Below are 115,343 nucleotides of genomic sequence, written 5' to 3'. Positions count from 1 at the left end.
TAGCGGAAAACGAAAAGTGGATGGAGCATGAACGTTATGTCGGGATCTCCAACCTGATGCTTAAGCCTGACCTGTATCTGGCGGTCGGGATTTCTGGGCAAATCCAGCACATGGTGGGGGCGAACGGCTCACAAACCATTTGCGCCATTAACAAAGATAAAAATGCCCCGATATTCCAGTACGCTGATTACGGTATTGTCGGCGACGTTATGAAGATCCTGCCTGCGCTCACCAGCGCGTTAGCACGCTGATCCACCGGGCAGGGCCGGATCCCGGCTCTGCCATCGACAGGTTAATCTGGAGTTCTTATGTCCGAAGATATCTTTGATGCCATCATCGTGGGAGCAGGGCTGGCCGGTTCGGTTGCAGCGCTGGTGCTCGCCCGTGAAGGGGCACAGGTTTTAGTTATCGAGCGCGGCAATTCTGCAGGTGCGAAGAATGTCACCGGTGGGCGTATTTATGCCCATAGTCTTGAACGCATTCTCCCTGGGTTTGCTGAACAGGCCCCCGTCGAACGTGTGATTACCCACGAAAAACTCGCCTTTATGACGGATAAAGGGGCGATGACGGTGGATTATTTCAACGGTGAAGACGCGGCGCCTTCACAAGTCTCTTATTCCGTATTGCGCAGTAAATTTGACGCATGGCTAATGGAACAGGCGGAAGAAGCGGGCGCGCAGCTGATCACCGGCATCCGTGTCGATAACGTTGTTAAACGCGACGGGAAAGTGGTGGGTGTTGAGGCCGATGGCGATATTCTCGAAGCGAAGGTCGTGATCCTTGCCGATGGGGTGAATTCTCTGTTGGCGGAACAGTTGGGCATGGCAAAACGCGTTGAAGCAGAACACGTTGCGGTAGGGGTGAAAGAGCTTATCGAATTACCCAAATCGGTGATTGAAGATCGCTTCCAGTTGCAGGGCAACGAAGGGGCTGCCTGCCTGTTTGCGGGATCGCCAACCGATGGCCTGATGGGCGGCGGCTTCCTCTATACCAATGAAACAACCATTTCTCTGGGGCTGGTGTGCGGTCTTCATCATCTGAAAGACGCCAAAAAATCGGTTCCACAAATGATGGAAGACTTTAAGCAACACCCGGCAGTCGCACCGCTGATTGCTGGCGGCAAGATGGTCGAATACGCTGCGCACGTCGTTCCTGAAGCCGGAATAAACATGCAGCCTGAGCTGGTGGGTGACGGCGTGTTGATTGCCGGTGATGCCGCCGGGATGTGTATGAACCTGGGCTTTACGATTCGCGGTATGGACCTGGCGGTGTCGGCAGGTGAAGCCGCTGCGAAAACAGTACTCTCTGCCATGCGTAACAACGATTTCAGCAAGCAGGGACTGGCGGAATATCATCAGCATCTGGACAACGGTCCGATGCGTGATATGCGCATGTACCAGCGTTTGCCTGCATTCCTCGACAATCCGCGCATGTTTACGCAATACCCTGAAATGGTGGTCGGCATTGCGCGCGATCTCTTCACCATTGATGGTAGCGAGCCGGTGCCGATGCGTAAAAAAATCCTTCGCCACGCTAAGAAAGTCGGCTTTATCAATCTGATGAAGGACGGCATTAAAGGGGTAACCGCATTATGACTTCTTCCGTCAACGTAGACGTCAAACTGGGCGTTAATAAATTCAATGTGGATGAAGAAAATCCACACATCATTCTAAAAACGGACCCCGATAAACAGGTGCTGGACGTTCTGGTTAAGGCCTGTCCTGCAGGACTGTATAAAAAACAGGATGACGGTAGCGTACGTTTTGATTATGCAGGGTGTCTGGAATGTGGTACCTGCCGAATCCTCGGTTTGGGGACGGCGCTGGAAAAATGGGAATACCCGCGCGGTACGTTTGGCGTGGAGTTTCGTTACGGCTAAACCCGATGCCGGATGACGCTGACGCGCATCCGGCCTACTAAAATATGTAGAACTGTTGGCCGGAGTAGACTTTTCGCATCGCCATCCGGCAACGTTGCCGATGAAACAGGAAATCGCCATGCAGCAGCCAAGGAATTTTGACGACATCAAATTCTCATCCATTCACCGCCGTATCATGCTGTGGGGAAGCGGTGGACCCTTTCTGGATGGATATGTACTCGTCATCATCGGCGTTGCGCTGGAGCAACTGACTCCAACACTGGGTCTGAACGCAGAGTGGATCGGTATGCTCGGTGCCGCGACGCTGGCTGGGCTGTTTGTCGGTACTTCGCTGTTTGGCTATATTTGCGACAAAGTCGGACGTCGCAAAATGTTCCTTATCGATATCGTCGCCATTGGGGTGATATCGGTGGCGACCATGTTTGTCTCTACACCGTTTGAGCTACTCATCATGCGCGTGTTGATAGGGATAGTGATTGGCGCAGATTATCCCATCGCCACCTCGATGATCACCGAGTTCTCCAACACCCGCCAGCGGGCGTTCTCCATCGGTTTTATTGCTGCCATGTGGTATGTAGGCGCGACCTGCGCCAACCTGGTCGGCTATTGTTTATACGACGTTGAAGGCGGCTGGCGCTGGATGCTTGGCAGCGCCGTCATTCCCTGCCTTATCATCCTGATTGGCCGTTTTGATCTCCCGGAATCCCCGCGTTGGCTACTGCGTAAAGGGCGGGTGGAAGAGTGCCAGCAGATGATGATCAAACTGTTTGGCGAACCCGTTGTTTTTGATGATGAACCGCCTAAAGAGACCCGCTTCCTGCAGTTGTTTAACCGCCGCCACTTTCCATTTGTGCTTTTCGTGGCGGTGATCTGGACTTGTCAGGTGATCCCGATGTTTGCCATCTACACCTTTGGTCCGCAGATAGTCGGATTGCTTGGCTGGGAGCAGGGGCGGAGCGCGGCATTAGGCAATGTGGTAATTAGCCTCTTCTTTATGCTCGGCTGTGTTCCGGCCATGTTCTGGCTGAACAGCATTGGTCGTCGCCCGTTGCTTATCGGCAGCTTTGCGATGATGACGTTTGCTCTGGCGCTGCTTGGGTTTATCCCCCATTTAGGGATCGGCCTGGTGGTGGTGGCCTTTGCGGTCTATGCGTTTTTCTCCGGTGGACCGGGTATTTTGCAATGGCTTTACCCCAACGAACTGTTTCCCACTGACATTCGCGCTTCTGCGGTTGGTGTGATCATGTCGCTCAGTCGTATAGGGACGGTGGTCTCCACCTGGGCGCTACCGATTTTCATTACCCGCTACGGAATTAATAACGTGATGCTGATTGGGGCACTGATTTCGTTGATCGGTCTGGTTGTCTCCGTCATATTTGCTCCGGAAACGCGTGGTCTGACGCTGATGCAGGCAGGGAATATGAAAATACGCGGTAAGCCATAAGCGGTCGGAACCCCTTGTTCAGAATTCTCATCCTGACCGCTCAAGAATATTGACTATAAGCCTGGTGAATATCTGACTACACTCTGTGGTAAAAGAGTGTCGCAAAATAACAGGCTAATCATGATTCTTATCATTTACGCGCATCCCTATCCGCACCATTCGCATGCGAATAAACGGATGCTCGAACAGGCAAGGACGCTGGACGGAGTAGAAATTCGCTCCCTCTACCAGCTCTATCCCGACTTCAATATCGATATCGCTGCGGAGCAGGAAGCGCTATCCCGCGCAGACCTGGTCATCTGGCAACACCCGATGCAGTGGTACAGCGTTCCCCCTTTACTTAAACTCTGGATGGATAAAGTCCTTTCTCACGGCTGGGCCTATGGGCACGGAGGAACCGCGCTTCGCAATAAACACCTGATGTGGGCCGTTACCACGGGCGGCGGCGAAAGCCACTTCGATATTGGCTCTCATCCGGGTTTTGACGTGCTTTCTCAGCCTCTGCAGGCCACTGCAATTTACTGCGGACTGACCTGGCTGCCGCCGTTTGCCATGCATTGCACCTTTATTTGCGATGACGAAACGCTGCAGGCGCAGGCGCGTCACTACAAGCAGCGCTTGATGGAATGGCAGGAGGCGCACAATGGATAGCCACACGCTAATACAGGCGCTAATTTATCTGGGTTCCGCGGCGTTGATTGTGCCGATTGCCGTGCGGCTTGGCTTAGGATCGGTACTGGGGTATCTCATCGCGGGATGCATTATCGGCCCGTGGGGACTACGCCTGGTGACCGACGCCGAATCAATCCTGCATTTTGCTGAGATTGGCGTGGTGCTGATGCTGTTTGTTATCGGTCTTGAACTGGATCCGCAGCGTTTGTGGAAACTGCGGGCCTCGGTGTTTGGCGGCGGCGCGTTGCAGATGGTGGTCTGTGGCGGTCTGATTGGGCTGTTCTGTATGTTTCTCGGTCTGCGCTGGCAGGTTGCAGAACTGATTGGTATGACGCTGGCGCTTTCTTCAACGGCCATCGCCATGCAGGCGATGAACGAACGCAACCTGACCGTTTCTCAAATGGGGCGTAGCGCCTTTGCGGTGCTGCTGTTCCAGGATATCGCGGCGATTCCGCTGGTGGCGATGATTCCCTTGCTGGCGGCCAGCGGTGCCGCCACGACCCTGGGGGCGTTTGCGCTTTCGGCATTGAAAGTGGCGGGCGCCCTGGTGTTGGTGGTGTTGCTGGGACGCTATGTCACGCGTCCGGCACTGCGCTTTGTGGCTCGCTCAGGACTGCGGGAGGTCTTCAGCGCCGTGGCGCTGTTCCTTGTTTTCGGCTTCGGCTTATTGCTGGAAGAGGTGGGACTCTCGATGGCGATGGGCGCGTTTCTGGCGGGGGTACTGCTGGCTAGCTCAGAATACCGGCATGCACTGGAAAGCGATATTGAGCCGTTTAAAGGGCTATTGCTGGGGCTGTTTTTCATTGGCGTCGGTATGTCGATTGATTTTGGCACGCTGATTGATAACCCGCTACGTATCATCATTCTGCTGGTGGGGTTCCTGGTCATTAAAATGGGCATGCTATGGCTTATCGCCCGACCGTTACAGGTACCGAACAAACAACGCCGCTGGTTTGCCGTATTATTAGGGCAGGGGAGTGAATTTGCGTTTGTGGTGTTTGGGGCGGCTCAGATGGCAAATGTGCTGGATCCTGAATGGGCGAAAGCGCTGACGCTGGTGGTGGCGCTCTCTATGGCGGCGACGCCAATTTTGCTGGTGCTGCTGACCCGGATGGAAAAATCTGCGGCAGAAGAAGAGCGTGAAGCTGATGAAATTGATGAAGAACAACCGCGTGTGATCATCGCCGGGTTTGGGCGCTTTGGTCAAATAACCGGTCGTTTGTTGTTGTCGAGCGGTGTGAAAATGGTCGTTCTCGATCACGACCCAGACCATATTGAGACGCTGCGTAAATTTGGTATGAAGGTGTTTTACGGCGATGCGACGCGCATGGATTTGCTGGAATCTGCGGGGGCGGCAAAAGCCGAAGTGTTAATTAATGCCATTGACGATCCGCAAACCAGTCTTGAGCTGACTGAAATGGTGAAGACCCATTTCCCTGCGCTGCAAATTATTGCCCGCGCCCGTGATGTCGATCACTACATTCGTTTGCGACAGGCCGGGGTGGAGATGCCGGAACGTGAAACCTTTGAAGGCGCGTTAAAAACCGGGCGTCTGGCGCTGGAAAGTTTAGGGTTAGGTCGTTATGAAGCGCGTGAACGCGCGGACCTGTTCCGCCGCTTTAATACACAAATGGTTGAAGAGATGGCAATGGGGGAAAATGACGCGACTGCCCGCGCGGCCGTCTACAAACGCACCAGCGCAATGCTGAGTGAAATCATCACCGAAGATCGCGAACATTTGTCCTTAATTCAACGCCATGGCTGGCAAGGCACGGATGAAGGTAAACATACGGGCGACGTTACCGATGAGCCGGAAGTAAAACCGTCAGCATAAGGTAAAAAATGTGATGTTCTGCAAACTTTACTGCTAATTGACTGTTTTTAAACTACTGTAAGGCAGGCACTCCACTTTAAATCAGTGGGGTCTGCCTCAGAACAGAAAATTTTCGTGCTCATCTTCTTTCCGCCAGTCGACGAAAGATTGCGCTTTCCGTATAGTGGCGACAATTTTTTTGCATCCGGGAATTATTCAATGATCAGTCTGATTGCGGCGTTAGCGGTAGATCGCGTTATTGGCATGGAAAACGCCATGCCATGGAACTTGCCTGCCGATCTCGCCTGGTTCAAACGTAATACGTTAAATAAGCCTGTCATTATGGGGCGTCACACCTGGGAATCCATCGGTCGACCGTTGCCAGGGCGTAAGAATATCGTTATCAGCAGCCAGCCTGGTACCGACGATCGTGTGCAGTGGGTGACCTCTGTTGACGACGCGGTGGCGGCCTGTGGTGACGCGCCAGAGATTATGGTGATTGGTGGTGGCCGCGTTTACGAGCAGTTCCTGCCGAAAGCGCAGAAGCTGTATCTGACGCATATTGATGCCGAAGTTGAAGGGGATACGCATTTCCCGGACTACGAGCCTGATGACTGGGAATCGGTGTTCAGTGAGTTTCATGACGCTGACGAGCAGAACTCGCACAGCTACTGCTTCGAGATTCTGGAACGCCGGTAAGACTGATAAGCGACGCGCTATCAGAATATCAGGTACATCGTGCGTGCGGATGATGACGCGGTAGCGTCGTCATCCGGCCTGTATTCCTGTCTTGCGATTACGACGCGACAGCCTCATGTTCACCACGGTTTCGGTGGCGGTTTGACGGCTGAACAAAATATTTTTTATCTTCCCAACGCAGGCAGGTTAAGTCACCGCCCCAGCAGCATCCCGTATCCAGCCCGTAAATACCCTCTGGCGTGCCTCTTCCTTCCAGGGAAGCCCAGTGTCCGAAAGCAATGCTGTACGCTTCGCTAACCGGTCCCGGAATGGCAAACCAGGGTTTCAGTGGCGCTGGCGCGTTTTCCGGCGACTCTTTGCTGTACATGTCCAGTTGGCCATTCGGAAAACAGTAGCGCATGCGGGTAAATGCGTTGGTGATAAAACGCAGCCGCGCCAGCCCCGTTAATTCTGGCGTCCAGTTGTTTGGCATATCGCCGTACATTGAGTCCAGAAAGAAGGGGTAAGAGTCGCTGGATAAGACCGCTTCAACATCGCGCGCGCACTCTTTGGCTGTTTTTAGATCCCACTGTGGCGTAATGCCCGCGTGGGCCATGACCAGCTTCTTCTCTTCATCAACCTGTAAGAGTGGCTGACGACGTAACCAATTGAGCAGTTCGTCTGCATCTGGCGCTTCCAGAAGCGGAGTCAGCCTGTCTTTGGGTTTATTGCGGCTGATGCCAGCAAATACGGCCAGCAAATGAAGGTCGTGATTGCCCAGCACTAAGCGAACGCAGTCACCCAGTGATTTAACGTAGCGCAGCACATCCAGAGAACCGGGACCACGAGCGACCAGATCGCCCGTCAACCATAAGGTGTCATTCCCTGGAGTAAATTCTACTTGTTCTAACAATGCGATCAGTTCGTCGTAGCAACCGTGAACGTCGCCAATGAGGTATGTTGCCATCGCTCTAGTTTTAATGAATGAGTGTAGGAACAGCGAGTCGAAATACGGGGATATCGATCGTAAAGGCAACGCCATTTTCGTCGATCATTTCGTAATGACCCTGCATAGTGCCCAGCGGCGTTTCAATGACGGCACCGCTGGTATACTGATATTCTTCACCAGGCGCGATGTGTGGCTGTACGCCAACCACACCTTCACCCTGTACTTCAGTTTCACGGCCATGACCATTTGTAATCAGCCAGTAGCGGCCTAACAGCTGTACTGGCGCTCGCCCCAAATTGCGGATGGTCACGGTATATGCAAAGACGTAACGTTCATCATCAGGTGCGGACTGCGCCTCAATATAGACGCTTTGTACCTGAATACACACTCGGGGCGAATTGATCATGCTTAACTCTCCTTCGACGGCGGGTTCTCTGACAGATAGTTCGCCATCTTGCAGTATTGCGCGACAGAAATATTCTCTGCCCGCATTGCCGGGTCAACGCCCAGTTCGATCAGCAACTCAACGCTAAACAAATTACCGAGGCTGTTACGAATCGTTTTGCGACGCTGGTTAAAAGCTTCGGTAGTAATACGGCTCAGTACGCGGACATCTTTGACTGGATGCGGCATCGTTGTATGCGGTACCAGACGTACGACAGCAGAATCCACTTTAGGCGGTGGCGTGAAGGCCGATGGTGGCACTTCAAGAACCGGGATCACCTGACAGTAATACTGCGCCATGACGCTTAATCGACCATACGCTTTACTGTTTGGTCCTGCAACCAGACGGTTCACAACCTCTTTTTGCAACATAAAGTGCATGTCAGCAATGGCATCAGTATAGCTAAAGAGATGGAACATCAACGGGGTGGAGATGTTGTAGGGCAAGTTGCCAAACACACGCAGCGGCTGTCCCATTTTTTCGGAAAGCTCGCCAAAATTCATGGTCATGGCATCTTGCTGATAAATCGTCAGCTTTGGCCCCAGGAACGGGTGTGTTTGCAGACGAGCTGCCAGATCGCGGTCAAGTTCGATGACCGTGAGTTGATCCAGGCGTTCACCTACCGGCTCCGTCAGTGCTGCCAGTCCAGGACCGATTTCGACCATGGCCTGACCCTTCTGCGGGTTGATAGCGGAGACGATACTGTCGATCACAAATTGATCGTTGAGAAAGTTTTGCCCGAAGCGTTTACGGGCTAAGTGGCCCTGATGGACTCGATTATTCATTGAGTATTAACAATCATTTTGATGGCGAGATTAAGCGCCGTAATAAAACTGCCGACGTCTGCTTGTCCACGACCCGCGAGTTCAAGCGCGGTGCCGTGATCAACAGATGTACGAATAAAGGGTAGGCCCAACGTGATATTCACGCCACGCCCAAAGCCCTGGTATTTTAGCACGGGAAGACCCTGATCGTGGTACATTGCCAGCACAGCATCGGCATTTTCGAGGTATTTAGGCTGAAATAGTGTATCGGCGGGCAATGGACCGCTTAAATGCATGCCCTGTGCGCGCAACGAGTCCAGCACCGGAATGATCGTGTCTATCTCTTCCGTTCCCATATGACCGCCCTCTCCGGCATGCGGATTCAGACCACACACCAGAATATGCGGATCGGCCAGGCCAAATTTCAGGCGCAGGTCGTGATGCAAAATGCCGATCACCTCTTGCAACAGGGCAGGCGTAATGGCATCGGCAACGGCTCTGAGCGGCAGATGCGTGGTGACCAACGCAACGCGAAGTTCTTCGGTTGCCAGCATCATGACCACTTTCTTCGCCTGTGAGCGCTCTTCTAAAAACTCCGTGTGTCCGGTAAATGGCACGCCAGCATCATTAATGATGCCTTTGTGAACCGGGCCGGTAACCAGCGCCGCAAATTCGCCCTGCAGACAGCCATCGCAGGCGCGAGCCAGCGTATCAACCACATACTGCCCATTTTCAACTGCCAATTGACCTGCAGAGACCGATGTACGCAGCGCGACAGGCAAGATGGTCAGCGTGCCAGCTGATTGAGGCCTGGCTGGAGAGTGGGGTGAATAAGGGTGGAGTGTGAGCGGTAAACCGAGCATGGCTGCCCGGTCTGTTAATAGCGTGGCATCGGCACAGACGACGAGTTCTACTGGCCACTCACGCTGTGCAAGCTGGACAACCAGGTCCGGACCAATCCCGGCGGGTTCGCCGGGAGTGATGACAACACGTTGAGTTCTGCTCATTAATTGCTCAGAATTTTAACGTATGCGCTGGCGCGCTGTTCCTGCATCCAGGTCGCTGCTTCTTCCGAGAACTTACGGTTCATCAGCATGCGATAGGCTCTGTCTTTCTGGGCTGCGTCGGTTTTATCAACGTTACGCGTATCCAACAGTTCGATCAGATGCCAGCCAAAGGAAGAGTGTACTGGAGCGCTCATCTGGCCTTTATTCAGTCGGGTCAGCGCATCGCGGAAGGCGGGGTCGAAAATGTCAGCCGCAGCCCAGCCCAAATCACCGCCCTGGTTGGCAGAACCCGGATCCTGAGAGAACTCTTTCGCTGCTGCGGCAAACGTGGTTTTGCCACTCTTGATATTTGCAGCGATCTCTTCCAGTTTCAGGCGCGCTTGCTGATCGGTCATGATCGGCGACGGTTTCAGCAGAATATGACGGGCATGAACTTCAGTTACCGAGATGTTCTGGCTTTGACCACGCATATCGTTCACTTTCAGAATATGGAAGCCGACACCAGAACGAATCGGACCGACGATGTCGCCTTTTTTCGCTGTGCTCAGCGCCTGAGCGAAGATACCCGGCAGTTCCTGAATTCGGCCCCAGCCCATCTGACCGCCATTCAGCGCCTGTTGGTCAGCCGAATGGGCGATGGCCAGTTTGCCAAAATCAGCGCCGCTTTGCGCTTGCTCAACGACAGAACGCGCCTGGCTTTCGGCTTCGTTCACCTGGTCGGATGTTGGGTTTTCCGGCAGTGGAATCAGAATATGGCTCAGGTTCAGCTCGGTACTGGCATCGTTTTGTTTACCCACCTGCTGGGCCAGCGCATCCACTTCCTGCGGTAAAATTGTCACACGACGGCGTACTTCGTTGTTACGCACTTCAGAGATGATCATCTCTTTACGGATCTGGCTACGGTAGGTCGAGTAGCTCAGACCGTCGTAAGCCAGACGGCTGCGCATCTGCTCCGTCGTCATGTTGTTCTGCTTAGCAATGTTGGCGATGGCTTGATCCAACTGCTCGTCAGAGATTTTGATGCCCATTTTCTGGCCCATCTGCAGCAGAATCTGATCCATGATCAAACGTTCGAGGATCTGATGGCGCAGCGTAGCGTCATCCGGAAGTTGTTGACCCGCCTGACCCGCGTTGAGTTTTACTGACTGCATTAACCCATCGACGTCACTTTCGAGTACGACGCCGTTATTGACGACGGCTGCAACTTTATCGACTACCTGCGGGGCAGCGAAACTGGTATTCGCGATCATGGCGATACCGAGAAGCAGCGTTTTCCAGTTCTTCATACTTTTTCCATTTCAATTAACCGCAATGCGGATTACGTGGTAAATCAATCAGATCACAAAGAGTTCTGGTACGGCAGAATGTTCGAGCGCAGCATCTCTTGCGTGCCGAGGCCATAATTGGAGCTCAGGCCACGCAGCTCAATGTTAAAGCCGATCACGTTGTCATAGACAGACTCTTGTTTGTCACTATCCCAACCGTTCAGCTTACGTTCGTACCCGAAGCGCAGCGCATAGCAGCAGGAGTTATACTGTAGACCGAGCATCTGGTCGGCAGCTTTATTCACATTGGTGTCATAGTAGTAGGCGCCAACAATGGACCACCGGTCAGCAATCGGCCAGCTTGCCACCATGCCGACCTGATTGATCCCGTCTTTATACTGCGGTGCGTTCCAGCGCGTATCGCTACTATTTCTGGGCAATGTTGCCTGAATATATTCCGGGCTGGCATACCGGTAGTTCAGTTGCACCAGGCGATTTTCATCCCGACGGTATTCAATGCTGCTGCTGCTGGTCGCCACGCTGTCCAGACGCGTGTCATATTGCAGGCCGCTACGTAAACCCCAACGATCGGAAATACGCCAGTAGGTGTCGCCCGCCCAGACCAGTGAGCCCGTTTCGTCATCATTCTCCCATTTGATGTTGTCATCGCCAGTGCGAGACTCCGTGAAATAGTAGATTTGACCCACTGAAACGTTAAAACGTTCAACGGCAGCGTCATCATATACACGAGATGTGACGCCGGTCGTGACCTGGTTGGCGGAAGAGATACGGTCCAGACCGCCATAAGTACGGTCGCGGAACAGGCCAGAATAGTCAGACTGTAGTAAAGACGAATCGTAGTTGTAGATACCGCTCTGGTCACGGAACGGCACATACAGATACTGCGCGCGAGGTTCCAGCGTCTGGGTGTAACCAGGGGCGAAGGTGGCCATATCGCGTTCAAAAATCATCTTACCGTCGACTTTGAACTGCGGCATCACGCGGTCTGCGGACTCATCCAGCTTATTCAAATTCTTAGGATTGTTATTGTACGAATCCAGATTGGTTTGCTGGTAGTGGGTCGCCAGTAGCTTCGCTTCCGTATTGATACTGCCCCATTGATTCGACAACGGTAAATTGATGGTCGGTTCCAGATGCAGACGGGTTGCTTCTGGCTGATCATCTTTGGTGTTCACAAAATGCACGGCCTGACCATAGATACGCATATCAAAAGGACCAACGTCATTCTGATAGAGGTTAACGTCTAACTGTGGTTCTGCCGAGTAACTGCTGGTGCTTTGATCGCTAAAGACCTGGAACTGCTTAGTCGACACAGTGGCGTCAAAGTTTTCCACCGCGTAACCGACGCTAAATTTCTGCGTCGCGTAGCCGTCAGTACTGGAGCCGTACTTGTTATCAAAGTCATTGAAATATTGTGAGTCGCTGACCTTGGTATAGTTGACGTTAAAACGCCATACCTGGTCCATGACGCCTGCGTGTTGCCAGTAGAACAACCAACGGCGCGAGTTGTCATCGTCAGGATGTTCGTCATTGTAGACATCATCGGAATTCAGGTAGTCAAGCTCCATCAAACCGGCACCCGCGTGGGTGAGGTAGCGGAATTCGTTCTCCCACATAATGCCGCCACGGCGGTGCATATAGTGTGGTGTGATCGTGGCGTCCATATTGGGCGCGATGTTCCAGTAATACGGCAGATAGAACTCAAAATAGTTATTACTGCTGTACTGGGCATTTGGGATCAGGAAGCCTGAGCGGCGTTTGTCGCCAACCGGTAACTGCAAATATGGGCTATAGAAGACCGGAACAGGGCCGACTTTAAAACGGGCGTTCCAGATTTCCGCCACCTGCTCTTCGCGGTCGTGGATAACTTCACTGCCCACCACGCTCCAGGTGTCCGCGCCGGGTAAACAGGAGGTAAAGCTACCGTTTTCAAGGATGGTATAACGGTTTTCGCCACGCTGTTTCATCAGGTCCGCTTTACCGCGCCCCTGGCGGCCGACCATCTGATAGTCGCCTTCCCACACATTAGTGTCTTTGGTATTCAGGTTCGACCAGCCTTTCGGCCCCTTCAGGATGACCTGGTTGTCATCATAATGGACGTTACCCAGCGCATCGACAGTACGAACAGGCTCGGGGAGTCCTTGCGCTTCTTTCTGATGGAGTTGCACCTCATCAGCCAGAAGACGGCTATTGCCCTGGGCGATATCCACATTACCGGTAAACACCGCGTCATCAGGGTAGTTCCCTTTGGCGTGATCGGCCGTAATGGTCACGGGTAACTGGTTCGTCTCGCCCTGCACCAGTGGACGGTTATAGCTCGGCACGCCCAGCAAACACTGTGAGGCGAGATCGGCTGCGGCACCCTGCTGACTATAAAGGGCGCTGGCAATCATGGTGGCCAGAAGAGTGGGAATACGTTTTTTCATACGTTGTATTTATTGTTCCATCATCGGTAGCGTTGCGCGTGACAAACGGTCAGAGACTAACGTACTCATCTTCACTGCGCTAGTGTTAATCCTGTCCGTTTTATACCCGCCGTCTTCCTGGCTGCATCTTCTCTGGCAGTACGTTACTGCCTTGTTGCAACTCGAAATCCAATGGATATAGCGTTTGTGGTGTTAGGCACGGCATTGAATGACAGGTATGATAATGCAAATTATAGGCTATGTCCCACAATTGACCGTAGCGTTCATTACCGTAAAAGCACCTTATATTGTGGGACATAGCCTCACTGACCGCGTAACGATTTGGGGAGTCTATGCAGTACTGGGGAAAAATAATTGGTGTCGCCGTGGCTCTAATGATGGGCGGAGGCTTCTGGGGCGTGGTTTTAGGCCTGCTGGTCGGGCATATGTTCGACAAAGCCCGCAGCCGCAAAATGGCGTGGTTTGCGAACCAACGTGAGCGTCAGGCGCTGTTTTTCGCCACAACGTTTGAAGTCATGGGACACTTAACCAAATCGAAGGGGCGCGTCACCGAAGCGGATATTCATATCGCCAGTCAGTTAATGGATCGGATGAATCTGCACGGTGAATCACGTACGGCGGCGCAACATGCCTTCCGCGTCGGAAAATCAGACAATTACCCATTACGTGAAAAAATGCGCCAGTTTCGTAGCGTCTGTTTTGGGCGATTCGATCTGATCCGCATGTTTCTGGAGATTCAGATTCAGGCGGCGTTTGCCGATGGCACTTTGCATCCGAACGAGCGGGAAGTGTTATATGTCATTGCCGAAGAGTTAGGGATTTCCCGCACGCAGTTTGACCAGTTTCTGCGCATGATGCAGGGCGGGGCACAGTTTGGCGGCGGATATCAGCAGCAATCTGGCGGCGGATGGCAACAGGCGCAGCGAGGGCCAACGCTTGAAGATGCCTGTAACGTGCTTGGCGTGAAACCAGGCGACGATGCGACGACGATCAAACGCGCCTACCGTAAGCTGATGAGTGAGCATCATCCTGACAAACTGGTGGCGAAAGGTCTGCCCCCAGAGATGATGGAGATGGCGAAGCAAAAAGCGCAGGAAATTCAAAAGGCGTATGAGTTGATCAAAGAACAGAAAGGCTTTAAGTGATTGTTTTGCCGGATGGCGACGCAACGCGTCTTATCCGGCCTACAGAGTTCTTGAACGTAGGCCGGGTAAGCGTAGCGTCATCAGGCTGTTATGCTAAAAATCTGCCGGGGCTTTAAAGGTCATGCTGTTACCGTAAGCGGGATGGGTAATGGTCAGCATTTCGGCATGCAGTAACAAGCGCGGCGCCATTGCCAGGGCTTCCGGGGGGGCATAAAACCGATCGCCTAAAATAGGATGCCCGAGTGCCAGCATGTGTACGCGCAACTGATGAGAACGTCCGGTTATCGGTTTGAGTACGACCCGGGCGGTATTATCCGCCGCGTAATCAACCACTTCATACCCGGTTTGAGCCGCTTTCCCCGTCTCATAACACACTTTTTGTTTTGGCCGATTCGGCCAGTCACAAATCAGGGGTAAATCGACTACTCCCTCGCTGGGGGCGGGGTGCCCCCAGACGCGCGCAACATACTGCTTTTTCGGTTCGCGCTCGCGAAACTGGCGTTTGAGTTCACGCTCAGCCGCTTTCGTGAGCGCCACTACAATCACGCCGCTGGTCGCCATATCAAGACGATGCACTGACTCTGCCTGCGGGTAATCGCGTTGGATACGCGTCATCACGCTGTCTTTGTGCTCTTCCTGACGTCCCGGCACAGACAACAAGCCGCTCGGCTTGTTGACCACCATAATGTGCTCATCCTGATACAGGATAACCAGCCAGGGATCCGTCGGCGGATTGTAGTTTTCCATTCCCATCTTCAGCTCCGTTATTGATGCGTGACGACAATAAGGCGCAACGCATCCAGACGCCAGTTCGCCTGCTCGAGGCTTTCCAGAATCTGCTGACGATTCGTCTCGATAGCAGTGAGTTCGTCATCACGGATGTTTGGGTTTACCGCGCGCAGCGCTTCCAGACGTGACAACTCTGCGGAGAGTTTTTCGTCGGCTTCGTTACGTGCTGCATCGATCAACGCACGGGCAGATTTCTCTACCTGCGCTTCACCCAGTTGTAAAATCGCGTGGACGTCCTGTTGAACCGCATTGACCAGCTTACTGCCGGTGTGACGGTTCACGGCGCTTAGCTGGCGGTTGAAGGTTTCGAACTCAACCTGTGCTGCCAGATTATTGCCGTTTTTGTCCAGCAACATACGCACCGGTGTTGGTGGCAGGAAGCGGTTAAGTTGCAGCTGTTTCGGTGCCTGGGCTTCCACCACATACACCAGTTCAACCAGCAAGGTGCCGACCGGCAATGCTTTGTTTTTCAACAGAGAGATCGTACTGCTGCCGGTATCGCCCGACAAAATCAGATCCAGACCGTTACGGATAAGTGGGTGTTCCCAGGTCACAAACTGCGCATCTTCGCGCGACAGCGCCACGTCACGCTCGAAGGTAATGGTACAGCCGTCTTCAGGTAAACCCGGGAAGTCCGGCACCAGCATGTGATCGGAAGGGGTCAGAACAATCAGATTCTCACCGCGATCGTCCTGATTAATACCCACGATATCAAACAGATTCATCGCAAACGCAATCAGGTTGGTATCGTCATCCTGCTCTTCAATACTTTCGGCCAACTGTTGCGCTTTTTCACCGCCGTTGGAGTGAATTTCGAGCAGACGGTCACGACCCTGCTCCAGCTGCGCTTTCAGCGCTTCATGCTGTTCGCGGCAGGATTTAATCAGCTCGTCGAAGCCATCGCTGTTTTCAGGCGCGGCCAGGAAGGTGATCAGATCGTTATAAACCGTATCATAGATAGCACGCCCGGTCGGGCAGGTGTGTTCAAACGCATCCAGACCTTCGTGATACCAGCGTACCAGTACAGACTGAGCTGTTTTTTCCAGGAAAGGCACGTGGATCTGAATATCGTGCGCCTGGCCAATACGGTCGAGACGACCGATACGTTGTTCCAGCAGGTCCGGGTTAAACGGCAGGTCAAACATCACCAGGTTACTGGCGAACTGGAAGTTACGGCCTTCAGAGCCGATTTCAGAGCACAGCAGAACCTGAGCGCCGCTGTCTTCTTCGCCAAACCAGGCGGCAGCGCGGTCGCGTTCAATAATTGACATGCCTTCGTGGAACACGGCGGCGCGAATACCTTCGCGTTCGCGCAGAACCTGTTCCAGCTGTAATGCGGTGGCGGCTTTCGCGCAGATCACCAGCACTTTCTGCGAACGGTGGCTGGTCAGGTAGCCCATCAGCCATTCAACGCGGGGATCGAAGTTCCACCATGTACCGGTATCGCCTTCGAATTCCTGATAAATTTGCTCCGGATAGAGCATATCGCGGGCTCTGTCTTCCGCGCTTTTACGTGCGCCCATAATCCCGGAGACTTTAATCGCCGTTTGATACTGGGTTGGCAGCGGGAGTTTAATGGTGTGCAGTTCGCGTTTCGGGAAGCCTTTAACCCCATTACGGGTGTTACGGAACAGCACGCGGCTGGTGCCGTGGCGGTCCATCAGCATTGAGACCAGTTCCTGACGGGCACTTTGCGCGTCTTCACGGTCGCTGTTGGCGGCTTGCAGCAGCGGTTCGATATCCTGCTCGCCAATCAGGTCGCCGAGCATATTGAGTTCGTCATTGCTCAGCTTATTGCCTGCCAGCAGCATCGCAACGGCATCCGCAACCGGACGGTAATTTTTCTGCTCTTCGACAAATTGCGCGAAGTCGTGGAAACGGCTTGGGTCCAGCAGACGCAGACGTGCGAAGTGGCTTTCCATCCCCAGCTGTTCCGGCGTTGCGGTAAGCAGCAGGATACCCGGAACGCGTTCCGCCAGTTGTTCGATAGCCGCATACTCACGGCTGGGTGCCTCTTCGCTCCATACCAGGTGGTGCGCTTCATCGACAACCATCAGATCCCATTCGGCGTCGCACAGATGTTCCAGGCGCTGCTTACTGCGGCGGGCGAAGTCCAGTGAGCAGATGACCAGTTGTTCGGTTTCAAACGGGTTATAGGCGTCATGCTGGGCTTCTGCATAACGTTCATCATCAAACAGCGCGAAACGCAGATTAAAACGACGCAGCATTTCCACCAGCCACTGATGCTGTAACGTCTCAGGCACGATAATCAATACGCGCTCAGCCGCACCAGCCAACAATTGCTGATGCAGGATCATCCCGGCTTCAATGGTTTTTCCCAGACCCACTTCGTCTGCTAACAGTACGCGCGGGGCGTGGCGACGACCAACGTCATGAGCAATATTGAGCTGATGCGGGATCAGGCTGGTACGCTGGCCGCGCAGGCCGCTCCACGGCATGCGATACTGTTCGCTCTGAAATTTACGCGCGCGATAGCGCAGCGCAAAGCGGTCCATGCGATCGATTTGACCGGCAAACAGACGATCCTGCGGTTTACTGAAGACCAGTTTACTGTCGAGCAGCACTTCACGCAGCGTGACACCCGCTTCTTCGTTATCAAGGCGAGTACCCACGTAGGCAAGCAGACCATTTTCTTCTTTTACTTCATCGATTTGCAACTGCCAGCCTTCATGGCTTGTAATCGTATCACCGGGATTAAACATCACGCGGGTCACGGGGGAGTCACTACGCGCATACAGACGGTTTTCACCTGTAGCCGGGAAAAGTAAGGTGACGGTTCGCGCATCCATCGCGACAACAGTTCCAAGTCCCAGTTCGCTTTCTGTATCGCTGATCCAGCGTTGACCAAGTGTAAAAGGCATATGTGTTTGGCTCTATATCTTTAATTGCAGGCAATAATCACCCACTGCCAGGCTAAAGTGGCAGCAGGGTTATATGGGTCCAGGAGTGGAAAGGGCGCTATGGTACTGGATGGCGGCGCGTTCGTCACGCGTCAAAATAACCCCAGTTGCCCTGTCAGTAGTGTAGCAAAATTATCATCGGTAAAGGGAAGAATTCCCTCCGCCACGGGCTGTAGTTGGCGCGTCAGGTAGTGTTCGTAATCCAGTGGCGAGTGCTGATAATCCACAGGTTCGGGACCGTTTGTAGTCCACACATATTTTATGGTGCCGCGATTCTGGTACTGCGCAGGTCGCCCGCGCTTCAGGTTTTGCTCATCGGCGAGGCGGGCTGCACGAACATGTGGGGGGACATTACGCTGATATTCACTTAATGGACGGCGCAGACGTTTACGATAGACCAGCCGATCGTCCAGTTCTCCCGCCATCAGTTTATCAATGGTTTCCCGCACGTAATCCTGATACGGCTCGTTACGAAAAATACGTAAATACAGCTCCTGTTGGAACTGTTGCGCCAGAGGCGTCCAGTCGGTGCGTACCGTTTCCAGGCCTTTGAACACCATCCGCTGCGTCTCGCCTTCCTGAATCATTCCGGCGTAGCGTTTTTTGCTGCCGGTATCCGCCCCGCGGATGGTCGGCATCAGAAAGCGGCAGAAGTGGGTTTCAAATTCCAGTTCCAGCGCACTGGTTAACCGCTGCTGTTGCAGCGATTCTGCCCACCACGCATTGACATGCTCTACCAGTGAACGGCCTATTTTCGTTGCCTCTTCTTCAGAGTGCGCGCCCTTCAGCCAGACGAATGTGGAGTCAGTATCGCCATAGATCACGTCATAGCCTTGTTCTTCAATGAGCGCTTTGGTCTGGCGCATGATCGCGTGGCCGCGCATGGTGATCGAGGAGGCGAGTCGGGGATCGAAAAAGCGACAGGCGGTGGTGCCGAGCACGCCGTAAAACGCATTCATGATGATCTTCAGCGCCTGTGAAAGCGGTTTATTGCCGTGACGTTTGGCCTCGTCACGCCCGAGCCAGATCTGGGTGACGATCTCCGGCAGACAGTGTTTTTCACGCGAGAACCAGGCGTCGAGGAAGCCTTCGGTACTGTGAGTGGGATCGGGGTGCGCCATACCTTCCACCAGACCGACGGGATCAATAAGAAACGTGCGGATAATTGACGGGTACAGGCTTTTATAATCGAGGACCAGCACTGAGTCATACAAACCGGGACGAGAGTCCATCACATAGCCGCCGGGGCTGGCTAAAGGCGGCACTTCCCCCAGATTTGGCGCAACATAACCGGCGCGGTGCATACGGGGAAAATAGAGGTGCCCGAAGGCGGCGACCGAACCGCCGTGACGATCGGCGGGCAGACCGTTGACCGTCGCGCGTTCCAGTAAAAACGGCATAATTTCCGTTTTGTGAAAAATCCGCGTGACCAGTTCGCAATCTTTTAGATTATAGGTGGCCAGTGCGGGTTTATCTTCGGCGAAACGGCGGTCAATTTCGTCCATGCGATCCCAGGGATTGTCGATGGATTTACCTTCCCCAAGCAGTTCCTGCGAAACCGTCTCCAGCGAAAATGAGGAGAAATTCCAGAACGCGGACTTCAGCGCTTCAATGCCGTCGATAATCAGCCGTCCTTTTGCCTGAGCGAAGAACACCCCGTTTTTAAAGCCGTGCTCGCGCCATTCCAGCTCCGTCTTCTCGCGCCCCAGACACAGAGGAATGCGATAGCGTTCAGCATGTTTTTGCAGGACGCGTAAGTCGAACTGCACCACATTCCAGCCAATAAGCACGTCAGGATCATGTTGGGCAAACCAGGCGTTGAGTTTTTCCAGCAACAGAGGACGGCTCGCCACATATTCGAGCTCAAAATCCAGCGCCCGGGCATCGCCATTCTGCGGGCCGAGCATATACACAGTCCGCTGGCCGCAGCCTTCCAGACCAATGCAGTAAAGCTCGCCGTGGCGATTGGTTTCGATATCCAGCGACACCCATTTTAATGGCGGTCGATAGTGCGGATTGGGTTTCAGGCGGGCATTAACGATGGCGCCATGATGGTTGTCGCCATCAACCCACACCGGAGAGGTGATAAACCGCTCCATCAGATAGCGTTCTGGCGGGCGTACATCGGCTTCATAGACCGTAATGCCGTTTTCCTTCAGCCGTTTTTCCAGACGCATGAGTTGTCGATGGGAGCGGCAGTACAGCCCTGAAACCGGCTGGCGGTGAAAATCGCGCAGATTGAGCGGCGCAATACGATAGCCATTCTCAGTGCTTAGCAGTGCAGCGGCGCGGGGTAGTTGATCGACGGGGATAAAAGCCACCGACTCCTGCGGCGCGAGCGTGACCTGCAGCGGGCCATTGTCCGTTGCCAGCCAGAATGAGACTTCGGTTCCCTGCGGGGTATCCCGCCAGTGCCGGGTTAAAATAAAACCTGCCTGCGTCACTCACTCTTCTCAACCGATAAACCAAGCCTGAGTATAGCCTGGTTTGCTCCGTTTTACTGATTTTTTATACAGCGGTTTATATGAAGGACAGCGGTAGAATGCGTAAGATAAGATATCCGCTGTACCAGATGGTTTCGCTCAGCAGAAAAGCACTTTTCGCTGTTAATGATCTATAACGACTGGTTGGCGTTGGCGAAGCCCACGCCGTTATTCCATTGTCCTGGACGATGGTCATCAGACGCCGCATATGGAGTGGATCGCTGACGATCAGCGCAGAGTGTAATTGATGCTCCTGCATCAGCATTTTGGCAAAGCGGACATTTTCACGGGTGAGGGTGGATTGCTCTTCAATCAACACTGCGCTCGCAGGGATCCCTTTGGCAAGAACATATTGCTGAGCCACTGCGGCATCTGAACGGGTGGCGTTTGGGCTGAGTCCTCCCGTCAGGATTAACTTGCGGACAAGTCCTTGCTGATAAAGCGTGATGGCATGGTTCAGCCTCTCCCTGAATACCGCAGAGGGGAGATCACCAGCGATACCCGCCCCCGCCACAATGGCGCAATCAGCGCTCCGGGTTTCATCCTCATGACTGTAATGGACGATGCTCACCGCATTAAATAACAAGACACACAGGAGGGTGAGGATGAAAAAACTTGCAGCATAGATCGAGAATTTGTACATGCCCGGACTTCCTTGTGAATGAGGCATGACTATAACGCCAGCCGATAGTGGCTGGCGATGATCCGTTTACTGCCCGTAATAGGCTTTTGCACCATGCTTGCGCAGGTAATGCTTGTCCAGCAAGGTTTGCTGCATGTCCGGTAGCTGTGGCGCGAGCTGGCGACAGAAAATGCCCATATAGGCCACTTCCTCCAGCACAATGGCGTTATGCACGGCGTCTTCTGCCGTTTTTCCCCACGCAAAGGGGCCGTGGGAGTGCACCAGCACGCCGGGCATTTGCGCTGCATCAATCCCCTGTTTTTCAAAGGTTTCGACGATCACGTTGCCGGTTTCCCACTCGTATTCGCCATTGATTTCCGCATCGGTCATTTTACGGGTGCAGGGAATGGCGCCATAGAAATAATCCGCGTGCGTTGTACCTGTGGCCGGGATTGACTGACCCGCCTGCGCCCAGATGGTGGCGTGACGTGAATGGGTGTGGACAATACCGCCGATTGTCGGAAACGCCTGATACAGCAGTCGGTGGGTTGGTGTATCGGAAGAGGGTTTCTTCGTACCTTCAACGACGTCGCCGGTGGAGATGCTCACGACCACCATATCATCAGCAGTCATCACGCTGTAATCAACGCCGGAGGGTTTAATCACGAATACGCCGTGTTCCCGGTCGACCGCGCTGACGTTCCCCCAGGTGAGGGTCACCAGGTTGTGTTTCGGTAGCGCCAGGTTGGCTTCTAATACCTGGCGTTTGAGATCTTCTAACATGTTGGCTCCTGTGTGCCGGATGGCGCTGCGCTTGTCGGACCTACAGGATCGTAGGCCCGATAAACGGAGTGCCACCGGGCATTCCGATACGACGCTTAGCGTTTAAAGCCGTAATAAACCTCGTTCCAGCGCAGCGCATCCTTGAAGGCTGGCAAGCGGGTATCGTTATCGATCACGCTAATTTCGATATCGTGCATTTCAGCGAACTGGCGCATGTCGTTCAGATCCAGCGCATGGCTGAAGACGGTATGGTGCGCGCCACCGGCGAGGATCCAGGCTTCAGACGCAGTCGGCAGGTCGGGCTGCGCTTTCCACAGGGCGTTGGCCACCGGCAGTTTCGGGAGGTCATGCGGCGTTTTTACCGTATCGATGCAGTTCACCAACAGACGGTAACGATCGCCCAGATCAATCAGGCTGGCGACGATCGCCGGGCCGGTTTGAGTATTGAAGATCAGGCGGGCAGGGTCATCTTTACCGCCAATGCCAAGGTGCTGCACATCGAGGATCGGTTTTTCCTCAATGGCAATTGATGGGCACACTTCCAGCATATGTGAGCCGAGCACCAGATCGTTGCCTTTCTCGAAGTGGTAAGTGTAATCCTCCATAAAGGAGGTGCCGCCCTGCAGACCGGTTGACATCACCTTCATGATGCGAAGCAGGGCGGCGGTTTTCCAGTCGCCTTCACCAGCAAAGCCGTAGCCTTGCTGCATCAGGCGTTGTACGGCGAGGCCTGGAAGTTGTTTCAGACCGTGTAAATCTTCAAACGTGGTGGTGAAGGCATGGAATCCGCCTTGCTCGAGGAAACGCTTCATGCCCAGCTCAATGCGCGCCGCTTCACGCACGTTCTGGCGTTTATCACCGTGGATCTGGGTGGCCGGGGTCAGGGTGTAGCTGCTTTCGTACTCGTCGATCAGCGCGTTAATGTCGCCGTCGCTGATGGCGTTCACCACCTGCACCAGATCGCCCACCGCCCAGGTATTAACGGAGAAGCCAAACTTGATCTGCGCGGCCACTTTATCGCCGTCCGTCACTGCCACTTCACGCATGTTATCGCCAAAACGGCACACTTTCAGATGACGGGTGTCCTGTTTGGAAACAGCGTGGCGCATCCATGAACCAATACGCTCGTGTGCTTGTTTATCTTGCCAGTGGCCGGTGACAACGGCGTGCTGCTGACGCATACGCGCGCCGATAAAACCGAACTCGCGGCCGCCGTGTGCGGTCTGGTTCAGGTTCATAAAGTCCATATCGATGCTGTCCCACGGCAGCGCGGCATTGAACTGGGTGTGGAATTGCAGCAGTGGTTTATTGAGGATCGTCAGACCGTTGATCCACATTTTGGCCGGGGAGAAGGTGTGCAGCCACACCACCATGCCGGCACATTTTTCGTCATAATTGGCGTCGCGGCAGATGGCGGTAATCTCATCCGGGCGCGTGCCCAGCGGTTTGAGGACCAGTTTGCACGGCAGTTTGGCTTCGGTATTCAGTGCTTTTACGACGTGCTCGGCATGCTGAGTCACCTGACGCAGGGTTTCAGGACCATACAGATGCTGGCTACCAATCACAAACCACACTTCATAATTATCAAAAATTGTCATTGTCGTGTCCTTAATGAGTCAGGGTTGCCTGAGTTTCCGGGGCTTTTAGCGCCGGGGCGGCAGTCGGGAGATAATGTTGTTCAGCGCTTATCGCCCACTGTTGGTAGCGGCGATAAAGCTGTTCAAAACGTTGGGCTTGTTCCGGGCGAGGTTGCAGTGTGTGCTCGACAGCGCTTGCCATTTTGTTCTGCGCGGCAGGAATGTCGGCGTGTACCTTTGCGGCGACGGCGGCAAAAATCGCGGCGCCAAGCGCGCAACATTGGTCGGAAGCCACAATTTGTAGTGGGCGATTGAGCACGTCGCAGCACGCCTGCATAACGCTGACGTTTTTACGGGCGATACCGCCGAGCGCCATCACGTTATTGACCGCAATGCCTTGTTCGGTAAAGCATTCCATGATGGCGCGTGCGCCAAAGGCCGTGGAGGCGATCAGGCCGCCAAACAGCGCGGGCGCGTCGGTCGCGAGGTTGAGATCGGTAATCACCCCTTTCAGGCGCTGGTTAGCGTTTGGCGTACGGCGACCGTTAAACCAGTCGAGCACCACCGGCAGGTGATCCAGCGATGGATTTTTTGCCCACGCTTCGGTCAGCGCGGGTAACAGCTGTTTCTGACTGGCTTTGATCTGATCTTTCAGCTCAGGATGCGAAGCGGCAAGCTGCTCCAGCGGCCAACTGAGAATGCGACCAAACCAGGCGTAGATATCGCCAAAGGCGGATTGACCGGCTTCCAGACCGATAAAATCGGGTACCACGCTACCGTCGACCTGACCACAAATCCCTTTTACCGCGCGCTCGCCGACGCTGTCTTTGTCGGCAATCAGGATGTCGCAGGTGGATGTCCCGATCACTTTCACCAGCGCATTCGGCTGCGCGCCAGCGCCGACAGCGCCCATATGGCAGTCAAACGCGCCACCGGAAATCACCACGCTTTCCGGTAAACCGAGGCGTTGCGCCCACTCGTTGCAAAGCGTTCCGACGGGAATGTCGGCAGTGAACGTTTCGGTAAACATCGGGTATGACAAGTGACGGTTAAGCAGAGGATCGAGTTCGTCGAAGAAACTGGCGGGCGGTAGTCCTCCCCAGCTTTCATGCCACAGTGATTTGTGTCCGGCGCTGCAGCGGCCGCGGCGAATATCTTGTGGGCGGGTGGTGCCGGAAAGCAGGGCGGGCACCCAGTCGCACAGTTCAATCCATGAGACAGCGGCTTGCGCGACGGCGCTATCTTCACGGGTGACATGCAGGATTTTTGCCCAGAACCATTCACTGGAGTAAATACCGCCAATGTAACGGGAGTAATCAATTTTGCCTGGCGTATGACACAGACGGGTAATCTCTTCCGCTTCTTCCACCGAAGTGTGGTCTTTCCACAGCACAAACATTGCGTTGGGGTTGTCGGCGAACTCCGGGCGCAGGGCCAGGATATGACCGTCGGCATCAATAGGGGCTGGCGTGGAGCCGGTGCTGTCAACGCCAATTCCGACGACTTCCGCACGCTGTGATGCGCTGAGCTCAGCCAACACGGTTTTCAGTGCGGATTCCATCGACTCAATGTAGTCACGCGGATGATGGCGGAACTGGTTATTCGGACCGTCGCAATAACGCCCTTCCTGCCAGCGTGGATACCACTCTACGCTGGTGGCGATCTCTTCGCCGCTGGCGCATTCCACCGCCAGCGCTCGTACTGAATCACTGCCAAAATCGAGGCCAATTGCAATCGCCATCGTCTTACTCCATCCAAAAAAACAGGTATGGAGAAACAGTAGATAGTGGGGATAAAAACCGTCAGGCAGGATCCGCTAATCTTATGGATTAAAATGCTGTGCCATCGCAAAGTGTGACGCTGTGCAAATAATCAATGTGGACATTTCTGCCGTCTTTATAGACACTTTTGTTACCTGTTTTCATCGCCTCGATAGCGTGTCGTTGTTACAAGATGCTTTTCGCAAGCGGGTTGGTGCTCCACTGCTGAAATCACGGCGGGCAGGAGCGGTGAAACAGAAGGTGTCTCATGCAATATGGACAATTTGTTTCTTCACAGAACGCCCGGAGTAATGAATTTATGGCTGAAATACAAAATGATCCTCTGCTGCCGGGGTACTCGTTTAATGCACATTTGGTGGCGGGGTTAACCCCTATCGAAGCGAACGGATATCTGGATTTTTTTATCGACAGACCGTTGGGGATGAAGGGATACATTCTTAATCTGACCCTACGCGGCGAAGGGGTCATCAATAACCACGGAAAACAGTTTATCTGCCGCCCGGGGGATATTTTGCTGTTTCCGCCAGGCGAAGTTCACCATTACGGACGCCATCCCGACGCCAGCCAATGGTATCACCAATGGGTTTACTTTCGTCCGCGAGCCTACTGGCAAGAATGGCTCGCCTGGCCGACAATTTTTGCTCAGACGGGATTTTATCGTCCGGATGAGGCCCATCAGCCCCATTTCAATGACATGTTCGGCCAGATTATTAGCGCCGGGCAGGGGGAGGGGCGCTACTCTGAACTCCTGGCGATAAATCTGCTGGAGCAATTGTTGTTGCGCCGCATGGAAGCGATCAACGAATCGCTGCACCCGCCGATGGATAACCGTGTGCGCGACGCCTGCCAGTACATTAGCGATCACCTGGCGGACAGCCATTTCGATATTGCGAGCGTAGCGCAACATGTTTGCCTGTCGCCTTCTCGCCTGTCGCACCTGTTTCGTCAGCAACTCGGTATCAGCGTGTTGAGCTGGCGTGAAGATCAGCGTATCAGTCAGGCAAAACTGTTGCTCAGTACCACACGAATGCCGATTGCCACCGTTGGGCGTAATGTGGGGTTTGATGATCAACTCTATTTCTCCCGGGTTTTCAAAAAGTGCACCGGGGCCAGTCCGAGTGAGTTTCGCGCCGGATGTGAATAAAAAGTGAATGATGTGTCTGCGAAATTGTCATATCCCGTAAACTATTCAGATAAATGATGGCTTGACGAAGCGAGAGAGGGTTAGCAGAATCCCTGCTTCGTAAAACTGACGGGCGCACTATGCAAGCATTGCTGGAACACTTCATTCTCCAATCCACCCTCTACTCGTTAATTGCGGTTCTGCTGGTGGCATTTCTGGAATCGCTGGCGTTGGTCGGGCTGATTTTACCAGGTACGGTGTTGATGGCCGGGCTGGGAGCGCTCATCGGTAGCGGAGAGGTGAATTTCTGGCATGCCTGGCTCGCGGGCATTGCGGGATGTTTACTGGGCGACTGGATCTCTTTCTGGCTGGGGTGGCGGTTTAAAAAGCCGCTGCACCGCTGGTCGTTTATGAAAAAGAACAAAGCGCTGCTGGATAAAACCGAGCATGCGCTGCATCAGCACAGCATGTTCACCATTCTGGTGGGGCGTTTTGTCGGCCCCACCCGCCCGCTGGTGCCGATGGTGGCGGGAATGCTGGATCTGCCGATCGCGAAGTTCGTCGCGCCCAATATCATTGGCTGTGTGCTGTGGCCGCCTTTCTATTTTTTACCGGGGATTCTGGCCGGTGCGGCGATCGACATTCCCGAGGGCATGCAGAGCGGCGGTTTCAAATGGCTGTTACTGGCAACGGCGTTGTTGCTGTGGGTCGCAGGCTGGTTGTGCTGGCGGTTGTGGCGTTTTGGTAAGGCTGCCCCCGATCGTTTGACCGCCTTTTTGCCGCGTGGCCGCTTGTTGTGGCTGACCCCGGTGCTCCTCACTATCGGCGTGATGGCGCTGGTGGCGTTGCTACGCCACCCTCTGATGCCGGTCTATCTTGAGATTTTGCGAAAAGTCGTGGGTTACTGAGTTCGGTTTATGCTTTGATTCCCAACAGCGCCGACGCGCTGGCCTTGCCGCTAAGTAATTCACCGGTATTACCCTGCCACGCGATGCGCCCGTCGGCCACCACCACGGAGCGCGTCGCAATACGCGCCGCATCCTCTATGCTGTGAGACACCATCAGCAGCGTCAATTGCCGTTCGCGACAAACGTCGCTGACCAGCGCCAGCATTTCCTGTCGCAGGGCAGGGTCGAGCGCAGAAAACGGTTCGTCGAGCAGCAATACTGGCTGTTCACGGACCAGGCAGCGCGCCAGTGCCGCACGTTGGCGCTGGCCGCCGGAAAGCTCGCCAGGTAAACGCGCCATCAGGTTATCGATGCCCATCTGGCGGGCAATGTACTGAATTTTCTCCCGCTGAAGCGCATTGAGCTTCAGCCCGGGATCAAGTCCAAGACCGATGTTTTGTTGCACCGTGAGATGGCTGAACAGGTTGTTTTCCTGAAACAGCATCGAGACCGGGCGACGAGCGGGGGGCGTGGTGGTGTGATCCTTCCCTTCAATCAGCAGGGTACCGCTGGCGGGGGCGAGGAATCCCGCAATGAGGTTCAACAAGGTGCTTTTCCCGGCGCCGCTGGGGCCCAGCACCGCCACCTGTTCGCCGCGTTCAACAGAAAGCGTAAAACGCATCGGCAAATGATGATAAAGCCAGGTGATATCAGTCAGTGTTAGCATGTCGCCCCGGTAGTTTTTCAATCACGGTAAAGAGCATAAAGCAGAGTATCAGCAGTAATAGTGCCGTTACCGCACCGTCCTGACTGCGGTAAGAGCCAATCTGCTGGTACAGATAAAAGGGCAGTGTGCGGAAATCATCGTTACCAAACAGGGCGACGACGCCAAAATCGCCAATCGAAAGCACACAGGCAAACGCCAGCGCCTGGGCCAGCGGTCGTTTCAGCGCGCGCAGTTCCACCACTTTTAAACGTGACCATCCCTCGATCCCCAGCGACTGACACAGCATACTGTAACGTGCCGTCACGTCTCGCATTGGATTTTCCAGCACTTTCAATGCGTACGGTATCGCCATTAGCGCATTGGTAAAAATCACAATCCCGTCTGCGGATTCCGGCAAACCGATGCTGTTGTTAAGCAGCAGAAAAAAGCCTGTCGCCAGGACGATGCCGGGCATGGCCAGAATCAACATGCCGCTCAGTTCCAGCGCCTGGCCAGCCAGCACCTGTTGCCGTGCCCGCAGTTCGCGGCTGCTCCACAACAACATCATGGTCAGAACCACACACAGTAAACCCGCGGCCAGGGCGATTCGCAGCGAGGTCCACAGCGCCTGCCAGAGAACGGGTTGTGCGAGCACATCGAGCAATTGGCGGTTGACGCCGTCCACAATGACCGCCAGGAGCGGGGGCAGCAGAAGCAGCAGTGCCAGAATAATCAGCGCCGCGTCGGTCAGGCGGCTATGCAGGCGATCGTCCGGATCGCGCCAGCCTTGCACCAGTGTCGTTCCCGGCGCAATGGCCTTGCTTAAACGTTGGCTGAACAGCACCAGCGCCAGGCAGCAAGTCATCTGGATCAACGCCAGTATTGCCGCCCGCGCGGGATCGAAGTCGTAACTGAGCGCCTGATAAATCGCCAGCTCGATGGTAGTTGCCTGGGGGCCGCCGCCGAGTGAGAGAACGGTGGCAAAACTGGCGAAGCAGAGCATAAAAATGAGCGCCGCCACCGGAGGGATCTGCCGACGTAACCACGGCCACTCCACAAAGCGGAAGAAATTCCAGCCGCGCATGCCTAACTGGGCCGCGAGCTGTCGCTGTTCGCCGGGGATGTTTTCCAGCGCCTGTAGCAGTAAGCGGCTGGCCATCGGCAGATTAAAAAAGACGTGGGCCAGCAGAATGCCCTGCAACCCGTAAGGCGAAAAATGCCACTCTATTCCCAGCGCGTGCCAGAGTGTGGCGAGCCAGCCCTGGCGGCCGTAGACGCTGAGGATACCGAAAACAGCGACCAGAACCGGTAAAATCAGGGTCATGGCGCACAGGCGTAATAACGCCAGACGACCGGGGAAACGGCGTCGGTAAAGCGCTCTGGCAAGGAAAATCGCAGGGACCACCGACAACAGCGCCGAGAGAAACGCCTGCCAGAATGAAAAACGCACCACGTGCCACAGGTAGCTGTCCTGCCAAAGCGAGAGCCATTCCCCCTGCGGCGCGTTAAGCCAGAGCGCCAGAAATGCCGCCAGAGCGACAGCCGCCATCAGCGTGGCGGCACAAAGTCCGGGTATCAGCCAGCCGGGAATTAACGGCTGACGGCGCGTTGCCATTCGCTGATCCATGCCTGACGTTGAGATGCCACCTCAGCAGGAGTGAACTCCAGGGTGGTGGCCGGTTTGGTCAGCTGATCAAACCCGGCGGGCAGGGTGACGCTGGTGACAGGATACATCCAGTTGCCGGTGGGAATGGCGTTCTGGAATGCCGGAGAAACCATAAATTTGAGGAATTTCTCTGCCAGTTCCGGCTGCTTGCTGGCGGCGGTACGGGCGGCGACTTCGACCTGCAGATAGTGGCCTTCGCTGAAGTTTGCTGCGGCGTAATGGTCTTTCTTCTCTTCGATAATGTGATACGCCGGAGAGGTGGTGTAGCTCAGCACCAGATCGCTTTCCCCTTTCAGAAACAGGCCATAGGCTTCGCTCCAGCCTTTGGTGACAGTGACCGTTTTGGCCGCCAGTTTCTGCCAGGCTTCGGGGGCTTTATCGCCATACACTTTCTGCATCCACAACATCAGCCCAAGACCCGGCGTGCTGGTACGCGGATCCTGATAAATCACGCGCCATTTCTGGTCGCTTTCGACGAGCTCTTTCAGGCTCTTAGGCGGATTTTTCAGTTTGTTTTTGTCATAAACAAACGCGAAGTAACCGTAGTCAAAGGGGACAAACGTCTCGTTTTTCCAACCGCCAGGTACGTTGACGGCATCAGGCGCAATGCCGCTTTTCGCAAACAGTTTGGTTTGCGTGGCGGCATCGAGCAGGTTGTTGTCCAGCCCAAGCACCACATCCGCTTTGCTGTTCTTCCCTTCCATGCGCAGGCGATTAAGCAACGACACGCCATCTTCCAGCGCCACCATTTTCAGTTCGCACTGGCAGTCGGCTTCGAAAGCTTTCTTGATGGTGGGACCGGGTCCCCAGTCGGCGGCGAAAGAGTCGTAGGTATACACGGTCAGGACCGGTTTAGCGAAGGCCGGTGCAGCACACAACACCAGTAAGGGAAGACATTTTTTTAACACTTTGCACCTCATTAAAAGAGTGGCAAAGGACTTGAGCGTTAGCCTCAAATCCCTTCGCCGGCGTTATCCGGATCAGGTTCGACGGGTATTTTCTCAGCCCACGCACATGGCGCAGCACCCCGTTGAGAACGGCACATTGTAATGATTACGTGAAGAGATCAAAAGGGTTAAGGATCCGGTGGGGCAAACCACGCCGATTTAAAGTCGAACCAGCCGAGCGTGTTCATCCGTAAGCCGCGCATACTGCGCTGTCCCTGAATGATTAGCCAGTGGTGAATAAGCGGCACAATCGCTTTGCTGGCGAGCAACTGTTGGCACCACGCGGCCAGATTCATCTCGCCTGCGTGCCACTGCGCGGCATCTTTTTCCCAGTCTCGCGGGATACAGTTTTGCAGTAGCGGCACTTCGCATAAGTGAGCGAACAGGGAGAAGTCGAGCGGCAACGTAAAGTTGGCGCTGTTGAGCCAGATGTCGCTCTCGGTCTCGCCTGCGTGCCACTGATCGTAGCCGATCTCCTGAATATTCAACTGAACCTGATGCTCTGCCAGCAGGGCGCTCATGATCCGGGCGATAACCCGATGTTCAATGTGTTCGCGATAGTACGTCAGGGTCAGGGTTTCCAGACCCGCAGGCTTTTCACCGTGTCCTGGACGGGCATGATGCCAGCGGGGCAGTAATCCGTAGGCGGGGAACCACAGGCGCTGATACTGCTCATCGGCGTGGTAAAGCAAATGGGCGGGGGAAAGCACCTGGCTTACCCATTCTCTGACCTGCTGATTGGCACCGCGATGGGTTCGTGCATCAAAGAGTAAATAGTAACAGCCTTCTTCAAGACGACTTTCAATGGCTTTTTCACTTTCCACCGTGCCTTCGAGCATCAGGCCGCAGGTCGGTTCTTCGCTAATGTCCGGTAACACCCAAACGTTCACTTCATCAATCAGCGCCCGGTAGCCAAAGTAATCGTCAAAGGCGTGGATTTTAAGTTGGTTACGCGTATTGCGAATGACGGCATAAGGGCCAGTACCTATCGGATGGCTGGAGAAATTGTTCAGGGTTTCCCATTCTCGCGGCAGGATCATTGCCGGAACCTGGCCTAACAACCACGGAAGCCAGCGATCGGGATGCGCGAGATGGACATCAAGGGTCCAGGTCGTAGGGGAGACAATCTGCGTAATATGCGAGTAGAGCGGCAGGCTGTTGATGCGCGTGAGAGACGCCACCACATCGTCCATTTCCAGCTCTCGCCCGTGGTGAAAGTGAATTCCCGGACGCAGAAAGAATCGCCATTGCAAAGGGGAGATTTGCTGCCAGTGATGGGCAATATCAGCTTCCAGTTCCCCATTTTCCTCATTTACGCGGGTCAGCGCGCTGAAGATTTGCCGGACGATATGGGTTTCAGAGCGGCGTAATGCGCTGCCCGGCAGCAGGTTGTGCATGGGGCGATAGTAAAGCACGCGCAGGATATGTCGGCCCTGACGGAAGCTGCGCCCCAGATGCGAGACCAGCATTTGCCGTACGGCTGTTTTGTCACCGACTAATTGCACCAATTGGTCTATGCGATCCTGCTCCAGCAGGTCCTCCGCCCGCTGTTGCTGTAGCGCAAGTCCGGTGTAGAGAAAGGTCAGACGTGAGCGTTTACCGCGACCGACTTCGGCTTCCCATGTCAGCCAGCCGCGCGCCTGCATCGTGTTCAGCAGCGTACGCATATGACGGCGGGAGCAACTGAGCAGTTCCGCCAGCTCGTTCAGCGTGGTGTCTTGCGTTTTTCCGTCACAGCATTGCCACAGACGGATGAACTGTTGTTGCAGACGACCTGAAGACATAAAAGAGGAACTCCTGCGCAAAACTCAGCAATTTTATAATCCTCATATTAGGCCAATAATGGATTCCGATGAAGCAATATGGAGAGGTCGACTATGCGTCCGTTTTTTCTGCACTACTTTACCGCGACAGAAGGGTTGTCCTGGTGGGCTTGCCTGAGCGCGCCGCAGCGCTTAAAGATGCTCGAAGAACTGATGCAATGGGAGGTGACAGCCTGATCTCTGAGTTCCACATTGCAGACATCATGTGTGACTGAGTATTGGTGTAGGCTCTGGCCTAAAATCACCCGCCAGCAGATAATACCTGCTGGCTTTTTTCGTTTCAGCAGCGCGAGTAAGGAACGGTATGCTCTGGATTATGACGATGGGACGGCGTCTGAATGGTGTTTACGCGGCATTCATGCTGGTGGCTTTTATGATGGGTGTGGCAGGCGCGCTTCAGGCGCCGACGTTGAGCCTGTTTTTGAGCCGCGAAGTGGGGGCGCAACCGTTTTGGGTCGGCCTGTTTTACACAGTAAACGCCATTGCCGGGATCGCAGTGAGTCTGGGGCTGGCAAAACGTTCGGATAACCGGGGCGACCGCCGTCGACTGATCATGTTTTGCTGTCTGATGGCCATCGGTAACGCGCTGTTGTTTGCGTTTAATCGCCATTACCTCACGTTGATAACCTGTGGCGTACTGCTGGCATCGCTGGCGAATAGCGCCATGCCACAACTGTTTGCGCTGGCGCGCGAGTATGCAGACAGTTCGGCGCGGGAAGTGGTGATGTTCAGCTCGGTGATGCGTGCCCAGCTCTCGCTGGCGTGGGTGATTGGTCCGCCGCTGGCGTTTATGCTGGCGCTGAATTATGGCTTCACCACCATGTTTGCTATCGCGGCCGGGATCTTTGCCATTAGCCTGGTGCTAATTGCGTTCATGCTGCCTTCGGTGGCGCGTGTTGAACAGCCTGCCGACGCACCTGAGACGCCGACCAGCGGCTGGCAGGATAAAAACGTGCGCATGCTGTTTATTGCCTCCACGTTGATGTGGACTTGCAACACCATGTACATCATTGATATGCCGCTCTGGATTAGCAGCGATCTTGGGCTACCGGATAAACTGGCGGGGATCCTGATGGGGACGGCGGCAGGGTTAGAAATTCCGGCGATGATCCTCGCGGGCTATTATGTGAAGCGCTTCGGAAAGCGGCGCATGATGATCACAGCAGTCGCGGCAGGCGTCCTGTTTTATCTCGGCCTGATCTTCTTTCACAGCCACGCGGCGCTGTTGGTGCTGCAACTGTTTAATGCGGTGTTTATTGGCATTATCGCGGGCATCGGGATGTTGTGGTTTCAGGATCTGATGCCGGGGCGGGCGGGATCGGCAACAACGCTGTTCACCAACAGTATCTCGACGGGAGTGATCCTGGCGGGTGTGATTCAGGGGGCGGTAGCGCAAAGTTACGGACATTTTGCCGTCTATTGGGTGATTGCGGCGATTTCTGTGGTGACGCTGGCGATGACCGGGCGGGTGAAAGATGTATAAAAATGCCGGATACGACGCTGTTGCGTCATCATCCGGCATCATCAGTATCAGCGCATAAACGCCGGTTGTTTCTCTTCATATGCCGTAATGGCATCTTCGTGTTGCAGCGTCAGTCCGATGCTATCCAGACCGTTCATCATGCAGTGGCGGCGAAACGCGTCGATCGCGAAGGGATAGGATTTGTCTCCTGCGTTAACCACCTGCGCTTCCAGGTCCACGTTGAATGTGATGCCCGGATTCGCTTGCACCAGGGTAAACAGTTCATCCACTTCAGCATCGCTTAACGTCACTGGCAGCAACTGATTGTTGAAGCTGTTGCCGTAGAAAATATCTGCGAAGCTGGGGGCGATGACCACTTTAAAGCCGTAATCGGTCAGCGCCCACGGGGCGTGTTCACGCGAAGAACCGCAGCCAAAGTTTTCCCGCGCCAGAAGAATGGAGGCCCCTTTATATTGCGGGAAGTTCAGAACGAACTCCGGATTGGGCTGTTGACCCTGTTCATCCAGAAAGCGCCAGTCGTTAAACAAATGTGCGCCAAAGCCGGTACGGGTGACCTTCTGCAAAAACTGCTTAGGGATAATGGCGTCGGTATCGACGTTGGCGGCATCCAGCGGGACAACCAGGCCGGTATGTTGGATAAATTTCTCTGCCATGGTGGTTTCCTTATTTGATGCTGCGAATGTCGGCAAAATGACCGGTAACGGCGGCGGCGGCGGCCATCGCCGGGCTGACTAAGTGTGTACGCCCACCGCGTCCCTGACGACCTTCAAAGTTACGGTTACTGGTGGAGGCGCAACGTTCACCCGGATTCAGGCGATCGTTATTCATTGCCAGACACATAGAGCAACCGGGTAAACGCCATTCAAAACCGGCTTCGATGAAGATCTTGTCCAGACCTTCCGCTTCCGCCTGAGCTTTCACCGGGCCAGAGCCTGGCACCACCAGCGCCTGTACGCCCGGTGCCACTTTTCGCCCTTTGGCAATTTCTGCCGCTGCGCGTAAATCTTCAATACGCGAGTTGGTACAGGAGCCGATAAATACTTTATCAATAGCCACTTCCGTTAACGGAATACCGGGCTTCAACCCCATATAGGCCAGCGCTTTTTCGGCAGAGGCGCGTTCGACTGGGTCGGCAAATGACGCGGGATCGGGAATATTCTCCGTCACGGAGATGACCTGGCCTGGATTGGTGCCCCAGGTCACCTGCGGTGCGATCTCTTCCGCTTGCAGGGTAACGACGGTATCAAATTTGGCGTTATCGTCGGTCTTCAGGGTTTTCCAGTATTCCACGGCGTCGGTAAACGCTTTCCCCTTCGGCGCATGCAGACGACCCTGTACATAGTGGAAGGTGGTGTCATCCGGCGCGACCAGACCCGCTTTCGCGCCCATTTCGATGGCCATGTTGCACAGCGTCATACGGCCTTCCATGCTCAAGGCCTGGATGGCATCGCCACAAAATTCAACCACATGCCCGGTACCGCCGGCGCTGCCGGTTTTACCGATAATCGCCAGTACGATATCTTTTGCCGTAATCCCCGGCGCCGCAGTGCCATTAACTTCGATTTTCATGGTTTTGGCGCGGCCTTGTTTCAGGGTCTGCGTCGCCAGTACATGTTCAACTTCAGAGGTGCCGATACCGAACGCCAGCGCGCCAAATGCGCCGTGGGTCGCCGTGTGGGAGTCGCCACAGACAATGGTCATGCCCGGTAAGGTGACGCCTTGCTCGGGTCCCATGACATGGACAATGCCCTGATAAGGGTGGTTCAGATCGTACAACTCCACGCCGAACTCGTTGCAGTTTTTAATCAACTCCTGCATCTGAATGCGGGCCATCTCGCCGGATGCGTTGATGTCTTTGGTTTGCGTAGAGACGTTATGATCCATCGTTGCGAAGGTTTTACCCGGCTGGCGAACCGGACGGCCATGCGCGCGCAGGCCATCAAATGCCTGCGGAGAGGTCACTTCATGCACCAGATGACGGTCGATATATAACAGCGGGGTTTCGTTCGGCGCTTCATAGACGACGTGTGCATCGAACAATTTTTCATACAATGTTTTAGCCATGATTACACCCCTTCTGCGACGTAGCGGGCGATGATATCGCCCATCTCATCGGTGCTGACTGCGGCAGCGCCACGGGCTAAATCACCGGTGCGGATACCTTCTTCTAACGCGCGATTAATCGCGTTTTCTATCGCGGTTGCGGCGTCGTTTGCCTCCAGACTGTAGCGCAACAGCAGCGCCAGAGAGAGGATTTGCGCAATCGGATTGGCAATGTTTTTCCCGGCGATGTCTGGCGCCGAGCCGCCCGCAGGTTCATACAGGCCGAATCCTTGTTCGTTCAGGCTAGCGGAAGGCAACATACCCATAGAACCGGTGATCATGGCGCATTCGTCAGACAGGATGTCGCCAAACAGGTTGGAGCACAGCAGCACGTCGAACTGAGACGGGTCTTTGATCAACTGCATGGTGGCGTTGTCGATGTACATGTGCGCCAGTTCAACGTCCGGATACTCTTTCGCGATTTCATTGACGATTTCACGCCACAGAATGGAGGTTTGCAGCACGTTTGCTTTATCAATCGAAGTCACTTTATGACGGCGTTTACGTGCCGACTCAAAAGCAATGCGTGCAATACGTTCGATTTCAAAACGGTGATAGACCTCGGTATCAAAGGCTTTTTCATACTGGCCTTGCCCTTCACGGCCTTTTGGCTGACCGAAATAGATCCCGCCGGTTAACTCGCGCACGCACAGAATATCGAAACCGTTGGCGGCAATATCCGCACGTAATGGGCAGAATGCCTCCAGCCCTTGATACAGTTTGGCTGGGCGCAGGTTGCTGAATAATTTGAAATGCTTACGCAGCGGCAGCAAGGCACCACGCTCGGGTTGCTGGTCAGGCGGCAGTTTTTCCCATTTTGGACCGCCGACCGAGCCAAACAAAATGGCGTCCGCTTGCTCACACCCTTCAACCGTGGCCTGCGGCAGCGGCTGACCGTGATTGTCGATGGCGGCGCCGCCGACGTCGTAATGGCTGGTGGTAATGCGCATGGCAAAGCGGTTGCGAACGGCATCCAGGACTTTCAGGGCTTGCGCCATCACTTCCGGGCCAATACCGTCGCCCGGCAAAACAGCAATATGGTAATTCTTCGACATCACACGGTTTCCTTGTTGTTTTCGTTGTTCTGAGCTTTGCGTTGCAACTCTTTTTCGACTTCTGCGGCACGCCAGATGTTGTTCAGGACGTGCACCATCGCTTTGGCGGAGGATTCGACGATATCCGTTGTCAGGCCGACACCGTGGAAACGGCGGCCATTATAGTTGGCGACGATATCCACCTGGCCCAGCGCATCTTTACCGTGGCCTTTTGCCGTTAAGCTGTATTTCACCAGCTCGACGTTGTAATCAGTGATACGGTTGATGGCCTGATAGATAGCATCGACGGGACCGTTACCGTTGGCTGCTTCTGCCTTCACTTCGTTACCGCAGGCCAGTTTGACGGATGCCGTGGCGATATCGTTCGAACCGGACTGCACGTTGAAATAATCCAGACGGAAATGCTCTGGCTCTTCCTGCTGTTTGTTAATGAAGGCCAGCGCTTCCAGATCGTAGTCGAATACCTGGCCCTTTTTATCCGCCAGTTTCAGGAACGCGTCATACAGATTGTCCAGGCTGTATTCGTCCTCTTTATAACCCATCTCATCCATACGGTGTTTTACCGCCGCGCGGCCTGAGCGTGATGTCAGGTTTAACTGAACCTGATTCAGACCGATAGATTCCGGGGTCATGATTTCGTAGTTTTCACGATTTTTCAGCACGCCATCCTGATGGATGCCGGAGGAGTGGGCAAAGGCGCCGCTGCCGACAATCGCTTTGTTCGCCGGAATCGGCATGTTACAGATTTGGCTGACTAACTGACTGGTACGCCAGATTTCCTGGTGATTAATGCGGGTTTGTACGTTCAGGATATCTTTACGCACTTTAATCGCCATGATCACCTCTTCCAGAGAACAGTTACCGGCACGTTCGCCAATACCGTTCATTGCGCCTTCGACCTGACGTGCTCCTGCATGCACCGCTGCCAGTGCGTTACCCACGCCCAGACCTAAGTCATCGTGCGTATGCACGGAGATGATGGCTTTATCGATGTTCGGAACCCGCTCATACAGCCCGGAAATGATACCGGCAAACTCGAAGGGCATGGTGTAACCCACGGTGTCCGGAATATTAATCGTTTTTGCACCGGCGTTAATGGCCGCTTCTACCACGCGAGCCAGATCGGCAATCGGGGTGCGACCCGCGTCTTCGCATGAGAATTCTACGTCATCGGTGTAATTGCGCGCACGTTTGACCATGTAAACCGCGCGCTCAATGACCTCGTCCAGCGTGCTGCGCAATTTGGTGGCGATGTGCATCGGCGAGGTGGCAATAAACGTATGAATGCGGAAGGCCTCTGCGACTTTCAGCGACTCTGCCGCCACATCGATATCTTTTTCTACACAGCGGGCCAGAGCGCACACTCGGCTATTTTTAACCTGGCGCGCAATGGTCTGTACGGACTCAAAATCGCCAGGGGAAGAGACAGGGAAACCGACTTCCATCACGTCAACGCCCATACGCTCAAGCGCCAGAGCAATCTGCAGTTTTTCTTTCACACTCAGGCTTGCCTGTAACGCCTGTTCACCGTCGCGTAAGGTCGTATCGAAAATAATGACTTGCTGGCTCATGGTTTGGGTCCTTATCTCTAAGAGCGCCTTGCATCAGGCATAAAAAAACCCGCGCAACGGCGCGGGTTTTTTGTCTTACTGGAAGATGACTTAATGCTGAATGTCGCTCACCAGTCTACCGCGCAACGAGGATGCGTTTAGTAGTAGTAGGCTGAGGAAGCGAACGTTACGAATCATTAATCAAACTCCAGGCGAAAGCGATATGCTTTTAGTGGTACTGGATACGTTGTCTGAAGTCAACCCTGTGTCCTGTAAAATGCCGCAGGTACGCGGGGGATTCTGTTTTTTACTTTAGCTAATTGTGCTGGGTATTTAGTCCAATAAAGGACAAATTAGTTGTTGGGCATTCATACTTTTCATCATTTGAAATAATTAGGCATAGTTTTTTTCATTTGCCTGTGAAAAAAGGACTTTGGAAGGTATTGTAAAGGTGTTGCTTATCTTTATGATTTACTTTGCTTTTATATCGTTAATGAATAGGTTTTTATCCTCGTCAGCATTATATTGATAAATTAATGTTAAGAATAAGAGTTCTGTTAATATAAATATTTAATTAAAACTTAAATGATCATTAACTGAATGCCTGATTGTATATTCGCCGGGCTTATGGTTATATTGCATTCGTAATTTGAATATTATGAACTATTGGGTGTGACATTCATCACGTTATGTTTGCCATGTCCTTCACCGTTTTCTAAACGATGCCTTTATGTTTTCCTAATTTTTATATTTTTCTTTTTCTTATTTTATATGCATGGTAAATGATATTTTTGAGTTTATTTCTGCATTCCCCCAAGGAAAAGGAAGTGTAGTGTGACAGTGGAGTTAAATATGCCAGAGGTAAAAAATAAACCGCATCTTTTAGAGATGGGGAAACCGCAACTTAGAATGGTTGATCTCAATTTATTAACCGTTTTTGATGCGGTGATGCAGGAACAGAATATCACGCGAGCGGCACATTCTCTGGGGATGTCACAACCTGCGGTGAGTAACGCAGTCGCGCGCTTGAAAGTTATGTTTAATGACGAGTTATTTGTTCGGTACGGGCGCGGAATTCAGCCGACAGCGCGCGCATTTCAGTTATTTGGCTCCGTTCGGCAGGCGCTGCAACTGGTGCAGAATGAATTACCGGGTTCTGGCTTCGAACCGACCAGCAGCGAACGTGTGTTCAATCTTTGTGTCTGCAGTCCGTTGGATAATATTCTGACATCTCTTATTTATAATCGTGTAGAAAAAATTGCTCCGAATATACATGTTGTTTTTAAATCATCATTAAATCAGAACACAGAACATCAATTACGTTATCAGGAAACGGAATTTGTTATTAGTTATGAGGAGTTTCGTCGCCCTGAGTTCACCAGCATTGCGTTGTTTAATGATGAGATGGTATTAGTTGCCAGCAAAAAACACCCGCATATCAATGGACCATTGCTGGAAAGCGATGTGTATAATGCACAACACGCTGTTGTTTCGCTTGACCGTTTTGCTTCTTTTAGCCAACCCTGGTATGACTCGGCGGATAAACAAGCCTGCGTCGCCTATCAAGGTATGGCGATGATTAGTGTGCTTAATGTTGTTTCGCAAACGCATCTGGTTTCTATTGCTCCCCGCTGGCTGGCAGAAGAATTTGCAGACTCATTAGAATTACAAATATTGCCTTTGCCTTTAAAACTGAATAACCGGACGTGTTATCTTTCCTGGCATGAAGCTGCGGGTCGCGATAAAGGACATCAGTGGATGGAAGAGTTATTGGTTTCTGTCTGCAAGCGATAAAAAAACGGGCAGGATAAATCAGGGTGAGACATCTGGTTTATTCTGCATTTTTTAATAAGTGTGAAATTTTATACTGAATTTACTGTCAGCCCTCATTCTGAACATCCTGAAAAATAGAGGAATTGCTGTAACTCCCCATTTTTAAGCGATTAATTGTCACCGTGAATGCGTAACATGGTGTAATCCCCCATTAAATCCATTCATTCCTCTTATTTATTCTAATCTCACTCTGTTTACGGGCGTCTGCCCGAATTGCCTGCATCAGGGGGAGCGGTTAATGTGTTTAACAAATGTTATTCATCATACAGTGAGGCAAGCCATGGAGATGTTGTCTGGAGCCGAGATGGTCGTGCGATCGCTCATCGATCAGGGCGTGAAACAGGTTTTCGGATATCCTGGGGGCGCAGTTCTCGATATTTATGATGCACTGCATACGGTTGGGGGGATCGATCACGTCCTGGTACGTCATGAACAGGCTGCCGTGCATATGGCGGATGGTTTAGCACGAGCGACCGGTGAGGTTGGGGTAGTGCTGGTGACTTCAGGTCCCGGTGCGACAAATGCGATTACGGGTATCGCTACGGCCTACATGGATTCTATTCCACTGGTGGTCCTTTCCGGCCAGGTGGCGACCTCGTTGATTGGCTACGATGCGTTTCAGGAATGCGATATGGTGGGGATCTCCCGCCCGGTGGTAAAACACAGTTTCCTGGTCAAGCAGACGGAAGATATCCCTCAGGTGCTTAAAAAGGCGTTTTGGCTGGCGGCGAGTGGGCGGCCTGGGCCTGTTGTGGTGGATTTACCGAAAGATATTTTAAGCCCGGCGAAAAAACTGCCTTATGTCTGGCCGGACGCCGTCAGCATGCGTTCGTATAATCCGACAACGACGGGACATAAAGGGCAAATTAAACGCGCGTTACAAACCTTGGTGGCAGCGAAAAAACCGGTGGTCTACGTGGGCGGTGGGGCGATAAATTCAGCCTGCCACGAGCAGCTACGCCAGACGGTTGAGACGCTTAATCTCCCGGTTGTCTCTTCATTAATGGGGCTTGGCGCATTCCCGGCGACACATCAACAGTCCTTAGGGATGTTGGGTATGCATGGTACGTATGAAGCGAATATGACCATGCATAACGCGGATGTGATTTTTGCAGTGGGTGTCCGGTTCGACGATCGTACAACCAATAACCTGGCAAAATATTGTCCGAATGCGACCGTTTTACATATTGATATCGACCCTACGTCTATCTCAAAAACCGTGACGGCAGATGTGCCTATCGTGGGCGACGCGCGTCTGGTGCTTGAGCAGATGCTGGAATTGCTACCGCAAGAGTCCGTAGCACAACCGTTAGATGATATTCGCGACTGGTGGCAACAGATTGAGCGCTGGCGCGCCCGCCAGTGTCTGAAATATGACACGCAAAGTGAGAGTATCAAACCGCAAGCGGTGATCGAGGCTATCTGGCGTCTCACTAGGGGGGAGGCGTACGTTACGTCTGATGTCGGTCAGCACCAGATGTTTGCCGCGCTTTACTACCCGTTTGATAAACCGCGCCGCTGGATTAACTCCGGTGGGCTGGGAACCATGGGGTTTGGTCTGCCTGCGGCGCTGGGAGTGAAGATGGCGCTGCCCGAGGAAACGGTTGTTTGTGTGACCGGCGATGGCAGTATCCAGATGAACATCCAGGAGCTGTCGACTGCGCTGCAGTATGAATTGCCTGTTCTGGTGCTCAACCTGAATAACCGATATCTGGGGATGGTCAAACAGTGGCAGGACATGATCTACTCGGGGCGGCATTCACAATCTTACATGCAGTCATTGCCTGATTTTGTGCGTCTGGCGCAAGCCTATGGTCATGTTGGGATCCAGATTAACCATCCGGGCGAGCTGGAAAGCAAGCTGAGCGAGGCTTTGGAGCACGTACATAATAATCGTCTGGTCTTCGTCGACGTGACGGTAGACGGCAGTGAGCATGTCTACCCTATGCAGATTCGCGGGGGCGGGATGGATGAAATGTGGTTAAGCAAAACGGAGAGAACCTGATTATGCGCCGAATATTATCTGTACTGCTGGAAAACGAGTCAGGGGCATTGTCGCGCGTGATCGGCCTCTTTTCGCAGCGTGGCTACAATATTGAAAGCCTGACCGTCGCGCCGACTGACGATCCGACGTTATCACGTATGACTATCCAGACAGTGGGCGATGAAAAAGTCCTCGAACAAATCGAAAAACAATTGCACAAATTGGTCGATGTACTGCGGGTGAGCGAACTTGGGCAAGGATCGCATGTTGAACGTGAAATTATGCTGGTGAAGATCCAGGCCAGCGGCTACGGGCGTGAAGAGGTAAAGCGCAACACCGAGATCTTCCGTGGGCAGATCATCGACGTCACCCCGTCTATTTATACCGTCCAACTGGCGGGAACCAGTGAAAAACTGGATGCTTTCCTGGCAACGTTGCGCGAGGTGGCGAAGATTGTCGAAGTTGCGCGTTCAGGCGTGGTCGGTCTTTCGCGCGGCGATAAAATCATGCGCTAAGGAATACCTTACGCCGATTTCACAGGCCCAACGTTACCGGTTGGGCCTTTTTTTGCGAAATCCGCACTAACCAGAGACAAAAGCGGTTGCCGCAGTGCTTATTCTGCGATTAGATGTTAACTAATTTTACCCATGCCGTCTCAGTGGTTATGGTTTGTACTTTTTACGCAAGGGGCAATTGTGAAACTGGATGAAATCGCTCGGCTAGCCGGTGTATCGCGAACAACTGCAAGCTACGTTATTAACGGAAAAGCAAAGCAATATCGCGTGAGCGACAAGACCGTTGAAAAAGTCATGGCGGTGGTGCGCGAGCATAATTATCACCCCAATGCTGTGGCTGCCGGGCTGCGTGCGGGACGCACTCGCTCTATTGGCCTGGTCATTCCTGATCTTGAGAACACAAGTTATACCCGCATTGCAAACTATCTGGAACGTCAGGCGCGCCAGCGAGGTTATCAACTGCTGATCGCCTGTTCTGAAGATCAGCCGGATAACGAAATGCGCTGTATCGAACACCTTTTACAGCGCCAGGTGGATGCGATTATTGTGTCGACCTCTTTGCCGCCTGAACATCCTTTCTATCAGCGCTGGGCAAATGACGCTTTCCCGATTGTCGCGCTGGATCGCGCCCTCGACCGCGAACATTTTACCAGCGTGGTGGGGGCTGACCAGGATGATGCGGAAATGCTGGCTGGAGAGCTTCGCAAATTCCCTGCGGAAACCGTGCTCTATTTGGGCGCACTGCCTGAACTGTCGGTAAGCTTCCTGCGTGAGCAGGGATTCCGTACCGCGTGGAAAGACGATCCGCGTGAAGTAAATTTCTTGTATGCCAACAGCTACGAGCGGGCTGCCGCAGCGCAGCTGTTTGAAAAATGGCTGGAAACGCACCCGATGCCGCAGGCACTGTTTACCACCTCGTTTGCGCTGTTGCAGGGTGTGATGGATGTGACATTGCGTCGTGACGGAAAATTACCTTCCGAACTGGCTATCGCCACTTTTGGTGATAATGAACTGCTCGATTTTCTGCAATGTCCGGTGCTTGCCGTAGCGCAACGCCATCGCGATGTCGCCGAGCGTGTTCTTGAGATTGTTCTGGCGAGTCTGGATGAACCCCGTAAGCCAAAACCGGGTTTAACACGGATCAAACGTAATTTGTATCGCCGTGGCGTCCTCAGCCGCAGCTGAGTTAATCCCCCTGCGCCAGAAAAATGCTTAGGCGCGGGGGAAATAAAAAAAGAAAATCAATAACCGTATCAGAATTAAGATTATTCCTTAAAATCTTCCTGAGATATCTTATAAATAATCCTGGTCGCACTCTCACAAACCTTTTTCAGGTTATTGGGCGGTAATGGCAGGTTGCCCTTGTATTATTTTGTTACATGCTTGTGGGGAATTGCCGAATTAACAAACACTTTCCTTCCCTGATGCGGTAGCGCATCGCACTCCTTGGCTGCAAGGGGCATAGCGACCAATAAACAGGTACTGTTATCCCGCTGCAATATGTCCTAAAATGCCGCTCGCGTCGCAAACTGACACTTTATATTTTCTTCAAGTGGTATTGAGTCGTTTTAAACGGTGATGAGTTTTTGCTTTTTTTCTTACAAATATTCATGACGTTAATTTGCTTCGTTCGTTGGACGTAATTTAATCAACGCTGATATTAGCCGTAAACATTGGGTTTTTTGCTCCGGTAAGCGTCCTGACTTGCTTGACAAGCTTTTCCTCCGCTCCGTAAACTCCTTTAAGTGGGATTTTGTGGGTTAAAGTGGTAAATGGGGGTGAGGCTGGCATGTTCCGGGGAGCAACGTTAGTCAATCTCGACAGTAAAGGGCGCTTATCTGTGCCTACCCGTTATCGGGATCAACTGATCGAGAGCGCTACCGGTCAAATGGTGTGTACCATTGACATTCATCACCCGTGCCTGCTGCTGTACCCCCTGCCTGAATGGGAAATTATCGAGCAAAAATTATCGCGTCTGTCGAGCATGAATCCGGTTGAGCGCCGCGTGCAGCGCTTACTATTGGGACATGCCAGCGAATGTCAGATGGACAGTGCTGGTCGTCTATTGATCGCACCGATTCTGCGGCAACACGCCGCACTGACGAAAGAAGTGATGCTGGTTGGACAGTTCAACAAATTTGAACTGTGGGATGAAACGACCTGGTATCAACGGGTCAAGGAAGATATCGACGCTGAGCAGTCTGTTACCGAAACCTTGTCGGAGCGACTGCAGGACTTGTCTCTATAATGATGATGGAAAATTTTAAACATACAACGGTGCTGCTGGACGAGGCCGTAAACGGTCTGAACATTCGTCCTGACGGCATTTACATTGATGGGACATTTGGTCGCGGTGGTCATTCACGTCTGATCCTTTCGCAACTTGGCGAGAACGGACGTTTACTGGCAATCGATCGCGACCCGCAGGCTATTGCCGTTGCCCAAACCATCAATGATCCTCGCTTCTCCATCATTCATGGACCTTTCTCTGCGCTGGCTGAATATGTTGCCGAGCGTGAACTGACGGGCAAGATCGACGGGATTCTTCTCGATCTTGGCGTCTCATCTCCGCAACTTGATGATGCCGAGCGCGGCTTTTCCTTCATGCGTGATGGTCCGTTGGATATGCGAATGGACCCAACGCGTGGTCAGTCTGCCGCCGAATGGCTGCAAACGGCTGAAGAAGCGGACATCGCCTGGGTGATCAAAACCTTTGGCGAAGAGCGTTTTGGTAAACGCATTGCCCGCGCCATTGTTGAGCGTAACCGCATTGAACCGATGACGCGTACCAAAGAGCTCGCAGAAGTGATTGCGGCAGCGACGCCGGTGAAGGACAAACACAAACATCCCGCGACCCGTACCTTCCAGGCGGTGCGCATTTGGGTGAACAGTGAACTGGAGGAGATAGAGCAGGCGCTAAAAAGCTCGCTTAGCGTGCTGGCCCCAGGTGGGCGACTTTCCATCATCAGTTTCCACTCGCTGGAAGACCGTATTGTGAAGCGCTTTATGCGTGAGCAAAGTCGCGGCCCGCAAGTACCAGCAGGATTGCCGATGACGGAAGAACAGCTCAAAAAACTGGGTGGCCGCGAGTTGCGAGCGTTAGGCAAGTTGATGCCGGGTGAAGAAGAGGTGGCAGAGAATCCACGTGCCCGTAGTTCAGTTCTGCGAATTGCAGAGAGGACGAACGCATGATCAGCAGAGTGACAGATGCCCTCAGCAAAGTTAAGGGATCAATAGGAAGCAACGAGCGCCATGCTTTGCCTGGCGTGATCGGTGACGATCTTTTGCGGTTCGGGAAGCTGCCACTCTGCCTGTTCATTTGCATCATTTTGACCGCGGTGACTGTCGTCACCACGGCGCATCACACGCGACTATTGACCGCGCAGCGTGAACAATTGGTTCTGGAGCGGGATGCGTTGGATATCGAATGGCGCAACCTGATCCTTGAAGAGAATGCGCTCGGAGATCATAGCCGGGTGGAACGGATCGCAACGGAAAAACTGCAGATGCAGCATGTTGATCCCTCACAAGAAAATATCGTAGTGCAAAAATAAGGATAAACGCGACGCATGAAAGCAGCGGCAAAAACGCTCAAACCAAAACGTCAGGAAGAACAGGCCAACTTTATCAGTTGGCGTTTTGCGTTGCTGTGCGGCTGCATTTTACTGGCACTGGTTTTTCTGTTGGGTCGCGCGGCCTGGCTGCAAATCATCGCTCCGGATATGCTGGTGCGCCAGGGGGACATGCGTTCTCTGCGTGTGCAGGAAGTCGCAACATCACGCGGTATGATAACCGACCGCTCTGGTCGCCCGCTGGCAGTGAGTGTCCCGGTAAAAGCGATTTGGGCCGATCCGAAAGAGCTGCATGATGCAGGCGGTATTACGCTGGATAATCGATGGAAAGCGCTGGCTGACGCGTTGAAAATGCCGCTCGATCAACTGGCAGCGCGCGTTAACGCGAATCCAAGAGGCCGCTTTATTTATCTGGCGCGTCAGGTAAACCCGGATCTTGGCGATTACATCAAAAAACTGAAGCTTCCTGGTATTCATCTGCGTGAAGAATCCCGCCGTTACTATCCTTCCGGAGAAGTGACCGCTCACCTCATTGGTTTTACCAACGTCGACAGTCAGGGTATTGAAGGCGTTGAAAAAAGCTTTGATAAGTGGCTTACAGGTCAGCCGGGCGAACGTATTGTGCGTAAAGATCGCTATGGTCGCGTCATTGAGGATATCTCTTCTACCGACAGCCAGGCGGCGCATAACCTGGCGTTGAGCATTGATGAACGCTTACAGGCGCTGGTGTATCGCGAACTGAATAACGCCGTTGCCTTTAACAAGGCGGAGTCGGGCAGCGCCGTGCTGGTGGATGTGAACACCGGTGAAGTGCTGGCGATGGCCAACAGCCCGTCTTACAACCCGAACAACCTGACCGGCACGCAGAAAGATGTTATGCGTAACCGTACCATTACCGATGTGTTTGAACCGGGTTCAACCGTCAAACCGATGGTAGTGATGACCGCGCTACAACGCGGGGTCGTGCGTGAAAATACCGTACTCAACACTATTCCCTACCGAATTAACGGTCACGAAATCAAAGACGTGGCGCGTTACAGCGAACTGACCCTGACCGGGGTTTTACAGAAGTCGAGTAACGTCGGTGTTTCTAAGCTGGCGTTAGCGATGCCGTCCTCAGCGTTAGTAGATACTTACTCACGTTTTGGGCTGGGAAAAGCGACCAATTTGGGGTTGGTCGGAGAACGCAGTGGCTTATATCCTCAAAAACAACGGTGGTCTGACATAGAGAGGGCCACCTTCTCTTTCGGCTACGGGCTAATGGTAACGCCGTTACAGTTAGCGCGAGTCTATGCAACGATTGGCAGCTATGGCGTCTATCGCCCGCTCTCAATTACCAAAGTTGACCCGCCCGTTCCGGGCGAGCGTATCTTCCCGGAATCTACCGTTCGTACCGTCGTGCACATGATGGAGAGCGTGGCGTTACCGGGCGGCGGTGGCGTAAAAGCCGCGATCAAAGGGTATCGCATCGCCATTAAAACCGGTACGGCGAAAAAAGTGGGGCCGGACGGGCGCTACATCAATAAATACATTGCTTATACCGCAGGCGTTGCGCCTGCGAGTCAGCCGCGCTTTGCGCTGGTTGTTGTTATCAACGATCCGCAGGCGGGTAAATACTATGGCGGCGCCGTTTCCGCGCCGGTCTTTGGTGCCATCATGGGCGGCGTACTGCGCACCATGAACATCGAACCGGACGCACTGGCAACGGGCGAGAAAAGTGAATTCGTAATTAATCAAGGCGAGGGAACAGGTGGCAGATCGTAATTTGCGCGACCTTCTTGCTCCATGGGTGCCGGGCGCACCGGAGCGAGCTCTGCGGGAGATGACACTCGACAGCCGTGTGGCTGCATCGGGCGATCTCTTTGTGGCAGTGAAAGGTCATCAGGCGGACGGGCGTCGATATATCCCGCAGGCGATAGCGCAAGGTGTGGCTGCCATTATTGCAGAGGCAAAAGATGAGGCGACAGACGGTGAGATCCGTGAAATGCACGGCGTTCCGGTCATCTATCTTAGCCAGCTCAACGAGCGTTTATCTGCACTGGCTGGTCGTTTCTATCACGAACCCTCAGAAAGAATGCGTTTGGTGGGCGTGACCGGAACGAACGGTAAAACCACGACCACTCAACTGCTGGCGCAATGGAGCCAATTGCTCGGCGAAACCAGCGCGGTGATGGGAACGGTAGGTAATGGTCTGCTGGGCAAAGTGATCCCGACGGAAAATACCACTGGTTCAGCGGTTGATATCCAGCATGTGCTGGCGGGACTGGTAGAACAGGGCGCGACACTCGGCGCGATGGAAGTTTCGTCTCACGGCCTGGTGCAACACCGCGTCGCAGCGCTGAAATTTGCAGCGTCAGTCTTTACAAATTTAAGCCGTGATCACCTCGACTATCACGGTGATATGGAACATTACGAAGCCGCCAAATGGCTGCTTTATTCCACGCATCACTGCGGCCAGGCGATTGTGAATGCCGATGACGACGTGGGCCGTCGCTGGCTGGCGAAACTGCCAGACGCTGTTGCTGTTTCGATGGAAGACCATATCAACCCAAACTGTCATGGTCGTTGGTTGAAAGCGGTTGAGGTGAATTATCACGACAGCGGCGCAACCATCCGCTTTGATTCCACCTGGGGCGAAGGCGAGATTGAAAGTCGCCTGATGGGCGCGTTTAACGTCAGCAACCTGCTGCTGGCGCTGGCTACGCTGCTGGCGTTGGGCTATCCGTTGGCAGAGCTGTTGAAAACAGCCTCCCGCCTGCAACCCGTTTGCGGCCGAATGGAAGTCTTTAGTGCGCCGGGTAAACCGACCGTTGTGGTTGACTATGCCCATACGCCAGATGCGCTGGAAAAAGCGCTCGAAGCGGCACGCCTGCATTGCGCCGGCAAACTGTGGTGTGTCTTCGGCTGCGGCGGCGATCGCGATAAAGGCAAACGTCCGTTAATGGGCGCGATTGCTGAACAATTTGCTGATGTGGCCGTGGTGACTGACGACAATCCGCGTACTGAAGAGCCGCGCGCCATTATCAACGATATTCTTGCCGGAATGCTGGATGCCGGGCATGCGAAGGTGATGGAAGGCCGCGCCGAAGCGGTTACCAACGCCATTATGCAGGCGAAAGAAGACGACGTTGTACTGATCGCGGGTAAGGGCCATGAAGATTACCAGATCGTCGGCTCCCAGCGTCTCGACTATTCCGACCGTGTGACCGCCGCGCGTCTGCTGGGGGTTATCGCATGATTAGCGTAACGCTCAGCCAACTGGCTGAGATTCTGCACGGCGAGTTGCAAGGTGCCGATTTGACGCTGGATGCGGTAACGACCGATACACGTAAATTGACGCCGGGCTGCCTGTTTGTGGCGCTGAAAGGCGAACGTTTCGACGCCCACGATTTTGCCGAGAAAGCGAAAGTGGGCGGAGCAGGGGCGTTGCTGGTCAGCCGTCCGTTGGATATCTCCCTTCCACAACTGATTGTCAAAGACACACGTCTGGCGTTTGGCGAACTGGCGGCGTGGGTACGCGCGCAGGTTCCGGCTCGCGTGGTGGCGTTAACCGGTTCATCCGGTAAAACATCGGTTAAAGAGATGACCGCGGCCATTCTGAGCCAGTGCGGAAACACTTTATACACCGCTGGCAATCTGAATAACGACATCGGCGTGCCGATGACCCTGCTACGTCTGAATCATGATTATGACTATGCGGTGATTGAATTAGGCGCTAACCACCAGGGTGAAATTGCCTGGACCGTCGGTTTGACGCGTCCGGAAGCGGCGCTGGTGAACAATCTCGCGGCTGCGCATCTGGAAGGGTTCGGTTCGCTGGCGGGCGTGGCGAAAGCCAAAGGCGAAATCTTTACCGGTCTGCAGGAAAATGGCATTGCCATCATCAATGCCGATAACAATGACTGGCTGAACTGGCAGAGCATCATTGGCGAACGCACCGTCTGGCGCTTTTCGCCCAATGCCGCCAACAGTGATTTTACGGCAACCAATATCCACGTGACGTTGCACGGTACGGCGTTTTCTCTGCAAACGCCAATGGGCTGCATTGATGTGCTGCTGCCGTTACCTGGTCGCCACAACATCGCCAACGCCCTCGCTGCAAGCGCGCTGTCGATGGCGGTTGGCGCGCCGCTCGAGGCTATCAAAGCGGGGCTGGCTAACCTGACTGCCGTACCTGGCCGTTTGTTCCCAATCCAACTGGCCGAAAACCAGCTGCTGCTTGATGACTCCTACAACGCCAATGTGGGGTCGATGACCGCCGCCGTACAGGTTCTTTCTGAAATGCCTGGCTTCCGTGTGTTGGTGGTTGGCGATATGGCGGAACTGGGGGCGGAAAGCGAAGCGTGCCATGTGCAGGTTGGTGAGGCGGCGAAAGCGGCAGATATCGATTGTGTATTGAGTACAGGGAAACTGAGTCAGGCCATCAGTAACGCCAGCGGCGTCGGCGAGCATTTTGCTGACAAACCTGCGTTGGTGGCGCGTCTTAAGGCGCTGGTTGCAGAGCATCAGACAATGACTGTTTTAGTGAAAGGTTCACGTAGTGCCGCCATGGAAGAGGTAGTACGCGCATTACAGGAGAATGGGACATGTTAGTTTGGCTGGCCGAACATTTGGTCAAATATTATTCCGGCTTTAACGTCTTTTCGTATCTGACGTTTCGCGCCATCGTCAGCCTGCTGACTGCGCTGTTCATCTCTTTGTGGATGGGCCCGCGCATGATTGCCCGTTTACAAAAATTGTCTTTTGGCCAGGTTGTGCGTAACGACGGTCCGGAGTCGCATTTCAGCAAACGCGGTACGCCGACCATGGGCGGCATTATGATTCTGACCGCGATTGTCGTTTCTGTGCTGCTGTGGGCTTATCCGTCTAACCCGTATGTCTGGTGTGTGCTGGTCGTGCTGGTTGGCTACGGCATTATTGGTTTTGTCGATGACTATCGCAAAGTGGTACGCAAAGATACGAAAGGCCTGATTGCGCGCTGGAAGTATTTCTGGATGTCCGTCATTGCATTAGGCGTGGCATTTGCCCTCTATCTGGCGGGCAAAGATACGCCAGCCACTCAACTGGTGGTGCCGTTCTTTAAAGACGTGATGCCTCAGTTGGGGCTTTTCTACGTTCTGCTGGCGTACTTCGTGATTGTGGGGACGGGCAACGCGGTTAACCTGACAGATGGTCTTGATGGTCTGGCGATTATGCCAACCGTGTTTGTTGCGGCTGGTTTTGCGCTGGTGGCGTGGGCGACCGGTAACATGAATTTCGCCAACTATCTGCACATTCCCTATTTACGCCATGCCGGTGAACTGGTGATCGTCTGTACGGCGATTGTCGGCGCGGGATTAGGTTTTCTGTGGTTTAACACCTATCCGGCGCAGGTCTTTATGGGTGATGTCGGTTCACTGGCGCTGGGTGGCGCGCTCGGGATTATCGCCGTGCTGCTGCGCCAGGAATTCCTGTTGGTGATTATGGGCGGGGTGTTTGTGGTAGAAACCCTGTCGGTCATCCTGCAGGTCGGCTCCTTTAAGCTGCGCGGACAACGTATTTTCCGCATGGCGCCGATTCATCATCACTATGAACTGAAAGGCTGGCCGGAGCCGCGCGTCATTGTGCGCTTCTGGATTATTTCGCTGATGCTGGTGCTGATTGGCCTGGCAACGCTGAAGGTACGTTAATCATGGCTGATTACCAGGGTAAAAATGTCGTCATCATTGGTCTGGGATTAACCGGACTTTCTTGCGTGGACTTTTTCCTGGCGCGTGGCGTGACGCCGCGTGTGATGGATACCCGGGCGACGCCGCCGGGACTGGATAAATTACCTGAAGCGGTTGAACGTCACGTTGGCAGTCTGAACGACGAGTGGCTGTTGGCGGCGGATCTGGTGGTTGCCAGCCCTGGTATTGCCCTTGCACACCCCTCATTACGTGCCGCTGCCGATGCGGGCATTGAAATTGTCGGAGACATTGAGCTGTTCTGCCGCGAAGCGCAAGCTCCCGTGGTGGCCATCACCGGGTCGAACGGTAAAAGTACGGTAACGACGCTGGTCGGCGAAATGGCGAAAGCGGCGGGCGTTAACGTCGGGGTGGGCGGCAATATCGGTCTGCCGGCCCTGATGCTGTTGGATGACGATCGCGAACTCTATGTGCTTGAACTGTCCAGTTTCCAACTGGAAACCACGTCCAGCCTGCAGGCCGTCGCCGCAACGATTCTCAACGTGACGGAAGACCATATGGACAGATATCCATTTGGTCTTCAACAGTATCGCGCGGCGAAACTGCGCGTGTACGAGAATGCGAAAGTGTGCGTAGTCAATGCAGATGATGCGCTTACCATGCCAGTACGCGGCGCGGATGAGCGCTGCGTGAGTTTTGGCGTCAATATGGGTGACTATCACCTTAACCGCCAGCAGGGCGAAACCTGGCTGCGAGTGAAGGGAGAGAAAGTGCTGAACGTGAAAGAGATGAAGCTTTCCGGCCAGCATAACTATACCAACGCGCTGGCGGCGCTGGCGCTGGCTGACGCAGCAGGATTACCGCGAGCGAGCAGCCTGAAAGCGTTAACGACGTTTACCGGTCTTGCGCATCGCTTCCAGTTGGCGTTGGAGCATAACGGCGTTCGCTGGATCAACGATTCTAAAGCGACCAATGTAGGCAGTACTGAAGCGGCGCTGAATGGTCTGCATGTCGATGGCACGCTGCATCTGCTGCTCGGTGGAGATGGTAAATCAGCCGATTTTTCATCGCTGGCGCGTTATTTGAACGGCGATCGTGTTCGTCTGTACTGCTTTGGCCGCGATGGCGCGCAACTGGCGGCACTGCGTCCGGACGTCGCTGAACAGACGGAAACGATGGAAGAGGCGATGCGGCTGATCGCGCCGCGCGTGAAGCCGGGTGATATGGTGCTTTTGTCACCAGCCTGCGCCAGCCTCGATCAGTTCAAGAATTTTGAGCAGCGGGGTGATGAATTTACCCGCCTGGCGAAGGAGTTGGGTTGATGCGTTTCTCTCTCCCTCGCCTGAGAATGCCGCGCCTGCCGGGATTTGGACTCCTGGCAAGGGGCTTTGCTGCGCTTAAGGGCTGGGTGATGGCTTCGCGTGAGAAAGACGCAGACAGCCTGATTATGTACGACCGCATGTTGTTGTGGTTAACCCTGGGACTTGCGGCAATTGGTTTCGTGATGGTGACGTCAGCGTCAATGCCCGTCGGGCAACGACTGGCGAACGATCCGTTCCTGTTTGCCAAGCGTGATGCGCTGTATATCTTCCTGGCATTTTGCCTGGGGTTGATCACGCTGCGTTTGCCGATGGAGTTCTGGCAAAAGTACAGCACCACGATGCTGATTGCGTCGATCATCATGTTGCTGATCGTACTGGTGGTGGGGAGTTCTGTTAACGGGGCATCGCGTTGGATTGCTCTGGGGCCACTGCGTATTCAGCCTGCGGAGTTCACCAAGCTGTCGCTGTTCTGCTACCTCGCGAACTACCTGGTGCGTAAGGTCGATGAGGTACGTAATAACCTGCGCGGCTTTTTAAAACCGATGGGCGTGATCCTGGTGCTGGCGGTGCTTTTGCTGGCGCAGCCTGACCTCGGTACGGTGGTGGTGTTATTTGTGACCACGCTGGCAATGCTGTTTCTTGCCGGGGCGAAGCTGTGGCAGTTCATTGCCATCATCGGGATGGGGATATCGGCGGTTGTTTTGCTGATCCTCGCCGAGCCTTATCGTATCCGCCGTGTGACCTCTTTCTGGAACCCATGGGAAGACCCCTTTGGCAGTGGTTACCAGTTGACGCAATCGCTGATGGCATTTGGTCGCGGTGAAGTCTGGGGGCAAGGACTGGGCAATTCGGTCCAAAAACTGGAGTACTTGCCGGAGGCGCATACCGACTTTATCTTCGCCATTATTGGGGAAGAACTGGGTTATATCGGTGTGGTATTGGCGCTTTTAATGGTATTCTTCGTCGCTTTTCGTGCGATGTCGATCGGGCGTAAAGCGCTGGAGATAGACCACCGTTTTTCCGGTTTTCTCGCCTGTTCTATCGGTATCTGGTTTAGTTTCCAGGCACTTGTCAACGTTGGCGCGGCTGCCGGTATGCTGCCGACCAAAGGTCTGACGCTGCCGCTGATCAGCTATGGTGGTTCGAGTTTGTTGATTATGTCGACAGCCATCATGTTTTTGTTACGTATTGATTATGAAACGCGTCTGGAAAAAGCGCAGGCGTTTACACGAGGTTCACGATGAGTGGTCAACCGAAGCGGTTAATGGTGATGGCAGGCGGTACCGGCGGACATGTGTTCCCGGGGTTGGCCGTTGCTCACCATTTAATGGCCCAGGGCTGGCAGGTTCGCTGGCTGGGTACCGCCGATCGTATGGAAGCGGATTTAGTGCCAAAGCATGGCATTGAGATTGACTTCATTCGTATCTCCGGTTTGCGTGGCAAGGGGATCAAGGCATTGCTTGCCGCCCCGCTGCGTATTTTTAACGCCTGGCGTCAGGCGCGCGCCATCATGCAACAGTTCAAACCCGACGTGGTGCTGGGTATGGGTGGTTATGTTTCCGGTCCCGGCGGCCTTGCCGCCTGGTCTTTAGGGATCCCGGTGGTGCTGCATGAGCAGAACGGTATTGCCGGTTTGACCAATAAATGGTTGGCGAAGATCGCGACCACGGTTATGCAGGCTTTTCCTGGCGCTTTCCCGAACGCGGAAGTGGTGGGGAATCCGGTGCGTACGGACGTGCTGGCGCTGCCTCTTCCGCAGGAGCGTTTGGCGGGGCGTGAAGGCCCGATTCGTCTGCTGGTGGTAGGTGGTTCTCAGGGCGCTCGCGTCCTTAATCAGACGCTCCCGCAGGTTGCCGCAAAACTTGGCGATGCGGTAACGATCTGGCATCAGAGTGGTAAAGGCGCACAGCAGACGGTTGAACACGCTTATGCACAGGCGGGGCAACCGCAGCATAAGGTGACAGAGTTTATCGACGACATGGCTGGCGCGTATGCGTGGGCGGATGTGGTGGTTTGCCGTTCGGGCGCATTAACGGTGAGCGAGATTGCTGCCGCGGGTTTACCTGCGCTGTTTGTGCCCTTTCAACATAAAGACAGACAGCAGTACTGGAATGCGCTGCCGCTGGAAAAAGCGGGCGCAGCCAAAATTCTCGAGCAGCCACAGTTTACCGTGGATGCCGTCGCCAGCACTCTTTCCGGGTGGTCGCGAGAAACGTTACTCACCATGGCAGAGCGCGCTCGCGCGGCATCGATTCCTGATGCCACAGAACGAGTCGCAAATGAAGTGAGCCGGGCTGCCCGGGTGTAATTGTGGCGGTGCCTTTTTTGCATCGCATGAAATTTCGAAGTTAATGGCGTAAAGAATGAATACACAACAATTGGCGAAACTGCGTTCCATCGTGCCTGAAATGCGTCGTGTTCGGCACATTCACTTTGTCGGCATCGGTGGTGCTGGTATGGGCGGTATTGCCGAAGTTTTGGCCAATGAAGGGTATCAGATCAGTGGTTCCGATTTGGCGCCGAATCCGGTTACGCAACAGTTAACGAGTCTGGGCGCTACTATCTTTTTTAACCATCGCCCGGAGAACGTCCGTGACGCGAGCGTAGTGGTTGTTTCCAGTGCTATTTCAGCGGATAACCCGGAGATTGTCGCCGCGCATGAAGCGCGCATTCCGGTGATTCGTCGTGCAGAGATGCTGGCGGAATTAATGCGTTTTCGTCACGGAATCGCCATTGCCGGGACACATGGCAAAACCACAACCACGGCAATGGTTTCCAGTATTTATGCCGAAGCGGGTCTGGATCCGACCTTTGTAAACGGTGGTCTGGTCAAAGCGGCGGGCGTCCATGCGCGTCTTGGCCACAGTCGTTATCTGATTGCTGAAGCAGATGAGAGCGACGCGTCGTTCCTACATCTGCAGCCGATGGTGGCGATTGTCACCAACATCGAAGCGGACCATATGGATACCTACCAGGGCGACTTCGAAAATTTAAAGCAGACGTTCATTAATTTTCTGCACAATTTGCCGTTTTATGGTCGTGCAGTGATGTGCGTTGATGACCCAGTGATCCGTGAGCTGTTGCCGCGAGTGGGGCGTCAGACCACGACCTACGGCTTTAGCGATGACGCGGATGTGCGTATTGAAGACTATCAGCAGATTGGTCCGCAGGGACACTTCACGCTTCTTCGCCAGGACAAACCGCAGCTTCGCGTGACGCTGAATGCGCCGGGTCGCCATAATGCGCTAAATGCGGCAGCGGCCGTGGCGGTGGCAACGGAAGAGGACATTGAAGACGAGGCAATCCTGCGTGCGCTGGAGAGCTTCCAGGGAACAGGACGCCGTTTTGATGTTCTTGGTGAGTTCCCGCTTGAGCCGGTAAACGGTAAAGCCGGTACGGCAATGCTGGTCGATGATTACGGCCATCATCCAACGGAAGTTGACGCGACCATCAAAGCTGCGCGCGCGGGCTGGCCGGACAAAAATCTGGTTATGCTGTTCCAGCCGCACCGTTTCACGCGTACGCGCGATCTGTACGATGACTTCGCCAACGTATTGACTCAGGTGGATACGCTACTGATGCTGGACGTTTATGCGGCGGGAGAGACACCGATCCCTGGTGCGGATAGCCGCTCACTGTGCCGTACCATTCGTGGACGCGGCAAGATTGACCCGATTCTGGTGTCTGATCCTGCTCAGGTGGCGGAAATGCTGGCTCCAGTATTAACCGGCAACGATTTGATTCTGGTGCAGGGGGCGGGAAATATCGGCAAAATTGCACGTTCCTTAGCTGAAATCAAACTGAAGCCTCAAACTCAGGAGGAAGAGCAACATGGCTGATAAGATTGCGGTCTTGTTGGGGGGAACCTCCGCTGAACGTGAGGTTTCGCTGAACTCCGGCGCAGCCGTGTTGGCTGGATTACGCGAAGGCGGCGTGGATGCGCATCCAGTGGATCCGCAAGAGGTTGACATCACCCTTCTGAAATCGATGGGTTTTCAAAAGGTGTTCATTGCGCTGCACGGGCGCGGTGGTGAAGATGGCACTTTGCAAGGGATGCTGGATCTGATCGACCTGCCGTACACCGGTAGTGGCGTGATGGCATCTGCTATTTCAATGGATAAACTGCGCAGCAAATTGCTGTGGCAAGGGGCTGGACTACCGGTCGCGCCGTGGGTGGCGTTAACGCGCGCTGAGTTCGAAAAAGGGCTTAGCGATGACGTCATGGCGCAAATTTCCGCACTGGGTTTACCGCTGATTGTGAAGCCGAGCCGAGAAGGCTCCAGCGTGGGAATGTCGAAAGTTGAAGAACAAAATGCTTTGCAAAACGCATTAGCATTGGCTTTTCATCATGATGAAGAAGTATTGATTGAAAAATGGCTCAGCGGCCCAGAATTTACGGTAGCGATGCTCGGTGAAGAAATTTTACCGTCAATTCGTATCCAACCCGCCGGAACCTTCTATGATTATGAGGCGAAGTATCTGTCTGATGAGACACAATATTTCTGTCCTGCTGGTCTGGAAGTGGATCAAGAGGCCGCGTTGCAGGCATTAGTCCTGAAAGCGTGGACCGCGCTGGGCTGCAAAGGTTGGGGCCGTATTGATGTCATGAAGGACAGCGATGGCCAGTTTTATCTGCTGGAAGCCAATACCTCTCCGGGTATGACCAGCCACAGTCTGGTGCCTATGGCGGCACGTCAGGCGGGCATGAGCTTCTCGCAGTTGGTGGTACGAATTCTGGAGTTGGCGGACTGATATGTCGCAGGCTGCACTGAACACGCGAAACAGTGAAGAAGAGCTCTCATCTTCACGCCGCAGTAATGGAACGCGTCTTGCAGGTATTCTTTTCCTGCTGACAGTGTTGTGTACCGTGTTTGTCAGCGGCTGGGTGGTGTTGGGCTGGATGGAAGACGCTCAACGTTTACCCTTGTCGAAACTGGTGCTGACCGGCGATCGGCATTACACGCGCAATGATGATATCCGACAGTCAATTCTGGCTCTCGGGGCGCCTGGAACCTTTATGACCCAGGACGTGAACATCATTCAGAGTCAGATTGAACGTTTGCCGTGGATTAAACAGGCGAGTGTCAGAAAACAGTGGCCTGATGAATTGAAGATTCATCTGGTTGAATATGTGCCGATTGCGCGTTGGAATGATCAGCATATGGTGGATGCGGAAGGTAATGCCTTCAGTGTGCCAACCGATCGGACCAGCAAGCAGGTTTTACCCATGTTGTACGGACCGGAAGGCAGCGCGAGTGAAGTGTTGCAAGGGTACCGTGAAATGGGGCAGGTGCTGGCTAAGGATAGATTCACCCTGAAGGAAGCGGCAATGACCGCTCGTCGTTCCTGGCAGTTGACGCTGAATAACGATATTAAGCTCAATCTGGGTCGGGGCGACACCATGAAACGTTTGGCTCGCTTTGTAGAACTTTATCCGGTTTTACAGCAGCAGGCGCAAACCGATGGCAAACGGATTAGCTACGTTGATTTGCGTTATGACTCAGGAGCGGCAGTAGGGTGGGTTCCCTTACCTCCTGAGGAATCTAATCAGCAACAGAATCAGGCACAGGCAGAACAACAATGATCAAGGCGACGGACAGAAAACTGGTAGTTGGACTGGAGATTGGCACCGCGAAGGTAGCCGCTTTAGTAGGGGAAGTTCTGCCCGATGGTATAGTCAATATCATTGGCGTGGGCAGTTGCCCGTCGCGCGGTATGGATAAAGGCGGAGTGAACGACCTTGAGTCAGTGGTAAAGTGCGTACAGCGCGCCATTGACCAGGCTGAACTGATGGCGGATTGCCAGATCTCCTCGGTGTATCTGGCGCTTTCTGGGAAGCATATTAGCTGTCAGAATGAAATCGGCATGGTGCCGATCTCCGAAGAGGAAGTGACGCAGGAAGATGTGGAAAACGTAGTGCACACCGCAAAGTCGGTTCGTGTTCGTGACGAACATCGTGTTCTGCACGTTATTCCGCAAGAGTACGCGATTGACTACCAGGAAGGCATCAAAAATCCTGTCGGTCTTTCCGGCGTGCGCATGCAGGCAAAAGTGCATTTGATTACGTGCCACAACGATATGGCGAAAAACATTGTTAAGGCCGTGGAACGTTGTGGTCTGAAAGTTGACCAATTGATATTTGCGGGACTGGCAGCCAGTTATTCCGTGTTGACGGAAGATGAACGTGAATTGGGCGTCTGCGTAGTGGATATTGGTGGTGGTACAATGGATATCGCCGTTTATACTGGCGGGGCGTTGCGCCATACCAAAGTAATACCTTACGCAGGGAACGTAGTGACCAGTGATATCGCCTATGCCTTTGGTACGCCGCCGAGCGACGCCGAAGCCATTAAGGTGCGCCACGGGTGTGCGTTAGGCTCCATCGTTGGGAAAGACGAGAGCGTGGAAGTACCCAGCGTGGGTGGTCGACCGCCGCGCAGTCTGCAGCGTCAGACGCTCGCAGAGGTCATTGAGCCGCGTTATACCGAACTGCTCAATCTGGTCAACGAAGAGATACTGCAATTACAAGAACAGCTTCGCCAGCAAGGTGTGAAACATCATCTGGCGGCGGGGATTGTGTTAACCGGTGGTGCGGCGCAAATTGAAGGTCTTGCAGCCTGCGCCCAGCGCGTGTTCCATACGCAGGTGCGTATTGGTGCGCCGTTGAATATCACCGGACTGACGGATTATGCTCAGGAGCCGTATTATTCAACGGCGGTGGGGTTGCTTCACTACGGGAAAGAGTCCCATTTGAGTGGTGAAGCAGAAGTAGAAAAACGTGTTACGGCTTCAGTTGGCTCGTGGATCAAGCGACTTAATAGCTGGCTGCGAAAAGAGTTTTAATTTTTATGAGACCGGAGAAGATTAACGGTCTCAGGCGACAGGCACAAAACGGAGAGAAACTATGTTTGAACCTATGGAACTGACCAACGACGCGGTGATTAAAGTCATCGGCGTCGGCGGCGGCGGCGGTAATGCCGTTGAACACATGGTGCGCGAGCGCATTGAAGGTGTTGAATTCTTCGCAGTCAATACCGACGCTCAGGCGTTGCGTAAAACTGCTGTTGGCCAGACCATTCAGATCGGTAGCGGTATTACCAAAGGTCTGGGGGCGGGGGCAAACCCGGAAGTGGGTCGCAATGCGGCTGACGAAGATCGTGAAGCACTGCGTGCAGCGCTTGACGGGGCAGACATGGTGTTTATTGCAGCAGGCATGGGTGGCGGTACCGGTACCGGTGCAGCGCCAGTGGTTGCTGAAGTCGCAAAAGATTTAGGTATTCTGACCGTCGCTGTCGTGACTAAGCCTTTCAATTTTGAAGGCAAGAAGCGTATGGCATTTGCGGAGCAGGGTATTACTGAGCTGTCCAAACATGTGGACTCTCTGATCACTATCCCGAACGACAAACTGCTGAAAGTGCTGGGGCGCGGTATCTCCCTGCTGGACGCATTTGGCGCAGCAAACGACGTGCTGAAAGGCGCGGTACAGGGTATCGCAGAGCTGATCACCCGTCCCGGCCTGATGAACGTCGACTTTGCAGACGTACGCACCGTGATGTCCGAAATGGGCTATGCGATGATGGGTTCCGGCGTGGCGAGCGGTGAAGACCGTGCGGAAGAAGCGGCTGAAATGGCTATCTCTTCTCCGCTGCTGGAAGATATCGACCTGTCTGGCGCTCGCGGCGTACTGGTCAACATTACGGCGGGCTTCGATCTGCGTCTGGATGAGTTTGAAACCGTGGGTAACACCATCCGTGCATTTGCTTCGGATAATGCAACCGTGGTTATCGGTACGTCTCTTGACCCGGATATGAATGACGAACTGCGCGTTACCGTTGTTGCCACTGGAATTGGTATGGACAAACGTCCGGAAATCACCCTGGTCACCAATAAGCAGGTGCAGCAGCCAGTGATGGATCGCTACCAGCAGCACGGCATGGCGCCGTTAACGCAAGAGCAAAAACCGGTCGCTAAAGTGGTGAACGACAACACGCCGCAAACCACTAAAGAGCCGGATTATCTCGATATCCCTGCGTTCCTGCGCAAGCAAGCTGACTAAGAATTAGCTGGAATTTGGGTATCGTGGCTCTTTGTGCTAAACTGGCCCGCCGAATGTATAGTACACTTCGGTTGGATAGGTAATTTGGCGAGATTATACGATGATCAAACAAAGGACACTTAAACGTATCGTTCAGGCGACTGGCGTCGGTTTACATACCGGCAAAAAAGTCACCCTGACATTACGCCCTGCGCCGGCCAACACCGGGGTCATCTATCGTCGCACCGACTTGAATCCACCGGTAGATTTCCCGGCCGATGCCAAATCTGTGCGTGATACCATGCTCTGTACGTGTCTGGTTAATGAGCATGATGTACGGATTTCAACCGTTGAGCACCTTAACGCTGCTCTGGCGGGCCTGGGCATCGATAACATTGTTATCGAAGTCAATGCTCCGGAAATCCCGATCATGGATGGCAGTGCCGCTCCGTTCGTCTACCTGCTGCTTGATGCAGGTATCGAAGAACTGAAAAGCGCCAAGAAATTTGTACGCATCAAAGAGACTGTTCGTGTCGAAGATGGTGATAAGTGGGCTGAGTTCAAGCCGTACAATGGTTTTACGTTGGATTTTACCATCGACTTTAACCATCCGGCGATCGACTCCAGTACACAGCGCTATGCAATGAACTTCTCTGCGGACGCGTTCATGCGCCAGATCAGCCGTGCGCGTACTTTCGGCTTCATGCGTGATATCGAATATCTGCAGTCTCGTGGTTTGTGCCTGGGCGGCAGCTTCGATTGTGCCATCGTTGTTGACGATTATCGCGTATTGAATGAAGACGGCCTGCGTTTTGAAGATGAATTTGTTCGTCACAAAATGCTTGATGCTATCGGTGATTTGTTCATGTGTGGTCACAACATTATCGGTGCATTTACCGCGTATAAATCCGGTCATGCGCTGAATAACAAACTGCTGCAGGCAGTCCTGGCTAAACAGGAAGCCTGGGAATTTGTGACCTTCCAGGACGACGCAGAACTGCCGTTGGCTTTCAAAGCGCCTTCGACTGTACTGGCATAAACGACACACCCTGTCGCATAAATTCGACTGGTTAATCTGGCACTCTCTCCGGCCAGGTAAGCCAGTCGTTTTTTTTTGTAGCGTGCCCGCCATTTTTTCTGATGCGATTTTTATGTGTTGCTGAATCGAAATGCAGCGCGTTCGCTGCTTTCTTAAGCATTTTTACCCTTAGCTTTTTGTCATTCCTGCTGTAGTACAGCGGTATTAGTGATAAGATTTGTGCGCAAAAATAACGTTTAGAAAGCATAAACTCGATTATCGGGCTTTTAAGGTGGCAATGACGTGAGTGGAATACTGACGCGCTGGCGACAGTTAGGCAGACGGTACTTCTGGCCGCATCTCTTATTGGGGATGGTCGCGGCGAGTTTTGGTCTGCCCGCTCTCAGTAACGCTGCCGAGCCTAATACGCCAGCAAAAGCGACAGCCAGCAATCACGATCAATCTGCGAAAGTAAATTTTAGCCAGCTTGCGTTGCTGGAAGCGACCAACCGCCGTCCGAATTTTACCGTCGATTACTGGCACCAGCATGCGATTCGGACGGTTATTCGCCATCTTTCCTTCGCAATGGCGCCGCAAGCGCTACCCGTTGCTGAAGAACCGTTACCGCTTCAGGCGCATCATCTTGCTTTACTGAATACGCTCAGCGCTATGCTGACTCAGGAAGGCCAGCCGCCTGAAATCGTGCGTCATCTGGCGTACGCCCATTTTACGCCTCAGGCTGTATTTAACGTTTCCGTCTGGATTAGCCAGGCGCAAGGAATACGTGCCGGTCCTCAACGCCTCAGCTAACAACAAAAAAACCTTTAATTCATTTTTATGACTTCGCTTCGCGGGGCGTTTGAGATTTTATTATTATGCTAATCAAATTATTAACGAAAGTATTCGGTAGTCGTAACGATCGTACGTTACGTCGCATGCGCAAAGTGGTCGGCGTGATTAATGCCATGGAACCGGAGATGGAAAAACTCTCCGATGACGAACTGAAAGCGAAAACGGCAGAGTTTCGTGCACGTCTGGAAAAAGGCGAAACTCTGGAAAGCCTGATTCCGGAAGCCTTTGCGGTCGTCCGTGAAGCCAGTAAACGTGTCTTCGGGATGCGCCACTTTGACGTTCAGTTGTTAGGCGGCATGGTTCTTAACGATCGCTGCATCGCGGAAATGCGTACCGGTGAAGGTAAAACCCTGACCGCAACGCTGCCTGCCTACCTGAACGCATTAAGCGGTAAAGGTGTGCATGTGGTGACCGTGAACGACTACCTGGCACAGCGTGACGCCGAAAATAACCGCCCACTGTTTGAATTCCTCGGTATGAGCGTCGGCATCAACATGTCTGGCCTGCCTGCGCCTGCAAAACGTGAAGCATACGCGGCGGACATCACTTACGGTACTAACAACGAATACGGCTTTGACTATCTGCGCGACAACATGGCGTTCAGCCCTGAAGAACGCGTTCAGCGTAAACTGCACTACGCGCTGGTGGATGAGGTGGACTCCATCCTGATCGATGAAGCACGTACACCGCTTATCATTTCTGGTCCGGCTGAAGACAGCTCGGAAATGTATAAGAAAGTGAACAAAATCATTCCGCGCCTGGTGCGCCAGGAGAAAGAAGACTCCGACACTTTCCAGGGCGAAGGCCATTTCTCTGTCGATGAGAAAGCCCGTCAGGTGAACCTGACCGAACGTGGTCTGGTGCTGATCGAAGAACTGCTGGTGAATGAAGGCATCATGGATGAAGGTGAGTCGTTGTACTCGCCGGGCAACATTATGCTGATGCACCACGTCACCGCGGCGCTGCGCGCGCACGTGCTGTTCACCCGCGACGTCGACTACATCGTGAAAGATGGCGAAGTCATCATCGTTGACGAACATACCGGTCGTACCATGCAGGGGCGTCGCTGGTCTGACGGTTTGCACCAGGCCGTTGAAGCAAAAGAAGGCGTGGATATCCAGAATGAAAACCAGACGCTGGCTTCCATTACTTTCCAGAACTACTTCCGTCTGTACGAGAAACTGGCCGGTATGACCGGTACAGCAGATACCGAAGCATTTGAATTTAGCTCTATCTACAAGCTGGATACCGTTGTGGTTCCGACCAACCGTCCAATGATCCGTAAAGACATGCCGGACCTGGTCTACATGACGGAAGCGGAAAAAATTCAGGCGATTATTGACGATATCAAAGAGCGTACTGCGAATGGTCAGCCAGTGCTGGTCGGTACTATCTCTATCGAGAAATCCGAGGTGGTTTCTAACGAGCTGGTGAAAGCGGGTATCAAACATAACGTTCTGAACGCCAAATTCCACGCCAACGAAGCGGCGATCGTTGCACAAGCGGGTTACCCAGCGGCAGTGACCATCGCGACTAACATGGCGGGTCGTGGTACCGATATCGTGCTGGGGGGGAGCTGGCAGGCTGAAGTGGCTGAGCTGGAAAATCCAACACCGGAGCAGATTGCGAAGATTAAAGCAGACTGGCAGGTACGTCATGATGCGGTGCTGGCATCGGGCGGTTTACACATCATTGGTACCGAACGTCACGAATCTCGTCGTATCGATAACCAGCTTCGTGGCCGTTCTGGTCGTCAGGGCGACGCCGGTTCTTCCCGTTTCTATCTGTCGATGGAAGATGCGCTGATGCGTATTTTCGCCTCTGACCGTGTTTCAGGAATGATGCGCAAACTCGGCATGAAACCGGGTGAGGCCATTGAGCACCCGTGGGTGACCAAAGCGATTGCTAACGCTCAGCGTAAAGTAGAAAGCCGTAACTTCGATATTCGTAAGCAACTGCTGGAATATGATGATGTGGCGAACGATCAGCGTCGTGCTATCTATACCCAGCGTAACGAACTGCTGGATGTGACCGACGTAAGCGAAACCATCAACAGCATCCGCGAAGATGTGTTCAAAGTCACCATCGATGCCTATATTCCGCCGCAGTCGCTGGAAGAGATGTGGGATGTCCCTGGGCTGCAGGAACGCCTGAAAAACGATTTTGATCTCGACATGCCGATTTCAGAGTGGCTGGATAAAGAGCCTGAACTGCACGAAGAAACGTTGCGTGAACGTATCCTGGCGCATGCTATCGAAGTTTATCAGCGCAAAGAAGAGGTTGTCGGTGCAGAAATGATGCGCCACTTCGAGAAGGGCGTTATGCTGCAAACGCTCGATTCGCTGTGGAAAGAGCACCTGGCGGCAATGGATTACTTGCGTCAGGGTATCCACCTGCGTGGCTATGCGCAGAAAGATCCGAAGCAGGAATATAAACGTGAATCTTTCTCCATGTTTGCTTCTATGCTGGAGTCACTGAAATACGAAGTGATCAGTACGCTGAGCAAAGTTCAGGTTCGCATGCCGGAAGAGGTTGAAGCCATGGAACAGCAGCGTCGTGAAGAAGCTGAGCGTTTGGCGCAAATGCAACAGCTTAGCCATAAAGGTGATGATTCCGCAGTGGCAGAAGAGCTGGCTGCGCAAACGGGCGACCGTAAAGTGGGGCGTAACGATCCATGCCCTTGCGGTTCCGGTAAAAAATACAAACAGTGCCATGGTCGTCTGAGCTAAGGTCTGAATAAAAACGATAAAGGCGCAGATATCTGCGCCTTTTTTATGGACGAGAGAAAATGAAGATTCTGCAAATCGCCGTCGGGATAATTCGTAACCCGCAGAACGAAATTTTTATTACCCAGCGTGCCGCTGATGCCCATATGGCGAATAAACTGGAATTTCCTGGTGGGAAAATTGAGTTGGGCGAAACGCCGGAACAGGCGCTGATTCGTGAACTCCAGGAAGAGGTCGGTATTACGCCTCAAGATGCGACGTTATTTGATACGCTGGAATACAAGTTCCCGGATCGGCATATCACCCTCTGGTTCTGGCTGGTCGAAAGCTGGGAAGGGGAGCCGTGGGGAAGGGAAGGACAACCCGGTCAGTGGATTGCCCAGAGCGAGCTGGATGCGAAAGATTTTCCACCGGCAAATGAACCCGTGATTGCGAAGTTAAAGCAGAATATATAGTCCGTAGGCCGGATAAGGCGCTGTCGCCATCCAGCAGCGCCGCCCGACGGATCAGCAGCAGATTTACCGCTGTTCTTCACTCCAGTCATCACTCTCTGACAGATCGCCTGAACTGGGAATACGTTTTTCTTCGGCTGCCCATTCCCCTAAATCGATCAACTGACAGCGTTTGGAACAGAATGGACGGAATGGACTGATTTCGCCCCAGACAACATTTTTACCGCAGGTTGGGCAGTTTACGATGGTTTGTTCAGACATTTTCGCTCCTTAAACTCACTTCTTAACAACATGCCAGCTCAAAGTCCAGGCGTTCAGGAACCAGGCCATTTTCACTGTCCAGCGGCATAAAACGGATCGCAAAACGGCTTTTGTGCCCTGAAATTTGCGGATAAAGCTGTGAGTCCAGCGTCAGTTGTAGGCGCAACAGGTCTGCATCGTCACCGTTATCCTGATAGAAACCATTCAGGCTGGTTTGCTTACGGAAGGGGGCTGAATTTCGGATCAGATCCAGGATCAGCGTCAATGCCTGATTCAGTGGATTCAGGCTCGTAAGCCATGTTTCAACCTGGGCATCGCGGTGCGATTGCGGCAGATGCAGCCAGATGTGCAGCGTTGGCAGATCAAAACTGCAGCAGCCACCTGGAATGCTCAGACGCTGGCGCACCAGAGCGATGAGGCGATCTTCACGCAGCTCCTGCCCAATTCGTGGCGCTGAAATCAAAATGCCGCCAGCCGTTTTTAATTGCTGGCGCAGGGCATCGATTCGACTTTGATCAACACCAGGCACTTCCATCCAGGCCTTAAGCTTACGCTGCTGGCGTTCAAGCTCTTTGAGAAGTTCTGTGCGCACTTCGCCGCGCTCAAACACGTCCAGCAAGTCACCGATATTACGGAAGAAATGCAGTGCTCCAGCATGATCTGCAATAGGGAGCTTGACGGAGAGTTGTTGAATTAGAAACTCAATGCGCAACCATGTACGCATCTTCTCATTGAGAGGGTGTTCAAAAAGGACCTGGGTGTGCATTACGGTTTTTCCTGTGAGACAAACTGCGACGCAAGTTGTAAATAGTGCGCGTGCAGGCGTGCGACATCCGATGCGATGGCATCCGGTGCGCCGTTATTATCAATAACATCATCCGCCACGGCAAGACGCGCTTCACGCGTCGCCTGGGCAGCCAGAATTTGTTCAACATGCTCACGCGTCACATCATCGCGTTGCATGGTTCTAAGGCGCTGCGTCTCCGGAGTGACATCGACTACGAGCACGCGATCGGCCTTTTTGTAGAGCGCATTCTCAACCAGCAGCGGCACCACCCAAAGCACGTAAGGTGATGTGGTTTGCTGAAATTGCCGCTGGGTTTCCTGCTGAATGAGCGGGTGCAGCAAGCCATTTAGCCAGGATTTCTCTTCTGGTGCAGCAAATATGCGTTCACGCAACACCCGCCGTTGCAACGAACCGTCCGCAGCGATAACGCCTGAACCAAAATGTTCCGCAATCGCGCTTAGGGCGGGTTGACCGGGTTCAACCACCTGGCGAGCTATAATATCTGCATCAATTACGTTAATTCCGAGGTCAGCAAATGCATTTGCAACGGTGCTTTTACCACTGCCGATGCCGCCCGTTAAGGCTACCGTATACCTCATATAATTTGATCCCGGGAAATTGATTTTGATAATCAAATGGTTAAAAGTTAAACATGCGAAGGCGAGGTTGTTGCGGGGTTTGCCCACTGTTCGCCAGGTAAATTTATGGGATTGTAGCGTAAAAAAAGAGAATTTCGCAGTCTTGCGAAGCCATGATTAGTGCGTATGATAGCGTCACTGGAGTTGTGCTCTCATTCTCATAGCCATTAACCCCAGGAATCCGCACATGCGTATCGAAGAAGATCTGAAATTAGGTTTCAAAGACGTTCTTATCCGCCCTAAGCGTTCTACTCTCAAAAGTCGTTCCGATGTTGAACTGGAACGTGAATTTACCTTTAAACACTCCGGTCAGACCTGGTCTGGCGTCCCGGTTATTGCGGCGAATATGGACACCGTTGGCACATTTTCGATGGCTGCCGCTTTGGCCTCTTTCGATATTCTGACCGCTGTCCACAAGCACTACTCCGTTGAAGACTGGAGCGCGTTTGTCAGCGAAGCATCTGCAGATGTGATTAAGCACGTGATGGTCTCTACCGGGACTTCTGATGCTGATTTTGAAAAAACGAAACAGATTCTGGCCCTGAACCCGGCGCTGAACTTTGTCTGTATTGATGTGGCAAACGGTTACTCTGAACATTTCGTACAGTTTGTGGCGAAAGCGCGTGAAGCATGGCCAACAAAAACCATCTGTGCAGGTAATGTGGTCACCGGTGAAATGTGTGAAGAACTGGTGCTTTCCGGCGCGGATATCGTGAAGGTCGGGATTGGCCCTGGCTCTGTATGCACCACCCGTGTGAAAACTGGCGTTGGCTATCCGCAGCTTTCTGCTGTGATTGAATGTGCTGATGCGGCACATGGTCTGGGCGGCATGATTGTCAGCGATGGCGGTTGTACGATGCCAGGCGATGTTGCCAAAGCCTTTGGCGGTGGCGCGGACTTTGTGATGCTGGGCGGAATGCTGGCGGGTCATGAAGAAAGCGGCGGGAGAATTGTTGAAGAGAACGGCGAGAAGTTCATGCTGTTCTACGGTATGAGCTCAGAGTCTGCAATGACTCGCCACGTAGGTGGCGTTGCGCAATACCGTGCCGCAGAGGGGAAAACCGTTAAGCTGCCGCTGCGTGGTCCGGTTGAAAACACCGCGCGTGATATCCTTGGCGGTTTGCGTTCTGCCTGTACTTATGTTGGGGCATCCCGTCTGAAAGAGCTGACCAAGCGCACCACCTTTATTCGCGTTCAGGAACAAGAAAACCGCGTTTTCAATAGCCTGTAATCGCTTGTGCTGGCGCGGTGTTCCGCGCCAGCTTCGCACTACCCTCCACTCATTGCATCCCCGAGATGGAAAATAGGCAAATACATTGCCACCACCAGCGTTCCTATAATTAACCCGGTTACCACCAACAGCGTGGGTTCCAGCAGTGCCGCCAGGTTATCTGCCAGCGAGAGCGTATTTTCACTGTGATGTCGGGCAAGGTTATGCAGCATCGTATCCAGCGATCCAGAGGCTTCTCCGGTTCTCACCAGTTGCAGACATAAAGGACTAAATTCTCCGGCATTTTTGAACGCCAGCCAGATGGGGTGCCCTGCGGTAATGTCGTTCTGTATTTGCAGCAGCTGTTGCGACCACCAGGGGCATACTATCGTTTCTCTTACGCTCTCCAGTCCTTGTAAAAACGTGATACCCGCACTTTGCGTCAGCGCCAGAATGGTAAATATTTGAGTGAGTTTCTGCCCCCGCGCCAGACGACCAATCACCGGGGTTCGAAGCAGAAGGCGCTGGCGCACGATCTGCCAGGATGGTTTTCGTCGTAGCATCGTATTTGCTATCGCTAACACGATGCAAAGCAATGTCAGTAGCCATCCTGAGGACGCCGTAAAATCAGCGAATGTCATAACCCCTCGCGTCAACGTGGGTAGTGGTGTATTGAACGTTTTATAGATGGCAGCAAATTCCGGCAGAACAAAGTGCAGCATGGCGAGAACGACCAGTACCGCCATGGTTAAAATGATGTTGGGATAGCGCAGTGCTTTTTTCACTTTTTCCGTAAGTAGCTGCTGCGCCTTCTGCTGGCGAGCGAGTTCAAAACAGCATTCATCAAGCTTACCTGTTAGTTCTCCAGTACGAATCATCGCCTGATAGAGCGGGGGAAAGACATTTGACCATTGCGACAGCGCGCTGGAAAACGGTATTCCCTGTTCCAGGTCGTGAGCCAGAACATGTAACAATGCTCGCCATTGCCCACTGGGATGTTGCCCGGCAAGTAATGTTAGCCCTTCAGAAAGTGTCAATCCTGCTTTGAGGAGTGTTGCCAGCTGGTAGATAAGTTCTGCCGTTTTCTCTGCACGCCATTGTGCGGTTTTCACGCCGATACGCCTGACACGAAGCGGTGTAATGTGCTGCTGTGCCAGAGCGATAAGCAGTAATACCCGGTTTTCAGCCCACAACGTGCCGTCTGCACAGACGCCTTCGTCGTTAAGGCCCTGCCAACGCCAGAGTTGTTTAGCTACCATGAGGCATACCCAGTACACGGATCAACTCTTCAAATGTTGTTAATCCTTGTTCAACGGCCTGGCAGCCATTGGCAAAAAGCGAACGCATACCGGCCTGCTGAGCATGGGATTCAAGTGTTTCAATGTCGGTTCCATTAGCGATGAGTTGCCTGAGCGCTGGCGTTATGGGCAGAACTTCGAACAGTGCCGTGCGCCCATAAAACCCGTGGTGACAATTTTCGCAACCGGGCGCCTGCCAGCGCGGTAGCCACGTGGGCCATAGTGTGGCTGGGAGTACGATGGAATCTCCAGTGATATGCCGACAGTGCGGGCACAGTTTTCGCACCAGACGCTGTGCAACCACCAGCGTCAGCGCAGAGGAAAGCATCCAGCGCGCCACGCCCATTTGCTGCAAACGGACCAATGTTTCAATGGTTGAGTTGGTATGCAGCGTAGAGAGCACCAAATGGCCGGTTTGCGCCGCTTTAATAGCAATTTCCGCCGTTTCTCCGTCGCGGATTTCCCCAACCATGATGATATCGGGATCCTGGCGCAGCAACGCACGTAATACACCCTGGAAGGTGAGACCCGCACGAGGGTGAATTTGTGTCTGGTTAAGACCTTCAATGGGGATTTCGACCGGATCTTCTACGCTACAGAGGTTAAGGTCTGGCATGTTGCGTGTTTGCAATGCGCTGTAGAGTGTGACGGTTTTTCCGCTCCCGGTCGGGCCTGTGACCAATACCAGCCCCTGTGGTTGCTGTAGCGCCTGTATGAATTCGGTTAACTGGAGTTCCTGCATCCCCAGCATTTTTATGTCCAGCGCCTGATGGACCTGGTGTAGCAGGCGGAGCACCACTTTCTCTCCGCCCCGACAGGGAAGCGTGGCGATGCGAAATGAGACTGCGCTCCCGGTTAATTCGATGGTGAACTGCCCATCCTGTGGGAGGCGATGTTCCGCAATGTCCAGATTCCCCAGCACTTTCAGTCTTGCAGTCAGCGCAGTCCCCGTGTCTGACGAAATGTTCGGCAAGGCGTGTAGCACGCCGTCCACGCGCAGTCTGATTCGGTAATGGTTTTCAGTCGGCTCAATGTGAATATCAGAGGCGCGTTTTGCCAGTGCCGCCTGTAAGGTCTGATGCAGCAATCCGGCAGCGGTGAGGCTGTTTTCCGGGATAGCTGTCGAGGGCGCCTGGCGAGGTTGGTGCAGATGGCTTTCCATTTGTTGTTGGGTCCAGCACACGAGATCGATCCGTTTTTGCGTTGCGAACCGCAGAGCATCCAACAATTCCTGAGAGGGCGAATCGACCACAGCGATATGGACAGTATCGCTATCCACACTGATGAGTATGGCCTGATGGCGCTGGCACAAGGCCCGAAGTTGTGCGTCGTTCATTGTTGAACCTCAATTGGCGTCAAAGCGAAAAACGTCTTCGCAGGCTTGCTGCAATGCGCTGTCATTTTGGATCGCGCAAACGCGTGTCCAACCAGTAATACCGTTAGCGTTATCCCAGCCAGGCGTCATGGTGACGCTCAGACCATTGAGGCTTTCTTGTCCGGTAAGGATGACGACACCTTTCGCTATGCTCATTTCGGAGACATAGCGGGTGGTTGTGGGGGACGGAATACCATTGGTACCGGCATTACACGTATCCATCCCGCCGTGGTCCAGCGCGCACAGTTCTACTGCTGTGCGATAGGGGACGAATGTTTGCAGCATGTCGGTCAGTGCCGCTTTACGCAGGTAGTTCTGGTAAGCCGGAATACCAATTGCACTTAAAATGGCGATGATGCCAATGACGACCATCAATTCGATAAGCGTGAAGCCGCGTTGCTTGTCCATTGTCTGCTCCTTGAGTTAGCTGGCGCTACTGTGGCAAACAGGCGGGGTAACGGCGAGAGACAAAAAACAGAACGGGAAGGCGGGTTCAGGCGTATTTATGTTGGTTTCAAAGCCAGACAGAACATTTGCGAAGAGGCTCGAAGAAAATGCCGGATGGCGGCGTAAATGCCTTATCCGGCCTACAAAAGAAGCGAGGATGCCAGGCCCGATAAGCGTAGCGCCATCGAGCAATGCAATCCGCTATTAACGAAAGCGCATGGAGAGATCCAGCGCGCGCACGTGTTTGGTGAGTGCGCCTACGGAGATGAAATCGACACCCGTTTCGGCAAATTCACGCAGGGTTTCATGGGTCACATTACCTGAAACTTCCAGTCGCGCCTGACCGTTAGTGCGTTTAACCGCCTCACGCATTTGATCTGTTTCGAAATTGTCCAGCATGATGATATCTGCGCCCGCTTTCAGTGCGTCGTCCAGCTCATCCAGATTTTCAACTTCGACTTCTACCGGAACATCCGGGTGCAGCCAGAACGCTTTTTCAACGGCCTGGCGTACGGAACCAGAGGCAATAATGTGGTTCTCTTTGATCAAGAATGCGTCAGAAAGACCTAACCGATGGTTTGCGCCGCCGCCGCAGAGTACCGCGTATTTTAGCGCAGTGCGCAGACCAGGCAGCGTTTTGCGGGTATCCAGTAACTGGGTATTTGTGCCAGCAAGCAGATCGACATATTCGCGTACCACACTGGCAACGCCAGAGAGTGTTTGAACGAAATTTAGCGCAGTGCGTTCACCTGTCAGCAGAATACGAGACGGGCCATCAAGTTCAAATAACGGTTGGTTGGCTTTGATGCTATCGCCATCTGCGACATGCCAGGTAAGGTTTACATCGTCGCCTGCCAGTTGAATAAAGACCTCTTCAACCCAGCGTTTGCCGCAAAATACGCCATCTTCGCGGGTAATCACGATAGCATGGGAACGAGTGTTCTCTGGCAGAAGTTGCGCGGTAATATCGTTACTGGCGTCAACTTCTCCGCCTAAATCTTCGCGCAGCGCCTGGGCTACAGCGGCAGGGATATCCAGATTTATGCGTTCCAGCAGCGCGTCACGTCGGTAGTCAGGGTTATAGCGGCGAGGCGGCATGATAAAACTCCAAATTGCTAACGAATCATAAGGTAGAAACATGCTACTCTGAACCGGATATCAGCACCACATTTAAGGAGATCTTGCATGTTGTTAGACAAGGGATGGCTGGCAGAGGCGCGACGCGTCCCCTCTCCGCATTTCGATTGCCGCCCGGATGACGAAATCCCTTCATTGTTGGTGGTGCACAATATCAGCTTACCGCCCGGTGAGTTTGGTGGCCCCTGGATTGATGCATTATTCACAGGAACTCTGGATCCCGATGCCCACCCGTTTTTTGCCGGGATTGCGCACCTGCGTGTTTCTGCCCATTGTCTGATTCGCCGCGATGGCGAAATCGTCCAGTATGTTCCTTTCGATAAGCGAGCATGGCATGCAGGGGTGTCGAATTATCACGGGCGTGAGCGCTGTAATGATTTTTCCATCGGTATTGAGCTGGAAGGTACAGACACGTTGGCCTATAGCGATGAACAGTATCAGCAACTGGCCGCAGTGACGCGTACGCTAATTGCGCTTTACCCGGCAATAGCCAACAACATGACCGGACATTGCGATATCGCGCCTGAGCGTAAAACCGATCCTGGCCCATCGTTTGACTGGGCGAAGTTTCGCGCTCTGGTCACCCCCTCGTCGCACAAGGAGATGACATGACGCTGTTTACAACATTATTGGTGCTGATTGTTGAGCGCCTGTTTAAGCTGGGTGAGCACTGGCACCTCGATCACCGACTGGAGGCGTTATTCCGCCGCATTAAGCATTTTTCGATGCTGCGAACGCTGGGAATGACGGCGATTGCAATGGGTATCACCTTTTTGCTGCTGCGCTCACTGCAAGGTTTACTGTTCAATGCCCCAACGCTTGCGGTCTGGATCCTGATCGGTCTGCTCTGTGTCGGTGCTGGTAAAGTGCGTCTGCATTATCACGCCTATCTGAATGCGGCTTCTCGTGATGACGCGCATGCACGTGAGGCGATGGCCAGCGAGTTGACGCTGATCCACGGTGTTCCACCGGAGTGCAATGAGCGCGAGTTTCTGCGTGAACTGCAAAATGCGCTGTTATGGATTAACTTTCGTTTCTATCTGGCGCCGCTGTTCTGGTTTATTGTCGGTGGTTCGTGGGGACCCGTGACACTCATGGGTTACGCCTTTTTACGTGCATGGCAATCCTGGCTGGCGCGTTATCAGAGTCCGCATCAGCGTCTGCAATCAGGGGTTGATGCCATTCTGCATGTGGTGGACTGGATCCCTGTGCGTCTTGCTGGTGTGGTTTATGCCTTGCTGGGGCACGGTGAGAAGGCGCTACCTGCCTGGTTTGCATCGCTGACGGATCTGCACACCTCGCAGTATCAGGTGCTGACGCGTCTGGCGCAGTTCTCACTGGCGCGGGAGTCGCATACGGGCAAAGTGGAAACGCCGAAAGCCGCGGTTTCTATGGCGAAGAAGACGTCGTTTGTGGTGGTGGTAGTGATAGCACTGCTGACGATTTATGGGACGCTGATTTAGGCCATTGTTGCCGGATGGCGCTGCGCTTATCCGGCCTACAAAAGATATTGGCCCGGTCGCTTTGCGCTTCCGGGCAATCATTCAAAGCGTGTCTGCAGGCGGGATGCCAAAATCAGGCATCCCGTTTTCCTTCCAGTGAACTAACTTCAGGCGGGTGTGACGATTAGGATCGTAGAGCGGATCGCCTTCGATTTCGGTGTAGTTACGTGCGTGATAAATCAGCACATCTTCTCCCTCCGGTGTTTTTGTAAAACTGTTATGCCCTGGGCCGTACTGGCGGTTTTCATCGCTGGTGGTAAAGACCGGATGCGGTGATTTTTGCCAGTTATCCGGGTTCAGTGGATCGGCATCTGCCGCAATCCACAGCAACCCCATACAGTAGTTTTCATCCGTGGCGCTGGCCGAATAGCTGATAAATAGTGTGTCATCGTGTCGTAAAACGGCGGGGCCTTCGTTGACCAGGAAACCTCGACATTCCCAGTCATACTCGGGTTTACTCAGCATGACCGGCTCACCTTTGAGCGTCCACGGATTGGATAGCTCAGCAAGATAGATGTTCGAGTTTCCGGCGATATCCGGCGATTTTTGCGCCCACAGATACCACTGTTTACCCTGATGGTTAAAGGTGGTGGCATCCAGCGCGAAGGTGTCGAATGGAGTTGTGATCTGGCCTTTTTCAACCCAAACGCCAGTGAGCGGGTCGGCATTTGCACACTCGAGAGCGAACATGCGGTGCTGGAACATGCCTAAAGAGTCGAGTGCCTGGGTGTGCGCGGCGGCAAAATAGATGTACCACTTATTTTCAATGCGGTGCAGTTCTGGCGCCCAGATCAGTTCGCTCATTGGGCCGCTTTCTGGTTTACGCCAAACCACAACGGGCGTGGCGTCACGCAATCCTTCCAGCGAATTGGCCCGACGGATCTCCAGGCGATCGTATTCCGGTACGGAAGCAATGAAGTAATAATGGCTGCCGTCCTGGAGGATAAACGGATCGGCGCGTTGCTCAATAAACGGATTTGGCCAGGTGTGCATTAGGCTTTCCTTACTGTTTCTGCAGATTGAATGTCCTGATACTCGTTGAGTTCGCGGTAGTTGATGCGACGTTTCTCCAGATCGGCCTGAATCTGTTGCATAAGTTCACGATCGACTTTCAGCAGGCGGACCACGCCCGCAGTGATCAGGTAACCAATACCAGGAATGATCGTGAACAGCAGCATAATGCCATTGATGGCATTGTCACTTTGCGCTTTTGCTCCCGCGTCGTAGCCGTACCAGGAGAGCAGGAAGCCCACCATCGCCCCGGCAATCGCCAGACCTAATTTCAGGAAGAACAGGTTGCCGGAAAAACTGATCCCGGTGATACGTTTACCTGTTTTCCATTCGCCGTAGTCATCGACGTCCGCCATCAGTGACCAGTGCAGTGGAGAAGGGATCTGATGGAGAATATTGAGCAGCACGTACAGTACGACAATCGTTGTTGTCGCATGCGGGTCGAGGAAGTAAAACGCGCAGGAGAAAATCGCCAGTACGATGTTGGTCCAGAAAAATACCTTCAATTTGCACCAGCGATCCGTTAGCACTTTCGCCAGCATACTGCCTCCCATCATACCGACCACGCCCAGGCTGATAAACAGCGTTGCGAAATGGGTACTCTGTTGCATAACCCAGGTGACGTAATACATGGTAGCCGCCATGCGAATAAATCCGGGGCAAACATTGCACAGGGTTAACAGCAGGATTTTAACCCACTGGTCGTTCTTCCAGACGTCTTTGAGGTCCGCTTTTAAATCGTCGTTGGTCGGGACCGCCGGACGTACACGCTCGCGCACGGTGGCGAAGCAGAACAAGAACATGCACATGCCGATAAAAGCCAGCACGGTCATCGCCATCTGATAACCTTTGGCTTTGTCTTCGCCGCCAAACCAGTCTGCCATCGGTAAGAGCGTGAGCGACAGCAGCAGGGTTGCGATCCCCACCAGTACAAAGCGATAAGACTGACAGGCGACGCGCTCTTTCGGGTCGTTGGTAATCACACTGCCTAAAGAGCAATAGGGAATGTTGATGGCGGTGTAAGTGATGGATAACAGGAAATAGGTGACAAACGCATAGATAACCTTGCTGTTGTAGCTCCACTCAGGTGTGGTAAACATCAGTACGCTAAACAGGGCATAGGGAAAGGCAATCCACAGTAACCAGGGGCGGAAACGCCCGTATTTGCTGCGCGTCCGGTCTGCCAGAGCCCCCATAATCGGGTCAGTGACGGCGTCAATGACGCGCACAGAAAGCAGCAACACGCCGACCAGTGCCGGAGCCAGACCAAATATATCCGTATAAAAATAGTTAACAAACAGCATAATAGCGCCAAAGATGATGTTACATCCGGCGTCACCCATGCCATAACCGATCTTTTCTCTTACAGACAGCTTACGCGTTTCCATTGAGAATTCTCCCCTATCAGGTGTAAAGAGGATTATTCGCCCCGTTGTGGGTTATTGCGTTACAGTAAAACGTCACGGATATGGACAAAATAGCTATGCGCGGGAAAGTGTGAGGCAGGTAACAACCCTCACCCAGGCGGGTGAGGGTAGAGAAGATTAATGCACTTTTACGGCTTTAGCGGTTTTCTGTTTGCACAGATAACCGACGCCCAGGATCACCAGCCAGACCGGGATCAGCCAAACGGAGATCGCCATACCTGGCGTCATCAGCATAATCACCAGCACTGCCGCCATGAAAATCAGGCAGATCCAGTTACCTAACGGATAAAACAGCGCCGGGAAGCGGGTGGTGACACCCTGTTGTTCTTTAGCGCGGCGGAACTTGATATGCGCGAGGCTTATCATGGCCCAGTTGATGACCAGCGCAGAGACCACCAGCGCCATCAACAGACCAAATGCAGATTCTGGCGCCAGGTAGTTGATCAGTACGCACAGGGCGGTGACCAGCGCAGAAACCAGAATAGTGTTCACCGGCACGCCACGTTTATCGACACTCATCAACGCCTTCGGCGCGTTGCCCTGCTGAGCCAGGCCGAACAGCATACGGCTGTTGCAGTACACGCAACTGTTATAGACAGAAAGAGCGGCGGTCAGTACCACAACGTTCAGCGCATTCGCCACAAAGGTGTCGCCCAGTTCGTGGAAGATCAGAACGAATGGGCTGACGTCAGCGGTTACACGCGTCCAGGGCATCAGAGAGAGCAGGACGGCCAGCGAACCCACATAGAAAATCAGGATACGATAGATAACCTGGTTAGTGGCTTTCGGGATACTTTGCTCCGGATTATCCGCTTCCGCAGCGGTGATCCCGACTAATTCAAGACCGCCAAACGAGAACATGATGATGGCCATCATCATGACCAGTCCGGTGAAGCCATGTGGCAGGAAGCCGCCTTGATCCCACAAGTTGCTGACGCTGGCCTGCGGACCACCGTTGCCGCTGAACAGCAACCAACCGCCGAACAGGATCATCGCTACAACAGCGATAACCTTAATAATGGCGAACCAAAACTCCATTTCACCGAACACTTTGACGTTGGTCAGGTTAATGGCGTTGATGGCAATAAAGAAGACGGCAGCTGAGACCCAGGTCGGGATTTCCGGCCACCAGAACTGGACATACTTCCCAACGGCGGTCAGTTCCGCCATCGCAACCAGCACGTACAGTACCCAGTAGTTCCATCCGGAGGCAAAACCTGCAAATCCACCCCAATATTTGTAGGCAAAATGGCTGAAGGAGCCCGCTACCGGCTCTTCAACGACCATCTCACCTAACTGACGCATGATTAAAAAAGCGATAAAACCGGCGATCGCATAACCCAGAATAATGCCGGGCCCTGCAGACTGAATAACGGAAGCGCTACCCAGGAACAGCCCGGTGCCTATCGCGCCACCCAAAGCGATGAGCTGGATATGGCGGTTTTTAAGGCCGCGCTTTAGCTGCTCGCCATGCTGTTGACCATCCATCATGAAACCTCGTGTGTGGTTTTACTCTTCATATTCCAGGCGGCTTCGGCGCTGCCCGCACTATTTTGAGTCATTATTTTTGAACTACGCAGTGATGCGTGTGTAAGTTTGCAATTCCGTTTGTTGTATTGTTTTGTTTACAGTCGTGAAATCTAAAATGTTACACAAAGACTTTTGTCTTATTCAGAATAATGGTATGCGGGCGCGAATGCACCTGCTTTATGAAGGGTGGGAGACGACTTGAATAAAAAGAAACCATTTGTAAATGCCATCTCACCGAAAGCTCTGTTTGCAATATGCATATTTATTCGGTGTTTAGGCAGTTGAAATTAATAACTAAGCAGGTGAATCGGTTCAGATGGGATATTTTTCCGTTTCAATTACGTTAAATCTTCTTGCCCGTGGGTAAATTTAACATTTGTGCATGGTTACATGTTTGAAACGTTATTTCTGTAATCTTGTTAAAATGTGCTTGGTTTACTGATTTCAATCAAAACCTGTATGGACAGAAGGTGAATACTTTGTTACTTTAGCGTCACGAACGTGAAATTGGTAAGACCAATTGACTCCGGGCAAATGGCTTAAGACAGGGAATCATGGCCTACAGCAAAATTCGCCAACCTAAATTATCCGATGTGATTGAGCAGCAGCTGGAGTTTTTAATTCTTGAGGGGACTTTACGCCCCGGCGAAAAACTCCCACCGGAACGCGAACTGGCAAAACAGTTCGATGTCTCCCGACCCTCCTTACGCGAGGCGATCCAACGTCTCGAAGCGAAGGGTCTGCTGCTTCGTCGCCAGGGCGGCGGGACTTTTGTTCAGAGCAGTTTGTGGCAGAGTTTTAGCGACCCACTGGTAGAACTGCTCTCCGATCACCCTGAATCCCAGTTTGACCTGCTCGAGACGCGCCATGCGCTGGAAGGCATTGCTGCATACTACGCGGCACTGCGCAGCACGGATGAAGACAAGACTCGCATTCGTGAACTCCACCATGCCATTGAACTGGCGCAACAGTCCGGCGATCTGGACGCAGAGTCCGACGCGGTCCTCCAGTATCAAATTGCGGTCACTGAAGCGGCGCACAATGTGGTGTTGCTCCATTTACTGAGATGTATGGAGCCGATGCTGGCGCAAAACGTTCGTCAAAACTTTGAATTGCTGTATGCGCGTCGGGAGATGCTGCCGCTGGTAAGCGGTCACCGTACTCGCATTTTTGAAGCGATTATCGCCGGGAATCCCGAAGAGGCGCGTGAAGCGTCGCACCGTCACCTGGCGTTTATCGAAGAGATTCTCCTGGACCGAAGCCGTGAGGAAAGCCGTCGTGAACGCGCCTTACGCCGCCTGGAGCAGCGAAAGAATTAGTGATTTTTCTGGTAGAAAGTTAACCAGAAGATGTTGTAAATCAAGCGCTATTTAACGCGCGGCAACTAAACGCAGAACCTGTCTTATTGCGTTTTCCAGCGAAAATGCAATGGGACAGGTTCCAGATAACTCAACGTATTAGATAGATAAGGAATACCCCCATGTCAGAACGTTTCCCAAATGACGTGGATCCGATCGAAACTCGCGACTGGCTACAGGCGATCGAATCGGTCATCCGTGAAGAAGGTGTTGAGCGTGCTCAGTATCTGATTGACCAGCTTCTTTCTGAAGCCCGCAAAGGCGGCGTGAAAGTGGCTGCAGGTGCAGGGGCCAGCAATTATGTAAACACTATTGCCGTTGAAGATGAGCCGGAATACCCGGGCAATCTGGAGCTGGAACGCCGTATTCGTTCTGCTATCCGCTGGAACGCCATCATGACCGTGCTGCGTGCGTCTAAAAAAGATCTGGAATTGGGGGGCCACATGGCATCCTTCCAGTCTTCCGCAACCGTTTATGATGTTTGCTTCAACCACTTCTTCCGTGCACGCAACGAGCAGGATGGCGGCGACCTGGTGTACTTCCAGGGTCACATCTCCCCGGGCGTTTACGCACGTGCATTCCTCGAAGGCCGTCTGACTGAAGAGCAGATGGACAACTTCCGTCAGGAAGTGAATGGCAAAGGTCTGTCTTCTTACCCGCACCCGAAACTGATGCCGGAATTCTGGCAGTTCCCGACCGTCTCTATGGGTCTGGGCCCAATCGGTGCAATCTACCAGGCTAAATTCCTGAAATATCTGGAACACCGTGGCCTGAAAGATACCTCTAAACAGACCGTTTACGCGTTCCTGGGCGACGGCGAGATGGATGAGCCGGAATCCAAAGGTGCGATCACCATCGCTACCCGTGAAAAGCTGGACAACCTGGTCTTTGTTATCAACTGTAACCTGCAGCGTCTTGACGGCCCGGTCACCGGTAACGGCAAGATTGTCAACGAACTGGAAGGCATCTTCGCGGGTGCTGGCTGGAACGTGATTAAAGTGATGTGGGGCGGTCGTTGGGATGAGCTGCTGCGTAAAGATACCAGCGGTAAACTGATCCAACTGATGAACGAAACCCTTGACGGTGACTACCAGACCTTCAAATCCAAAGATGGCGCTTACGTTCGCGAGCACTTCTTCGGTAAATACCCGGAAACCGCAGCGCTGGTCGCTGACTGGACTGATGAGCAGATCTGGGCACTGAACCGTGGTGGTCACGATCCGAAGAAAGTTTACGCTGCACTGAAAAAAGCGCAGGAAACCAAAGGCAAAGCTACTGTCATCCTCGCCCATACCATTAAAGGTTACGGCATGGGCGACACCGCCGAAGGTAAAAACATCGCGCACCAGGTGAAGAAAATGAACATGGACGGCGTGCGTCATATCCGCGACCGTTTCAACGTTCCAGTCACCGACGAGCAGGTTGAAAAACTGTCTTACATTACCTTCCCGGAAGGTTCTGAAGAGCACACCTATCTGCACGCTCAGCGTCAGAAACTGCACGGCTACCTGCCGAGCCGCCAGCCGAACTTCACTGAGAAGCTGGAACTGCCTACCCTGGAAGACTTCGGTGCGCTGCTGGAAGAGCAGAACAAAGAGATCTCCACCACTATCGCTTTCGTTCGTGCCCTGAACGTGATGCTGAAGAACAAGTCGATCAAAGATCGTCTGGTGCCGATCATCGCTGACGAAGCGCGTACTTTCGGTATGGAAGGTCTGTTCCGTCAGATCGGTATTTACAGCCCGAACGGCCAGCAGTACACCCCGCAGGACCGTGAGCAGGTTGCTTACTACAAAGAAGACGAGAAAGGTCAGATCCTGCAGGAAGGTATCAACGAGCTGGGCGCAGGTTCTTCCTGGCTGGCCGCTGCAACCTCTTACAGCACCAACGATCTGCCGATGATCCCGTTCTACATCTACTACTCCATGTTCGGGTTCCAGCGTATCGGCGACCTGTGCTGGGCAGCAGGTGACCAGCAGGCTCGCGGCTTCCTGATCGGTGGTACTTCTGGTCGTACGACGCTGAACGGCGAAGGTCTGCAGCACGAAGATGGTCACAGCCATATTCAGTCTCTGACTATCCCGAACTGTATCTCTTACGATCCGTCTTACGCGTACGAAGTTGCGGTCATCATGCACGATGGTCTGGAGCGTATGTACGGTGAGAAACAAGAGAACGTTTACTACTACATCACCACGCTGAACGAAAACTACCACATGCCGGCAATGCCAGCAGGTGCCGAGGAAGGTATCCGTAAAGGTATCTACAAACTCGAAACCCTCGAAGGTAGCAAAGGTAAAGTTCAGCTGCTGGGCTCCGGTTCTATCCTGCGTCACGTCCGTGAAGCAGCGCAGATCCTGGCGAACGACTACGGCGTAGGTTCTGACGTGTATAGCGTCACGTCCTTCACTGAACTGGCGCGTGATGGCCAGGATTGTGAGCGCTGGAACATGCTGCACCCGCTGGAAACTCCGCGCGTTCCGTACATCGCTCAGGTGATGAACAACGCTCCGGCTGTGGCATCTACTGACTATATGAAACTGTTTGCCGAACAGGTTCGTACTTATGTACCGGCTGATGATTACCGCGTACTGGGTACCGACGGTTTCGGTCGCTCTGACAGCCGTGAAAACCTGCGTCACCACTTCGAAGTTGATGCTTCCTATGTGGTAGTAGCGGCACTGGGCGAACTGGCTAAACGTGGCGAAATCGATAAGAAAGTGGTTGCGGACGCAATCGCCAAATTCAACATCGATGCAGAAAAAGTTAACCCGCGTCTGGCGTAAGAGGTAAAAGAATAATGGCTATCGAAATCAAAGTACCGGACATCGGCGCAGATGAAGTTGAAATCACCGAGATCCTGGTCAAAGTGGGCGACACCGTTTCCGCAGAACAGTCGCTGATCACCGTAGAAGGCGACAAAGCCTCTATGGAAGTTCCGTCTCCGCAGGCTGGCGTTGTTAAAGAGATCAAAGTCTCTGTCGGCGACAAAACCGAGACCGGCAAACTGATCATGATTTTCGATTCCGCCGACGGTGCAGCAGCAGCTGCACCTGCTCCGGCAGAAGCGAAAAAAGAAGCGGCTCCGACAGCAGCACCTGCTGCTGCCGCGGCGAAAGATGTTCATGTACCGGACATCGGCGGTGACGAAGTTGAAGTCACTGAGATCATGGTGAAAGTCGGCGACACCGTTGCCGCTGAACAATCCTTGATCACCGTTGAAGGCGACAAAGCCTCTATGGAAGTCCCGGCTCCGTTCGCGGGCGTGGTTAAAGAGATCAAAATCAGCACCGGCGACAAAGTGTCTACCGGCTCTCTGATTATGGTATTCGAAGTGGCGGGTGCTGCACCTGCTGCTGCGCCAGCACAGGCGGCTGCACCAGCAGCAGCGGCTCCTGCGGCTTCCGGTTCTAAAGAAGTAAACGTACCGGACATCGGTGGCGACGAAGTTGAAGTGACCGAAGTGATGGTCAAAGTGGGCGACAAAATTGCCGCTGAGCAGTCGCTGATCACTGTAGAAGGCGACAAAGCCTCTATGGAAGTTCCGGCGCCGTTTGCGGGCACCGTGAAAGAAATCAAAATCAGCACCGGCGATAAAGTGAAAACCGGTTCTCTGATTATGGTCTTCGAAGTGGAAGGCGCTGCGCCTGCTGCGGCTCCGGCTGCTGCTCCAGCACCAGCTGCTGCCGCTGTGGCTCCGGCTGCTAAAGCAGCGGCACCGGCAGCGATTGCAGAAGGCAAATCTGAGTTTGCTGAGAACGACGCTTACATTCATGCGACCCCGCTGATTCGCCGTCTGGCGCGCGAGTTCGGTGTGAATCTGGCGAAAGTGAAAGGCACAGGCCGTAAAGGTCGTATCCTGCGCGAAGACGTTCAGACTTACGTGAAAGAGGCTATCAAGCGCGCTGAAGCGGCTCCGGCTGCCGCAGCGGGTGGCGGTATCCCGGGCATGCTGCCGTGGCCGAAGGTTGACTTCAGCAAGTTCGGCGAAATCGAAGAAGTGGAACTGGGTCGTATCCAGAAAATCTCTGGTGCTAACCTGAGCCGTAACTGGGTGATGATCCCGCACGTTACGCACTTCGACAAAACCGATATCACCGATCTGGAAGCGTTCCGTAAACAGCAGAACGCCGAAGCTGAAAAGCGCAAACTGGACGTGAAATTCACCCCGGTTGTCTTCATCATGAAAGCCGTTGCGGCGGCGCTTGAGCAGATGCCTCGCTTCAACAGCTCTCTGTCCGAAGATGGTCAGCGTCTGACGCTGAAGAAATACATCAACATCGGTGTGGCGGTTGATACCCCGAATGGCCTGGTGGTTCCGGTCTTTAAAGACGTGAACAAGAAGAGCATCACCGAGCTGTCTCGCGAACTGACCACCATCTCCAAAAAAGCGCGTGATGGTAAGCTGACGGCTGGCGAAATGCAGGGCGGTTGCTTCACTATCTCCAGCATCGGCGGCCTGGGTACCACCCACTTCGCGCCGATTGTGAACGCGCCGGAAGTGGCTATCCTCGGTGTTTCTAAATCGGCAATGGAGCCGGTATGGAACGGGAAAGAGTTTGTTCCGCGTCTGATGATGCCAATCTCTCTCTCCTTCGACCACCGTGTGATCGACGGTGCTGATGGTGCGCGCTTTATCACCATCATCAACAACACGCTGTCTGATATTCGCCGCCTGGTGATGTAATCGAAAAGCCGGCCTGACGGCCGGCTTTTTTCTGGTAATCTCATGTAGGTTGTGGGGTTATTGGGTGACAAAGACAATTCGTTTGCCGTTTGTTGTTTCAAAAATGTTAACATTTTTGTACACTACGGGCGGATAGAACGACCCGGTGGATGATGGGCGACAAGACCAGGGATCGCCGGAAATAAATTAAGAGGTCATGATGAGTACTGAAATCAAAACTCAGGTCGTGGTACTTGGGGCAGGCCCGGCAGGTTATTCTGCGGCCTTCCGTTGCGCTGATTTAGGTCTGGAAACCGTAATTGTAGAACGTTACAGCACCCTCGGTGGTGTTTGTCTGAACGTGGGCTGTATCCCTTCTAAAGCGCTGCTGCACGTTGCTAAAGTTATCGAAGAAGCCAAAGCGCTGGCTGACCACGGTATCGTCTTCGGCGAGCCGAAAACCGATATCGACAAGATTCGTACCTGGAAAGAGAAAGTGATCACTCAGCTGACTGGCGGTCTGGCCGGTATGGCGAAAGGCCGTAAAGTGAAAGTGGTCAACGGTCTGGGTAAATTCACCGGGGCGAACACCCTGGAAGTTGAAGGCGAGAACGGCAAAACCGTCATCAACTTTGACAACGCTATCATCGCGGCGGGTTCCCGTCCGATTGAACTGCCATTTATTCCGCATGAAGATCCGCGCGTATGGGATTCCACCGACGCACTGGAGCTGAAAACTGTACCGAAGCGTTTGCTGGTGATGGGCGGCGGTATTATCGGTCTGGAAATGGGTACTGTGTACCATGCGCTGGGTTCAGAGATTGACGTGGTTGAAATGTTTGACCAGGTTATCCCGGCGGCAGACAAAGATGTTGTGAAAGTCTTCACCAAGCGTATCAGCAAGAAATTCAACCTGATGCTGGAAACCAAAGTGACTGCCGTTGAAGCGAAAGAAGACGGTATTTACGTTTCCATGGAAGGCAAAAAAGCGCCTGCTGAAGCACAGCGTTATGATGCCGTGCTGGTGGCTATCGGTCGTGTGCCGAACGGTAAAAACCTCGACGCAGGCAAAGCTGGCGTGGAAGTGGATGAGCGTGGCTTCATCCGCGTAGACAAGCAGTTGCGTACCAACGTACCGCACATCTTCGCTATCGGCGATATCGTCGGTCAGCCGATGCTGGCGCATAAAGGTGTTCACGAAGGTCACGTTGCCGCTGAAGTTATCGCCGGTAAGAAACACTACTTCGATCCGAAAGTGATCCCATCCATCGCTTACACTGAACCAGAAGTTGCATGGGTCGGTCTGACTGAGAAAGAAGCGAAAGAGAAAGGCATCAGCTATGAAACCGCCACCTTCCCGTGGGCAGCTTCTGGCCGTGCTATCGCTTCCGATTGCGCAGACGGTATGACCAAGCTGATTTTCGACAAAGAGTCTCACCGTGTGATCGGTGGCGCGATTGTCGGTACCAACGGCGGTGAGCTGTTGGGTGAAATCGGTCTGGCAATCGAAATGGGCTGTGACGCTGAAGATATCGCGCTGACCATCCACGCGCACCCGACTCTGCATGAGTCCGTGGGCCTGGCGGCAGAAGTGTTCGAAGGCAGCATCACCGACCTACCAAACCCGAAAGCGAAGAAGAAGTAATTTTCTGACTTTTGTGAAAGCGCCTCTTCGGAGGCGTTTTTTTTGCCTGAAAGCTACCTGTTCTGGTAGTCATCTTGTTGATTTTAACCCTAAAAAAATCCTCTCTTCTGCCGATAACCCGTTCACCATTGTGTGGCTTCTGGCTGCGCGCTTACTGGGATCTGGACTCTCATTACACGAAGAAAGGAAAAAACATGTCTTTAAAAAAAATCGCGGTTGTTGGCATGGTCGTCGCGGCAATGACGCTGACCGGCTGCGGTGCAATGACCACTGCAGTGAAAAAACGTAACCTTGAAGTGAAAACGCAGATGAGTGAAACCATCTGGCTGGAGCCTTCCAGCGAAAAGACCGTCTACATTCAGGTCAAAAACACTTCTGATAAAGACATGAGCAACCTGCAAACCTTGCTGGCAAATGATCTGTCAGCGAAGGGCTATAAAGTGACCAGTTCACCGGACAGCGCGTATTACTGGGTTCAGGCTAACGTGCTGAAAGCGGATAAAATGGATCTGCGCGAAGCTCAGGGATTCCTGAAAACCGGTTATGAAGGTGCCGCGATGGGTGCGGCTTTGGGGGCGGGTATCACCGCTTATAACAGCAATTCCTCCGGTGCTGCGCTGGGCGTGGGGCTGGCGGCGGGTCTGATCGGGATGGCCGCTGATGCGATGGTCGAAGATGTGAACTACACCATGGTAACCGACCTGCAAATTTCCGAACGTAGCAAAGCGAAAGTCACCACGGATAACATTGCTGCGCTGCGTCAGGGCACCTCCGGCATCAAGCTGCAAACCAGTAGTGAAAAGGGCGAGCGTGCGAAATACCAGACTCGCGTCGTGTCTAACGCCAACAAAGTTAACCTGAAGTTTGAAGAGGCGAAACCGGTGCTGGAAGCGCAACTGGCAAAATCTGTTGCCAACATTCTGTAATTTGGCTCTGTACCCGTAAAAAGGCGAATCGCTGGAGTAATTCTGGGATCTACAGACAATAATCCCCGTGTTTTGACACGGGGATTATGAGCAGTCAGCAGCGATACGCTGCTTTTTTTATGTTGGCTATTCTACCGGTGTCCAGGGCGCATCCTCGGTATATTGGGTGATAGCCGTTACTTTCTCTACGGTATCGTCACCTAGATCGGCCTGATAAACCCGATCGTCCTGATTCACCATAAAGCTCATCACACCCGTTTCTCCCCATTCCACCGGCCATGCCAGCAGCGCGAATCCTTTCTCATCATTGCTTTTGACGATGCGAAAGTGATAGCCATGATAACCGGTACCTGGCACCACCGGGCTGAATGCCGGCCCTAATGGGCTTGGGTCTTCTCCGGGTTTTATCGGCCAGTACAGGCCATCCTGTTTACCTTCGCTGCTGATCAATTTAGTGGCGAAAACCTGTTTGCGCTGCCAGTAGTCGTACTGGGCGTCAACATAGGCGCGCATTGCTTGTATGGCCGACAGTTCATTACGACCGATGGCGCGGGTGAGGATCTCATCCTCTGCGGCAGCCATATCGAAATGCCAGCCTTTGCTGGTTTTGACAATAGGGACGGGCAGCTGCCAGTCTTCTTGCCCGACATTCAGATGCGCTATATTTTCTTGTTTTACAATGTGATGACTGACCTTCCAGTCTCGATTAAAGCGAGCGACCGCTTCCGGGTCAGCCCCTTCCGGCGGGAGATACTGTTGCCAGTTGTCGCCTAACACAGCATTAAGATGCGTTTCATTTTGCTGGGCAACGGCATCAGCAAAGGCTTTTGCCGCCTCTTCGGGAGAAGAGAACAACTGCTGCGCGTGGCTCATCAGAGGCAATGACAGCAGCAGGGCACTTAACATGATTTTTTTCATCATTTGCTCCGATTAACGACGGCGTTCGTGACGCTCAGACATATTTCCACGCGCCTCGGCACGCTGTTGGGTATTTGCACGACTCACACGGCGGCTTTCCTGACCTCGTGATTGCTGAGATTGCCAGGAGGGTGAACGGCTGTCATTCCCACTGAATGCGTTAGAACGGTTACTCTGTACGCGCGCCTGACGTTGTTCCGTCGAGACAGAGCTTCGCCGCTGCGTTGTGGACGACTCCACCCGCTGGCGAGCGTTATCGCGTTGCTGCTGAGAAACCTGCTGTTGGGCTTTCGCTCTCTGCTCATTGCGATTCTGCTGTTGTTTCGGCGTTGTCGATTTTTGTAGCGTTTTTTGCGCGGCTTCCCGACGCGTGCTGTTTTGCGGGGTATCGTAACCGCGATAGTTGTTACGCTGGGCAACTTGATTCAGTTGCTGTGAAGCTGCTTTGCGTTGCATATCGCGGGAAGAGACCGACTGCTGGGCCGTTTTGGGGGCCGTGTTGTTGCGCTGCTGGAGCTCTGTCATTGCCGCTTGGCGCTGGCTGTCGCGGGATGCAGTTGTGGCAGCTGATTGCTGCGTTGTACGCAATCCACCGTTGGCACTGGTCTGATTAAAACGTTGCGAGACCGCGTTGCTCTGGTAAGGCACGCCGCCGCGATAAGCAGGGTTGTGCTGCCAGTTCATGTTCCTGTCTTTAAGATTTTGACCGGAGATACGGTTGAGGTTTTCCACATCGATGTTGATGTTGTTGTCCCCGTTACGTTCATAATGACCGCCACCACCGTTGTAGTCATCATGATCGTGGTGATAATCGTCGTCGTCATCATCCCAGTCAATGTCACTGAACAAGGCATAGGTAGTGGCTACCCCCAGACTAAAACCAAAACCGTTCACAAAACTGCTGGCAAACTGTTGCCCCGGAGGAGGCGGCATATAAACCGGCGGATAGGCCGTATTTGGCCAGGTTCCATACACCGTCGAAGGGTTATAGCTCGGGACATAGACGACCTGCGGATCGGTGGGCTCAATTTTGATGACGGTCGGTGCCGGGGCTTGCGTCGTCGTATTTGTGGTGTTGTTGGTGGTTGTGGTGGTGGTGTTCTGTGTCGCGGCAACGGTTTTCTTCGGTTCGCTGGTCACCGTTTGCTGCGGTGAAGATTTCAGCGCACCGGTTTGTTGCGCCAGTAATCGCAGGCGCTGAACGGAGTCCATCACATCCTGCGGCTGCGCCAGGAAGGCATCCCCCAGGTTTTGTACCCACGGTGGATTCTCACCCATCATCGACATTAGCTGAGGAAACGCGACCAGCGATTTGACGCTTGGATCCCACGGTTGACCTGCCACCGCCTGAATTGCGGCATCTCCCTGCAAATTCGGATTATCACGCGACCATTGGACAGCCTGAACCACGTTCGCCGGGTAGGTCGACGCCATCAGTACCTGAGAAAGCAGCGGATCAGGAAAAAGCGCAATAGGGGCAACCCACTGATCGATTTGGGCGTTAGTGAATGCCGGTTTTGCGGTAGGCGCAGCGGCTGCAGTTGGATCTTGAGGCGGTGCCGCGACAGGGGCGGTTTGCACAGGGGCAGGCGCCGGCGCGGGCGCTTCGGGGGTCTGGCTTTTGATATACAACACACCCGAAGCGGCGAGCAATCCAGTGCAACACACCAGAGCAATCACATAGGGCTTAAAGGGCAACTTCATCTTCTCTCTCCCGATTCCTGCGGAATCGCCAGGGTCATAATACCTGCCGCATGACGTTGCGGTGTGGCATGAGTATAGAGAGACAATAGTTTAATTTTTAACTTATCTTGGGATCGATACCGCAAGATGATTATCATCAGACGAAATTATGTGACTAAACGTAACGGGGGAAAATAATTTCTTGTCCTGATAATGAAGGGCAATAGACCATACGTAACGATTCAGCCACTTTTTTATGTTGCTTTTTTGTAAACACATTAACACCCCGCTAAAATCCTGCTATTCTGCCGATTGCGGTATCGGGCATTTACCCTACTAACTGCTGTCTCACAGGAGCGTGAAGAGAATCGCCCATATACAAAAGCGCCGCACTATGACAATGAGAGCGAGGAGAACCGTCGTGCTAGAAGAATACCGTAAGCACGTAGCTGAGCGTGCCGCAGAGGGGATTGTACCCAAGCCCCTGGATGCTACCCAAATGGCTGCGCTTGTCGAGCTGCTGAAGAACCCGCCTGCTGGCGAAGAAGAATTCCTGTTAGACCTGTTGATTAACCGTGTACCGCCGGGCGTTGACGAAGCTGCTTACGTCAAAGCCGGATTCCTTGCTGCTGTCGCCAAAGGCGAAGCGACTTCCCCTCTTGTGACCCCTGAAAAAGCCATTGAACTGCTGGGCACCATGCAGGGGGGTTACAACATTCATCCGCTGATCGACGCGCTCGATGATGCCAAACTGGCGCCGATCGCTGCCAAAGCGCTTTCCCACACCCTGCTGATGTTCGACAACTTCTACGACGTAGAAGAGAAAGCGAAAGCGGGTAACGCCTTTGCTAAGCAGGTGATTCAGTCCTGGGCCGATGCCGAGTGGTTCCTGAACCGTCCGCAACTGGCTGAAAAAATTACCGTAACCGTCTTCAAAGTGACCGGTGAAACGAACACCGATGATCTCTCCCCGGCACCGGATGCGTGGTCTCGTCCTGATATTCCACTGCACGCGCTGGCGATGCTGAAAAACGCCCGTGAAGGGATCGAACCGGATCAGTCGGGCGTGATTGGTCCGATCAAACAGATCGAAGCCTTACAACAGAAAGGTTACCCGCTGGCCTATGTCGGCGACGTTGTAGGGACCGGTTCTTCGCGTAAATCCGCGACGAACTCCGTGCTGTGGTTCATGGGCGATGACATCCCGCACGTTCCGAACAAACGCGGCGGCGGCCTGTGCCTCGGCGGCAAAATTGCCCCTATCTTCTTCAACACCATGGAAGATGCAGGCGCTCTGCCGATCGAAGTGGACGTCAATAACCTGAACATGGGCGACGTGATTGACGTTTATCCGTTCAAAGGCGAAGTGCGTAACCATGAAACTGGCGAGCTGCTGGCAAGTTTTGAACTGAAAACCGATGTGCTGATTGACGAAGTGCGTGCCGGTGGTCGTATCCCGCTGATTATCGGGCGTGGCCTGACCACCAAAGCGCGTGAGTCTCTCGGTCTGCCGCACAGCGATGTGTTCCGTCAGGCGAAAGACGTCGCGGAAAGCAACCGTGGCTTCTCGCTGGCGCAGAAAATGGTGGGCCGCGCGTGCGGCGTGAAAGGGATTCGTCCGGGCGCGTACTGCGAACCGAAGATGACCTCCGTGGGCTCCCAGGATACCACTGGCCCAATGACCCGTGATGAGCTGAAAGACCTGGCGTGCCTGGGCTTCTCTGCTGATCTGGTGATGCAGTCTTTCTGTCACACTGCGGCGTATCCGAAGCCGGTTGACGTCACCACGCACCACACTCTGCCAGATTTCATTATGAACCGTGGTGGTGTTTCCCTGCGTCCGGGCGATGGCGTTATCCACTCCTGGCTGAACCGTATGCTGCTGCCGGATACCGTGGGTACCGGTGGTGACTCGCATACCCGTTTCCCGATTGGTATCTCCTTCCCGGCGGGCTCTGGTCTGGTGGCGTTTGCTGCTGCGACCGGCGTGATGCCGCTGGATATGCCGGAATCGGTGCTGGTGCGCTTCAAAGGCAAAATGCAGCCGGGCATCACCCTGCGCGATCTGGTGCACGCCATCCCGCTGTACGCCATCAAACAGGGCCTGCTGACCGTTGAGAAGAAAGGGAAGAAAAACATCTTCTCTGGCCGTATCCTGGAAATTGAAGGTCTGCCGGATCTGAAAGTAGAGCAGGCGTTCGAGCTGACTGATGCTTCCGCTGAGCGTTCCGCTGCCGGTTGTACTATCAAGCTGAACAAAGAGCCGATCATTGAGTATCTGAACTCCAACATCGTCCTGCTGAAGTGGATGATCGCGGAAGGTTACGGCGACCGTCGTACCCTGGAACGTCGCGTTCAGGGCATGGAAAAATGGCTGGCGAACCCTGAGCTGCTGGAAGGCGATGCAGATGCAGAGTACGCGGCGGTGATCGACATCGATCTGGCCGATATCAAAGAGCCGATTCTGTGTGCGCCAAACGATCCGGACGACGCGCGTCTGCTCTCTGACGTGCAGGGCGAGAAGATCGACGAAGTGTTTATCGGTTCCTGCATGACCAACATCGGCCACTTCCGTGCCGCAGGTAAACTGCTGGATGCACACAAAGGCCAACTGCCGACGCGCCTGTGGGTGGCTCCGCCAACCCGTATGGACGCCGCGCAACTGACGGAAGAAGGCTATTACAGCGTCTTTGGTAAGAGCGGTGCGCGCATTGAAATTCCTGGCTGTTCACTGTGCATGGGTAACCAGGCGCGTGTAGCAGACGGTGCGACGGTGGTTTCTACTTCCACCCGTAACTTCCCGAACCGTCTGGGTACCGGCGCGAACGTCTTCCTGGCCTCTGCGGAGCTGGCTGCCGTTGCGGCATTGATCGGTAAACTGCCGACCCCGGAAGAGTATCAGACCTATGTGGCGCAGGTAGATAAGACCGCTGTCGACACTTACCGTTATCTGAACTTCGATAAGCTCTCTCAGTACACCGAGAAAGCGGACGGCGTGATTTTCCAGACCGCGGTATAATTCGCTAACGCGTTTGGCGTAAAAACGCATCAATGCCCGGAGAAGTCTGCTTCTCCGGGCATTTTTATTTCTATTCCTTCCACCCGCTACGCTTTTTTTCTGCGCCCATGCTGCGATAATTACAGCATGGGCGCAGTGCGAGATTGACGCATTGCCGGGAGCAGAGGAACACATTATGGATTACGAATTTCTGCGTGATATTACCGGAGTCGTAAAGGTGCGGATGTCCATGGGCCACGAAGTGGTGGGGCACTGGTTTAATGAAGAAGTGAAAGAAAACCTGGCCTTGCTTGATGAAGTGGAGCAGGCGGCGCATGCGGTGAAAGGCAGCGAACGTTCCTGGCAACGGGCAGGACATGAATACACGCTCTGGATGGATGGCGAAGAGGTGATGGTTCGCGCTAATCAGCTTGAGTTTTCTGGCGACGAAATGGAAGAAGGGATGAGCTACTACGACGAAGAGAGTCTGTCACTTTGTGGCGTGGAGGATTTTCTTCAGGTGGTTGCGGCATATCGTGAATTCGTGCAGCAACGTTAGTTCAGGGATACTTTATACAGCGGAGCCTCCGTGCTCCGCGAATACGCTTACACCGTAGGAATATTACGGCCGTAGTAAATCTCGCGCATTTCCTTCCAGAGCGCAGCGGTAATCTCTTTGCGCTCGGTGTCTGTCAGATCTTCCGGTTTGGTGTGGAACATGTAGTGCTTAAGGTCGAACTCTTTAAGCAACATTTTGGTATGGAAGATATTTTCCTGATAGACGTTCACATCCACCATGTCATACAGCGACTTCATATCCTCGGACATAAAGTTCTGGATTGAATTGATCTCATGATCGATAAAGTGCTTCATGCCATTGATATCACGAGTAAATCCCCGCACACGATAATCAATCGTCACAATATCGGACTCGAGCTGGTGGATAAGGTAATTCAGCGCATTCAGCGGTGAAATCACGCCGCAGGTGGAAACTTCAATGTCGGCGCGAAAGGTACACAATCCACCTTCCGGGTGGCTTTCCGGATAGGTGTGGACGCAGATATGGCTCTTATCAAGGTGAGCGACGACCGCTTCCGGCAAAGGGCCTGGATGTTCGGTTTTATCGATAAGTTTTGGGTCCATCGGCTCTTCGCTCACCAGAATGGTGACGCTGGCACCCTGTGGTTCGTAGTCCTGACGGGCAATATTCAGGATGTTTGCGCCGATGATGGAACAGGTTTCCGAGAGAATCTCAGTCAGACGGTTGGCGTTGTAGAGTTCATCGATATAGGCGATGTAGCCGTCACGCTCTTCGGCGGTTTTGGCATAGCAGATATCGTAAATACAAAAACTCAGGCTTTTGGTCAGGTTATTAAAGCCATGCAGTTTCAGCTTTTTCAATTTTTATCACATCCTTAGATTCACTGCGCGGACAGTGCATCTTGCAAGTATTGAGGTAAGGCAAAGGCTGCCGTGTGAATCGCCGGATTGTAGTAACGGCATTTCAGACCGGAAGTGTGGAATCGGGCCTGAATAATCTCGGTCGAAAGATGGCGCAGGGCTTCGTTATCGGTCGCCCAGGCAAAGGTCATGATTCCGCCATAGTAGGTCGGAATGGCGGCCTGATAGAAACTGACGTCACCAAAGTAGTGGCTGAGTTTGCGGTGGCTGTCGAGCGCTTCATCTTGCTGCAGGAAACAGACGCCATTCTGGGCGACAAAAATCCCGCCAGGGTTCAGGCAGCGTTTGCAGCCTTCATAGAATGCCGAGGTGAACAGGCTTTCGCCGGGACCAATAGGATCGGTGCAGTCGGAAATGATCACATCGAAGGTCTGGCGGGTCTGATTCACGAAGTTGACGCCGTCGTCGATCACCAGTTTAAATCGCGGATCGTCGTAGCTGCCTGCGTTATGGTTCGGCAAATATTGTCGGCAAAATGAGACCACGCCTGCGTCGATTTCCACCATCGTAATGGTTTCAATGTTTTTATGGCGGGTCACTTCGCGTAGCATGGCCCCGTCACCACCGCCGATGATCAGCACATGTTTAGCGTGACCGTGCGCCAGCAAAGGCACGTGGGTCATCATTTCGTGATAGATAAATTCATCGCGCTCGGTGGTCTGCACCACGCCATCCAGCGCCATCACGCGACCAAACGCGGCGTTCTCGAAAATGATCAAATCCTGATGGTCGGTTTTCTCATGATACAGCACGTTATCCACGGCAAAGTACTGACCAAACTGGTCGTGTAGCGTTTCATGCCACGAGGGATTTTCGGCCATGGGTTGATACCTCCATTTGTTGACGCCCGTGAAAAAGGGCGCAACATCATAGCTAACAATGACCGGTGTTGCACGGTCATTACTTCAGCATTTTGGTATCGGGAAATTTATTTGACGTAGGCCAGCAGACTGAGGGAATCACGTGCCAGCGCTTTGCATTTTTTTGCGACGGGGATACCAATTCCGCTGAGATCCCGATAGCTGTCTTCACCGAGGGATTTCATGTCGAAGGTGTCGTAATTACTGAGATCCCACTGGTTTTGCTGGGCAAAAAAGACCAGCGCACGACGAATTTGCCCATTGGGTAAATTCTGGTATCCACAGTCATTTTTCAGAAATACAAAAACTGCCGTTAAATCGGCCATATCTTCGGCTTCGGACTCACTGAGCGCATAGCTATTGGCACTTACGGCCATCAGGCTGCCGAACAACACGGTTCTGAAAAACGTCTTCATTGCTTCTACCACTGCATCACGGAAATTAAACGTTAGCACACTGCGAGCGAGGCGACGACCTTTATTATTGCATTCGAGGCTGTCTCTGACTTGACCTTCCTGTAGGGGGAGGGTCTATGCTCAAGTTTTAGGCTGTGTCCCGCCTGCTGAGAATAAGGAAGTGAAAATGCAACGTCGTGATTTCTTAAAATATTCTGTGGCACTTGGGGTCGCATCTGCATTGCCGCTGTGGAGCCGGAGTGTATTTGCCGCCGCACGCCCCGCGTTACCCATTCCCGATCTGTTAACCACCGATGCACGCAATCATATCCAGTTGATCGTCAAAACCGGGCAGTCGACCTTCGGGGATAAGACGGCCACAACCTGGGGTTACAACGGTAATCTGCTGGGACCGGCGTTAAAACTGCACAGGGGGAAAGCTGTCACCGTCGACATTCATAATCAGCTCGCTGAAGAGACAACATTACACTGGCATGGCCTGGAAATTCCCGGTGAAGTGGATGGCGGTCCGCAAGGCGTTATTCCTGCCGGTGGTTCGCGCACCGTCACGTTCACACCAGAGCAGCGTGCCGCCACCTGCTGGTTCCACCCACATCAGCATGGAAAAACGGGGCGTCAGGTCGCGATGGGGCTGGCGGGGCTGGTGCTTATCGAAGATGAGGATATTCGTAAGCTACTGCTCCCTACACAGTGGGGCATCGATGATGTGCCGGTGATTATTCAGGACAAACAGTTTTCCGCTGACGGTCAGATCAATTACCAACTGGATGTAATGACCGCCGCGGTGGGGTGGTTTGGTGACACGCTGCTGACCAACGGGGCGATTTACCCTCAACACGCCGCGCCACGAGGCTGGCTACGGCTGCGTTTACTCAATGGTTGTAACGCGCGTTCGCTCAACATCGCCGCCAGCGATGGCCGCCCTCTGTATGTGATCGCCAGCGACGGCGGATTGCTGGCTGAGCCTGTCAAAGTGAATGAACTTCCCTTATTGATGGGGGAGCGGTTCGAAGTGCTGGTAGATATCAGCGATGGCAAAGCGTTTGATTTGGTGACGCTGCCGGTCAGCCAGATGGGGATGGCGGTTGCGCCATTTAATCAACCGCATCCGGTTATGCACATCCAGCCGCTGGTGGTGACCGCTTCCGGTACGTTGCCGGATACGTTAACCAGTATGCCGGCGTTACCGTCGCTTGATGGCCTTACGGTACGCAAGTTGCAGCTCTCTATGGACCCCATGCTCGACATGATGGGCATGCAAATGCTGATGAAAAAATACGGCGATCAAGCGATGTCCGGGATGGAGAGTGGGCAGAAGATGGGGCATATGGGCAATGGAAAAATGAATCACGGCAATATGAATCATGGCAGCATGGGGCATATGGATCACGGTGGGCAGTTTGATTTCCATAACGCCAACAAGATCAATGGTCAGGCTTTTGATATGAACAAGCCGATGTTTGCGGCGGCGAAAGGGCAGTATGAGCGTTGGGTTATCTCCGGCGAGGGCGACATGATGCTACATCCGTTCCATATTCATGGCACTCAGTTCCGCATTCTGTCGGAAAACGGCAAAACGCCAGCAGCGCATCGTACGGGATGGAAAGATACGGTACGCGTCGAAGGTGGCGTCAGCGAGGTGTTGGTCAAGTTTGAAAACGATGCCCCGAAAGAACATGCTTATATGGCGCACTGTCATCTGTTAGAGCATGAAGACACAGGAATGATGCTTGGATTTACCACTGCGTAATACTTTGCGCCCGCGGCTTGCCGGCGGGCGAAACTCCGAAAATGGCCCAACCTGATGCCTGAGATATTTTACCTCTGAGGCGCTGTACTGGGGGAAGGTCTGGTCTGTCATTATCCAGGTAGTAAAAGTAGCAGGCATTATCGATGCTCGTTTTACTACCTGGCGCAACCATTATCGATTTTTTTGAATAATTTCGTTTTTTATCTTCATAAAGAGAATTGAACCTGCCAGAACGAAGGTAATCAAATTGGGGATGATAACGGGGAGAGCGCCCGACAAAATTCCATAGAGCAGCCATAAAGAAATGCCGAAAACAAAAACGGAGTACATCATCAATGAAATATCTTTCGTTGATTTTGTCTTTAGCACTAAAGCCACCTGCGGAATAAAAGAAATGGTAGTGCAACCGCCGCCAATAAAACCAATGATATTAATGTAATCCATCTATTACTTCCGCGAATGTATATGTGTTGTTAACTTCCTGAAGCCATTTTATATGTAAACCGTTTAGTTTTACAAAACGTAGCCAGGTTTTACTGCATTATAGTTATCACACCAATTTTATTTGAAATATATACCTTTTGTGCTGTCGGTGAAGGGTTGCTTGAGATTGTGTGATCTTCAGCACTTCATCTTGTTGTCATACCAATTATTCTTTAATGCGAAAACGTGTCGTACCAAATTCGGTTTTGCGATAGTACATCTTTTTATTACCCAAGCTATCAGAATGTATACATAATTTTTGTGAATAATACGTGTGAGGAGTTGGCATGACGGTTCGAGATGAACATATCATCGAAAGCAATAAAAGTATTAATATCAGGCCGTTCGGGTTTAGAGATAAATTTGGCTATATGTGCGGTGACCTGGGTAACTGTTTTATCCTTGGGTTGGTGAACAGTTTTTTAATGATTTATTACACCAATGTTCTGGGTATTTCTGGCGTTATCGTCGGGTCGCTCTATTTTGTGACCAAACTCTTTGATGCGTTTGTCGATGTGGCCGTGGGGCGTTTATGTGATACCTCTAAGCTAACCGCCAAAGGGCGTTTTAACCCCTGGGTTAGTCGCATGAAGTATCCTTTTTGCGCCGTTGCGGTATTGCTGTTCCTGCCATTTGTGAGTGAATTTTCATATACCGCGAAAATCATTTACATTTGCGGCTCCTATTTTGTCTACGGTGCGCTGTTATCGACCGTTAACATTCCTTATGGCGCAATGTCGGCGGCTATCAGTTCCAATCCGGACGACCGTGTTTCGCTCTCTACGTATCGCAGCATTGGTTCTGCTATCGGTGGCGGGGCGACCGGCTTCTTTATTCCTATCCTGATGTATACCACCCTTGTTGACGGTAGCCAGGTTATTTCTGGTGAGCGCTTCTTCTGGATTTCGATCGGATGTTCAGTGCTGGCTTTCATCTTCTTAACACTGACGTGCCAGTTAACGACGGAACGTGTGCGCGTTGAGACAAAAGAGAACGTGCCGGTATCTGTTTTACTGAAGGGATTGTTACGCAATAAAGCGCTGATCGTTTTAGTCGTTGTTGATCTGCTGATTGTGATTAACCAGGGGCTCTCTGGTACCAACATGACCTATCTGTTTAATGACTACTTCCACAACAAAGAGGCGATGTCTGTCGCATTACTGTTTACCTTCGGTTCTCTGGTCCTGCTGGCGCCATCGGCGTCCTGGCTCACGAAGCGATTTGGTAAAAAAGAGGCAAGCGTAGGCGCACTGCTCTTTTCGGTGGGTATGTATCTGGTGATGTACTTCTGCCATATCACGGATGCGAAAACCTATCTGGTCTTCCTTTTCCTGGCGACCCTGGGTGCAGGACTCTTCAACCTGATGATTTGGGCATTCATGACGGATGTTTGTGATTATCACCAGTATGTCACCGGCGACCGCGAGGATGGCACCGTTTATGGTGTGAACTTCTTTGCCCGCAAAGTGGGTCAGGCGTGTGCGGGTGCTATTGGTGGCTTCATGCTGGCGATTATCGGTTATCAGTCCTCTTCAACGGGGGGCATCACCCAGAGCAGTGCCGTGCAGGAAAATATCTACGCGATGGCGAATCTTTTGCCTGCTCTGTGCCTGTTTTTGGCTGCAGTGACGTTGATTTACTTCTATCCATTGAACCGTAAACAAACGCTCGAAATGGAAAAAACGCTGAATAAATTAAATGGTATTAGCAAATAACCCTGAGAATGAGAGAAGGACAGAATTAATGCCTGTACAAATTGAAGTGAAAGATTTTGGTGCAATGGGTGACGGTGTTGTGAAAGACACTCTGGCAATTCAACGGGCTATTGATGCTGGTGCTGAACAGGGACTTCCCGTCGTGATTTCACCGGGGAACTATCTGGTAGGTTCGCTCTTTCTGAAAGAAGGAAGCAAATTGCAATTCGCGCAAGGGGCGACTCTGCTGGGTTCCACCGATATTTCTGACTATCCGGAGATCCCAACGCGGGTTGCGGGTGTTGAGATGATGTGGCCTGCGGCGGTACTCAATGCTATTGATGTTAACAACATTGAGATCTCTGGTCCTGGCAAGATTGACGGTCAGGGTACGCACTGGTGGGATCTCTATTGTGGTCCGGATAAAGAGAGTGGACTGCGCGTCGATTACGATAAAAAAGGGCTGCGCTGGATTGCGGATTACCTCGTTAAACGCCCACGCGCCTGCCTGATTTACAAGGCAGAAAACGTCACGATCTCTGATTTGACCTTTGAGCGCGCCGGGTTCTGGAATTTACAGATAACCTATGCGAACCAGGTTCTGGTGAGTGGTTTAACCATCCGCGATAACCATGGGCCAAGCACCGACGGCATTGACATTGATTCATCCAGCCATGTACGCGTCACCCGCTGTGACGTGTCGTGCGGTGATGACTGTATTGTCGTCAAATCGGGTCGTGACGGCGATGGTTACCGGGTCGGTAAGATTGCGGAACATATCGAAATCGACAACTGCCTTATTCGCTCAGGCTACGGCGTGACTCTGGGCAGTGAAGTCAGCGGCGGCATTCGGAATGTCTATGTGCATGACATTACCTTTGAGAACTCTGATTGCGGTTTACGCATGAAATCGTCGAAAGAGCGTGGCGGTTTCATGGAAGATGTGGTGGTGGAAAATTTGCAAATGCACAATGTGCAATTTCCATTTTCCTGGATTATGGATTGGCACAATTCCTACAACCGCAAACTCTTTGACAACATTGATGAACTGCCAGAAGACTGGCAGGCAGTAGCAAGGCAAATCCCGGAGCATTTACAGATGACCAAAGTGCGTAATATCCGCATTAGTCACGTTAATGCCACTCTGGATGCCGACTATGCATTACCGGCGCGCGCGTTCGACCTGGTCGCCTTTACCGAAAAACCGATGGAGAACATTAGCTTTAGTCACTGTCGGATTGAGGCCAGGGAGTTTGGACGTATTGTTGCTGTGAATGATTTGCGCTTTGATGACGTGGTTGTGTCTGTTGCCGGGGAAAATGACGGCGCGAACGATACGTTTGATAATCGCTAAAACAGAAAAGCAGCGTGGTGGCCCCACGCTGCTATTGTAAAAAACAGGCCGCTACTTTTCATCATCCGGCAGGACACAGGCGACAATGAGTCGCCTATTTTTTTGCCTGACAATCCGTGGTTATCTCGAATTATTTTATTCTATAACAATGTGTTATATGGATTTGTTGATTTTTGTGGCAGTGGGATTTTGGATTTAAGAGGCGCGAACCTCATTGCAAAATTAGACTTATTAACGGATGCCGCGAACAATTACTTTTGCTGGTATACTGCGTGCCTTGCGCTTCGATGCTGTGCAATTCCGAGAAGGCATTGAGTGATTTGTTTTTAAATCATATGGTTAGAGATATGAAACATACTGTAGAAGTCATGATCCCCGAAGCGGAGATCAAAGCACGTATTGCTGAACTGGGTCGTCAGATTACTGAGCGTTATAAAGACAGCGGCAGTGATATGGTGCTGGTGGGTCTGCTGCGCGGTTCATTTATGTTTATGGCGGACCTGTGCCGTGAAGTGCAGGTATCTCATGAAGTCGATTTTATGACCGCCTCCAGCTACGGTAGCGGCATGTCCACGACCCGCGATGTTAAAATCCTCAAAGACCTGGATGAAGATATTCGTGGCAAAGATGTGCTGATCGTCGAAGACATCATCGACTCCGGCAACACGTTGTCAAAAGTGCGTGAAATCCTGAGCCTGCGTGAGCCTAAATCACTGGCGATTTGTACCCTGCTGGACAAACCCTCACGCCGTGAAGTGAATGTCCCGGTAGAGTTTATTGGTTTCTCTATTCCGGATGAATTCGTGGTGGGTTACGGCATCGACTACGCGCAGCGTTATCGCCATCTGCCGTATGTCGGTAAAGTCGTACTGCTGGACGAGTAATCAAAGAGAGGAGCGCCTGATGGCGCTTCGCTTATCAGGCCAACGCGACGGTAGGCCTTCAGGCCGGGTAAGGCGGAATCGCCCCCCGGCTTTTTAACAAGAATTACTTGTGGTTGATGTGCTTCTGTTTGAGATTGGAAATCCCCTGACGGTAACGCTGTTCAAGGGATTCGCGACTGACGGCAGTCACGTCAAGATCGCGCAGCAGGCCATCGTGAATACCATACGCCCAACCGTGGATCGTCACTTTCTGACCGCGTTTCCAGGCGGACTGCATAATGGTGGAGTGGCCCAGGTTATACACCTGTTCCATCACATTCAGTTCACACAGGGTGTCCATACGACGCTCCTGAGGCATTTCACCCAGCAGGGAGCTATGTTTAAACCAAATATCACGGATGTGTAGCAGCCAGTTGTCGATCAACCCCAGTTCCGGGTTTTCAACAGCAGCCTGCACACCACCGCAACCGTAGTGACCACAAATAATAATATGTTCAACTTCTAAGACATCAACGGCATACTGCACAACAGAGAGGCAGTTGAGGTCGGTGTGGATGACCAGGTTGGCCACATTACGGTGCACAAATAATTCGCCCGGTTCAAGCCCGGTTAAACGTTCTGCAGGAACGCGACTGTCGGAACATCCAATCCATAGAAAGCGCGGCTTCTGTGCTTGCGCCAGTTTCTCAAAAAATCCGGAATCCTCTTCCACCAGCATTTTTGACCATAGTGCATTGTTACTGATGAGTGTATCTATGTCTTTCATGGAGGTTAACGACCTGTAACCAAATAAACGCGTTGGGCTAATATAGGTCAACTCCGGGATTATTTAAACCACATATAAAGTGTAGGAACGTAAGGTAAGTAAAAATTTATGACCATTGCACTGGAACTTCAACAACTTAAAAAAACCTACCCTGGCGGCGTTCAGGCGTTGCGTGGGATAGATTTACAAGTCGAAGCGGGTGATTTTTATGCGCTTCTGGGGCCGAATGGGGCAGGAAAATCTACCACAATCGGCATTATCAGCTCGCTGGTAAACAAAACGTCCGGGCGCGTCAGTGTCTTCGGTTACGATCTGGCGAAAGATGTGGTCAATGCTAAACGCCAGTTGGGTTTAGTGCCGCAGGAATTCAATTTCAACCCGTTTGAAACCGTCCAGCAGATCGTGGTGAATCAGGCGGGATACTATGGCGTCGAACGAAAAGAAGCGATCACACGCAGCGAAAAGTATTTAAAACAGCTCGATTTGTGGGAAAAACGCAACGAACGTGCGCGTATGTTGTCGGGAGGGATGAAGCGGCGCTTGATGATCGCTCGCGCGCTTATGCATGAACCGAAACTGTTAATTCTTGATGAGCCGACTGCGGGCGTCGATATTGAACTTCGCCGCTCAATGTGGGGGTTTTTGAAGGATTTAAACGACAAAGGCACCACGATCATTCTGACCACCCACTATCTGGAAGAAGCGGAAATGCTGTGCCGCAATATCGGGATTATTCAGCACGGAGAGCTGGTGGAAAACACCTCAATGAAAAACCTGCTCTCAAAGCTGAAATCAGAAACCTTCATTCTCGATCTGGCGGCAAAAAGCCCGCTGCCGAAGCTCGAAGGCTATCAGTATCGGCTGGTGGATACCGCCACGCTGGAAGTGGAAGTGCTGCGCGAGCAGGGGATTAACAGCGTATTCAGCCAGCTCAGCGAGCAGGGGGTTCAGGTGCTGAGTATGCGCAATAAGGCGAACCGTCTGGAAGAGCTGTTTGTTTCACTGGTTCATGAAAAACAAGGAGATCGCGCATGATGCAGCTTTACTGGGTCGCGCTGAAAAGCATCTGGGCCAAAGAGATCCACCGCTTTATGCGCATCTGGGTACAAACGCTGGTTCCGCCCGTTATCACCATGACGCTTTACTTCATTATTTTTGGCAACTTGATCGGTTCGCGGATAGGTGAAATGCATGGCTTTAGCTACATGCAGTTTATCGTGCCGGGTCTTATCATGATGGCGGTGATTACCAACTCTTACGCCAACGTGGCGTCGTCGTTTTTTAGCGCTAAATTTCAGCGCAACATCGAAGAATTGTTGGTCGCCCCGGTCCCGACGCATGTCATTATTGCCGGATTTGTCGGCGGTGGTGTGGCGCGCGGGCTGTGCGTCGGTGTGCTGGTGACGGCAATTTCGTTATTTTTTGTGCCATTTCAGGTTCATTCGTGGCTGTTCGTTGCATTAACGCTGGCATTGACGTCGGTGCTGTTTTCGCTAGCCGGGTTGTTGAATGCTGTGTTCGCAAAAACCTTTGATGATATCAGCCTGATCCCGACGTTTGTGCTGACGCCGCTGACCTATCTTGGCGGGGTGTTTTACTCTTTGACGCTGCTACCACCATTCTGGCAGGGTCTGTCGCACCTGAACCCCATCGTCTACATGATCAGTGGTTTCCGCTATGGTTTCCTCGGTATTCATGATGTTCCGTTAATCACTACATTTGGCGTACTGGTGATCTTCACCGTCGCTTTCTACATGCTGTGCTGGTATTTGATCCAGCGTGGACGTGGGCTACGTAGCTGATTTCACACTCCTCTCCCGTTTTGGGAGGGGATTCCTTTGACGGTTGTCACCATTACATATTGATTACCTTGATAAACTACTTCCCTGCTAAGGAGGTAGGCAATGTTAGGTTGGGTTATTACCTGTCATGATGGTCGTGCAGAGGAACTGCTGTCTCGTCTGGAAAAAAAACACGGCTCCCAGGCGCAATGCCGTGCGGTGAATTTCTGGCATGGATTAAGCGCAAATATGTTGAGTCGCATGTTGTGTGACGCGTTGCATCAAACGGATTCTGGCGAGGGGGTGATCTTTTTAACCGATGCGCCTGGCGCTGCACCTTATCGCATTGCGTCTTTGTTGAGCCATAAACATTCTCAGTGTGAGGTGATTTCCGGCGTCACTCTGCCATTGCTGGAAAAAATGCTGTCGTCGCGAGAGGCGATGAGCAGCGTTGAGTTTCGCAATCACATCGTGGCGCGTGGCACGTCAGAGGTGACCAGTCTCTGGCATCAGCAGCAAAAAAATCCCCCTTTTGTATTGCTGCATGATTTGTATGAGTATTAGCCGTTGGTATTGAGGGCGGTTTTGTTACAATAGGCAGGGTATTCACGTCCCGGCTATTTCTGATGATCAAACACGTTTTTTTCCTCCTGTTGCTGTTGGTTTCAATGGGGACTGGCGCTGCGTTGCCTGCGCGCTATATGCAGACAACGGAAGATGCCGCCATCTGGGCGCAGATTGGCAACAACATGAAGAACGTGGGAACGCTTCGTGCGGGGCAGATAATCTCTGTTGAACCCATTGCCGCAGATTATTACGAATTCAAATTTGGGTTCGGCACCGGGTTTATCGATAAAGGCCACCTGGAACCGGTGCAGGGTCATCAGAAAGTGGAAGATGGTCTGGGTGCCCTTAATAAACCCCTTAGCAACCAGAACCTGGTCACCTGGAAAGATACGCCCGTTTATAATGCGCCGGATGCGGGAAGCGCGCCCTTTGGCATACTCGCAGAAAATTTACGTTATCCCATTATCAGTAAGCTGAAAGGTCGGCTCAACCAAACCTGGTATCAGGTGCGGATCGGTAATCGGCTTGCTTATATCAGCGCGCTGGACGCGCAGGAAGATCACGGTATTCCCGTGCTCACCTACCACCATATTTTACGCGATGAAGAGAACACCCGTTTTCGCCATACCTCGACGACGACATCGGTGCGGGCTTTCAGTAACCAGATGACCTGGCTGCGGGACCTGGGATATACCACGTTGACGATGTACCAGCTGGAAGGGTATGTGCGCAATAAGATGAATCTTCCGGCGCGCGCGGTAGTCATTACCTTTGATGATGGACTGAAATCAGTCAGTCGCTATGCCTACCCGGTATTGAAACAGTATGGTTTTAAGGCGACCGCCTTTATTATTTCATCCCGTATTAAGAGACATCCGCAAAAATGGGATCCCAAATCGCTACAGTTTATGAGCATTTCTGAACTACAGGAGATCAGAAATACCTTTGATTTCCAGTCGCATACGCATTTTTTGCATCGGGTAGACGGCTATCGCCGCCCGATCCTGCTCAGCCGTAGCTATCACAATATTTTTATGGATTTTGCCCGTTCACGCCGCGCACTGGCGCAGTTTAACCCGCATGTGCTTTATCTCTCTTATCCATTCGGCGGCTATAACGCCACGGCGCTAAAAGCGGCTAACGATGCGGGATTCCATATGGCGGTCACGACGGTGAAAGGGAAGGTAAAGCCGGGGGATAATCCGTTCTTATTGAAACGCCTGTATATCTTAAGAACGGATTCGCTGGAAACCATGTCACGGCTGATCAGCAATCAGCCGCAGGGGTAATTCTGCTCAGGCAACTTGTACCGGGATCGCCTTCGCCGTGCGTTTCATTTCGTTGTCACCTTCAAAGTAGGCCACTTTGGGATGCCAGCGACGCGCTTCTTCGTCAGACATGGTCACGAAACTGGCGATAATCACAATATCGCCCACGCTGGCGCAGTGTGCCGCCGCACCGTTCACGGAGATAATTTTAGAACCGCGTTCAGCCGCAATGGCATAGGTTGAGAAACGCTTGCCGTTGGTGACGTTCCAGATATCAATGGCTTCGTTCTCGAGAATGCCCGCCGCGTCGAGAAAATCCTGGTCAATAGCGCAAGACCCTTCGTAATGCAGGTCCGCCTGAGTCACTTTCACGCGATGGAGTTTGCCCTGCAACATAGTGCGAATCATAACTTCTACCTTTCTACCATACCGATAACAAAGCTGATATTTATAACAGCTTCAGGAAATTCCAGGCAGTATTGCCCGATTTTTAACCCCTGTCTACTGGGTTAATTCGACGCTCTGGTTGTCGATAAGACGCGCCTGGCCCAGCCATGCAGCAACAAGGATGACCGCACGTTTGCTGGTATCCGTTAATTCCAACAGGGTGTCGGCATCACGGATCTGAATATCATCAGCGCGGAAGCCTTTTTCGTTGAGCTCTTGCTCGGCAATGGCGATCATCTCTTCGCAGTCCCGATTTCCGGCCTGTAATTTCCCGGCAATACCCTTCATGACTTTGTGTAAGCCAGGGGCGATTTTACGTTGTTCAGCCGTCAGGTAGCCGTTACGAGAACTCAGGGCCAGACCGTCTTTGGCCCGGATGATAGGTACGCCAACGATTTCAATGTCGTAGCCCATATCGGCAACCATTTTGCGGATGAGCGCCAGTTGCTGAAAATCCTTCTCGCCAAAGCAGGCGACGTCTGGCTGCACCAGATTGAATAACTTGCTGACGATAGTGGAAACGCCGCGGAAATGGCCCGGGCGACTGGCCCCTTCCAGCATGGTGGAGAGGCCCGGTACGTCAACGTAGGTCTGCCCTTCGGTACCGTGCGGGTAAATTTGGTCAGGCGCGGGAGCAAAGACCAGATCGACTTTGCGCTTGTTCAGCTTTTCGCAGTCTTCCTGCAGCGTGCGGGGATAACGCACCAGATCGTCCGGACGGTCAAATTGCATCGGGTTAACGAAAATACTGACCACCACGACGTCAGCGCGGCTTTTGGCTTCGTCAACCAGTTTCATATGACCATCATGCAGGTTGCCCATGGTGGGGACCAGTGCAACACGTTTGCCCTCCTGACGCAGACGACGGATATGCTGGCGTAGCAGCGGCAGGGTTTCAATAATTAACACAACAGGACTCCTTTAGTGGCCTGATTATCCGTAGGCCTGATAAGTGCAGCGCCATCAGGCGTCTCTGCACAAATGCCGGATGGAGACACCACACGTATTATCCGGCCTACACGATCCAAACGTTGCTTAATGAAAACTGTGTTCTTCGCCCGGATAGACGCCGGACTCCACCTCGGCAATATACTGCCGCACTGCGGCGCGGATGTCGCCCGCTTCTGCCAGGAAATTTTTGGCAAATTTTGGAATATGTCCACCGGTGATACCAAACGCGTCATGCATCACGAGGATCTGCCCGTCGGTGACGTTGCCTGCGCCAATACCGATCACCGGAATGGAAAGAGCTTCAGTGATCCGCTTCGCCAGTTCGACCGGAACGCACTCCAGTACCAGCAACTGTGCGCCTGCCGCTTCCAGTGCCAGCGCGTCGTCGAACAGCGTCTGACCGGCATCGCCGCGCCCCTGAATTTTATAACCACCGAAGATATTGACTGATTGTGGCGTTAAACCCAGATGCCCGCAAACCGGAACCGCGCGTTCTGTCAGCATTTTTACGGTATTCACCAGCCACGCGCCACCCTCGATTTTGACCATGTTCGCGCCCGCGCGCATGACCACCGCCGCATTCTCAAACGCCTGTTCTGGCGTGGCGTAAGCCATAAACGGCAGGTCAGCCAGGATCAGGCTGTTCGGCGCGCCGCGACGTACAGCTCGGGTGTGATAGGCAACGTCCTCAACGGTCACTGGCAGGGTGGTATCGTGGCCTTGTACCGTCATGCCAAGTGAGTCGCCCACCAGCATCACGTTCAGCCCTTCATCAGCAAACAGTTTGGCAAAGCTGTAGTCGTAAGCGGTAATGGTGGCGAAGCGTTTTTTGTCTTGTTTGTGTTTCTGCAGTAACGAAATGGTAGTCGGTTTCATAACATTTCCGGATCATAAAAGTATCATTATCCGGCATTCTAACAGCAGCAGTCAGGGGGGCAATTATTTTAAGGAAATGATTAATGCGTCCGCAGAAAATGTTAATCGGGACGTCAAAGTTACCAGAGGGCAGGCTTTTCTGCTGCCAACAGAGTGAGTTGCTGGTGCAATGTGATGCCATCTGGAAATACCCACTCAGGTGCAATTTCAAACAGCGGCCACAGCATAAAGCCACGGTTTTTCATGTCATAGTGGGGAATGGTCAGGCGTTCAGTGTTAATCACGTGATCGCCAAACAGCATGATATCGAGGTCCAACGTGCGGGGTCCCCAGCGCTCCGCTTTACGAACACGCCCCTGTTGTAACTCAATACGTTGGGTATGGTTCAGCAGCGTTTCCGGCAGAAGCGTCGTTTCCAGCGCCACGGCGGCGTTCAGATAGTCGGGTTGATCCTGCGGTCCCAGCGGTGGGGTGCGGTAAAACGAGGAGAGCGCGACAATCCGGCTTTCCGGGATCTCACCCAGCGCCTGAATTGCCGCATTAACCTGCTCCAGTGGAGAGGCCAGATTACTGCCAATTGCGATATACGCAAGGGTCATGCACTGCCCTCACGACGCGGAGCGCGTTTGCGTGGGCGGCGATGACGTCGACGGGCGGCCGGTTCTTCATCCAGCTCGTTCAACATGCCTTTTTGCTCAGGTGGAGCAGAGACCTGAAATTCTCCCCACCACTGCGCCAGACGCTGCAGTTCAGCGTTGTTTTCTACTTCTGCGCGCAGAGCCAGTAAATCGTAAGCCGCACGGAACTTAGGATGTTCCATCAGCTTCCAGGCGCGTTTACCCTGACGGCGAGACATACGCAACTGGAGCTGCCAGATATCACGCGTGAGCGATGTCAGGCGTTTGGGGATCGCCAGCGAGCGGCAAGCTTCGTCCAGCACATCATTCATGGCTAATGCAAACGCGTCGTAATAAGACAGACCGCTCTCTTGCGCAATTTTCTGCGCCATCTCAAGCAACGGGTACCAGAACATAGCGGCGAACAGGAATGCCGGGTTGACGCGCATATCATTGTGGATACGGTTGTCGGTGTTCTTCAGTACTTGCGCGATGATGCGTTCCATTGCGCTATCGCCGTTTTCGGTGAAATAGCGCGTGATGGTCGGGAACAGGGGCTGGAACAGACTGTATTCGCACAGTTTTTTATAGGTTTCGAAACCATATCCCGCCTGCAGAAGTTTCAGCGATTCTTCAAACAGACGTGCAGGAGGAATATCATTGAGCAGTGCCGCCAGGCGCGGAATAGGCTCTGCGGTTTCCGGACTGATACGCATGTCGAGTTTTGCCGCAAAACGGACAGCGCGTAACATACGTACGGGATCTTCGCGGTAACGCGTTTCCGGATTACCGATCAGACGGATCACGCCGTCTTCCAGATCCTTCATGCCGCCGACATAATCACGCACGGTAAAATCAGCCACGCTGTAATAGAGGCTGTTGATCGTGAAATCACGACGTTGCGCATCTTCTTCAATAGATCCAAAGATGTTGTCGCGCAACAGCATGCCGTTTTGTCCGCGCTGAGACGTGGTGCGGTCAGTGTCGCCGCCTTCATGATGACCACGGAAGGTGGCCACTTCGATGATTTCCGGGCCAAACATGACGTGGGCCAGGCGGAACCGGCGACCAACCAGACGACAGTTGCGAAACAGTTTACGTACCTGATCAGGCGTCGCGTTGGTCGTTACGTCGAAATCTTTCGGTTTTTTGCCGAGCAGAAGATCGCGCACACCGCCGCCGACCAGCCAGGCTTCGTAACCCGCCTTATTGAGCCTGTACATTACCTTCAGGGCATTTTCACTGATATCTTTGCGGGAAATTCCGTGCTGTTCACGCGGGATTACCGTCATATGAGGACGGGCGACGACCAGTTCAGCCTCGCTCTCTTCGCGACTTAGCACTTTGCGGCAAAAATTAGCGACTCGGGTAAAAATAGTGCACCTCGGTAGTGTCAAACTTCAATCAGGACAAAAAAATAGCGGCTAATCATAGCTCAGCATGACGCGTTTGAGAACGCTGAATTTACAATAGACGATGCAGGCACTGTCGCAAGCGTCCAGTTCTTCACCGCATATTGCAGCAATTCTTCCACATTCATGTCCTGCCATTCTAACGCGACGTTCTGACCCAGGAAGCGTAATGCATCAATAAGTACCGGGCGCGGATCGCCATGCGGCAGCGCAGGTGCATGATTCTGCTTGGAGAGTTTAGCGCCTTGTTCGTTGAGCGCCAGCGGAAGATGAATATAGTCAGGCGCTTGCCAGCCGAATTGTTGATACAACGAGATTTGTCGAACGGTGGGTTCGATTAAGTCCGCGCCGCGCACGATTTCCGTGATGCCCTGAAAATGATCGTCCACCACCACGGCGAGGTTATAGGCAAACAAACCGTCGCGACGATGAATAATAAAATCTTCTTGCGCCAGATGACGGTCCGCCTGGATATCCCCGCGCAGCACATCATAAAACTCGGTGACGGGGCGCTGTTGTTTAATACGCACGGCAGCGTGTTCCGGTCCATGAGCCAGATTGCGGCAGTGGCCGTCGTAGATCCCGCCAAGGCTTTGGATCCGGGCACGCGAGCATGTGCAGTTGTAGCTCAGACCTTGTTCACAGAGCCAGGCCAGCGCTTCCCGGTAGGCATCATGGCGCTGGGATTGCCACACTATGTCGCCGTCCCAGTACAGACCGTAATGTTCCAGCTGACGCAGGATAGTGTCTGCGGCACCGGGAACTTCACGAGGAGGGTCAATGTCTTCAATGCGCACTCGCCAGATACCCTTTTGCGCACGCGCCCGTAAGTAACTGCCCAGGGCTGCGATCAACGAACCAAAGTGTAGCTCGCCGGAAGGGGAAGGGGCGAAACGGCCAATATAGTGTGAGTCTGTCATGTCTTAAGAAACATAAAAAAATAAGGCGGGAGTGACTCCCGCCTGGATTGAAGGTGGCTAAAATGGCCGGGATTAACCCGCCATTTGTTTTTCGCGAATCTCAGCCAGCGTTTTGCAGTCGATGCACAGATCGGCTGTCGGACGCGCTTCCAGACGACGAATACCAATTTCCACACCGCAGGATTCGCAGTAGCCGAAATCTTCGTCTTCTACTTTCTTCAGCGTTTTCTCGATCTTTTTGATCAATTTGCGTTCACGATCGCGGTTACGCAGTTCAAGACTGAACTCTTCTTCCTGTGCGGCACGGTCCACCGGATCAGGGAAGTTCGCAGCTTCGTCCTGCATATGAGTTACAGTGCGATCGACTTCATCCCTAAGTTGATTACGCCATGCTTCCAGAATACGTCTGAAGTGCGACAGCTGGGCTTCGTTCATATACTCTTCGCCCGGCTTCTCCTGGTACGGCTCCACCCCAGCGATGGCGAGAATACTCAGGGACGATGTTTTACGGTTTTGCCCTTCTTGCATGTTGCTTCTCCTTAACACGCACTATCGATCCCCATGTTCGGGGGAAAAATCAGGTCGCTATAAATAGCAGATGCTTTTCCGGATAGCAATTATCTATACGTAACACTTGACAACCCTGTGAGGAAAAGCGTATTTGCGCACGCGGCCAGAATACTAATTAACCAGTTGTTTTTACCACTACAATGTAATGGGCAACGGTTCATTAAGAGTCATGCCTTCGGCAGAAAGTTCCGCTTTATAAACCAGAATTTCTACCCCCTTTTGTTGTGCTTCAATCAGGAGTCGCGCATATTTTGCATCGATATGCCGCGCGGGTGAAAACCGTGTAATGGCTGTGTGCAGCACCGCAAATAACACCACGGCGCGATGGCCAGCAGCCGCTACGCTCATCAGTTCCCGAAGATGTTTCTGACCTCGTTCAGTAACGGCATCGGGAAAATAACCATACTCTTTTTCCGCCAACGTAACCGATTTTACTTCAATATAGCAGTCGGGTCGGGAATCTGCCTGTAACATAAAATCAATTCGGCTGCGTTCGACGCCATATTTTACTTCGCTTTTCAATACACTGTAGCCTGACAATTCCGGCAGGTGGTTATTTTCTATTGCCTCTTTCGTTAATCGGTTCGCCCACAACGTATTTACGCAAATGAATGCGCCGGACTGCGTTTCAGTTAATTCCCAGGTATGAGGATATTTTCGCTTCGTATTTTCTGACGTCGAATACCAAACGGTATCGCCTGCTGTCGCACAACCGGTCATTGCCCCTGTATTAGGGCAGTGCAACGTTAATTCCGTGCCGTCGGGCGTGGTGACATCGGCCAAAAAACGCTTATAGCGCTGAATCAGCGTCGCACGCTGTAAAGGGGGAGAAAATTTCATCTGAAGTCCTTGATTATTCGGCAAGCGTCCAGCGTTGTAGTGCTGTATATCGTGTACGTCCCCGCTCGAACGACGAGGCATAAAGGGAAAATTCTGTCACCGGAAACGACCAGCAAAAACCTGGCGGCGGAATTGCCACGGCGTGACTGGCGTCGCGCAGCAGGGTGATATGCGGATGAAAAGGTTGAGGACTCTGATAACAGCCGCTGCGTGCGGCCTGCGCCCGCAACATGTTGGCCAGTTGCAGCAGTCCCCGTGGCGGCTGGCGCATCCCCAGCCAGACAACGCGCGAACGTAGCCACTGGCCCGCGTCATCCAGGTTGAGCGTAAATCCTGGTTGACGAATGCGCCCGGCAAGCTGTGACAGCGCCTGTTGTTTTTCCGGGCTGACTTCGCCCAGGAAGGCTAGCGTCAGATGCAGATTTGCGCTGGCCACCGGACGACCCTCCTCGGGGGCAAAATGGGCGGCGCGCCAGGTGATAATTTGCTCACGAACAGGGCCGGGCAATTCAATCGCAAAGAACAGCCGTTTTGGCTCAGTCATGATGGGTACTCGGTTATGAATTAACGCGATGCTACAATGCAGCGCGAAGAAAGTTAACCCTCTGGAGTCATTTGTGACGTCGTTGCCTGTAGCCGCTGTACTGCCTGAACTGCTCACAGCCCTTGATAACGCTCCCCAGGTCTTATTGACCGCACCAACCGGCGCCGGGAAATCAACCTGGCTGCCGCTGCAGTTTCTGACGCATAAAGGTATCCAGGGGCGGATTATCCTGTTGGAGCCACGCCGTCTGGCGGCGCGCAATGTGGCACAGCGACTGGCGGAACTCCTGAACGAAAAAACCGGTGAAACGGTAGGCTACCGGATGCGGGCGCAAAGTTGCGTAGGGCCGCAGACGCGCCTTGAAGTGGTCACCGAAGGCGTGCTGACCAGAATGATCCAGCGCGACCCGGAGCTTAACGGCATCGGGATGGTGATCCTCGATGAATTTCACGAGCGCAGTGTGCAGGCTGACCTTGCGCTGGCGCTGCTGTTGGACGTACAGCAGGGGCTGCGTGATGATTTAAAACTGCTGATCATGTCCGCGACGCTGGATAACGATCGCTTACAGCAGCAACTGCCGGATGCGCCAGTGGTGGTCTCTGAAGGGCGCGCCTTTCCTGTCGAGCGTCGATACCAGCCACTGGCGGCTCAACTGCGTTTCGATGAGGCGGTGGCGATTGCCACGGCGGATTTGCTGCGCAGCGAATCGGGGTCGTTGCTGCTGTTTTTACCCGGCGTGGGGGAGATCCAGCGCGTACAGGAACACCTGACTTCACGCGTGGGGAGCGATGTTCTGCTTTGCCCACTCTACGGCGCATTGTCGTTGGATGATCAGCGGAAAGCCATTTTGCCTGCGCCAGCCGGGATGCGCAAAGTGGTGCTGGCAACCAATATTGCTGAAACCAGTTTAACCATCGAAGGGATCCGTCTGGTGGTGGACAGCGCGCAGGAGCGCGTGGCACGTTTTGACGCGCGAACGGGGCTCACGCGCCTGATAACCCAGCGCGTCAGTCAGGCCTCCATGACACAGCGTGCAGGGCGTGCGGGACGACTGGAGCCGGGTATCTGTCTTCACCTTCTTCCTAAAGATCAGGCAGAAAGAGCAGCGGCGCAAAGTGAGCCTGAGATTTTACAAAGCGACCTGTCGGGTGTGTTGATGGAGTTGTTGCAGTGGGGATGTCACGATCCCGCCGAGCTCACCTGGTTAGATCTTCCGCCAGCGACCAATCTACTGGCGGCTAAGCGGCTGTTACAGATGCTGAACGCACTGGAGGGCGATCGCC

The 115,343-nt window shown here is 53.1% G+C and carries 102 protein-coding genes and 1 riboswitch (2 of these 103 cut by a window edge); of the genes, 54 read left to right on the top strand and 48 right to left on the bottom strand.

Going from position 1 to position 115,343, the window contains the following annotated elements; all coding sequences use genetic code 11:
- The 7 genes from NNO04_RS00755 to folA all read left to right on the top strand — a co-directional run.
- Positions 1 to 251, top strand: the final stretch of a protein-coding gene (locus NNO04_RS00755) for an electron transfer flavoprotein subunit alpha/FixB family protein (RefSeq protein WP_271443036.1). It extends 691 nt beyond the left edge of the window; 251 of the gene's 942 nt are visible here — the last part of the coding sequence; its start codon lies off the left edge, out of view; it ends in the stop codon at positions 249 to 251.
- A 57-nt stretch (positions 252 to 308) separates the two neighbouring features.
- On the top strand, positions 309 to 1,595 hold the full coding sequence (locus tag NNO04_RS00750) for an FAD-dependent oxidoreductase (protein WP_271443035.1): 1,287 nt from the start codon (positions 309 to 311) through the stop codon (positions 1,593 to 1,595).
- A complete protein-coding gene (gene fixX / locus NNO04_RS00745) occupies positions 1,592 to 1,879 on the top strand; it encodes a ferredoxin-like protein FixX (RefSeq protein ID WP_271443034.1) in 288 nt (95 codons plus the stop codon). The genes NNO04_RS00750 and fixX overlap by 4 nt, the downstream gene beginning before the upstream one ends.
- 118 nt (positions 1,880 to 1,997) lie before the next feature.
- A complete protein-coding gene (locus NNO04_RS00740; protein WP_271443033.1) occupies positions 1,998 to 3,323 on the top strand; it encodes an MFS transporter in 1,326 nt (441 codons plus the stop codon).
- Positions 3,324 to 3,443: 120 nt separating this feature from the next.
- Positions 3,444 to 3,974, top strand: coding sequence for a glutathione-regulated potassium-efflux system oxidoreductase KefF (gene kefF, locus NNO04_RS00735; RefSeq protein WP_271443032.1), 531 nt, complete (start codon positions 3,444 to 3,446; stop codon positions 3,972 to 3,974).
- On the top strand, positions 3,967 to 5,829 hold the full coding sequence (gene kefC, locus NNO04_RS00730) for a glutathione-regulated potassium-efflux system protein KefC (protein WP_271443031.1): 1,863 nt from the start codon (positions 3,967 to 3,969) through the stop codon (positions 5,827 to 5,829). Before kefF ends, kefC begins: the two co-directional genes overlap by 8 nt.
- A gap of 198 nt (positions 5,830 to 6,027) precedes the next feature.
- On the top strand, positions 6,028 to 6,507 hold the full coding sequence (gene folA, locus NNO04_RS00725) for a type 3 dihydrofolate reductase (protein ID WP_271443030.1): 480 nt from the start codon (positions 6,028 to 6,030) through the stop codon (positions 6,505 to 6,507).
- A 97-nt stretch (positions 6,508 to 6,604) separates the two neighbouring features.
- Here the strand turns inward: folA and apaH are convergent, their stop codons facing one another.
- From apaH to lptD, 6 genes are read right to left on the bottom strand one after another with little or no spacing between them, the layout of a single operon-like run.
- Positions 6,605 to 7,453, bottom strand: coding sequence for a bis(5'-nucleosyl)-tetraphosphatase (symmetrical) ApaH (apaH, locus tag NNO04_RS00720; protein WP_271443029.1), 849 nt, complete (start codon positions 7,451 to 7,453; stop codon positions 6,605 to 6,607).
- 10 nt (positions 7,454 to 7,463) lie between these two features.
- Positions 7,464 to 7,841, bottom strand: a complete 378-nt coding sequence (apaG, locus tag NNO04_RS00715) for a Co2+/Mg2+ efflux protein ApaG (RefSeq protein WP_192611047.1) — start codon at positions 7,839 to 7,841, stop codon at positions 7,464 to 7,466.
- Between the two features lie 2 nt (positions 7,842 to 7,843).
- Positions 7,844 to 8,665, bottom strand: coding sequence for a 16S rRNA (adenine(1518)-N(6)/adenine(1519)-N(6))-dimethyltransferase RsmA (gene rsmA / locus NNO04_RS00710; RefSeq protein ID WP_271443028.1), 822 nt, complete (start codon positions 8,663 to 8,665; stop codon positions 7,844 to 7,846).
- Positions 8,662 to 9,651: a 4-hydroxythreonine-4-phosphate dehydrogenase PdxA gene (pdxA, locus tag NNO04_RS00705; RefSeq protein WP_271443027.1), complete on the bottom strand. Its 990-nt coding sequence runs from the start codon at positions 9,649 to 9,651 to the stop codon at positions 8,662 to 8,664. Before pdxA ends, rsmA begins: the two co-directional genes overlap by 4 nt.
- The gene (gene surA, locus NNO04_RS00700) at positions 9,651 to 10,937 is read right to left on the bottom strand and encodes a peptidylprolyl isomerase SurA (RefSeq protein WP_271443026.1); all 1,287 of its coding nucleotides are present in this window, start codon (positions 10,935 to 10,937) and stop codon (positions 9,651 to 9,653) included. The genes pdxA and surA overlap by 1 nt, the downstream gene beginning before the upstream one ends.
- 53 nt (positions 10,938 to 10,990) lie before the next feature.
- On the bottom strand, positions 10,991 to 13,363 hold the full coding sequence (gene lptD / locus NNO04_RS00695; protein WP_271443025.1) for an LPS assembly protein LptD: 2,373 nt from the start codon (positions 13,361 to 13,363) through the stop codon (positions 10,991 to 10,993).
- Between the two features lie 332 nt (positions 13,364 to 13,695).
- Between lptD and djlA the strand changes: the two genes are divergently transcribed.
- The gene (gene djlA, locus NNO04_RS00690; protein ID WP_162380946.1) at positions 13,696 to 14,508 is read left to right on the top strand and encodes a co-chaperone DjlA; all 813 of its coding nucleotides are present in this window, start codon (positions 13,696 to 13,698) and stop codon (positions 14,506 to 14,508) included.
- 93 nt (positions 14,509 to 14,601) lie between these two features.
- On the opposite strand, the gene rluA is transcribed toward djlA, so the two are convergent.
- The 7 genes from rluA to araB all read right to left on the bottom strand — a co-directional run bounded on the left by rluA (position 14,602) and on the right by araB (position 25,424).
- Positions 14,602 to 15,261 (bottom strand): bifunctional tRNA pseudouridine(32) synthase/23S rRNA pseudouridine(746) synthase RluA, encoded by a 660-nt coding sequence (gene rluA / locus NNO04_RS00685; protein ID WP_271443024.1) that lies wholly within the window; start codon positions 15,259 to 15,261, stop codon positions 14,602 to 14,604.
- Between the two features lie 11 nt (positions 15,262 to 15,272).
- Positions 15,273 to 18,179, bottom strand: coding sequence for an RNA polymerase-associated protein RapA (gene rapA, locus NNO04_RS00680; protein ID WP_271443023.1), 2,907 nt, complete (start codon positions 18,177 to 18,179; stop codon positions 15,273 to 15,275).
- Positions 18,180 to 18,310: 131 nt separating this feature from the next.
- Positions 18,311 to 20,662, bottom strand: coding sequence for a DNA polymerase II (gene polB, locus NNO04_RS00675; RefSeq protein ID WP_271443022.1), 2,352 nt, complete (start codon positions 20,660 to 20,662; stop codon positions 18,311 to 18,313).
- Positions 20,663 to 20,738: 76 nt separating this feature from the next.
- Positions 20,739 to 21,344: a YdcF family protein gene (locus NNO04_RS00670; protein WP_271443021.1), complete on the bottom strand. Its 606-nt coding sequence runs from the start codon at positions 21,342 to 21,344 to the stop codon at positions 20,739 to 20,741.
- Positions 21,345 to 21,410: 66 nt separating this feature from the next.
- A complete protein-coding gene (araD, locus tag NNO04_RS00665; protein ID WP_271443020.1) occupies positions 21,411 to 22,106 on the bottom strand; it encodes an L-ribulose-5-phosphate 4-epimerase in 696 nt (231 codons plus the stop codon).
- Between the two features lie 95 nt (positions 22,107 to 22,201).
- Positions 22,202 to 23,704 carry an L-arabinose isomerase gene (gene araA / locus NNO04_RS00660; protein WP_271443019.1) on the bottom strand — a complete coding sequence of 501 codons (1,503 nt, stop codon included), beginning with the start codon at positions 23,702 to 23,704 and terminating at the stop codon, positions 22,202 to 22,204.
- 10 nt (positions 23,705 to 23,714) lie between these two features.
- Positions 23,715 to 25,424, bottom strand: a complete 1,710-nt coding sequence (araB, locus tag NNO04_RS00655; protein ID WP_271443018.1) for a ribulokinase — start codon at positions 25,422 to 25,424, stop codon at positions 23,715 to 23,717.
- A 338-nt stretch (positions 25,425 to 25,762) separates the two neighbouring features.
- Between araB and araC the strand changes: the two genes are divergently transcribed.
- Entirely contained in the window at positions 25,763 to 26,608 is an 846-nt protein-coding gene (gene araC, locus NNO04_RS00650) for an arabinose operon transcriptional regulator AraC (RefSeq protein WP_271443017.1), read from the top strand.
- A 119-nt stretch (positions 26,609 to 26,727) separates the two neighbouring features.
- Positions 26,728 to 27,495: a DedA family protein gene (locus NNO04_RS00645; RefSeq protein ID WP_271443016.1), complete on the top strand. Its 768-nt coding sequence runs from the start codon at positions 26,728 to 26,730 to the stop codon at positions 27,493 to 27,495.
- A 7-nt stretch (positions 27,496 to 27,502) separates the two neighbouring features.
- Here the strand turns inward: NNO04_RS00645 and thiQ are convergent, their stop codons facing one another.
- The 4 genes from thiQ to sgrR all read right to left on the bottom strand — a co-directional run bounded on the left by thiQ (position 27,503) and on the right by sgrR (position 32,577).
- Positions 27,503 to 28,201 (bottom strand): thiamine ABC transporter ATP-binding protein ThiQ, encoded by a 699-nt coding sequence (gene thiQ / locus NNO04_RS00640; RefSeq protein WP_271443015.1) that lies wholly within the window; start codon positions 28,199 to 28,201, stop codon positions 27,503 to 27,505.
- On the bottom strand, positions 28,185 to 29,795 hold the full coding sequence (gene thiP / locus NNO04_RS00635) for a thiamine/thiamine pyrophosphate ABC transporter permease ThiP (RefSeq protein ID WP_271443014.1): 1,611 nt from the start codon (positions 29,793 to 29,795) through the stop codon (positions 28,185 to 28,187). Before thiP ends, thiQ begins: the two co-directional genes overlap by 17 nt.
- Entirely contained in the window at positions 29,771 to 30,754 is a 984-nt protein-coding gene (gene thiB / locus NNO04_RS00630; RefSeq protein ID WP_271443013.1) for a thiamine ABC transporter substrate binding subunit, read from the bottom strand. The genes thiP and thiB overlap by 25 nt, the downstream gene beginning before the upstream one ends.
- A 31-nt stretch (positions 30,755 to 30,785) precedes the next feature.
- A riboswitch (TPP riboswitch) is annotated at positions 30,786 to 30,886 on the bottom strand.
- Positions 30,887 to 30,921: 35 nt separating this feature from the next.
- The gene (gene sgrR, locus NNO04_RS00625; protein ID WP_271443012.1) at positions 30,922 to 32,577 is read right to left on the bottom strand and encodes an HTH-type transcriptional regulator SgrR; all 1,656 of its coding nucleotides are present in this window, start codon (positions 32,575 to 32,577) and stop codon (positions 30,922 to 30,924) included.
- A gap of 93 nt (positions 32,578 to 32,670) precedes the next feature.
- On the opposite strand from sgrR, the gene sgrT reads away from it, so the two are divergent.
- Together sgrT and NNO04_RS00615 are read left to right on the top strand one after the other, a co-directional pair.
- Complete coding sequence (sgrT, locus tag NNO04_RS00620) at positions 32,671 to 32,793, top strand: glucose uptake inhibitor SgrT (RefSeq protein WP_271443011.1); 123 nt, start codon at positions 32,671 to 32,673, stop codon at positions 32,791 to 32,793.
- A gap of 127 nt (positions 32,794 to 32,920) precedes the next feature.
- Positions 32,921 to 34,099: a sugar efflux transporter gene (locus NNO04_RS00615; protein ID WP_271443010.1), complete on the top strand. Its 1,179-nt coding sequence runs from the start codon at positions 32,921 to 32,923 to the stop codon at positions 34,097 to 34,099.
- 47 nt (positions 34,100 to 34,146) lie between these two features.
- Here the strand turns inward: NNO04_RS00615 and leuD are convergent, their stop codons facing one another.
- The 5 genes from leuD to leuL form a co-directional block, all read right to left on the bottom strand.
- A complete protein-coding gene (leuD, locus tag NNO04_RS00610; RefSeq protein WP_271443009.1) occupies positions 34,147 to 34,752 on the bottom strand; it encodes a 3-isopropylmalate dehydratase small subunit in 606 nt (201 codons plus the stop codon).
- 10 nt (positions 34,753 to 34,762) lie between these two features.
- On the bottom strand, positions 34,763 to 36,163 hold the full coding sequence (gene leuC, locus NNO04_RS00605) for a 3-isopropylmalate dehydratase large subunit (RefSeq protein ID WP_271443008.1): 1,401 nt from the start codon (positions 36,161 to 36,163) through the stop codon (positions 34,763 to 34,765).
- 2 nt (positions 36,164 to 36,165) lie between these two features.
- Positions 36,166 to 37,257 carry a 3-isopropylmalate dehydrogenase gene (gene leuB, locus NNO04_RS00600; RefSeq protein WP_271443007.1) on the bottom strand — a complete coding sequence of 364 codons (1,092 nt, stop codon included), beginning with the start codon at positions 37,255 to 37,257 and terminating at the stop codon, positions 36,166 to 36,168.
- Positions 37,257 to 38,828 (bottom strand): 2-isopropylmalate synthase, encoded by a 1,572-nt coding sequence (gene leuA, locus NNO04_RS00595; RefSeq protein WP_271443006.1) that lies wholly within the window; start codon positions 38,826 to 38,828, stop codon positions 37,257 to 37,259. Before leuA ends, leuB begins: the two co-directional genes overlap by 1 nt.
- 90 nt (positions 38,829 to 38,918) lie before the next feature.
- Positions 38,919 to 39,005: a leu operon leader peptide gene (gene leuL / locus NNO04_RS22840; protein ID WP_192614293.1), complete on the bottom strand. Its 87-nt coding sequence runs from the start codon at positions 39,003 to 39,005 to the stop codon at positions 38,919 to 38,921.
- A gap of 654 nt (positions 39,006 to 39,659) precedes the next feature.
- On the opposite strand from leuL, the gene leuO reads away from it, so the two are divergent.
- From leuO to mutT, 23 genes are all read left to right on the top strand, one after another.
- A complete protein-coding gene (leuO, locus tag NNO04_RS00590; RefSeq protein WP_271443042.1) occupies positions 39,660 to 40,601 on the top strand; it encodes a transcriptional regulator LeuO in 942 nt (313 codons plus the stop codon).
- Between the two features lie 319 nt (positions 40,602 to 40,920).
- On the top strand, positions 40,921 to 42,645 hold the full coding sequence (gene ilvI / locus NNO04_RS00585; RefSeq protein WP_271443005.1) for an acetolactate synthase 3 large subunit: 1,725 nt from the start codon (positions 40,921 to 40,923) through the stop codon (positions 42,643 to 42,645).
- 2 nt (positions 42,646 to 42,647) lie between these two features.
- Positions 42,648 to 43,139: an acetolactate synthase small subunit gene (gene ilvN, locus NNO04_RS00580; RefSeq protein ID WP_271443004.1), complete on the top strand. Its 492-nt coding sequence runs from the start codon at positions 42,648 to 42,650 to the stop codon at positions 43,137 to 43,139.
- Positions 43,140 to 43,319: 180 nt separating this feature from the next.
- A complete protein-coding gene (gene cra / locus NNO04_RS00575; RefSeq protein WP_192611072.1) occupies positions 43,320 to 44,324 on the top strand; it encodes a catabolite repressor/activator in 1,005 nt (334 codons plus the stop codon).
- A 604-nt stretch (positions 44,325 to 44,928) separates the two neighbouring features.
- Positions 44,929 to 45,387: a division/cell wall cluster transcriptional repressor MraZ gene (mraZ, locus tag NNO04_RS00570; protein ID WP_162380996.1), complete on the top strand. Its 459-nt coding sequence runs from the start codon at positions 44,929 to 44,931 to the stop codon at positions 45,385 to 45,387.
- Between the two features lie 2 nt (positions 45,388 to 45,389).
- Positions 45,390 to 46,331: a 16S rRNA (cytosine(1402)-N(4))-methyltransferase RsmH gene (gene rsmH, locus NNO04_RS00565; RefSeq protein WP_271443041.1), complete on the top strand. Its 942-nt coding sequence runs from the start codon at positions 45,390 to 45,392 to the stop codon at positions 46,329 to 46,331.
- Positions 46,328 to 46,693 carry a cell division protein FtsL gene (gene ftsL, locus NNO04_RS00560; protein ID WP_162380998.1) on the top strand — a complete coding sequence of 122 codons (366 nt, stop codon included), beginning with the start codon at positions 46,328 to 46,330 and terminating at the stop codon, positions 46,691 to 46,693. Before rsmH ends, ftsL begins: the two co-directional genes overlap by 4 nt.
- Before the next feature lie 15 nt (positions 46,694 to 46,708).
- Positions 46,709 to 48,475: a peptidoglycan glycosyltransferase FtsI gene (gene ftsI / locus NNO04_RS00555; protein ID WP_271443003.1), complete on the top strand. Its 1,767-nt coding sequence runs from the start codon at positions 46,709 to 46,711 to the stop codon at positions 48,473 to 48,475.
- Positions 48,462 to 49,949 (top strand): UDP-N-acetylmuramoyl-L-alanyl-D-glutamate--2,6-diaminopimelate ligase, encoded by a 1,488-nt coding sequence (murE, locus tag NNO04_RS00550; protein WP_271443002.1) that lies wholly within the window; start codon positions 48,462 to 48,464, stop codon positions 49,947 to 49,949. Before ftsI ends, murE begins: the two co-directional genes overlap by 14 nt.
- Positions 49,946 to 51,304 (top strand): UDP-N-acetylmuramoyl-tripeptide--D-alanyl-D-alanine ligase, encoded by a 1,359-nt coding sequence (gene murF, locus NNO04_RS00545; RefSeq protein ID WP_271443001.1) that lies wholly within the window; start codon positions 49,946 to 49,948, stop codon positions 51,302 to 51,304. The genes murE and murF overlap by 4 nt, the downstream gene beginning before the upstream one ends.
- Complete coding sequence (gene mraY / locus NNO04_RS00540; RefSeq protein ID WP_271443000.1) at positions 51,298 to 52,380, top strand: phospho-N-acetylmuramoyl-pentapeptide-transferase; 1,083 nt, start codon at positions 51,298 to 51,300, stop codon at positions 52,378 to 52,380. Before murF ends, mraY begins: the two co-directional genes overlap by 7 nt.
- Positions 52,381 to 52,382: 2 nt before the next feature.
- Positions 52,383 to 53,699, top strand: coding sequence for a UDP-N-acetylmuramoyl-L-alanine--D-glutamate ligase (gene murD / locus NNO04_RS00535; protein WP_271442999.1), 1,317 nt, complete (start codon positions 52,383 to 52,385; stop codon positions 53,697 to 53,699).
- Positions 53,699 to 54,943, top strand: coding sequence for a cell division protein FtsW (gene ftsW / locus NNO04_RS00530; protein WP_271442998.1), 1,245 nt, complete (start codon positions 53,699 to 53,701; stop codon positions 54,941 to 54,943). Before murD ends, ftsW begins: the two co-directional genes overlap by 1 nt.
- On the top strand, positions 54,940 to 56,007 hold the full coding sequence (gene murG / locus NNO04_RS00525) for an undecaprenyldiphospho-muramoylpentapeptide beta-N-acetylglucosaminyltransferase (RefSeq protein WP_271442997.1): 1,068 nt from the start codon (positions 54,940 to 54,942) through the stop codon (positions 56,005 to 56,007). The genes ftsW and murG overlap by 4 nt, the downstream gene beginning before the upstream one ends.
- 55 nt (positions 56,008 to 56,062) lie before the next feature.
- Positions 56,063 to 57,538: a UDP-N-acetylmuramate--L-alanine ligase gene (gene murC / locus NNO04_RS00520; protein ID WP_271442996.1), complete on the top strand. Its 1,476-nt coding sequence runs from the start codon at positions 56,063 to 56,065 to the stop codon at positions 57,536 to 57,538.
- On the top strand, positions 57,531 to 58,451 hold the full coding sequence (locus tag NNO04_RS00515) for a D-alanine--D-alanine ligase (RefSeq protein ID WP_271442995.1): 921 nt from the start codon (positions 57,531 to 57,533) through the stop codon (positions 58,449 to 58,451). The genes murC and NNO04_RS00515 overlap by 8 nt, the downstream gene beginning before the upstream one ends.
- A gap of 1 nt (position 58,452) precedes the next feature.
- Entirely contained in the window at positions 58,453 to 59,283 is an 831-nt protein-coding gene (gene ftsQ, locus NNO04_RS00510) for a cell division protein FtsQ (RefSeq protein ID WP_162381018.1), read from the top strand.
- Positions 59,280 to 60,542, top strand: coding sequence for a cell division protein FtsA (gene ftsA, locus NNO04_RS00505; RefSeq protein ID WP_192611085.1), 1,263 nt, complete (start codon positions 59,280 to 59,282; stop codon positions 60,540 to 60,542). Before ftsQ ends, ftsA begins: the two co-directional genes overlap by 4 nt.
- Positions 60,543 to 60,603: 61 nt before the next feature.
- Positions 60,604 to 61,755, top strand: coding sequence for a cell division protein FtsZ (ftsZ, locus tag NNO04_RS00500; protein ID WP_003018753.1), 1,152 nt, complete (start codon positions 60,604 to 60,606; stop codon positions 61,753 to 61,755).
- 100 nt (positions 61,756 to 61,855) lie between these two features.
- Positions 61,856 to 62,773, top strand: a complete 918-nt coding sequence (lpxC, locus tag NNO04_RS00495) for a UDP-3-O-acyl-N-acetylglucosamine deacetylase (protein ID WP_162381022.1) — start codon at positions 61,856 to 61,858, stop codon at positions 62,771 to 62,773.
- A 282-nt stretch (positions 62,774 to 63,055) separates the two neighbouring features.
- On the top strand, positions 63,056 to 63,562 hold the full coding sequence (gene secM / locus NNO04_RS00490) for a secA translation cis-regulator SecM (protein ID WP_271442994.1): 507 nt from the start codon (positions 63,056 to 63,058) through the stop codon (positions 63,560 to 63,562).
- A gap of 65 nt (positions 63,563 to 63,627) precedes the next feature.
- Complete coding sequence (gene secA / locus NNO04_RS00485) at positions 63,628 to 66,333, top strand: preprotein translocase subunit SecA (RefSeq protein WP_271442993.1); 2,706 nt, start codon at positions 63,628 to 63,630, stop codon at positions 66,331 to 66,333.
- A 59-nt stretch (positions 66,334 to 66,392) separates the two neighbouring features.
- Entirely contained in the window at positions 66,393 to 66,785 is a 393-nt protein-coding gene (gene mutT, locus NNO04_RS00480; protein ID WP_271442992.1) for an 8-oxo-dGTP diphosphatase MutT, read from the top strand.
- A gap of 63 nt (positions 66,786 to 66,848) precedes the next feature.
- Here mutT and yacG read toward each other — a convergent pair whose 3' ends face one another.
- Genes yacG through coaE form a run of 3 tightly spaced genes read right to left on the bottom strand, consistent with a single transcriptional unit; the run spans position 66,849 to position 68,429 of the window.
- A complete protein-coding gene (gene yacG / locus NNO04_RS00475) occupies positions 66,849 to 67,043 on the bottom strand; it encodes a DNA gyrase inhibitor YacG (protein WP_162381029.1) in 195 nt (64 codons plus the stop codon).
- Positions 67,044 to 67,065: 22 nt separating this feature from the next.
- A complete protein-coding gene (zapD, locus tag NNO04_RS00470; protein ID WP_271442991.1) occupies positions 67,066 to 67,809 on the bottom strand; it encodes a cell division protein ZapD in 744 nt (247 codons plus the stop codon).
- Positions 67,809 to 68,429 (bottom strand): dephospho-CoA kinase, encoded by a 621-nt coding sequence (gene coaE / locus NNO04_RS00465; RefSeq protein ID WP_271442990.1) that lies wholly within the window; start codon positions 68,427 to 68,429, stop codon positions 67,809 to 67,811. Before coaE ends, zapD begins: the two co-directional genes overlap by 1 nt.
- A 226-nt stretch (positions 68,430 to 68,655) precedes the next feature.
- Here coaE and NNO04_RS00460 point away from each other — a divergent pair, with 226 nt between their 5' ends.
- A complete protein-coding gene (locus NNO04_RS00460) occupies positions 68,656 to 69,699 on the top strand; it encodes a GMP reductase (protein ID WP_271442989.1) in 1,044 nt (347 codons plus the stop codon).
- A gap of 38 nt (positions 69,700 to 69,737) precedes the next feature.
- Here the strand turns inward: NNO04_RS00460 and hofC are convergent, their stop codons facing one another.
- The 4 genes from hofC to nadC all read right to left on the bottom strand — a co-directional run bounded on the left by hofC (position 69,738) and on the right by nadC (position 73,896).
- Complete coding sequence (gene hofC, locus NNO04_RS00455) at positions 69,738 to 70,937, bottom strand: protein transport protein HofC (RefSeq protein ID WP_271442988.1); 1,200 nt, start codon at positions 70,935 to 70,937, stop codon at positions 69,738 to 69,740.
- Positions 70,927 to 72,312 (bottom strand): type II secretion system protein GspE, encoded by a 1,386-nt coding sequence (gspE, locus tag NNO04_RS00450; RefSeq protein ID WP_271442987.1) that lies wholly within the window; start codon positions 72,310 to 72,312, stop codon positions 70,927 to 70,929. The genes hofC and gspE overlap by 11 nt, the downstream gene beginning before the upstream one ends.
- A gap of 9 nt (positions 72,313 to 72,321) precedes the next feature.
- On the bottom strand, positions 72,322 to 72,759 hold the full coding sequence (ppdD, locus tag NNO04_RS00445; protein ID WP_271442986.1) for a prepilin peptidase-dependent pilin: 438 nt from the start codon (positions 72,757 to 72,759) through the stop codon (positions 72,322 to 72,324).
- A 243-nt stretch (positions 72,760 to 73,002) separates the two neighbouring features.
- Entirely contained in the window at positions 73,003 to 73,896 is an 894-nt protein-coding gene (gene nadC, locus NNO04_RS00440) for a carboxylating nicotinate-nucleotide diphosphorylase (RefSeq protein WP_271442985.1), read from the bottom strand.
- A gap of 87 nt (positions 73,897 to 73,983) precedes the next feature.
- Here nadC and ampD point away from each other — a divergent pair, with 87 nt between their 5' ends.
- Both ampD and ampE read left to right on the top strand, forming a co-directional pair.
- Positions 73,984 to 74,547 (top strand): 1,6-anhydro-N-acetylmuramyl-L-alanine amidase AmpD, encoded by a 564-nt coding sequence (ampD, locus tag NNO04_RS00435; protein ID WP_271442984.1) that lies wholly within the window; start codon positions 73,984 to 73,986, stop codon positions 74,545 to 74,547.
- Positions 74,544 to 75,398 carry a beta-lactamase regulator AmpE gene (gene ampE, locus NNO04_RS00430; protein ID WP_271442983.1) on the top strand — a complete coding sequence of 285 codons (855 nt, stop codon included), beginning with the start codon at positions 74,544 to 74,546 and terminating at the stop codon, positions 75,396 to 75,398. Before ampD ends, ampE begins: the two co-directional genes overlap by 4 nt.
- Before the next feature lie 81 nt (positions 75,399 to 75,479).
- On the opposite strand, the gene NNO04_RS00425 is transcribed toward ampE, so the two are convergent.
- From NNO04_RS00425 to aroP, 3 genes are all read right to left on the bottom strand, one after another.
- Positions 75,480 to 76,430, bottom strand: coding sequence for a glycoside hydrolase family 43 protein (locus tag NNO04_RS00425; protein WP_271442982.1), 951 nt, complete (start codon positions 76,428 to 76,430; stop codon positions 75,480 to 75,482).
- Positions 76,430 to 77,836 (bottom strand): glycoside-pentoside-hexuronide (GPH):cation symporter, encoded by a 1,407-nt coding sequence (locus NNO04_RS00420; protein WP_271442981.1) that lies wholly within the window; start codon positions 77,834 to 77,836, stop codon positions 76,430 to 76,432. Before NNO04_RS00420 ends, NNO04_RS00425 begins: the two co-directional genes overlap by 1 nt.
- A 156-nt stretch (positions 77,837 to 77,992) precedes the next feature.
- The gene (gene aroP, locus NNO04_RS00415) at positions 77,993 to 79,366 is read right to left on the bottom strand and encodes an aromatic amino acid transporter AroP (RefSeq protein WP_271442980.1); all 1,374 of its coding nucleotides are present in this window, start codon (positions 79,364 to 79,366) and stop codon (positions 77,993 to 77,995) included.
- A gap of 593 nt (positions 79,367 to 79,959) precedes the next feature.
- Between aroP and pdhR the strand changes: the two genes are divergently transcribed.
- The 5 genes from pdhR to traT all read left to right on the top strand — a co-directional run bounded on the left by pdhR (position 79,960) and on the right by traT (position 88,000).
- The gene (gene pdhR / locus NNO04_RS00410) at positions 79,960 to 80,724 is read left to right on the top strand and encodes a pyruvate dehydrogenase complex transcriptional repressor PdhR (RefSeq protein ID WP_162381051.1); all 765 of its coding nucleotides are present in this window, start codon (positions 79,960 to 79,962) and stop codon (positions 80,722 to 80,724) included.
- Positions 80,725 to 80,885: 161 nt separating this feature from the next.
- Positions 80,886 to 83,549, top strand: a complete 2,664-nt coding sequence (gene aceE, locus NNO04_RS00405) for a pyruvate dehydrogenase (acetyl-transferring), homodimeric type (protein ID WP_271442979.1) — start codon at positions 80,886 to 80,888, stop codon at positions 83,547 to 83,549.
- Positions 83,550 to 83,563: 14 nt separating this feature from the next.
- Positions 83,564 to 85,450 (top strand): pyruvate dehydrogenase complex dihydrolipoyllysine-residue acetyltransferase, encoded by a 1,887-nt coding sequence (gene aceF / locus NNO04_RS00400; RefSeq protein ID WP_271442978.1) that lies wholly within the window; start codon positions 83,564 to 83,566, stop codon positions 85,448 to 85,450.
- Between the two features lie 199 nt (positions 85,451 to 85,649).
- Entirely contained in the window at positions 85,650 to 87,074 is a 1,425-nt protein-coding gene (gene lpdA / locus NNO04_RS00395; protein ID WP_162381056.1) for a dihydrolipoyl dehydrogenase, read from the top strand.
- Between the two features lie 194 nt (positions 87,075 to 87,268).
- Positions 87,269 to 88,000 (top strand): conjugal transfer complement resistance protein TraT, encoded by a 732-nt coding sequence (gene traT / locus NNO04_RS00390; protein ID WP_271442977.1) that lies wholly within the window; start codon positions 87,269 to 87,271, stop codon positions 87,998 to 88,000.
- A 126-nt stretch (positions 88,001 to 88,126) separates the two neighbouring features.
- Here traT and NNO04_RS00385 read toward each other — a convergent pair whose 3' ends face one another.
- Both NNO04_RS00385 and NNO04_RS00380 read right to left on the bottom strand, forming a co-directional pair.
- Entirely contained in the window at positions 88,127 to 88,918 is a 792-nt protein-coding gene (locus tag NNO04_RS00385) for a DUF2950 family protein (RefSeq protein WP_271443040.1), read from the bottom strand.
- A 12-nt stretch (positions 88,919 to 88,930) separates the two neighbouring features.
- Positions 88,931 to 90,622 carry a DUF3300 domain-containing protein gene (locus NNO04_RS00380; RefSeq protein ID WP_271442976.1) on the bottom strand — a complete coding sequence of 564 codons (1,692 nt, stop codon included), beginning with the start codon at positions 90,620 to 90,622 and terminating at the stop codon, positions 88,931 to 88,933.
- Between the two features lie 400 nt (positions 90,623 to 91,022).
- Between NNO04_RS00380 and acnB the strand changes: the two genes are divergently transcribed.
- Positions 91,023 to 93,620 carry a bifunctional aconitate hydratase 2/2-methylisocitrate dehydratase gene (gene acnB, locus NNO04_RS00375; protein WP_271442975.1) on the top strand — a complete coding sequence of 866 codons (2,598 nt, stop codon included), beginning with the start codon at positions 91,023 to 91,025 and terminating at the stop codon, positions 93,618 to 93,620.
- Between the two features lie 175 nt (positions 93,621 to 93,795).
- A complete protein-coding gene (gene yacL / locus NNO04_RS00370) occupies positions 93,796 to 94,158 on the top strand; it encodes a protein YacL (RefSeq protein WP_271442974.1) in 363 nt (120 codons plus the stop codon).
- A gap of 47 nt (positions 94,159 to 94,205) precedes the next feature.
- Here the strand turns inward: yacL and speD are convergent, their stop codons facing one another.
- The 3 genes from speD to NNO04_RS00355 form a co-directional block, all read right to left on the bottom strand.
- Complete coding sequence (gene speD, locus NNO04_RS00365) at positions 94,206 to 95,000, bottom strand: adenosylmethionine decarboxylase (protein ID WP_271442973.1); 795 nt, start codon at positions 94,998 to 95,000, stop codon at positions 94,206 to 94,208.
- 20 nt (positions 95,001 to 95,020) lie between these two features.
- The gene (gene speE / locus NNO04_RS00360; protein WP_271442972.1) at positions 95,021 to 95,881 is read right to left on the bottom strand and encodes a polyamine aminopropyltransferase; all 861 of its coding nucleotides are present in this window, start codon (positions 95,879 to 95,881) and stop codon (positions 95,021 to 95,023) included.
- A gap of 107 nt (positions 95,882 to 95,988) precedes the next feature.
- Entirely contained in the window at positions 95,989 to 96,336 is a 348-nt protein-coding gene (locus NNO04_RS00355) for a YacC family pilotin-like protein (protein ID WP_271442971.1), read from the bottom strand.
- A gap of 166 nt (positions 96,337 to 96,502) precedes the next feature.
- Between NNO04_RS00355 and cueO the strand changes: the two genes are divergently transcribed.
- Positions 96,503 to 98,086 carry a multicopper oxidase CueO gene (gene cueO / locus NNO04_RS00350; RefSeq protein ID WP_271442970.1) on the top strand — a complete coding sequence of 528 codons (1,584 nt, stop codon included), beginning with the start codon at positions 96,503 to 96,505 and terminating at the stop codon, positions 98,084 to 98,086.
- A gap of 171 nt (positions 98,087 to 98,257) precedes the next feature.
- Here the strand turns inward: cueO and NNO04_RS00345 are convergent, their stop codons facing one another.
- A complete protein-coding gene (locus NNO04_RS00345) occupies positions 98,258 to 98,530 on the bottom strand; it encodes a SemiSWEET transporter (RefSeq protein ID WP_192611110.1) in 273 nt (90 codons plus the stop codon).
- 326 nt (positions 98,531 to 98,856) lie between these two features.
- Between NNO04_RS00345 and NNO04_RS00340 the strand changes: the two genes are divergently transcribed.
- From NNO04_RS00340 to hpt, 3 genes are all read left to right on the top strand, one after another.
- Positions 98,857 to 100,284, top strand: coding sequence for an MFS transporter (locus NNO04_RS00340; RefSeq protein ID WP_271442969.1), 1,428 nt, complete (start codon positions 98,857 to 98,859; stop codon positions 100,282 to 100,284).
- A 28-nt stretch (positions 100,285 to 100,312) separates the two neighbouring features.
- Entirely contained in the window at positions 100,313 to 101,617 is a 1,305-nt protein-coding gene (locus NNO04_RS00335) for a glycoside hydrolase family 28 protein (protein WP_271442968.1), read from the top strand.
- A 347-nt stretch (positions 101,618 to 101,964) separates the two neighbouring features.
- Positions 101,965 to 102,501 carry a hypoxanthine phosphoribosyltransferase gene (gene hpt / locus NNO04_RS00330; RefSeq protein ID WP_042997896.1) on the top strand — a complete coding sequence of 179 codons (537 nt, stop codon included), beginning with the start codon at positions 101,965 to 101,967 and terminating at the stop codon, positions 102,499 to 102,501.
- A 103-nt stretch (positions 102,502 to 102,604) separates the two neighbouring features.
- On the opposite strand, the gene can is transcribed toward hpt, so the two are convergent.
- Positions 102,605 to 103,267, bottom strand: coding sequence for a carbonate dehydratase (can, locus tag NNO04_RS00325; protein ID WP_162381084.1), 663 nt, complete (start codon positions 103,265 to 103,267; stop codon positions 102,605 to 102,607).
- Between the two features lie 108 nt (positions 103,268 to 103,375).
- Here can and NNO04_RS00320 point away from each other — a divergent pair, with 108 nt between their 5' ends.
- The 4 genes from NNO04_RS00320 (at position 103,376) to NNO04_RS00305 (ending at position 106,904) form a co-directional block, all read left to right on the top strand.
- Entirely contained in the window at positions 103,376 to 104,302 is a 927-nt protein-coding gene (locus NNO04_RS00320; RefSeq protein ID WP_271442967.1) for an ABC transporter ATP-binding protein, read from the top strand.
- The gene (locus NNO04_RS00315; RefSeq protein WP_203358897.1) at positions 104,299 to 105,069 is read left to right on the top strand and encodes an ABC transporter permease; all 771 of its coding nucleotides are present in this window, start codon (positions 104,299 to 104,301) and stop codon (positions 105,067 to 105,069) included. The genes NNO04_RS00320 and NNO04_RS00315 overlap by 4 nt, the downstream gene beginning before the upstream one ends.
- A 102-nt stretch (positions 105,070 to 105,171) precedes the next feature.
- The gene (locus NNO04_RS00310; protein WP_271442966.1) at positions 105,172 to 105,612 is read left to right on the top strand and encodes a PTS sugar transporter subunit IIA; all 441 of its coding nucleotides are present in this window, start codon (positions 105,172 to 105,174) and stop codon (positions 105,610 to 105,612) included.
- A gap of 62 nt (positions 105,613 to 105,674) precedes the next feature.
- Positions 105,675 to 106,904 (top strand): polysaccharide deacetylase family protein, encoded by a 1,230-nt coding sequence (locus NNO04_RS00305; protein WP_271442965.1) that lies wholly within the window; start codon positions 105,675 to 105,677, stop codon positions 106,902 to 106,904.
- A gap of 6 nt (positions 106,905 to 106,910) precedes the next feature.
- On the opposite strand, the gene panD is transcribed toward NNO04_RS00305, so the two are convergent.
- From panD to thpR, 9 genes are all read right to left on the bottom strand, one after another.
- Entirely contained in the window at positions 106,911 to 107,291 is a 381-nt protein-coding gene (panD, locus tag NNO04_RS00300; protein ID WP_271442964.1) for an aspartate 1-decarboxylase, read from the bottom strand.
- 93 nt (positions 107,292 to 107,384) lie between these two features.
- Positions 107,385 to 108,239, bottom strand: a complete 855-nt coding sequence (gene panC / locus NNO04_RS00295; RefSeq protein WP_271442963.1) for a pantoate--beta-alanine ligase — start codon at positions 108,237 to 108,239, stop codon at positions 107,385 to 107,387.
- 126 nt (positions 108,240 to 108,365) lie between these two features.
- Positions 108,366 to 109,157: a 3-methyl-2-oxobutanoate hydroxymethyltransferase gene (panB, locus tag NNO04_RS00290; protein ID WP_271442962.1), complete on the bottom strand. Its 792-nt coding sequence runs from the start codon at positions 109,155 to 109,157 to the stop codon at positions 108,366 to 108,368.
- 119 nt (positions 109,158 to 109,276) lie between these two features.
- The gene (gene folK, locus NNO04_RS00285) at positions 109,277 to 109,756 is read right to left on the bottom strand and encodes a 2-amino-4-hydroxy-6-hydroxymethyldihydropteridine diphosphokinase (protein WP_271442961.1); all 480 of its coding nucleotides are present in this window, start codon (positions 109,754 to 109,756) and stop codon (positions 109,277 to 109,279) included.
- Complete coding sequence (gene pcnB, locus NNO04_RS00280) at positions 109,753 to 111,150, bottom strand: polynucleotide adenylyltransferase PcnB (RefSeq protein ID WP_271443039.1); 1,398 nt, start codon at positions 111,148 to 111,150, stop codon at positions 109,753 to 109,755. The genes folK and pcnB overlap by 4 nt, the downstream gene beginning before the upstream one ends.
- Positions 111,151 to 111,209: 59 nt before the next feature.
- Entirely contained in the window at positions 111,210 to 112,106 is an 897-nt protein-coding gene (gene gluQRS, locus NNO04_RS00275; protein WP_271442960.1) for a tRNA glutamyl-Q(34) synthetase GluQRS, read from the bottom strand.
- Between the two features lie 72 nt (positions 112,107 to 112,178).
- Entirely contained in the window at positions 112,179 to 112,634 is a 456-nt protein-coding gene (gene dksA, locus NNO04_RS00270; RefSeq protein ID WP_003829221.1) for an RNA polymerase-binding protein DksA, read from the bottom strand.
- Positions 112,635 to 112,811: 177 nt separating this feature from the next.
- Complete coding sequence (gene sfsA / locus NNO04_RS00265; RefSeq protein ID WP_271442959.1) at positions 112,812 to 113,516, bottom strand: DNA/RNA nuclease SfsA; 705 nt, start codon at positions 113,514 to 113,516, stop codon at positions 112,812 to 112,814.
- A 13-nt stretch (positions 113,517 to 113,529) separates the two neighbouring features.
- Positions 113,530 to 114,060, bottom strand: a complete 531-nt coding sequence (gene thpR, locus NNO04_RS00260) for an RNA 2',3'-cyclic phosphodiesterase (protein WP_271442958.1) — start codon at positions 114,058 to 114,060, stop codon at positions 113,530 to 113,532.
- Positions 114,061 to 114,133: 73 nt separating this feature from the next.
- Between thpR and hrpB the strand changes: the two genes are divergently transcribed.
- Positions 114,134 to 115,343, top strand: partial view of an ATP-dependent helicase HrpB gene (gene hrpB, locus NNO04_RS00255; protein ID WP_271442957.1) — the beginning only. The gene runs 1,220 nt beyond the window's last position; the window shows 1,210 of its 2,430 coding nt (coding positions 1-1,210); its start codon is at positions 114,134 to 114,136; the stop codon falls past the right edge of the window.

It is taken from the genome of Citrobacter sp. Awk 4 (assembly GCF_028069725.1).
Lineage (GTDB): Bacteria > Pseudomonadota > Gammaproteobacteria > Enterobacterales > Enterobacteriaceae > Citrobacter_D.
This window is presented reverse-complemented; position numbering and strand designations above follow the sequence as displayed.

Coding starts and splice junctions, on each gene's coding strand:
- NNO04_RS00750 (WP_271443035.1), top strand. CDS start 309: ATGTCCGAAGATATCTTTGATGCCATCATCGTGGGAGCAGGGCTGGCC.
- fixX (WP_271443034.1), top strand. CDS start 1,592: ATGACTTCTTCCGTCAACGTAGACGTCAAACTGGGCGTTAATAAATTC.
- NNO04_RS00740 (WP_271443033.1), top strand. CDS start 1,998: ATGCAGCAGCCAAGGAATTTTGACGACATCAAATTCTCATCCATTCAC.
- kefF (WP_271443032.1), top strand. CDS start 3,444: ATGATTCTTATCATTTACGCGCATCCCTATCCGCACCATTCGCATGCG.
- kefC (WP_271443031.1), top strand. CDS start 3,967: ATGGATAGCCACACGCTAATACAGGCGCTAATTTATCTGGGTTCCGCG.
- folA (WP_271443030.1), top strand. CDS start 6,028: ATGATCAGTCTGATTGCGGCGTTAGCGGTAGATCGCGTTATTGGCATG.
- apaH (WP_271443029.1), bottom strand. CDS start 7,453: ATGGCAACATACCTCATTGGCGACGTTCACGGTTGCTACGACGAACTG.
- apaG (WP_192611047.1), bottom strand. CDS start 7,841: ATGATCAATTCGCCCCGAGTGTGTATTCAGGTACAAAGCGTCTATATT.
- rsmA (WP_271443028.1), bottom strand. CDS start 8,665: ATGAATAATCGAGTCCATCAGGGCCACTTAGCCCGTAAACGCTTCGGG.
- pdxA (WP_271443027.1), bottom strand. CDS start 9,651: ATGAGCAGAACTCAACGTGTTGTCATCACTCCCGGCGAACCCGCCGGG.
- surA (WP_271443026.1), bottom strand. CDS start 10,937: ATGAAGAACTGGAAAACGCTGCTTCTCGGTATCGCCATGATCGCGAAT.
- lptD (WP_271443025.1), bottom strand. CDS start 13,363: ATGAAAAAACGTATTCCCACTCTTCTGGCCACCATGATTGCCAGCGCC.
- djlA (WP_162380946.1), top strand. CDS start 13,696: ATGCAGTACTGGGGAAAAATAATTGGTGTCGCCGTGGCTCTAATGATG.
- rluA (WP_271443024.1), bottom strand. CDS start 15,261: ATGGGAATGGAAAACTACAATCCGCCGACGGATCCCTGGCTGGTTATC.
- rapA (WP_271443023.1), bottom strand. CDS start 18,179: ATGCCTTTTACACTTGGTCAACGCTGGATCAGCGATACAGAAAGCGAA.
- NNO04_RS00670 (WP_271443021.1), bottom strand. CDS start 21,344: ATGTACAAATTCTCGATCTATGCTGCAAGTTTTTTCATCCTCACCCTC.
- araD (WP_271443020.1), bottom strand. CDS start 22,106: ATGTTAGAAGATCTCAAACGCCAGGTATTAGAAGCCAACCTGGCGCTA.
- araA (WP_271443019.1), bottom strand. CDS start 23,704: ATGACAATTTTTGATAATTATGAAGTGTGGTTTGTGATTGGTAGCCAG.
- araB (WP_271443018.1), bottom strand. CDS start 25,424: ATGGCGATTGCAATTGGCCTCGATTTTGGCAGTGATTCAGTACGAGCG.
- araC (WP_271443017.1), top strand. CDS start 25,763: ATGGCTGAAATACAAAATGATCCTCTGCTGCCGGGGTACTCGTTTAAT.
- NNO04_RS00645 (WP_271443016.1), top strand. CDS start 26,728: ATGCAAGCATTGCTGGAACACTTCATTCTCCAATCCACCCTCTACTCG.
- thiQ (WP_271443015.1), bottom strand. CDS start 28,201: ATGCTAACACTGACTGATATCACCTGGCTTTATCATCATTTGCCGATG.
- thiP (WP_271443014.1), bottom strand. CDS start 29,795: ATGGCAACGCGCCGTCAGCCGTTAATTCCCGGCTGGCTGATACCCGGA.
- sgrR (WP_271443012.1), bottom strand. CDS start 32,577: ATGTCTTCAGGTCGTCTGCAACAACAGTTCATCCGTCTGTGGCAATGC.
- sgrT (WP_271443011.1), top strand. CDS start 32,671: ATGCGTCCGTTTTTTCTGCACTACTTTACCGCGACAGAAGGGTTGTCC.
- NNO04_RS00615 (WP_271443010.1), top strand. CDS start 32,921: ATGCTCTGGATTATGACGATGGGACGGCGTCTGAATGGTGTTTACGCG.
- leuD (WP_271443009.1), bottom strand. CDS start 34,752: ATGGCAGAGAAATTTATCCAACATACCGGCCTGGTTGTCCCGCTGGAT.
- leuC (WP_271443008.1), bottom strand. CDS start 36,163: ATGGCTAAAACATTGTATGAAAAATTGTTCGATGCACACGTCGTCTAT.
- leuB (WP_271443007.1), bottom strand. CDS start 37,257: ATGTCGAAGAATTACCATATTGCTGTTTTGCCGGGCGACGGTATTGGC.
- leuA (WP_271443006.1), bottom strand. CDS start 38,828: ATGAGCCAGCAAGTCATTATTTTCGATACGACCTTACGCGACGGTGAA.
- leuL (WP_192614293.1), bottom strand. CDS start 39,005: ATGATTCGTAACGTTCGCTTCCTCAGCCTACTACTACTAAACGCATCC.
- leuO (WP_271443042.1), top strand. CDS start 39,660: ATGCCAGAGGTAAAAAATAAACCGCATCTTTTAGAGATGGGGAAACCG.
- ilvI (WP_271443005.1), top strand. CDS start 40,921: ATGGAGATGTTGTCTGGAGCCGAGATGGTCGTGCGATCGCTCATCGAT.
- ilvN (WP_271443004.1), top strand. CDS start 42,648: ATGCGCCGAATATTATCTGTACTGCTGGAAAACGAGTCAGGGGCATTG.
- mraZ (WP_162380996.1), top strand. CDS start 44,929: ATGTTCCGGGGAGCAACGTTAGTCAATCTCGACAGTAAAGGGCGCTTA.
- rsmH (WP_271443041.1), top strand. CDS start 45,390: ATGATGGAAAATTTTAAACATACAACGGTGCTGCTGGACGAGGCCGTA.
- ftsL (WP_162380998.1), top strand. CDS start 46,328: ATGATCAGCAGAGTGACAGATGCCCTCAGCAAAGTTAAGGGATCAATA.
- ftsI (WP_271443003.1), top strand. CDS start 46,709: ATGAAAGCAGCGGCAAAAACGCTCAAACCAAAACGTCAGGAAGAACAG.
- murF (WP_271443001.1), top strand. CDS start 49,946: ATGATTAGCGTAACGCTCAGCCAACTGGCTGAGATTCTGCACGGCGAG.
- mraY (WP_271443000.1), top strand. CDS start 51,298: ATGTTAGTTTGGCTGGCCGAACATTTGGTCAAATATTATTCCGGCTTT.
- murD (WP_271442999.1), top strand. CDS start 52,383: ATGGCTGATTACCAGGGTAAAAATGTCGTCATCATTGGTCTGGGATTA.
- ftsW (WP_271442998.1), top strand. CDS start 53,699: ATGCGTTTCTCTCTCCCTCGCCTGAGAATGCCGCGCCTGCCGGGATTT.
- murG (WP_271442997.1), top strand. CDS start 54,940: ATGAGTGGTCAACCGAAGCGGTTAATGGTGATGGCAGGCGGTACCGGC.
- murC (WP_271442996.1), top strand. CDS start 56,063: ATGAATACACAACAATTGGCGAAACTGCGTTCCATCGTGCCTGAAATG.
- NNO04_RS00515 (WP_271442995.1), top strand. CDS start 57,531: ATGGCTGATAAGATTGCGGTCTTGTTGGGGGGAACCTCCGCTGAACGT.
- ftsQ (WP_162381018.1), top strand. CDS start 58,453: ATGTCGCAGGCTGCACTGAACACGCGAAACAGTGAAGAAGAGCTCTCA.
- ftsA (WP_192611085.1), top strand. CDS start 59,280: ATGATCAAGGCGACGGACAGAAAACTGGTAGTTGGACTGGAGATTGGC.
- ftsZ (WP_003018753.1), top strand. CDS start 60,604: ATGTTTGAACCTATGGAACTGACCAACGACGCGGTGATTAAAGTCATC.
- lpxC (WP_162381022.1), top strand. CDS start 61,856: ATGATCAAACAAAGGACACTTAAACGTATCGTTCAGGCGACTGGCGTC.
- secA (WP_271442993.1), top strand. CDS start 63,628: ATGCTAATCAAATTATTAACGAAAGTATTCGGTAGTCGTAACGATCGT.
- mutT (WP_271442992.1), top strand. CDS start 66,393: ATGAAGATTCTGCAAATCGCCGTCGGGATAATTCGTAACCCGCAGAAC.
- yacG (WP_162381029.1), bottom strand. CDS start 67,043: ATGTCTGAACAAACCATCGTAAACTGCCCAACCTGCGGTAAAAATGTT.
- zapD (WP_271442991.1), bottom strand. CDS start 67,809: ATGCACACCCAGGTCCTTTTTGAACACCCTCTCAATGAGAAGATGCGT.
- coaE (WP_271442990.1), bottom strand. CDS start 68,429: ATGAGGTATACGGTAGCCTTAACGGGCGGCATCGGCAGTGGTAAAAGC.
- NNO04_RS00460 (WP_271442989.1), top strand. CDS start 68,656: ATGCGTATCGAAGAAGATCTGAAATTAGGTTTCAAAGACGTTCTTATC.
- hofC (WP_271442988.1), bottom strand. CDS start 70,937: ATGGTAGCTAAACAACTCTGGCGTTGGCAGGGCCTTAACGACGAAGGC.
- gspE (WP_271442987.1), bottom strand. CDS start 72,312: ATGAACGACGCACAACTTCGGGCCTTGTGCCAGCGCCATCAGGCCATA.
- ppdD (WP_271442986.1), bottom strand. CDS start 72,759: ATGGACAAGCAACGCGGCTTCACGCTTATCGAATTGATGGTCGTCATT.
- nadC (WP_271442985.1), bottom strand. CDS start 73,896: ATGCCGCCTCGCCGCTATAACCCTGACTACCGACGTGACGCGCTGCTG.
- ampD (WP_271442984.1), top strand. CDS start 73,984: ATGTTGTTAGACAAGGGATGGCTGGCAGAGGCGCGACGCGTCCCCTCT.
- ampE (WP_271442983.1), top strand. CDS start 74,544: ATGACGCTGTTTACAACATTATTGGTGCTGATTGTTGAGCGCCTGTTT.
- NNO04_RS00425 (WP_271442982.1), bottom strand. CDS start 76,430: ATGCACACCTGGCCAAATCCGTTTATTGAGCAACGCGCCGATCCGTTT.
- NNO04_RS00420 (WP_271442981.1), bottom strand. CDS start 77,836: ATGGAAACGCGTAAGCTGTCTGTAAGAGAAAAGATCGGTTATGGCATG.
- aroP (WP_271442980.1), bottom strand. CDS start 79,366: ATGATGGATGGTCAACAGCATGGCGAGCAGCTAAAGCGCGGCCTTAAA.
- pdhR (WP_162381051.1), top strand. CDS start 79,960: ATGGCCTACAGCAAAATTCGCCAACCTAAATTATCCGATGTGATTGAG.
- aceE (WP_271442979.1), top strand. CDS start 80,886: ATGTCAGAACGTTTCCCAAATGACGTGGATCCGATCGAAACTCGCGAC.
- aceF (WP_271442978.1), top strand. CDS start 83,564: ATGGCTATCGAAATCAAAGTACCGGACATCGGCGCAGATGAAGTTGAA.
- lpdA (WP_162381056.1), top strand. CDS start 85,650: ATGAGTACTGAAATCAAAACTCAGGTCGTGGTACTTGGGGCAGGCCCG.
- traT (WP_271442977.1), top strand. CDS start 87,269: ATGTCTTTAAAAAAAATCGCGGTTGTTGGCATGGTCGTCGCGGCAATG.
- NNO04_RS00385 (WP_271443040.1), bottom strand. CDS start 88,918: ATGAAAAAAATCATGTTAAGTGCCCTGCTGCTGTCATTGCCTCTGATG.
- NNO04_RS00380 (WP_271442976.1), bottom strand. CDS start 90,622: ATGAAGTTGCCCTTTAAGCCCTATGTGATTGCTCTGGTGTGTTGCACT.
- yacL (WP_271442974.1), top strand. CDS start 93,796: ATGGATTACGAATTTCTGCGTGATATTACCGGAGTCGTAAAGGTGCGG.
- speE (WP_271442972.1), bottom strand. CDS start 95,881: ATGGCCGAAAATCCCTCGTGGCATGAAACGCTACACGACCAGTTTGGT.
- NNO04_RS00355 (WP_271442971.1), bottom strand. CDS start 96,336: ATGAAGACGTTTTTCAGAACCGTGTTGTTCGGCAGCCTGATGGCCGTA.
- cueO (WP_271442970.1), top strand. CDS start 96,503: ATGCAACGTCGTGATTTCTTAAAATATTCTGTGGCACTTGGGGTCGCA.
- NNO04_RS00345 (WP_192611110.1), bottom strand. CDS start 98,530: ATGGATTACATTAATATCATTGGTTTTATTGGCGGCGGTTGCACTACC.
- NNO04_RS00340 (WP_271442969.1), top strand. CDS start 98,857: ATGACGGTTCGAGATGAACATATCATCGAAAGCAATAAAAGTATTAAT.
- NNO04_RS00335 (WP_271442968.1), top strand. CDS start 100,313: ATGCCTGTACAAATTGAAGTGAAAGATTTTGGTGCAATGGGTGACGGT.
- hpt (WP_042997896.1), top strand. CDS start 101,965: ATGAAACATACTGTAGAAGTCATGATCCCCGAAGCGGAGATCAAAGCA.
- can (WP_162381084.1), bottom strand. CDS start 103,267: ATGAAAGACATAGATACACTCATCAGTAACAATGCACTATGGTCAAAA.
- NNO04_RS00320 (WP_271442967.1), top strand. CDS start 103,376: ATGACCATTGCACTGGAACTTCAACAACTTAAAAAAACCTACCCTGGC.
- NNO04_RS00315 (WP_203358897.1), top strand. CDS start 104,299: ATGATGCAGCTTTACTGGGTCGCGCTGAAAAGCATCTGGGCCAAAGAG.
- NNO04_RS00310 (WP_271442966.1), top strand. CDS start 105,172: ATGTTAGGTTGGGTTATTACCTGTCATGATGGTCGTGCAGAGGAACTG.
- NNO04_RS00305 (WP_271442965.1), top strand. CDS start 105,675: ATGATCAAACACGTTTTTTTCCTCCTGTTGCTGTTGGTTTCAATGGGG.
- panD (WP_271442964.1), bottom strand. CDS start 107,291: ATGATTCGCACTATGTTGCAGGGCAAACTCCATCGCGTGAAAGTGACT.
- panB (WP_271442962.1), bottom strand. CDS start 109,157: ATGAAACCGACTACCATTTCGTTACTGCAGAAACACAAACAAGACAAA.
- folK (WP_271442961.1), bottom strand. CDS start 109,756: ATGACCCTTGCGTATATCGCAATTGGCAGTAATCTGGCCTCTCCACTG.
- gluQRS (WP_271442960.1), bottom strand. CDS start 112,106: ATGACAGACTCACACTATATTGGCCGTTTCGCCCCTTCCCCTTCCGGC.
- dksA (WP_003829221.1), bottom strand. CDS start 112,634: ATGCAAGAAGGGCAAAACCGTAAAACATCGTCCCTGAGTATTCTCGCC.
- sfsA (WP_271442959.1), bottom strand. CDS start 113,516: ATGAAATTTTCTCCCCCTTTACAGCGTGCGACGCTGATTCAGCGCTAT.
- thpR (WP_271442958.1), bottom strand. CDS start 114,060: ATGACTGAGCCAAAACGGCTGTTCTTTGCGATTGAATTGCCCGGCCCT.